Below are 113,919 nucleotides of genomic sequence, written 5' to 3'. Positions count from 1 at the left end.
GTATGACAAGCGTCAGGCTGGTGCGCAGGTTCAGGTCCATTTGGCGATCATCACCCGGGTGCCTTTACCGGGTGCGGTGTCCAGCTCAAAGTCGTCCACCAGGCGCTTGGCGCCGGTCAGTCCCAGGCCCAGCCCGCCGCCGGAGGTCCAGCCATCGGTCATCGCGAGTTTCAGATCAGGGATGCCCGGACCTTCGTCGCGAAAGGTCAGGCGCAGCCCGACCCGAATGCCGTCCTCGACAATCTCCCAGTCCATGTCACCGCCGCCGCCGTACACCATAGTATTGCGCGCCAGCTCACTCACGGCAGTGACCAGTTTGGTCAGGTCGATCAAGCGCAAGCCGCATTCCTGCGCCAATTTGCGCGCGGTCTGACGCGCCAGCACGACATCCTGTTCGATACGAATCGCCTGACTGCCGCTGCTGCGCACGTTCATTGCGAATACGCCCGCTCACGCAGCAGTTTCATGCCGCGTTCAACGTTCAGCGCGGTACTGACGCCGGGGAGGGTCATGCCCAGCTCAACCAAGGTAATGGCCACCGCAGGCTGCATGCCGACCAGCACGGTTTCGGCGTCCATGATGCGCGACAGTCCGGAAATCATGCCGATCATGCGGCCAATGAAGGAGTCCACCATGTCCAGCGCTGAGATGTCGATCAACACGCCACGCGCGGACGTACGGCTGATGCGTTCGGACAGGTCGTCCTGCAGCGTCAGGGCAAGCTGGTCGTGCATGTCGACCTGAATGGTGACCAACAGAAAGTCACCCATCTGCAAAATGGGTATGCGTTCCATCTTTTTACACCGCCTTGCTGACAGTGACGCCCAGACGACGCAAAGCCAAGGCCAGCGCATCGGCCAGGTTGGCTTTGGTGACCACGCCTTGCAGATCGAGCCCCAAGTGAACGATGGTCTGGGCAATCTGTGGACGCACGCCGCTGATGATGCAATCGGCACCCATCAGGCGAATGGCGGTGACGGTTTTCAACAAATGCTGCGCCACCAGCGTGTCGACCGTTGGCACGCCGGTGATGTCGATAATGGCGATTTCCGAACCGGTGTCGACGATGCGCTGCAGCAGCGATTCCATGACCACTTGGGTGCGTTGGGAGTCAAGGGTGCCGATCATCGGCAACGCCAGCACGCCGTCCCACAGCTTGACCACAGGGGTCGACAGCTCAAGCAGTTCTTCCTGCTGACGCTTGATCACTGCTTCACGGGACTTCTGGAAAGTACGGATGGTGTGCATGCCCAGCGCGTCGAGCAACTGGGAGATTTCCCACAGTTGCTCGGCCATCAGCGCAGGGTGATCGGCGTACTCGGCCTGCAACATCGAAAACAGCGGGCCTTTGAGGGAGAAGATAAAGTTAGCGGTCTGCTGCGAGTCCTGACCAATGATGGCCCGGTTATGGGACAGCTTTTCCAGAAACTGGCGGGTTTCGTCCCATTCCGCTGACGTGATGCTCAGGGACGAGCCACGCTCTGTCACGCTGGTGAGCAGGCGCAGAAACTCGGAGGTCTGCTGCTTGAGGTCTTCTGCTTTGACATTACGGGAAGTGCCGCTCTGCTCCAGATCCGCCAGCCATTGACTGGTCAGCTGTGCATCGGACGTTTTCAATGCGTTGACGGTGCGCTGTTGCAGTACTGCCATGTGACAAAACTCCTGTGACTCCTTGAATCGACGCGTCTTGCGACGGCATCGGCTATAGGATGCGAAAAGGTGGGTATTAATAGTGAGTAGGTGAGTCTAGGTCATGTTGCAAAACGCATTACAAAACCTGTTTGCCGCGCACAAATACCGGCCAGCGGCCGTGGTGTCAAGGCAACATCACACAGCTCCCACTCTTCCGGCTTCGTTCAATTCCATTCAAATGAGTTCGATACCCTGGCAGCGGCGCAAAGCATTCGTATCCAACTCCCGGCCGGGTTGATTGCCGCTGGTGGCATGCCGTGCGCGGCGCGCCGAATAGCTCAGTCAAAACGGCGACCCGCTGACCTGCGCATAAATCGAAAATGTGCCAAGCAGAAACCAGAAGCCGCTAAACAGCCAAGGCGTGCGCATCGAGAACATCAAGGATTTGCGATAGCCTTTCTCGCTCGACTCGTGCTCGCTGAATAGCGGCGAGTCGTCGTAGGCCAGCCCCATGGCGGGCGAGCTATGCAACAACTGGCTCTGCTTGAAGTGCCAGTGATCGATGATTTCATAAGCCGAACGTATGCCGGGCCAGGCGTGCATCGAGCTGATCAACCCCAACAGGGTCAGGAACGGAGGCACGACCAGGGTGAACAGTTTGCCCCACTCAGGGTTGATGTTGGCCATGGACGAGGCGAACGCAATCACCAGAAACGATTGCGCTGATAGATAAGCGTTGGTGCGGTTGGAGAGGATGGTGGTTTCGTACTGGATTTCCCGGCGATAGAAATCCAGGCGGTCCTTGGGTGACCCGAACAGCATGGCCTCGGCGGCCTGAGCCTGAGCTTCGCTTGCAGCGGAAACCGGCTTGCCAGGTGGGACGGGGGTGGTGATGATTTCTGACACAACAGACTCACGATTCAAAACGGGGTTTCAAAGACAGTGAGCCCGAATGGATAACGTCCACCCTGGCCCAGCCCTGGCTAGCCAATCAGCGAGACTGACGGCTATTTCAGCTCATCGGACAACTAATTTGAGTGATCGGCTTGGGGCGTGTCCTTGGCTACCGGAGCCGGTGGCTCATTCCAGTCTTCAGGGCGCACATCGGTCGGCGGCTCATTCCAGTCTTCCGGGCGTGCGTCGGCCTGTTGATCGTGTATCAACTTTTCTTCGAGTTTCTGGTTTTCGGCGATGTCTTCGTCGTCCATTGCATCCGGGTCAAGATCACTCTCGATCGGAGTGGTAGGCGGCACGCTGGTAGGAATCACGGTGGGGTTTGCAGGATCAACTGACATACACACCTCGGGTCAGATCTGGCCCGGACAATCCGGGCGCCTGATCAGTTGGAGGGCGATATGCCGCAGCCGTGCGGTTGAAAGGACAAACGGTCAAGGACAGCGTGGAAGTTGCGACCGGTGGGATGAGCAGATCGAGATCGCAGCCTTCGGCCGCTCCTACAGGTTGTTGGATGCCGAACACCAATCCCCTGTAGCAGCGCGCTTGCCCGCGATGGGGCGCGTATAGGCAATACATGTGGGTCGATCACGCGAATGCTTTCGCGGACAGGTCCGCTTCCACAGGTTTTGCGTCTGCCAGTGAGTTCAGCGGCGCAGCGACATCAGCAGAAATTGCGTCGAAGCCCGAGATTAGCAGCACGTAATTCGAATGTAGGAACGGACCTGTCCGCGAGGCCGGTACATCCGATATAGCTGCTGCGCCTGAAAAACTATCGCGGGAAAGCGCGCTGCTACAAAGGGTATTAAGCGCGCTCCAACCGTAACGGGCTTTCAGGGGTTATCTGAGCGCCCCCGACGCTCGGGCCATGCACTTCATGCGTCGCTCTTCCACACGTTGGGCGAACCAGGCGGTGGTGAGTTTGCGGGTGATTTTCGGGCTTTCCAAGACGATGCCCGGCAGGATGGCGCGGGGCAGTGGTTTGCCGGCGGCTTTATCCGCGAGCGCGAACACGTCCTTGTAGAGGTCAGTCTGTTCAAACTCCAGCGTATCGCCCTTATCCAACTGATTGCGAATGGTCGTGTTGCGCATATCCAGTTGGCGATGCAGCGAGCGAACCGCCTGCTCCGTCGCGCCAATGGACGGGCTGAACCCGTAACTGATCAAATCCCCGTCCAGCGCCAGACGCGTCCCGGACAGTCGGCTCACGGCGCTTTGAAAAGCCGCATTGCGACTGGCGTACCACCCCGCATTGAAGTCGGCGAAACGATAAATTGGCTGGGTGTAGCTAACTGGATAACCCAGCAGGTGAGCGATACCGAAGTACATCCCGCCCCGGCGCGTGAAAACTTCGTGGCGAATCGAGCCTTCGACCGTATAGGGATAATCGCGAGCCTGTCGTTCGGCGAACTCAATGCTGACCTGCATCGGTCCTGCGGTGTGTACGGGGTTGAAATTGCCGAACAGTGTCTTGCCCATCGGCACCATCCCGATGAAATCATCAAAAATGGCGCTCAAATCTTTTTCAGTGCGCGCAGCATTCAGGCGCTCGTTATAGGTCTTGCCGCTGGGCGAGCGAATGTCCAGCGCCGAGCGCACCAGCAAATTGGGGACGTGAACTTTGCCAGCGCGGCGGTCGATTTCATCTCGGGCAATTTTGCCCATGCCAGGCACTGGCGGATCGACCTGATAGTTGGACTCCTGCTCGGCAACGGCGAGTACCGAACACAGGTTCTCGACACTGGGTTCGATGTCCTGAGCGTTGAAGGCGGTGTAAATATCAGTCGCCCAGCCTTGCCGGTCCGGTACGCTGGCCGGCATCAAGCGCACGATTTCGGCCCGCACCACCTCAGGGGCTGGCGGGGGCGGACGTTTAGGCTGCGAGCTACAGGCGGCCAGCAGCGCCGTCAGGAACACCACGCAAGTAGCAGGAAGATGCCGCAGGATGTTGATCAGTCGCGCTGGGTGCATGTGTTCTCGATAGTGAGTCGGCCCGAATGAGCCATGTTGACCTGCGCGCAAGCCAGATGATTCAGCGACCGGAGTATTGGGCTCGCAGGTAATCATCCGCGCAGCGCCACCGCAGGCGTAGTCACGCCGAATTTATTCCGATAGTCGCTCGGGGTCAGTCCGGTGATTTTTTTGAACAGTGCGCGGAAGGTCGCAGGGTCCTGGTAGCCCACTGTCCAGGCGATGTGATCGACCGTGTCGTTGGTGAATTCGAGCAGCTGCCGGGCCTTGCCGACGCGCAAGTGTTGGCAATACTCGGTGGGCTTGAGCCCGGTGGCTGCCCGAAACCTGCGCAGAAACGTTCGCTCTTCAAGCCCCGCAGTTTTGGCCATTTCCGGTAACGACACATCCACCGCCCCGCTCGCCTGCAACCAATGCTGCACCTTCAATACCGCCCCGTCGCCGTGCCCCAATATCGGCGAGAAATTGCTGCCGCACTGGTGCGCGCTGTCGTTGTGATCGATGACCAGAAAACGCGCCGTGCCAGTGGCGATGCTCGGCCCAAGCAACCGGTCGACCAGACGCAATCCCAGCTCGGACCAGGCCATCAATCCTGCAGTGGTGATGATGTCGCCGTCATCGATGATCGGCTTTTGAGCGTGGACTTTGATCTGCGGGAACTGCTTGGCCAGCGCCTCGGCTTGCGTCCAGTGGGTAGTGGCAGCGCGACCATTCAAAAGACCGGTATGTGCCAGCACGAGCGAGCCCACGCAAACCGCCCCCAATGTCGCTCCGCGGGCGTGATGATCGAGAAGCCATCGCTCAATCCCACCTAATTGAACCTTGGTCGGCAGCCCGCCCAGCGACGGTGGAATCAGCACGGCCACCAATGAATCCGCTCGCCCCTCATGGCTGTTGAATACCTGTCGCGGCGCACCGCCTTTCTCTGCTTGCCAATGGCTGACGCGCAGAACAGGCAGTTGATCGGCCTGATGTTCGTCGGCAATCCGATTGGCCACAGCAAACAGATCTGTCAGCCCATGCACGGCCGCCGATTGAGCGCCGGGATAAAGCAACACGCCGATGTCAGCCACCGCCCGTTCTACGGCCATTGTCAGTTTCCCCTCGCCTAATGTCGGTGCAGCCAATCCCGGACTGCGCAGGTCTGGCCGATACTGGATTCCACAGCACGCGTACCCGACACACCTTTTACCACCCACTTCATTGAGGCAAATGACATGTCCAGACAAGCGCTCATCGTAGTCGATATCCAGAACGACTACTTCCCTACCGGCAGGTGGCCCCTGGTGGGCATCGATGCCGCCGCCGACAATGCCGCGCGGATCATCAACGCAGCACGTGAAGCTGGCGAACTGGTGGTGCATGTCCGCCATGAATTCACCACTGCCGACGCGCCGTTCTTCGCGCCGGGTTCCGAGGGCGCGAAGTTGCACCCCAAAGTCATCAATCAGCCCGAAGAGCCCGTAGTACTCAAACACTTCATCAATTCGTTTCGCGACACCGACCTCAAATCGATTCTTGATGAACACGAGATCGACGAACTGTTGATCATCGGCGCCATGAGCCACATGTGCATCGACGGCATCACCCGTGCCGCCGTGGATTTCGGCTACAAAGCCACCGTTGTACATGATGCCTGCGCGTCTCGGGACCTGGAGTTCAACGGCGTCAAAGTGCCAGCGGCGCACGTGCATGCAGCATTCATGGCCGCGCTGGGTTTCGGCTACGCAGGCGTGGTATCGACTGATGAGTATCTGGCGAGCGCTCGGTAAGTAATTTCACAACGAGAGGGTGACGCTTTCCAAGGGCCATAAATTGTCAAAAAACGTTTCGAAACGTAGACAAATGGCCCTTGAACAATGCAGCCGGGAGTGTAGGATACCGATAGTTGTACGACGACGTATAACGACAGCTTCGTATTGTGTTGCCCTTTCAACGTAAATAACGAGCCTCTAATAAGAATGAATCCACACACACGCACTTCGTCCCCGCAGCTCTATTCCCTGGCTTTGTCGCCAGAACCCCCTCCACTTCTCCGATATCTATCGCCACCCGTCAGGCATTAGTCGCCGGGCAAAACCGTGCGTGGATATCAGTCATCTCGGATTCAGGCGCCGTTGTCATACGACGTGCCCTCATGAACTCGCGATCATCCTGCGCTTGAAGCCGTGCCGTCTGTGCGCGTCGTTTCCCTACACAAAACCTGACCCTGAACACGGGTGATGGAGAGAAACATGGATTTAAGAATAACAATCATCCTGTGCCTGACCGTTGGCTACTTCGTGGTGATGTCGTATATCGGCTACAGCGTGCGCAAACACGCCAACAGCAGTGACGGCTTCACCGGAGGCGGCCGCAGCTTTCCACCGTTCCTGATCGGCGCCCTGCTGCTCTCGGAGTTCATTGGCAGTTCGGTGAGTATCGGCACCGCACAGAAAGGTTTCGAGGCCGGCATTTCTGCCGCCTGGAACCTCGTCGCCCTGGCCCTTGGTTTCTTGCTGCTGGCATTGGTGCTGGCCAAGAAGTACCGCGAGACCGGCCTTAACACCATTTCCGGCATCCTGGCGCAGAACTACGGCCAGGGAGTGCGCTATGCCGCATCGATCCTGACCATCTGCGCCTTGAGCATCGTCTCGGTGGCGCTGTATGCCAGCGGCGGCGCAGTGCTCGCAGCGGTACTGAACATCGACAAGACCCTGGCCATCCTGATGGTCGGCGTGATCACGGTGTTTTATGTCAGCCTCGGCGGCATGCGCTCGGTGGTCTACACCAACTTCGTCCACGCTATCGTCAAGTACATCGGCATCGCTCTGGCACTGGCGTTTGCGCTGAAAGCCAGCGGCGGTATCGGCAACCTGCAGGCCAATCTTCCCGAGAAGATGTTCGACCTGACCGGTGTGGGCTGGGGCCAGATTTTTGCCTGGATGATCGGCGGCGTGGGTTCCATTTTCGCCACCCAGTACGTGATTCAGGCGTTGGTCAGCACCAAGGATGAGAAGACCGCCAAACGCGCGTGCTTCTATGTCTCGTCGTTGATGATTCCGTTCGGCTTGATGGCCGCTTTGATCGGCATGTGCAGCGCCTTCCTGTACCCCGGCATCAAGTCCATCGACGCCTTCCCTGCGCTGATTGCCCACATGCCGACCTTCTCCGCCAGCCTGGTGGTGATCGGTCTGGCAGGCGCGTTGTTCGGCGGTATCTCGGCCAACACCCTGGCCTCCGCGACGCTGGCGATGAAAGACTTCTACGACCCGTTCTTCAACAAAGAAAAAAGCGACCGCAAGTCGGTGATCTTCATTCGTATCGCGATCATGGTGATTGGCTTTCTGCCGCTGATCCTGGCGCTGTACGCCGACAAGATTCTGTTGATTGCGTTTTTGGGCAAAGCCCTGCGCGCAACCCTCGCGGTCATCGTGCTGTTGTGCTTCTACGCACCAAGATTTGGCACCGGACGCGGCGCGCTGGCCGGCGTGATTCTCTCGGTGTTCTCGACCATCGGCTGGTTCCTGGCGGGCAATCCCTACGGCATCGACAGCTCGTACTTCGCGCTGTTCTCGCCAATGCTGACCATGGCCGTGTCCGAGCTGTTCAAGTCTCGCGGCGGCGACATTCCGCAAACCGCGCTGAACAAAAACGCCTGAGTCTGCTCACATGAAAGCGCGGCATCTGCCTGTGATGCCGCGCGATTAAAAGGAGAAAAACATGTCCGACAAAAAAGGCGATGTACTGGTCTGGGGTCCGATGCACGCATCGCTGACTGAAGGCTTGAATCGCGATTTCACCGTTCACAATCGCTGGGAGATCAAAGACCTCGACGCTTGGGTCGCCAGCCACGGCGATAAGGTGCGAGGCATCATCACCAGCGGCGTGTATGGCGCCGACAATGCGCTCCTCGATCGCTTGCCCAATCTGGAAGTGATCAGCAGTTTCGGCGTGGGCTATGACGCGGTAGACGCCGACTATCTGGCTAAACGCGGAATCAAACTCAGCAACACCCCGGACGTATTGAACAACGCCGTCGCCGAAACCGCCTTGGCATTGATGCTCTGCGTGTCGCGCAAGATTAGCGAGGCCGAGCGCTTCGTGCGCGCTGGCAAATGGGCCACTGGTAAGTTCCCGTTGGGCAACGACCTGTCGGGCAAAACCTGCGGCATCGTCGGTTTGGGCAAGATCGGCAAGACAATCGCCAAGCGCGCAGCAGCGTTCGACATGAACATCGCCTATTTCCGTCGCGGTCAGGCTTATTCGGATGTGTCCTACACCCATTACGCCGATTTGCAGGAGCTAGCCAAAGCGTCGGACTACCTGATCGTCATCGTTCCGGGCGGTCCTGAAACCCAGCACCTGATCAACCGCGACGTGCTTAAGGCGTTGGGGTCCAAGTCTTACCTGATCAACGTCGCACGCGGTTCAGTGGTAGACGAGCAGGCGCTAGTGGCTTCATTGCTGGAGAATGAAATTGCTGGCGCCGGGCTCGATGTGTTCGAAGACGAGCCCAATGTGCCCGCAGAATTGCTGACCCTGGACAGCGTCGTGCTGACTCCGCACATCGGCAGCGGCACATTCGAAACGCGTCAGGCCATGGCTGATCTGGTGTTTGCCAACATCAGCGCTTATTTCGATAAGGGCACGCTGGTCACGCCAGTCGCGCTGTAACACAGCTCGTTTTTCCCCGCTGCATTGGGCCTGGAAGCGCGCTTTCAGGCCCCTCCTCAACCCTCGCTTTGCACGCCGCCGATCACCTCTAGCACGCCCACTCCAACTTTTCTGGATAATGCCGGTCCATACGGCCCTGAGCTAAAAACGTGAACCGGGAGAATCCTGTTTGAATATTGCTGGCGTCATCTTCGATTGCGACGGAACACTGGTAGATAGCGAACGCCTGGCAGCTGGTTTGCTGCGGGAAATTCTTCATGAGCATGACGTGTCACTGAGCGTCGAAGAAGTGTTGGCGCGCTTTCGCGGAGTGCAGTTTGCGCTGTGCATGGAAGGTTTGTGCGCTGACTATCCGGGACTTCATGAGGAGGCTGTTGTTGAGTCGTTCAGAAGCCGCACCTTGCCGCTGCTGCGCGAAAAACTCGAAGAGATGCCCGGTGCCGTGGAGTTTGTTCGTGGGCTGGAACTGCCCAAGTGCGTGGCCTCCAACGGCCCTCGGAGCAAGATTGAGACGTGCCTGAGCACGGTCGGTTTGCTTGAAGACTTCGACGGCATGATCGTCAGCGCTTACGAGGTCCAATCCTGGAAACCCTCGCCGATCCTGATCGAAAGCGCGGCGCAGTTGTTAGGGTTGTCGGCCCGGCAGTGCCTGTTGGTGGAAGACAGTGTGCCGGGAGTGCTTGCAGGATTGGGCGCTGGCGCTCAAGTGGCGGGTTACGGCGAGACTGATTTTTCCGAATTTCACGATCACGCTAATTTCCATCGGGTGAAAGATTTCGGCGAGCTGAAGAGTCTGGTTCAGCGGATGAGTTGATGGCCTCATTTGATTGCCTCGTGGGAGCGGACCTGTCCGGGTACAAACCGGGACATCCTTTACGTTTCAAACCCCCGACTTCTGCCGAGGCTTACACACCCTTCATCCGTCCATCGCACGCTGGCAAATCCACTCAATCGACGCTTGTGAGCCCGGGCACAACCCGATACTGTACATAAAACCAGTATCCGGATGTGTCCCATGCAGTTGATCGACAAGCTGAGCATTCTCGCCGATGCCGCCAAGTACGACGCTTCCTGCGCCAGCAGCGCCGCGCCCAAGCGCAGTTCGGAAGGCAAATCCGGGCTGGGCTCAAGCAACGGCATGGGGATTTGCCACAGCTATACACCCGATGGCCGTTGCGTCTCGCTGCTGAAAATCCTCCTCACCAACTTCTGCCTGTACGACTGCCAGTACTGCGTGAATCGCCGCTCCAGTGACGTGCCCCGTGCGCGGTTCAGCCCTGAAGAGGTGGTCACCCTGACGCTGGACTTTTACAAACGCAATTGCGTCAGCGGGCTGTTTCTCAGCTCCGGAATCATTCGCTCGGCCGACTACACCATGGAGCAGCTGATTCGCGTCGCCAAGCTGCTGCGCGAAGAGCATGAGTTCCGGGGTTACATCCACCTCAAGACTATTCCCGAAGCCGACCCGCTGCTGATCGAAGAAGCCGGTCGCTACGCCGATCGCCTGAGCGTCAATATCGAATTACCGACCAGCCTGAGCCTGCAGACTCTGGCTCCTGAAAAAGAGATGGGCTCGATCAAGCAGGCCATGCAGACCATCTACACCGGCCAGCAAACCGTGCTCAACGAGCCCAACGCGCCGCGCTTCACGCCAGCCGGACAAAGCACCCAAATGATCGTCGGCGCCGACGATACCGACGACAGCACTATCCTGCACAGCGCCGAAGCCTTGTATGGCGACTTTCGCCTCAAGCGAGTTTATTACTCGGCGTTCAGCCCGATTCCCAACAGCCCGAAAAGCGTGCCACTGGCCGCGCCGCCTTTGATGCGCGAACATCGGTTGTATCAGGCGGATTTTTTGCTGCGCAGCTACGGCTACAAGGCCGATGAATTGCTCAAGGGCCCTGGCGATCTGGCGTTGGACATCGACCCCAAGCTGGCGTGGGCGCTGGATAACCGCGAGATGTTCCCGCTGGACCTGAACCGCGCGGAACCGGCGATGATCGCGCGCATCCCCGGCATCGGCATCCGTACCACCAAACGCCTGGTAGAGCTGCGTCGGCAGCGGCGCATTCGCTACGAAGATTTGACCCGCCTGCGCTGTGTGCTGGCCAAGGCGCGCCCCTTCATCATCACCAGCGATTACCACCCGCGTCAGGCTGACACCACCAGCCTGCTGCTTCGTGAGCAGATGCGCGATCGTCCGCAGCCGCAACAATTGGGACTTTGGGGGTGAGGCGCAATGATCAGTCTTGATTGCAATGGCCTGTTCGACACCTGGCGGTCGCAAGCGCGCTGGTTACTCAGTCATCAGATCGACCCGGATCAGGTGAGCTGGAGTGTGCCGGACGACGCCGACCTGTTTGCCAGCGACACGCACTATCCCCAGGAACCTGGGCCGTTTCAGGCGCGTATACCGCTGGCTTTGCTCGACCTGCTGAAGAACGCGGCACAGTATCGCGGCGATCAACGCTGGAGCTTGCTGTATGAGGTGTTGTGGCGAGTAAGTCACGGCGACCGGACTGCCATGCTGGCCGGCGATAAACTGGGCAGCGAGTTGCATCGGCGGCTCAAACAGGTCAGCCGCGAGGCTCATCACCTGCATGCGTTTTTACGTTTCATTGCGTTGCCCGACGATCCGGCTGCGGAGGCCGAAGATGAACTTGCAAAAGCGGCCCTGCTCGACACCCCAAACTTGCCGCAATACGTGGCCTGGCATGAACCGGCCCACGACATTCTGCTTACTGCCAGCGAGCATTTTATCGGGCGCATGGGGCGGCATCGCTGGATGATTGCAACGCCGGAAGATGGGGTTTTTTACGATGGCAAAAACCTGATCCACCGCCGGGAGTGCCCGGACACCTGGCGGCAACTGGCGAAAAATGCGGACGATCCTTATGGTCAGTTGTGGTTGACCTACTACAGCCACATCTTCAATCCGGCGCGTTTGAATCCCAAAGTCATGCAGGGCCACCTGCCCGCGCGCTTCTGGAAAAACCTGCCGGAAGGGCCGTTGATTCCGGCGTTGATCAGCGAGGCCCGCACCGGTAAACAGCGCGATGGTCAAGCCAGCCAAATCGCCTCGCGCCCCGGCAAGAAAATCAGAGGCGACAAGCAAGCGCCCAAAGCCGCCTCGTGACTGCTCTGTAGAAGCCAACTTGTGCGCGAGGAAGATGATGCGCGGTGTCAGGCAAGATGCCTCGCGAACAAGTTCGCTCCTGCAGGGTGTGCGTCGGACCGAAGAATCAGCCCTGACTCAAATCCATCGTGGGAGCGAACCTGTTCGCGAAGACGGTATTTCAGGCGGTAAATATTTTGCGGTTTAAGGGCCTCTTCGCGGACAGGTCCGCTCCCACGGTGTGTGTGCCAGACGAAAAAATCAGCTGCGACTCAGACCCTTTGTAGGAGCGCGCTTGCCCGCGAAAAAATCTATCTGCGGAAAATACATCGACTGAATCAACGCAATCGCGGGCAAGCGCTCTCCTACAGATGAAGTACGCTCACACAGGCTCGGCCAACATCGCTGCATAGCGCGGCAAATCGATGTTGCCGCCGCTGATGATCACGCCTACGCGCTGCCCTTTGAGTTGATCCTTCATTTCCCGCGCCGCCGCGAAACCGAGGCAGCCGGTCGGTTCGACGACCATCTTCATGCGTTCGGCGAAGAAGCCCATGGCGTCGATTAACTGGCTGTCGCTGGCGGTGAGGATTTCATTGACGTCGCGACGAATGATCGCGAACGTGATGTCACCCAGGCGCTGCGTCTGGGCGCCATCGGCGATGGTCTTCGGGGTGTCGATCGTCACCAGGCTGCCGGTGCGAAAGGATTGCTGTCCATCGTTGCCCGCCAACGGTTCTACGCCATAGAGCGTGCAATCGGGCGCCAACGCGCGGGTTGCCAGCGCCGAACCGCTTAACAATCCGCCGCCGCCCAGGCAGACGAATAACGAATCCAGCGGGCCAACCTCTTCGAACAACTCCTTCGCGGCAGTGCCCTGCCCGGCAATGATGTCGGCGTGATCAAACGGCGGGATCAGCGTGTAGCCATGGCGTTGCGCCAAATCCCGGCCAATGGCTTCACGGTCTTCCTTGTAGCGGTCGTAAAGCACAACCGTAGCGCCGTACTCGCGTGTAGCGGCGATTTTAGCGGCGGGCGCGTCGTGGGGCATGACGATGGTCGCAGGGATACCCAGCAATTGTGCCGACAGCGCAATGCCCTGGGCGTGGTTGCCTGAAGAAAACGCGACCACTCCGCGTTTACGCTGGTCGGCATCAAAACGGGACAACGCATTGAAGGCGCCGCGAAACTTGAACGCCCCCATGCGCTGGAAGTTCTCGCACTTGAAAAACACTTCAGCGCCGAACGCCTGATCTACGGTGCGCGACGTGAGCACCGGCGTCTTGTGCGCGTAGCCTTCGATGCGTCCGGCGGCAGCAACGACATCTTCGTACGTGGGAAGCAAAAGGGTTTCCATGGTCACCTTCATGAGCGCGGGATGGGCTATCAATGCGCTGGCGATCAAATCACAGCTGCGCAGCGCAGACAATTCGAAATGCTCCGCGCGCAACACAAGCGTCGCGCAGGCGCCGGTTTACGTGACTTTTGAGTCACGAATCGACCTCTGCGTGCCACGCAAGAAAAATATGTAGTGCTCGAAAATAATCACTACATAACGGTTGACGAAGCGCTTTTTCACTTGCATAGTTCAACCGTCTCCCCGATCGGGAGAGCTGGCAAAACAGGCTGAGCAGGTTCGGCAACCGTCGAACCGTTACCTGATGAGTGCTGCCCACAAGGCAGATTGATGAAGCTGAACCGGCATGATCGTCCAACCCAGGATCGAGAAGCGCTGGCGAAACGTCCTCATGACACTTGTGGTCGACCCCATAAAGGCGCCAGTGTCTTCACGACGTCCGCTACTTCTTCCCTCCTTCGTTTCGAACCTGCCGTAGTCACCCTTCCTCAGCACTACATATCTGGCTCAGACCCGGCTCTGTGTATCGACGGACCTTGTGTGTCGGCAACTGGCAGCACCGAATCGACAGACCGATTCGCTAAACGTATGAACTAACCAGTCGGATAAACACGCGGTCTAAGGGGTACTAAAAAATGAACCTGAACAATCAACCTACCATTGATCAACTGGCTCAATTGTTCGCAACACGCAAAGACTCCCTCGACAGCCATATCCTGTGGGTTTGTGAGAAAGGCGACGTTCACATGGACGGCCTGGGCGCCTGCTCCCAGGAGCAGGAGTTCGACGAGGAGCATCCGCACATGCGTGCGCGCTTGAAGATGTACCGCAAAGGCCAAGGCTATGTCGGCAAGAAAGCTGCCGCCGACAAGGACTTCCTGGGCCGGGTGCTTCAAACCCTGAGCAGTGAATGGGGCTCTGCGCAACGCGAGTCCGGCGTTCGGGTCATCGACAAGCTTTGTTAAGCAGCACGCCGCGCCGCCGATAATCCGGGCACATTCCGGGTTATCGGCGGCATTACGGTCTTCCCCCTCCCCGAATAATCTTAATGAATGGCAATTTCTGCACCGTCCGGCGATGCCGTTGAACTCGGCGTCATTGAATGCTTCGAAAGCTGTGCCTGCGAGAAAAACCTTCGCACGCCTTTCTGAACATTCAGCGTCCTGCGGGACGATCAAGGTGCAGTCATGGATTTGAACAAACTTGCGCAACACATCAAGGCCGGTGAAGTCGAGGACTTGAATCTGATGTCCATCGAGGGCGGTTCCTACGTTCTTCACGCACGAATGGCCGGTCAGTCTCACGCGATCAGTAGCCCCAATGGCGAGGTGCTGCATGTAGCGTCTGTCAACGAAGCACGCAAATGTCTGGCTGGCGTACCCGAAGTCCCACTGTTCATTGTGCACCCAGTGGTGTACGACGAGATGGTCGGTCAGTCCAACGATGAGCGCCTGAGTTCACGCGAACCGATCCCCTTCCGCTCCACGCTCTAATCGGCAAGCTTTCGGCCGGTCGCGTTCACCCTCTATCATCCCTGGCTTCGCGTCGCCTGCATTGAGCCAGGCGATATCGATGCATCGATCCCACTTAAAGCGGAGGCATGACCGGCATGCTGCAAGACACTCCATTTGCTGCGTTCCTGTTTGATATGGACGGCACGTTGATCAATTCCATCGCCGCCACCGAGCGCGTCTGGTCGCAGTGGGCTTTGCGTCACGGACTGGATGTTGAAGCTTTCCTGCCGACCATTCATGGCGTGCGTTGCATCGAAACCGTGCGCCGGCAAAATCTGCCGGGAGTGGACCCAGAGCAGGAAGCCGCTGCGCTGACGCAAGCCGAAATGGACGACACCGATGGGGTGACTGCGATCGACGGAGTTGCTGCGCTACTCGCTTCATTGCCACCAAATCGCTGGGCTGTCGTCACCTCGGCGCCCCGTGAATTGGCAGTGCGCCGAATCCATGCCGCAGGTTTGCCGCTGCCAGCTCTGATGATCACCTCCGAAGACGTTACCCACGGCAAACCTGCGCCAGATTGCTTCCTCTTGGCGGCGAAGAAACTGGGCGTGGATGCGCGAGATTGTCTGGTGTTCGAAGATGCGCCAGCGGGGATTCAAGCCGCTGAAGCTGCGGGCGCCAGCGTTGTAGTAATCAGCGCGACGCATACGCACGTGATGGATACGCCACACCGTGTTATTGCTCACTACAACGACATCCGTGTGAAGCTTGTTGGCGAACGTTTGCATCTTCTGTAGGAGCCAACTTGTTGGCGAAGAGATCTATCAGCAACAGCCTCGCGAACAAGTTCGCTCCTACAGGGAGTTTGCGTTATTCCTTGGAATCATACGGCGGGTATTGCTTGTCCTTGACCCGTTTATCCTGCTCGATATTCTCACCGCTTTCCGGCGCCTTTGCCGGGCCCACCGGATCTACTTGCGGATCAGCGACATCCGGCGACTCCGGATCGAAACCCAGATCCTGTTCTGCCTTGTCAGTGTGTTGCGAATCAGCCGTGCTCATTGTGTTTCTCCTTCGCTAGATAGCTCGTACACATCTGAAGCAATGCTTGCCCAATAGTGCATCCGGACTGATGAATGGACCGCAGCGCTAAACCTTTTGCCGTGTCTGTCGATAAGCCGTGTGTAGATTCCGGATTTGCCGGGCAAGACTTGATGAACGACGGATACGCTCATGGACACTATTTTTCTCTTGGTTGAACACGGTCGCGAGCAAGGTGAGGTTTACGTCCTCGGCTGGTTCGACAACGAAAGGACAGCAAAAGACACTGCTGAAGCGATGGAGTGGAAAACCTATCGCGAAGAGATGAAGCGCCAGCAACAATGGTCCAGCCAGGAACCGCTATCCCCGGCAGAGACCTCGCACCGGCGTTTCTGGGTGAAGAACATCGCCAAATTCGGCCACTCCTTCCCGCAGAAATCCGCCGCCGTACACTGAGTTTGAATCAGGCGTGCAGCGCTTGGGCCGCACTCAACAGCCCGCGAAATTTCAGGTAACGGGCGTTTAGAGCAACCTGGGTTTGCGCTTGGGGCAGATACCGCGCCTTGACCGGCATGCCGAGCTGCAGCAGCTCGGCGCCCTGCCCTGTCGCCAGAAATCCCAACTTGGCCGCGCCGATGCAGGCGCTGAGTTCGCTGCCGTGCAACGTGTAGATTTCCCGATTCAGAATGTTGGCCAGCAACTGCGCCCAGTATTCGCTCCGCGCGCCGCCCCCCACCAGAGCACAGGCATTGACCTTGGCACCCGCCGATTGCACCGCGTTTACCGCGTCCAGCAAACCGAAACCCACCCCCTCAAGCACTGCATAACCCAGCATTGCGGGCGTGCTGTCATGGCCCAGATTCATGAAACCGCCGCGCAGCAGCGGGTCGTTATGAGGTGTGCGTTCCCCTGCGAGATAGGGAAGAAAAAGCGGGTTGGACAGTGACACCGATTGCCCCAAAGGCAGTTCCAGGAAAATCTGCTCCAGCAAGGTTTGCTCATCGGGCTGCCCCAGCAAACGGGTAACCCAGCGCAGGCAACTTGCGCCCGCCAGCATTGCGCCCATGGTGTACCAACGCTGGGGTAACGCATGGCAGAAACTGTGTACGGCGCTGCCAGGATCGCCCGCCGCTTTGTCGGTGATAGCGACAATGGCAGCGCTGGTGCCCAAGGTGATGAAGGCATCCCCGGCATTGATAGCGCCGATACCGACAGCTGACACGGGATTGTCGCCGCCGCCACCTGCAACTGGCAGCCTGGGCGGCAACTGCAGCTCCTGTGCAGCGTGTTCGTGCAAGCGCCCGGACAGCTCCGAGGATTCAAGCAACGCAGGCATTTGATCCAGAGAAAGCCCCGTGGCACGGAGCATCGGCTCGTACCAGGCGCGGCGCTCGACGTCCAGCCACAAGGTGCCAGCCGCGTCCGACATATCGCTGATACGCGCGCCGGTCAGGCGCAGGCGCAGATAGTCCTTGGGGGACAACACGCAGGCGATCTGCGCGAAGATCTCAGGCTCATGCTGTTGCAACCACAACAGCTTCGGCGCGGTCAGGCCCGCCATTGCAAGGCTGCCGATGGCGTCGGCGTAGGACGGGTAATCACGATTGAGTTGCTGAGCTTCAAGCATCGCCCGCGAGTCATCCCACAGGATCGCCGGATACAGAATCCGGTCGTCGTCGCCCAGCAATACCGCGCCGTGCATCTGCCCCGACAAGCCGATGCACGCCACATCTGCCCACGCCTGGGGGTGAGTCGAGCGCAGTTGCTCCAATGCCAGAAGACACGCGCTCCACCAGTCTTCCGGGTCTTGTTGCGACCAGCCCGGATGCGGTCGCGATACGCTCAAACGCGCACCCGCCGAGCCCAGCACCCGGCCGGTTTCATCGAGCAAAATCGCCTTGAGTTCGGAAGTGCCCAGATCGATGCCAAGGGATACACAGCGCTGCATAAAAATCTCACTTGCCGTTGACGGGAGGGCTCAGGGGCATCCACATGAATGTCGAATGCGCAGGGTCGGCGCCAGGCGCACGGTCTGACGTGGCCCTTCGGGGTTATCGATGCAGTTGAGCAACAGCGTCACAGCCTGTACCCCCAATTCTTTGACCGGCTGGGCAATGACACTCAGGCGCGGCAGGAAAAAATCTGCCCAGTCAAAATCATCGAAACCCACCAGCGCCATCTGTTCCGGCACGCCTAGGTTGGCTTCGCGCAGGGCATGCATGGCACCGATGGTCATCAGGTTGTTGCCCGCCATGATCGCGGTGGGCGGTTGTTTCAATTGTAGTAATCGGTGGGTGGCGATCCGCGCAGACTCGCTGCGTGATTCGCCATCGACCAGCAGAGCGTCGTCCCATGGCAAACCCGCATCCGCCAGCGCCGCGCGATAGCCGTCTATGCGCTCTTCGGTGGTACTCAAGCCCGCCGCGCCAGCCACCATGCCGATACGCTGATGGCCATGGCCGATGAGGTGTGCGATCAGGGCGCGCGTCGATTCGCGGTTTTCCACGCCCACCTGGGAGAAACCCTGGGCAGCCAGACGATCCACCAAAACGGCTGGGATCGCGTTGTTCTGCAAATAGCTCAGCGCCAGTTGTTGGGTATCCATGGAAGGCGCAAGCAGAATGCCGTCCACACGCCGATGATGCAGCGCTTTGACGACCCGCAGCTCTTGCTCGGGGTCATCGTGGGTGTCGACGAACAGCATCATGATCCCGTGCCTGGCGCACTCGGTCTCGATGGCGTGTACGGTTTCGCTGAAGTAGTGGTTGGACAACGCCGAAATCGCCACACCGATGGTGTTTGTGCGCGAACGGGCAAGCGAGCGAGCCAGTGTATTGGGAATGTAGCCCAATGCCTGCACTGCTTGCTCGACCGCCGCGACCGTTTGCGCACTGACCTGGCGCGTGCCGTTCAACACGTGAGACACGGTTGAGGTCGAGACCTTGGCCAACCGCGCCACGTCTTCCATTTTTACCACTGACCAACTCCAGACTGAGGAGAGCGAACGACAGATGAACATCCTGTAGGAGCGAATTTATTCGCGAGACATTGGTACATCCGGCGCAAGCCATCGACTGGACTTCCCTCGCGAATGAATTCGCTCCTACAGAACAGCGCGATGTTCAGCGCTTGCTTTCCCAGCCCTTGTAATCACCGATGTTGTCGCGAGTGATCAGCTTGGGGGTCAACAGAGTCACGGCTTCGGCGGGCTTTTTGTCGTTGAGAATGTCATTGCCAACCACCACCGCTTGCTGCGCCATGGTCCATGGGTCCTGACTGGCAGATGCCTGAATTGACGACTCGGTTTTCAGAGCGTTCTCGATGTCCGGCGCACCGTCGACCGACGTGATGATGATGCCGCTGCGTTTCAACTGCCGGGCCGCCAGGTCGCTGCCGATAGCTTGCGGATCGTTGATCGCGAACAGGCCATCGATTTTCGGGAAGCGCGTCAGGTAGCCCTGCATGGCGTTCAACCCGCCTTCGCGCGAGCCTTTAGCGTCCTGATCGTCGGACAGCACCTTGATGTCGGGCGCCGCTGCCAATGCCGCTTTGCAACCGGTCACACGGTCGGTGACCGAGGTCACCTGCGGGCCGTTCTCGATGATCACATTGCCCTTGCCCGAGAGCTTGTCGATGATGAACTGACAAGCCAGCTTGCCAGCTTCGACGTTATCGGTCTGCACCGTGGCGTCGACACCCTTGGCGTTGACGTCCACTGCCACCACGACGATTCCAGCCTTGCGCGCCTTCTTGATAGCCGACTCGATGGCCGACGGATCAACCGCATTGAGCAGGATCATATCCACGCCCGCCGAGATGAAATTATCGATCTGGGTGAATTGCTTGCTCAGGTCGTAATCAGCCGACACCGAGGTGATCTTGGCGTTGGGATTAAGCTCCAGCACCTTGGCTTTGGCGCCTTCGGTGAGTGTCACAAAATATGGGTTGCCCAGCGAACCCATGGTCATGCCCACGGATTTCAGTTCGCGGGCCTCTACGCCTTGGGACAGCAGCGCAGCCAGGCACAAGGTGACGACAGCGGGAAATTTACGTTTGAAGTTCATGATTGCTCTCTTGTGATTATTGTTGAGGCCTTTCTTGAATAACGGTACCGCGTGACTCAGGTTCTCGCGCCAGACTGACGATAGCGATCCAGCGCCACCGCGCCGATGATCACAATGCCTTTGATGATGTATTGCCAGATGTCGGAGACCCCCATCAGCACCAGGCCGTTGGTGAGCACCGCGATAATCAATGCGCCGATCAGCGTGCCGCCGATAGTGCCGACGCCGCCGGTGAAACTGGTGCCGCCGAGGATCACTGCGGCGATGGCGTCCAGCTCGTAGGACTGGCCCAATTGCAGTCCATTGGCGGCGAACAATCGCGACGCACTCATCACCGCGCCGAGTCCGGCCAGCGCTCCCGACAAGGCGTAGACAAACAGCAGCACCTTCCACACCTTGATCCCGGAAAGCCGCGCCGCCTCAGGGTTGCCGCCCACCGAGTAGATCTGCACGCCCATCACCGTGCGCCGCAGGATGAACCAGGACATGGCGATGACCGCCACGGCGATGATCACCAGCCACGGCACGCCGAGTACCGAGTCGTTGCCGATGAAGGCGAAGGGCAAATCCGGGTTGAACACGGTTTTGTCATCGGCCAGCAGACGCGCCAAACCGCGCATGGCAGTCAACGCGCCGAGAGTGACGATAAACGGCGGCAGGCGCATAAAAGCGATCAACCCACCGTTGACCAGCCCAAGCAGCAAGCCGAAACCGATGCCGGCGAAGATTCCGAGCATGCCGTATTGCGGCGACATCGAGGCCTGTAGGGCCACGACCGCTGAGGCCGCGAGAATGGCGCCCACGGAAAGGTCGATGCCAGCGGTCAGAATCACGAACGTCATGCCCGCCGCCAGCACCACATTGACCGACGCCTGCTGGGTGATGATCGACAGGTTTTGCCAGCTCAGGAAGCTGTCGCTCATCAGCGCAAAGCCCACCAGCAGCAAAATCAATACCGGCAGCATGCCGACGGTGCGCATCAGTTCACGCGCCCGTTCGCGCTTGTTGATCGTCGCGACAGTGGCGGGTTTGTCTACGGTCAGACTCATGGCCTGGCGTCCTCTTTATTGTTATTGAAAAACGATGCATCTCTGTAGGAGCGAACTTGTTCGCGAGGCGCCCTCATGGGTTCTTTAGAAAGAGTGCCTCGCGAACAAGTTCGCTCCTACAGGGGGCCGTTGAACACGTCACTTAACTGCCACCCGTCGCCAGGTCAATGATCCGCTCCTGGGATATCTCGCTGCCAGACGCGCCGCCTACTTCTGCCACCAACTGCCCTTCGCGCATGATCAGCACGCGGTCGCAGGTGCCGATGATTTCCGGCAGTTCGCTGGAAATCACAACGATGCCAACACCGGCTTTGGCCAGTTCATTGATGATCCGATAAATTTCGGATTTGGAGCCGATGTCCACGCCGCGGGTGGGCTCATCCAGAATCAGCACGTGGGGCTTGACCTCTAGCAGCCGCGCCAGCAAAACCTTCTGCTGATTGCCGCCAGAAAGCGAACCGACGCTGACCTTGCCCGAGGCCACTCGAATGGACAGAGAACGGATCGCCTCAACCGCCCGCTTGGCACCACGCGGACGATCCAGCACACCGCCCGCATGAGCATCCGGCACGCAGGCGCACACGTTGATGTTGTCGCGCACGCTCATGTCGAGAAACAGGCCCTGGGCCTTGCGGTCTTCGGTGAGGTAAACCACCCCGGCCAGAATCGCGTCAGTGGGGTTGTTCAACTGAGTGATGTTTTTGCCTGCAACTTCCAGGGTACCGGTGGTGCGCGGGTCGGCCGCGAAGATCAATCGCGCAAGCTCGGTACGCCCGGCGCCGACCAGCCCGGCGATGCCCAGCACCTCCCCCGCGTGCAGATCAAAACTGCAATTTCGCACCCGCTTGCCGTCGGCCATATCCCGCACGCGCATGACCACCGCACCGGGGTCGTAGGCCGCGTGTTCTTTTTTGTAGAAGCCGGACAGATCCCGGCCTACCATCATCTTTACCAGCACTTCGGCCGACAGCCCGTCACGTTGCAACTGGCCGACGTACTCGCCGTCGCGCAATACTGAAACCCGGTCGGAGAGCTCGTAGATTTCTGCCATGCGATGGCTGATGTAGATGATCGCCAGACCCTGATCGCGCAGCTGTTTGATCAAGGCGAACAGCCGGTCGGTTTCGCGCGACGACAGCGGCGTGGTCGGCTCGTCCATCACCAGAATCTTCGCGTTGGCATGCAATGCCCGGGCGATCTCCACCAGCTGACGCTCGGCAATCGACAGCACGCTGACGGTGGTGGTGGCTTTGAATTCGGCGCCCAGGCGGGCCAGCACCTCGACGCACCCAGCTTCCATGGCCTTGCGGTCGATGGTCCAGCCGCGTCGCAGTTCGCGGCCCAGATAGATGTTTTCCGCCACGCTGAGGTTCGGGCACAGGCTCAGTTCTTGATAGATGACCGCGATGCCTTGGGCCTTGGCGGTCAGTGGATCGAATGCGCCCAAGACCTGACCATTGACCCGAATCTCACCGCCGGGATCGGCCTGATAGGCGCCCGAGAGAATTTTCATCAGCGTGGATTTGCCCGCCCCGTTTTCCCCCATCAGCGCATGGACTTCACCGGCATAGACTTTCAGGGCGACGTCTTTGAGCACGCGCAGGCCGTTGAAGGTCTTGGAAATGCCGCGCATTTCGAGAACAGGGGTCGCACTAGTGTCAGGAAGGGATGCGGGTAAAGCAGAGGGCGCGCTCATGAAAAAGCGCTCAAAGCAATAAAGTGGTCGACGTCGCTGGGCGAGCGAACGTGCGCGAACCGAGAAGGCTGGCTGTTCATTTCAATCCTCGAGGTTTCTTGTTCTTATTTTTTATCAGTTTCAACCGCATTAATCGTCAGCAACAGAGTAAGGCCGGACGACACTGAAGTAGCAACTGGAAACACTCTAGAACAGCTGAATCGTTTCACGCAAGCGCTTGCTCTTGATAAACGCGCAAATAAATCTTGATAAAGCCGAAATGCGCAACTGGCAATCGGGTCGCGCGAAGGCAGATGTGCAGAGCAATCAGCCAGCCTCAGGATCCTTGTCAGGCTCCGGGAACAATGCATCCATCCGGTGGCGTTTGTTGCCGGTGCGTACCGGAGCCATGGCGGCAGATTCAGCCAGCTTCGTCGCCATTTCCCAGTGCCGTTCCTGCTGCCCCTCGGGTTTGCCCTCGGTTTCCCATATCGCCTCTGCCAACTGGCGGATAGTGTCCTGATCGATGTCCATCCCCACTCCCCCTTCAGGCCAGTTCATACATGTAGCCGGTAGCAGCCGATCTCGCCAGCCGCTACCGCTTGCAACTCGTTGCCGGAATATGTCGGGCTGTTGCGCCCGCTGTGAAAAGTCCAGCACCGTTACCCCGTGCAGCCGCTGGCGCACGCTGCGCAAATATCGGATCGCCATGACTCAACAAGCGCCGGGCGGAATGCCGCCCTTGTTGAAGTCTTTCAAGCGCTCTTTCTCCTCTGGGGTGGAGTGAGCGGGCGTGTCATCGGCAGGTGGCTGTTTGGTTTTCTCGGGCTCAGTCATCGCGCTTGCTCCTCTGAAATACTCGGTTGAGCGTTGACGCTCAGCGGTGGCGTCGGTTGAGCAAAATGCTCACCAGCAAACCTGCGCCTGCGGCTGCGGCAACGGCCTGCCAAGGGTTGGCCTTGACGTAAGCTTTGGCGGACGAAAACGCGTTGCTGCTGCTATCGACGACGGTGTCATAGGAAGGAACTGTATCGGCGGCACGGTCCAGGAATGCGCCCAGGCGCTGGCGTGCCTGGCTGGTCCGGTCTTCGTTGAGTGCGTCACCAGCCCGCAGCAAGGCGTCGGTTTCGTCCAAAAACGTTCTGAGTTCCGAGCGCGTCTTGTCGTAAAGGTCGTCAGTCAGATTTTTCGTGATGTCTGTGGCCATGCTCGCGTACCTGGTTGAGTTGTCGAACAAGGTTGACCCGGCGCCGCGCGGCTTCGTTCAACCGGAGTGAATACCGATAATCAAAACAATGCCGCAAGCGGTCACTTGCCGGTGATCACGCCTGTCATTGCAGTGAATTGGGATTGGCGATTCTGCAATTTGTCGAGCACTTCAGCTGGCGTCGACTCGCGAAACACCACCATGTGCCCCACTTCCTCTCCACCCTCGGTTACGCGTTCGATGTCGTTGATCATCCAGGTTTTCAATTCGTCAGCCGTGATGCCCAACTGCTCGGCGACCTTCAAATGGAAACGTTCCTGATCGTACTGATTGAATGATTCGCTGTTCATGGGGATGTCCTCTTCGTCAGTGATGTAGTTAGGGCTGCGAAGAGGGACAACAGTTCAGCGAGATCCGTGACAGCTATGCCCAACCCGCTAAACGGATAAGGGTGCGCTATACGCGAAGAATGAAGAATGGGGACAGGTGCTCAATGCACCGAGGAGATCATCAACAGTCCGCCAGCAAGGCCAGCCTGTTGCGCAGCTTCGAGCTTGGCGTAGCTGCGATCGTACTCGCGCCATACCGGCGATATACGCTCGCCTGCTTTATGAGTCAGCACATCAATGGTCCAGGGTGCATTAACCCCGGTGCGGTACGCATTGACGGTGATCTGAAAGGCGCCTTCGACATAGTCGCGGGAGAGATAAGTGCTTTGCATGACGTGCTCCTTACAACGCGATCCCAGGAAGCCTGGGAGGTAGGGCAGTCAAAGCGGTCACCGTTAGCAGCGACATTTAACCGGGCCATGTTTCCATGGCCACACACATCCGACGGTGTCGTTACGTATTCGTTCAGATTGATTAATGCCGCATTGAAGGACTGTTAGTAATAAACGGAAACACTTTGATAATAAGAATAATTACTATTAACCACATTGTGAAAATTTTGTTAGGCTCCGACCCGGCGTTCATAGCCCTTAGCCTGCACTTGATTTTTTCAGGAATCTCACAATGCTGCGTCCCGTCATTCCCGCGTTGGCTACCACCCTGGCCTTTGGTTTTTCCGCGTCCGTTTTTGCGGCGCCCGTTCAGCTCAATCTCCCTGCACAACCGTTGGCCACGTCACTGACACAGCTGGGCAAACTCAGCGGTATGCAGGTGATCTTCGATGCGCAACGGGTGGCTGGAAAGCAGGCACCCATTATTCAGGGTGATCTGGAGCCAGAGCTTGCGTTGCAGCGTCTGCTGGCAGGCACTGGACTCACAGCGGTCGTGGACGGTAACTCGGCCCGCGTAACCGAGCCGACACAGGGCGCCATTGCACTGGACGGTGTGAACATCAACGCTGACTACGGCGTTGCAGGCATGGCGACCACGGAGAACACCCGCTCCTACACGACGGGCTCCATGAACACAGCGACCAAGCTGCCGCTGTCGATCCGCGAGACACCTCAGTCTGTCAGCGTGATCACTCGCCAGCGTATGGACGATCAGGGCATGAACGACCTCAATGACGTGGTCAAATACGCGCCAGGCGTGACGCTTCACAAAACGGCTTCAGACCGTCAGGAGTTTCTGGCGCGAGGCTTCAAGATCGACAACATCATGTACGACGGTCTGCCGACCAGCATCAGCACCTACACCCAGGATGTGATTTCAGGTGCGGACCTGGCGATGTTCGACCGAGTTGAAGTGGTGCGCGGCGCCACGGGTCTGATGACTGGCGCAGGCAGCCCGGCAGCAACGCTGAACCTGGTGCGCAAGCGCCCGACTGCTACGCCGCAGGTCAGCATTACTACGGGCGCCGGCAGTTGGGATCGCTATCGCACCGAAATCGACGCGTCCAACAAGCTCAACGAATCCGGCACCGTGCGTGGTCGCGTTGTGGCCGCCTATCAAGATGATCACAGCTTCGCCGACGTGCGGGAAAATCAGCGGCAGACGTTCTACGGGATTCTCGAAGCCGATCTCAGCGACGCGACAACGTGGACCATCGGCGCCTCCAGGCAACGGGACGACAACACCTCCGACTGGGGCGGTCTGCCGAGCGGTCCGAACGGTGAAGACTTGCACCTCAAGCGCTCGACCTTCCTCAGCAACGACTGGTCGTATTGGGACAAAGACAACATCAGCGTCTTTACCGACCTGACCCACCGCTTCGACAACGGCTGGTCGGCCAAGCTTGCCGCCGCGAAAATCTGGGCCAGCGCCGATACCTTTTCCAGCTATCCGGGTAATTACGACGGCGCCGGGTTCCAGCAGTACTCCGGCAAGTACAAAGACGACGATGACCAGACCAACCTGGATGCTTCGCTCTCCGGACCGTTTCAGTTGTTTGGCCGCGAGCACGAGCTGGTGGTGGGCGTGAGTCATCGTGAAGAGAAGTTCGATCAGTGGGGCGGCTGGACAGCAGGCACGCCGTTCAATATTTATGACTTCGACCACAATCTGCCCAAGCCTGAGGTTGACACCTCGCTGTATGAAAGCCGCAACACCTCCACCGAAAAAGGCGTTTATGCCGCCGCTCGCTTCAACCCCATCGAGCCGCTGCACATCATTCTCGGCAGCCGGGTCAGCTGGTACGACTACGACAACCGGGCAGGCACGGGCGATTACAAAGTCACCCGTGAAGTCACGCCGTATGCCGGGATCATCTATGACCTGAACGACACCTATTCGGCCTACGCCAGCTACACCGAAATCTTCAAACCCCAAAGCCAGATGGACGCCGATCGCAAGGTCCTGGACCCAATGACCGGCAAGAACTACGAAATCGGTTTGAAGGGCGAATATTTCGAAGGCGCGCTGAATGCGTCGGTGGCGCTGTTTGAAATGGAGCAGGAAAACCGCGCTTATCTGCTGGACAACCAGAACGCAACCAACTGCCCATCGTTCCCGGCCTCAAGTTGCTACGGCGCCGCCGGTAAAGTGCGCAGCCGCGGGATCGACACCGAACTGACTGGCTCGCTGACGCCTGACTGGCAGTTCTCGGCGTCCTACACGTACGTACTCAGCCAGTACATGGAAGACGCGACCAAGAGCAACGAAGGCAAATTGTTCGCGCCCAACCAGCCCAAGCATTTGTTCAAAGCCGCAACCAGCTACAACCTGACCGGTGATTTGCATAAATGGCGAGTGGGCGGGGACGTTTACGGCCAGAGCAAAACCTTCAACCGCGTCGGCAACGGCACCGCCGACCAGGACGCCTATGGCATTGTCGGCTTGATGGCCGGTTATCGCTTCGACGAAAACTGGGACGGTCGGGTCAATGTCAACAACCTGTTCGACACCCGCTACTGGCAAGGCATCCCGACCGCAGGCGGCACCGGCATGTACGGCGACCCACGCAACGTGATGTTCTCGCTGAAATGGACACTTTAACGGGCAACAGCTGAATCCCTGTAGGAGCGCGCTTGCCCGCGAAGGCAATCTTGATGCACCTGATGCGTTAATTGACCCACCGCAATCGCGGGCAAGCGCGCTCCTACAAATGGACTGCTACACCCGCAAACTGCTGCGCGAAACACAAACCCCGTAGGAGCGCGCTTGCCCGCGAAAGCAATCTTGCCGGGGTGCGTTACTTTGGCAGAACGATGTAATCGTTGCTGTGAATGACGCCGCCGTGTTCGCCCTCCACCAGATGAATGTAGCGACCGCTGACTTGGTCAATCGGCAGGCAATCATCAACGTCGAGCAGCGCGTCGGTATGGGATTGAGACCATTGCCTGAGCATGTGGCGCTTACCTTTTACCTTCGCTTCGGCCTTGGTTTTGGCCACGACCAGCACATAGTGATGGGCTTCACCGAACACTTGCGCCTCATAACCGCCCAGGTTGATGAAGTACAGGCGCGGCGACCCTGGCAACGGGGCCAGCGGGCTCAGTTCGACTTTCCAGCCATCGACGCCGTCCACCTGCATCCAGGAATCGATATGCACCCCCACCGGGCTGCCGAACCACCCTTCGCGCAACTGAGGATAAGCCGCCTCCAGCGTGTCGGCCACGGCAAACACCACGTCGTGGACTTCGATTTTCGCTCTGGGATGTTTACCCCCCAGCATTACCACAAACAGCATAAGCGCATCCTTTGACTGGCCGCCCAAAAGCGGCGGACGTTGCAACGGCCGATGGTAACCGAACCATTGCAACAGGTTGCAGCCATGGTCGCTATTGATTCTGCCCGCAGCCTGGGTCGCTTTCGATTCTGCGCGCAGAGCAGTTGCTTTTGCTTCTGCCCGGAGGGCGTAGGAGCCTGACTTGTCGGCGATGGGCTGCGCAGCAGTCCTCAATCAAGCGACGCGGTTTTGCCTGATGCACCGCACGCGTCGGTTTTACTGCCGGTACCCGTCAGATCGTCCGCAAACGGAACGCCGCCCGGCCAGACTCCTATGCCCTCCGGGCAAAAGCGCCGATCCGGCTGACCAACCGACGCCTGTTGGAGCGAGGCTTGCCCGCGAAGTACATAACGCAGTGCATCAGGTAAAACACGTTTCCAGCTTCGCGGGCAAGCCTCGCTCCAACGGGATTTGCGTGGCGTCAGATGAGACTAAGTGTCTGCTTTAGGGCCGCTTCGCGCCCCATCGTCGGCAAGCCGGACTCCTACGCCCTCCGGGCAGAGGCAGCGTTGCGGCGATCAGACGGGCCCCGTTGGAGAGAGGCTTGCCCGCGAAGTCCATAACGCAGTGCATCAGGTAAACCGCGTGGCGTTCGAGGGCTGGCGTGCTCATATACAGTCATCAAGCAGCTTGGCGAGCACGTGAAGACCCTTTCTATTACTTCGATAGCAAGCGTTGATTCGCCGCGCGTCCGTTCAGGGCCTACGCTTCAAGCATGAAAACCGTTCGTATTCGGCTTCAGCGTCAAGCAATGCCGGAATCAGGAGAAATCATCATGCCCAAGTTCATCACCGATCTGCACCTGGAAAACTTCTTCAGCAACACCCACGACACTGATGCTTCATCGCGCATTGTCCTGTCCTCACTGGCCTTCCCGCTTTCGATCGTTTCGGGGTTATTGCTGCTGGACGGCGCGCTGAGCGCCAGCTTGACCTCGGCGGCCATTGGCGTGCTGGGCATGGTGGCGGCACAAGCGATCAAAACCCGAACTCGATAAAAGCTCGGGTTTTTTGCGTTTCACATCCGCTTCAAATCGGCAAAACGCCTAACCAAACACCGTCACCGTCTGGCGACTGATCGCCACCAACTCCCCGTTTGGCGCCCACAATGCCGCCGACGTATGCCCGTAACCATCACGCGCATGTTCGATCACGGCTTGATATTGAGTCCAGTCATGGGTCGTCAACTCAGGCAAAGGCTGCACGAACTCGATAGTCCAGGTCAGCGAACTGCCTGGGGCCGGCTTGCTCAGATGCGGCAACAGAGCCGGCGGCCAAGTGTCGACCAGCGCCAGCAGATGCGCCTCGGTCAGCCTTTCTTTCTCGACACCCTTTAACCGCGCGTAACCGCCAATGGCTGGAGATTTAGTGTTGGAAAATGGCATCCCGCCCAGCGCCCAACGCATATCAATGAAGCGCAGGTATTCGGGCATCACCCCCGGGATAAACGGGAATTGCGTCACCTCGCTCACCGGTTTGAATTCGGGCGCCGGATGCGCGGTGACAGCAATCGATGATTCGCGGGCCGCGCCGAAGCTGCCCTGAATCAGGGTCATCACTTCGCCGTTCTGCGTCGCGCGGCCCAGCACCTGGCTGACCGCCTTGCCCTCACGCAGGACCTCCACGTCAAAGCTGATTGGCACATCCGGCTCAGGCGGCCCGACAAAGGTGATTGCCAACGAACGAATAGGTCGATCTGCCGGGACCTTCGCGCGCATCGCCTCAAACTGCAGCGCCGCCATCAATCCCCCGAAGCACGAACGGCCTTGGGACCACTCTCGCGGGATCGTCACCGATTGCGGATTGTCACGCACCGCGTCGAGCAATTCAGAAAAGGTCATGGGCACTCCGGTAGAAAAGACGGTCGACATGTATTGCATCGATCTTAACCAGCGAACCCCGCCGAAGCAGGGTTCATATGCGCCATTTCAGCGGCCTGAATCCGGTTCAGGGATGAGCTGGCTTGCCGAAGCAGGCCTCCCCCAGGCGCAGCAGCGATTTATCGGATTTGGCCTCGGCGCGCAAAATGCCCAGTTGCCAACCAGCGATGCACGGCGCCAGATCTGCCTGTTGCCCGGCCTGGGCCAACCATTGCAGATGATCGTGCCAGTCGCCGAGTGCGCCTTGCGCCGCTTTCAAGCGTTTCTGCATGCCCTCGGGCTGATGACTGAGTTCGGGATACGCCTCGGCGGCGTAGCGCACACGTTTGATGAGCAGGCGCAGACGATGACGGTCATGGGCCGGATCGGCCATGGCGTCCTTAAGTTTTTTCCACTGTTTATCCATCTGCTTTTCGATGCGCTTGCGTAATTGCTTGAGTAAACCGTGACGCTGCTGGGCGCGTAAAAACGCAGGCAGTTTATCCAGCACACCGAACAGGCGATTGAGTTCCGCTGACGACGCCACTTGTGGGCAAGCGCGGTCCAGATATTGCGTGCGTTTAAGCGCTGCGGCTTTCAGGCCCTGCTCCTGAAGAAATGCCGCCAGCACCTGCATGTCCCGCAGCGGCGTAGTCAGATCGCCGACGCCCTTGGCAGCCTCTTCGACCTGGTCCAGCCCCGGCAAGCCGCGCAACGGACGCAACACGCTTCGCAAGCGCCGCACCGTGGTGCGCAGGTCATGCAGCGCTTCGCTGTCGGTGGATTCCACCAGTCGGGCGTGACAGGACAACAACTTGATATTGAGACTGAAGATCTCGGCGATCAGGTGATCCACCATCGCAGACATGAACCGCTCCTTAAATGACCGTGTACGACTGATGATTTGACGCTATGGCTTGTCTTTGGCTGCCGATAACCGCCATGGCAAGCTACGGCGCAGCATTTTCAGACTGCGGCGTAACTGCCCGATGGAACCTGCGCCTGCGCCATAGCGCTGGGCTTCAAAATCCCGGCCAAAGTTCTCGATGGCAAGTGCATGCTGGGGAAAATGCAGTGCCGCCCGCCGGGAAAACGCCTGAGCGCCCTCCCCCGATTGTCTCTTGAGACCGTGCCGGGCAAGCAAGCGTTCGAATCGGTTGAACAAGCGAAGCTGCGAATCGCTTTCGCGCTGCCAAGGCTTGAACAGCCACAACGCCAGTATCGCCAGAATCACCAACACCCCGCCCACAAATACCGGCGCATCGAACCCCGAGAACCAGCGCCCCAGTACCTGCAACTGCTGCTGCCCCTGATACCCCAGCACCCAGCGCTGCCAGCCGTAATTCAAGCTGTCCCAGCTCAGGCGCATCGAATTGAGCCACGACACATTGCGATAACGCAGCGCAGACATGGGCGAATCGGAAAGAAACGCTTCATCCGACGCCAGCGCCTGCTCCAACCCCTGTTCGATACGCGCCGGTGCGACCGCGGCAGTAGGATCAACGCTGCGCCAGCCGATGCCCGGCTGCCAGTATTCAACCCAGGCGTGGGCGTCGAACTGGCGCACGCTGATGTAGTTGCCATCCGGGTTCAGCTCGCCGCCCTGATACCCCGCCACCACCCGCGCAGGAATCCCGGCGGCGCGCAGGACAAAGGTCATGGCCCCGGCGTAATGGGCGCAAAAACCCTGGCGACTGGCAAACAGGAAATCATCGATGCTATTGGGTCCGAGCACAGGCGGTTTGAGCGTGTAGTGATAAGGCTCGTCGGTGAAGTAGCTGAGCATTCCATTGACCAGCGCGTCAGCACGGGGGTAACGCCGCTGCAACTGCGCTGCCCATTCCCGCGCTTGAGGATTGCCCTTGGCAGGCAGTTGCAGGTTCTGCAATCGCGCCCCGTCACTGAGCACGGTTTCACGCACGGCATCTGGCCAGGATTTAGCTTCGTACAGCACCGACTGATCGATGGGCCGTCGACGCTGCCAGCGGAAATCGCTCATCTGCCGCGCACCGGCCAATTGCGGTTCTGCGACGTCCAGGGTCATCAGCCAAGGCTTGCCGCTGGGCTCCATGACAATGCTGTAGGCCAGCGCCTCACCCTGTTTGCGCCAGTCCGGCGCGTCTGGCACTTGCGCCCGAGAGGACTGCGACCAACGCCTGCCGTCGAACTGTTCCAGGGTCAGGCCACGCCAATATTGCTGGTCGCGGGGCGGCAGGGCACCTTCGAAACTGGCGCGAAACACCAGCGCCGCCGATTTGGTCAGCTCTGCGATGTCCCCCGGCGCCATGCTGTCTGATAGCCCGGTCAACGCCTTGGTGCTCGGCTGCGGCAGCGACCACAACGGCTCCAGGCGCGGGAAGAACAAAAACAGCAGCAGCATCAGCGGCACCGCTTGCAGCAACAGCTTCGCCGCCAGTTTGAAAGTGCCCGCCGGTTTGTTTCCCAGGCTCGATTGCTGGAGGCCGATCAATGCCGCCAGCAACGTACTGATCGGCAACAGAGTGAACAGGCCCCAGAGCAAATCGTCCTCGAACAGATAGCCCACCACCACGCAGAAGAAGCCGAGAAAGATCAGCACCAGAGCATCGCGGCGGGTCTGCATTTCCAGCATCTTCAGGATGAACGCCGCGATCAAAAGAGCAGCGCCTGCGTCTAGGCCGACCAGGCTGCCCCGCGCGAGAAATATCCCCCCTGCCGTGCCGACCAGTAGTCCCGACTTGATCCAGGTGCCGGGGCTGCGCACGCGCATGCGGAATATTTGTATGCGCCAGAAGGTGCAGGCCAGCCACAGGACAATCAGCGCCACTGGTACGTGCAACGCAAACGGCACGATGACCAACGCCTGTGCCACCAGTAACCAGTTCAGGCTGGTGCGCTGGATGGGCTGATTGAGCGTGGACTGAGCTTTCATCGGCGGCACCCGTTCATGCGCGCGCGCCGTATAACGCGAGGGCCCTGAGGCAGGTTTCGCGATGCACATCGCCGCTGCCCACCGTTGACAGAAAACCGGGCAAGCGCAGGGCAAACGGCTGCTGGCGTTGCGATAATTCCAAGACCCAATAACACAATCGGGAAAGGCGTTCCTCGATGTCGCCGCCCAGTGCCATGAAATCCAGGCATAAATCGTTGCCGCTCAGTTCAGTGAAATCCTTGACCAGCAAGCCCTGCCCACGGGAATAGGCCTTCCAGTGCAGGCGGCGTCGGGAATCACCCGATTGAAACGGCCGCAAACCCTGATAGTCATCGACGCCTTGCCCCCGCGTCGCCTGGCCCTGATCTTCGACATGGGGCTGCGAGCCTTGCAGCAACGGCATCGCACCGGGCACCGGGCGCGGATAAATGAGTACCGTCTGTTCCAGATCCAGCCAGCTCCAGGCACGAAAAATCCCCAGCGGGAATACGCTTTCGACCCGCAACCGCGGCGCGCGCAGCCAGCCACGAGTAACAGCGGGTAGAGTCACCTCGGTCTCGGTCAGACGGTCGGGATCGACGTCGGTCTGCTGCAACTGCTCGCTGTCCCAGCCTAAGGAAACCGCCTGATGACTTTGTCCACTGCTTTCCAGACGCAGGCGCAACTGCACCGGCTCGCCGACAAACACCGACCGCGCGGAACCGGCGCTAAGGATTAGCCCGCTGAGGTTGCGGTAAGTGTGGAGGATGGCCAGGATCGCCACCGACAACAGCAGGAACGTCAGTCCGTAGGCGAGACTGTTTTGATAGTTGATCGACACCAGCAGCATCAAAAACAGCACGAGCGCATAAGTGCCACCAACGCGGGTGGGCAGGATAAAAATTCGGCGGTGATCCAGTTCGATCCGTGCAGCGGGGGGAATGCGTCGAACCACCCAGCGCTGCCAGATCGGTTTCAACCGTTCGATCAAAGCACCGGCACCTCGCGCAGTAGCCATTGAACCAGCGCCCCGCCGCCATGCCCGGTCGGATCGGTGCGCTCGCGCAGGCGATGGCCGATCACCGAGGGCAAAATCGCCTGGACGTCTTCCGGAATTACGTAATCACGTCCCATGAGCATGGCCCAGGCCCGCGCTGCCGCAAGAATCGCCAGACTGGCACGCGGCGACAGGCCATAGGCAAACTGCGGCTGGCTGCGGGTGGCATCCACCAGTCGCAAGACGTAATCAACCAACGCGTCGCTGGCGCGTATCTGCCGCGCTTCGGCCTGAAGCGCTGCCAATTGGGCGTGATCGATGATCGGTTCGATGCGCGGCAGCAGTTCGCGGCGGGACTCGCCCAGCAGCAGCGCCTTCTCCGCCGAGCGGGCCGGGTAGCCCAAGGAAAGACGCATCAGGAAGCGGTCCAGCTGAGATTCGGGCAGCGCAAAGGTGCCGCCCTGACTGAAGGGATTTTGCGTGGCGATGACGAAAAACGGATCAGGCAGCAAGCGAGTTGCGCCTTCGATGGTGACCTGGCCCTCTTCCATCGCTTCGAGCAACGCGCTCTGGCTTTTGGGCGTGGCGCGATTGATTTCGTCGGCCAGCACCAGTTCGGCGAAGATCGGTCCCGGATGAAAAGTGAATTGCCCGGTATCGCGATCAAAAACCGAGGTACCGAGAATGTCCCCCGGCAGTAGGTCCGAGGTGAATTGAATGCGTTGAAAACTTAAGCCCAATACCCGCGCCAACGTATGGCTGAGGGTGGTTTTGCCCATGCCGGGCAGGTCTTCGATCAGCAAATGGCCGCCACCCAGCAGGCAAGTCATGGCCAGCCGAACTTGCGGCTCTTTGCCCAGGATCACTTCATTGATCGCGTTGAGGCACGCATCCAGTTTTCTGCCCATTGGAAACTCTCTCCAGGCGACTGCTCATGGCGGATAGGGCTGCGATAGAGGCCAGACGTGCAGCCACTTTAAAGTCAGCGTAGGCGTTTTCGCCAGAGGGGAATGGGGATTTAACGAGGAGATTGGAAGGTAGCGCGAAATTGATCGTGCCCAGGCACCGCGAGCAACCTGTGGGAGCGGACCTGTCCGCGAAGACTGAGGGTCAGACGAAGGAAATACGTCGGATGTACTGGCCCCTTCGCGGACAGGTCAGCTCCCACGGGTGTGGGAACGATCAACGCTGTTGCCTCAACGCCCCGCGCGGGACTCTTTGATGTAGAAACGAGCTTTTTCGGCTTTTTCCGAGCAGCCTTCAAAGGCTTCGAATTGCTGTTGGGTTTTGGCGCCGGTCAGCAACGACAGGGCTTTAGAGTAGCTGACGGTGCCAGCAAAGCCTTCGGCTTTGGCCAGATCCAGTTCATGCCAGGCGCTGTCCAGTTGCGTGGCGCAACTGTCGCGGTAAGCAGTTTTACCGGCGCAACCTGTGAGCATCAGGGCTAATAAGGGCAGGCAGATCCACGCTTTCATCGGGTGTTACCTCAACAAGGGAAATCGACAATGCGGCTTTGACGGTAACGTGCTGCGAAAGTGCCATGGCCGGGCCGCAGAGTAGCGGTTTTATCGCTTGACGGGGGTGACGATTTCGGAGGACACATGAACTGTTTCAAACTGTAAATCCATGACGACCGGGAAACGGCAGATGAAAAAACGAATTGCGCTGGTTTTGGGGTCAGGAGGCGCGCGGGGTTACGCACACATCGGCGTAATCGAAGAGCTGGAACGGCGGGGATACGACATCGCCTGTATTGCTGGCTGCTCCATGGGCGCAGTAGTTGGCGGGATTTACGCGGCGGGCAAACTGCCGCAATACCGGGCGTGGATCGAAAGCCTGGATTACCTGGATGTGCTGCGGCTGGTGGACGTGAGTTTTCGTCTCGGTGCGATCAGAGGTGAGAAGGTGTTCGGGCAGATTCGCGAAATCGTCGGCGATATCAATATTGAAGATTTGCGCATCCCCTACACGGCAGTCGCGACAGACTTGACCAACCAGCAGGAAATCTGGTTTCAGGAGGGCAATCTGCACTCGGCCATGCGCGCCTCGGCGGCGATTCCAAGCCTGTTCACCCCGGTGATCCAGGGCAATCGCATGCTGGTAGACGGCGGGCTGCTCAATCCGTTGCCAATCGTGCCGGTGGTGTCGGCCCATTGCGACCTGATTATTGCCGTCAACCTCAACTCCACCAACCAGTCCAATTATCAACTGCCGGTGATCGAGCGCCCCCCTGCCGTGAAAAAGCGCTTTGATAGCCTGATCAATTCGATTGGCTCGCATTTGCCCTTTCGCCGCAAGCTGGACGTAGCGGGTGGCGATGTGCGGCGTCTGGAGCAGGACAGTCTGAAAGCGTCCGCCGCGACTCTGGGCAATCCGTGGATGGAGACTGAATCGGCTGATCCGCAAGGGCAGCAACCGGCGGCTGCGCCTCAGGCACCGGGCGCGCCCAAGTCGGCGAGTGGTTCAATCATCGTCGACAATGTCGGGCCTGCGTCGCTGCTGGACTTGATCAACCAGAGCTTTGAGGTGATGCAGACCTCTTTGGCCCAATACAAGATCGCCGGTTATCCGCCAGACATCCTGATCAACGTACCCAAGCGCGTGTGCCGGTTCTTCGAATTCTACAAAGCCCCGGAACTGATCGCCTTGGGCCGGATGATCGCCAGCGATACCCTGGATCGGTATGAGCGCGAGCATGATCATTGAGTTGTGAGCAGATGCGGTGATTGATTCTGGCCGGAGGCCGTAGGAGTTGACTTGTCGACGATCTGCCGGGGACCGGCAGTAATCCTGTGAATGCGGTGTGTCAATGTGCCCCATAGCGTCAGGTTTTGGGGCCGCTGCGCAGCCCATCGCTGCCGTCGTAACCTCCGAGAGCTCCTACGCCTCCGGCAGAAGCACCGTCACCCGCCCTCAACCAACCGATACCCAACCCCTGCCTCGGTCACGATAAACCTCGGCGCCGCGGGGTCATCAGCCAATTTCTGCCGAAGATGCCCGACCACGATCCGCAGGTAATGGGTGTCTTCGGTGTGGGTCGGGCCCCAGATGTCCTTGAGCAGTTGCTGTTGGGTGATGACTCGTCCCGGATGCCGCGCCAGTTGCGCCAGCACCGCGTATTCCTTGCGCGTCAGGCCGACTTCAACCCCTTCCAGCGACACCCTCCGATACGCCAGATCCACCGTCAACGGCCCGATCACCAACGCCGATTCCGGCTGCCCGCTGTCCGGTGCCTGGCGCAACAGCGCGCGAATCCGCGCCAGAAACTCTTGAATCCCGAACGGCTTGGTCACGTAATCGTTGGCCCCGGCATCCAGCGCCCGGACTTTCTCGCCCTCGCTGGCACGCACCGACAACACCAGCACCGGCACTGTCGACCACTCGCGAAATTCGCTGAGCACGTCCTGCCCGTCCATATCCGGCAAACCTAGATCGAGCACCAGCAAATCCGGTTTGTTCAACGCCGCCTGGCTCAGACCTTCAGTCCCGGTCCCGGCCTCCAGCACTTTGTAGCCCTGGGAGACGAGACTGATGCGCAGAAATTTACGAATCTGCGGCTCGTCATCGATCACCAGAATGGTCGCCGTCTGGCTCATGGCTGTCCTGTCAGTACGGTTAAAAACACGAGCGTAACGCAACAATGACTCACAGCGCTTGTTCCCCTTCCTCGGGAGGTTGAGCCGGCAACGGCAGATGCAGACTGATGCAGGTGCCGCGCCCGTCGATCCCTTCTCCGACGCTGATACGCCCGCCATGGGCGCCGACCATGCCCTGACAGATCGCCAGCCCTAAACCGGTGCCCTGCCCGCCTCGATCGCCACGGGCAGCGGTATAGAACATATCGAAAATCTTCGCCCGCTCAGCCTCCGGAATACCCGGACCTTCGTCACTGACGGCAAACACCAGCTCATTGTCCTGCGCGTGAACTGCCAGTTGCAGACGCCCATGCAGCGGAGAAAAGCGCGCCGCGTTCTCCAGCACATTGACCAGCGCCTGTTCAATCAACGCCGCGTGCACATAAAGCAGCGGCAGATCGGCGGGCAACTCGGTGCTCACCGCCAGCGGCGCCAATACCGCGCGCAGCCGGTTCAACGCGCTGCCGACGATGTCGCCCGGGGACACCCAGTCCCGCGCCAGCTTCAACGCGCCGTGACCCAGCCGCGTCATGTCCAGCAAGTTTTGAATGTAGCGGTCCAGGCGCTCGGCCTCATCCCGGGTGCCTTCAAGCAATTCCCGACGATCTTCCAGCGGGATCGCCTCACCCAGCGCCAACAGGCTGTCGATGCTGCCGCGCATGGAGGTCAATGGCGTACGCAAATCATGGGACACCGACGCCAGCAAGGCGCTGCGCAGTTGTTCGGTTTCGCCGTGCAGACGCGCCGCTTCCAGATCGTCGGCCAGTCGCACCCGAGCAAGCGCCTGGCCCAACGGTTGGCTGAGGGCGGTGAGCAAACGCCGACGCTGCGGAGTAAACGTCTGGCCTTCACGTGCGCAAACGCCCAGCAATGCCAGCGGCGCATCGTCGACCCATAGCGGCAGCCACCACCAGCGTCCCGACGGCAAGGTGCCGGTGCCTTTGCCCGCAGGCTGGCCGTGTTGCCAGGCCCAGTCGGCGGCAGCGCGTTCGGGTTCGGAAAACTCCAGTGGACCGCCGATTTCCACGGCCCAGCCTTGTTGCCCGTCAGGATTGAGCACGCACAGTTGTAGCTCCTTCCATCCGCTCAGGTGCTGCTCGGCGGCGCTCAAGACAGCCTGACGATCAGTGGCTGCGGTGAGCTTGCGTGAGAGGTCGAGCAATTCGCTGGTTTCTTCTTGAGTGTCGCGCAGTGCCCGCAACTGGCGGCGCTGCTGGGCGGCGAGATTACCGGTCAGCGCGGCCATCAGCAGGAAAAACGACAACGTCAGCACGTCTTCTTCGCGCTGGATGCTCAGGGAAAAATTCGGTGGAATGAACAAAAAGTCGTACGCCAGAAACGATGCCACGGCGCACGCCAATGCCGGGCCGAGGCTGCTGCGCACCGCAACCAGCAACACCGCCGCAAGAAAAACCAGCGAGATGTTCGGCAGTGCCAGCACGCTGGAGACTGCCCATGCCAGCGCGCTGGCGGCCACGGTGGCGAGTAAAGCCAGACCGTAGTCGAACCAGACCAACGCCCGAGGGGACGCTGAACGCGGTTGATCGGCACGCGCTTCGCTGTCTAGCACGTTGATTTCCAGGCCATGAACATTGCGCAGCAGACGCGCAGCCAGTCCGCCGCCAAACACGCGACGACGCCAGCGAGGACGGGATTGACCGACCAACACCAGGCTCGCCCGGCGCTCGGCGGCGTGCTGAATCAGGGTTTTCGCCACTTCTGGCGCACGCAGCACCACCACTTCACCACCCAGACGTTCAGCCAATTGCTGGGCATTTTGCAGACGGGTACGCGCCAGCTCGTCGAAAAACCGCCCATTGTCCACATGCACCAGGCTCCACGGCAGATGCCGACGCTGGGCGACGCGGCTGGCGTGGCGCACCAGACGTTCGGCCTGGGCATCGCCGTCGATGCCAACCAGCAAGCGTCCGCGCACCGCAGGCGCGGCTTGCCCCAACTGGCGATAACCCTGGGCCAAATCGTTATCGACCTGGGCTGCGGCAGTCTGCATCGCCAGTTCGCGCAGGGCCGTGAGATTGGTTTGCGAGAAGAAGGCGTCGATAGCGGCGCGGGCCTGTTCCGGCACATAGACCTTGCCGTCGCGCAGGCGCTCCAGCAGTTCCCGAGGCGGAAGGTCGATCAGCACCAGTTCAAAGGCTTCCTGGAGCACCCAGTCCGGCAGGGTTTCGCGCACTTGCACGCCGGTGATGCCGCGCACCTGGTCGTTGAGGCTTTCCAGATGCTGGACGTTGACCGTGGTGTAAACGTCGATCCCGGCTGACAGCAATTCCTGAATATCTTGCCAGCGCTTGGCGTGGCGGCTGCCGGGGGCGTTGCTGTGGGCCAGTTCATCGACCAGCGCCAGTTTCGGCGCGGCCTTGAGCAGACCGTCCAGGTCCATTTCCTCAAGAATTACGCCGCGATATTCCGAGCGCAGCAGCGGCTGTTGGGGGATGCCGCCGAGCAAGGCTTCGGTTTCGCTGCGGCCATGGGTTTCCACCACGCCCGCAACCACTGAAACGCCCTGACGCATTTGGGTGTGAGCGGCCTGAAGCATGGCGTAAGTCTTGCCCACGCCGGGTGCCGCGCCAAGAAATACCTTCAACCGCCCACGGTCATCCCGAGGCAAGTCCGCCAGAATCGCGTCGGCGCGGGTGGATGAGTTCACGATAGTTGTTCCTTACTCATGGTTCCGGTCTACAGCAGGTCCTGTAGGAGCGAACTTGTTCGCGAAGCGTACTGCCTGACACAACGCCTATCCCGCCTCGCCAACAAGTTGGCTCCTACAGATTCAGCGCCAGCATGAAACGGGCGGCCCGTCCCAGATAGCCCTGCCGCCTCAATCCCGTGGGAGCGGACCTGTCCGCGAAGGCGATGTCCCAAGCGACGAAAATGGGTGAATGTACCGACGTCTTCGCAGACAGGTCCGCTCCCACGAGATCGTCGATCGATTCACAATTTGGCAGACGGTAACTGATCCAGCGCCTGATTCAAGCTCAATACGTTGACGACAGGTGGGCCGATCAACGGGCTGACGGTATTGGCCTCCACCAATCGCTGTACAGTCTCGGCCGAAACGTGTCGCGCCGCGGCCACCCGGCTCACCTGATAGCCCGCCGCTGCCGGCGAAACATGAGGATCAAGGCCGCTGCCGGAGGTGGTCAGCAGATTCAACGGCACTGGCCCTTGCCCTTCCACTACGATTTTCGCGGCATCATCCGCAACGCGCTGCGCCAGCGCCGGATTGCTCGGCGCAAGGTTGCTAGCGCCGCTGGCTACCGTGGCGTAAGCGCCCGCCGAAGGACGTGGGTGAAACCACTCCTCGCCCGTGAAATTCTGCGCGATCAACTCCGAGCCCCGCACTTTCTCGTGATCGTCATAGATCAGGCTGCCATTGGCTTGCTCGGGAAACACTACCTGCGCGACACCCGTCACTACCAGCGGATAGGCCACGCCAGTGATCAGGGTCATCAGAACGATCAGGCTCAGGGCCGGACGAATTACAGTGGACATCATCAAATCCTCAATCCAGAAAAAGGTGCTGCGAGCCAAAACCCAAGCATCGCAGCGTGAGCAAACGGGTTACACCAAGTGCAACGCCGTCAGGATCATGTCGATCGCCTTGATCCCCACAAATGGCACGGCAATCCCGCCCAGCCCGTAGATCAGCAGGTTACGACGCAGCAAGGCCGCCGCACTCGCGGCCTGAACCCGCACGCCACGCAGCGCCAGCGGGATCAGCACCACGATGATCAAGGCGTTGAAGACAATGGCCGAGAGAATCGCGCTCTGCGGGCTGGTCAGGTGCATGACGTTGAGCACCCCCAGTTGCGGATAGATCGAAGCAAACAGCGCCGGCAGGATCGCGAAATACTTGGCCACGTCGTTGGCAATCGAGAACGTTGTCAGCGCGCCGCGTGTCACCAGCAATTCCTTGCCGATCTGCACCACATCCAGCAGCTTGGTCGGGTCGCTGTCGAGATCGACCATGTTCGCCGCCTCGCGCGCCGCTTGCGTGCCATCGTTCATCGCCATACCGACATCCGCCTGAGCCAATGCCGGGGCGTCGTTGGCACCGTCGCCGCACATCGCCACCAGACGCCCGTCGTTCTGTTCCTGACGAATGCGCTCCAGCTTTTTCTCCGGCGTCGCTTCAGCCAGCACGTCGTCCACACCGGCTTCGGCAGCAATCGCAGCAGCAGTCAGCGGGTTGTCGCCGGTAACCATTACGGTACGAATCCCCAGCTTGCGCAGTTCCTCGAAACGCTCGCGAATACCCGGTTTGACCACGTCCTTGAGGTGGATCGCGCCCAACAACTTGCCGTCGCCGCACACCAGCAATGGCGTGCCACCGGTCTTGGCGATCTTGTCGATTTCCCGCGCCAATACAGGCGGCAGGTCACTGCGTTCGCGGTCCAGAAACTTCAGCAGCGAATCCACCGCGCCCTTGCGATACACCCGGCCGCCGAAATCGACGCCGGACAAACGGGTTTCGGCAGTGAACGGCACCGGCGTCAATTGGCTCGGTGGAGGTTCGATCATCGGATGCAGCGCGCGCAAGTACTCGACGATGGATTTGCCTTCAGCCGTGTCGTCCGCCAGGGAAGCCAGCAACGTGCCTTCACTCAGCTCTTTCGGGGTCACGCCAGGCGCCGCATAGACCGCCGCGCACCGACGATTACCGAAGGTGATGGTGCCGGTCTTGTCGAGCAGCAAGACGTGTACATCCCCCGCTGCTTCCACCGCGCGACCGGATTTGGCGATCACGTTCAGGCGAACCAAACGGTCCATCCCGGCGATACCGATAGCCGAGAGCAGGCCGCCGATGGTGGTCGGGATCAGTGTCACCAGCAGCGCCACCAGGAACACCAGCGGCAGGTTGCCACCGGCGAAATGGGCGAACGGCTGCAGGGTCACGACCACCAGCAGAAAGATCAGCGTCAGACCGATCAGCAGAATATCCAGCGCGACTTCGTTGGGGGTTTTCTGGCGTTTGGCGCCTTCCACCAGTGCGATCATGCGGTCCAGGGTCGATTCGCCAGGGTTAGCGCTGATCCGCACCATCAGCCAGTCGGAGACAAGCCGGGTATTGCCGGTCACCGCCGAGCGGTCGCCGCCGGATTCACGAATCACCGGGGCGGACTCCCCGGTAATCGCTGCTTCGTTGACGGCCGCGATGCCTTCGATCACCTCGCCGTCACCGGGAATCAACTCCCCGGCTTCGACCCGCACCACGTCGCCCTTGCGCAGGGTGCTGGCGTTGACGGTCAGGAACGCACCGTTATCGCCTTTCAAGCGCGCCTTCAAACCCTCGGTGCCGGCTTTGAGACTGTCGGCCCGGGCCTTGCCCCGACCTTCGGCCAGTGCTTCGGCGAAGTTGGCGAACAGCACGGTGAACCAAAGCCAGACGGCGATCTGCACCGCGACAAAAGTCGGCACCGCCGGATCGGGGATCAGGCAGAGAATCGTGGTCAGGATGGCGGTCAGTTCCACCACTAGCATCACCGGCGCCCGTTGCAACTGGCGCGGGTCGAGTTTGACGAAAGCCTGAATCAACGCGGGGCGCCAAAGGTCTGCCATCCCGGTCTTGGCCGGTGTGGCCACGGTGGACGGCTGTTCGGGTATTTTCTTTGTAGCAGGAAGCGGCATGTTCATGATTCGATCCTCAGAAGGCCAGGCTCAGATGTTCGGCAATCGGCCCCAGTGCGAGGGTCGGCAAGAACGTCAGCCCGCCTACCAGCAAAATGGTCACGGTCAACAAGGTCACGAACAGTGGGCCATGGGTCGGGAAGCTGTTCTGGTTCAGCGGCGCGGTTTTCTTCGCCGCCAGACTGCCTGCCAACGCCAGCACCGGCAGGATGTAACCGAAGCGGCCGAGGAACATCGACAGGCTCATCAAGAGGTTGTGGAACAGCGTATTGGCACTGAAACCGCCAAACGCCGAGCCGTTGTTGGCCGTGGCCGAGGTGTAGGTGTAAAGCAGCTGGCTGAAACCGTGGGGGCCGGGGTTACTTACCGAACCTGCCGGGCCGGGCAACGAGGCAGCAAGAGCGCCGAACACCAGCACGCCAACCGGCATCACGATCAGTGTCGCGACCAGCAGTTTCACTTCTCGGGCCTGGAGTTTTTTGCCGAGGTATTCCGGGGTGCGGCCGATCATCAGGCCGGCGAGGAACACCGCAATCAGCACGTTCAGCAGCATCCCGTACAAGCCTGCGCCGACGCCACCGAAGATCACTTCGCCAACCATCATGTTGGCCAGCGCGACCATGCCGCTCAGGGGATTGAGGCTGTCGTGCATGCCGTTGACCGAGCCGTTGGAAGCCGCGGTGGTGGCGCTCGCCCACAGTACGGTCGCGGTGGTGCCGAAGCGGGTTTCTTTGCCTTCCATCGGCGCGGTCTGTTCCACCGTGGCCATGTTCAGCGTCGGGTTGGGCTGATATTCGGCCCACATCGCCGTCGCGCCGCCGATCAGGAACAGCGCCAGCATGCAGGCGATGATCGCCCGGCTCTGGCGCAGGTCCTTGACGTAATGGCCGAAGGTGAACACCAGCGCCACCGGGATCAGGATGATCGACACCAGCTCGAACAGGTTGCTCCAGGCGGTAGGGTTCTCGAACGGGTGCGCCGAGTTGACGCCGAAGAAGCCGCCACCGTTGGTGCCCAGTTGCTTGATCGCGATCTGGCTCGCAGCTGGGCCCAGAGGAATGGTCTGGTCGGCGCCTTGCAGGGTCACAGCGTCCACGTAATGAGCGAAGGTTTGCGGCACACCTTGCCACACCAGGAACAACGCCAGCAGGATGCACAACGGCAGCAGCCCATAAAGGGTGGCGCGGGTCATGTCGGTCCAGAAGTTACCCAGGTGTTGCGTCGAGCGGCGGCTGATGCCACGGCAGAACGCGACCAGCACGGCGATGCCGGTGGCGGCGCTGACGAAGTTCTGTACAGTCAGCCCGGCCATCTGGCTCAGATAACTGAGGGACGCTTCGCCGCTGTAGCTCTGCCAGTTGGTATTGGTGACGAAGCTCATCGCGGTGTTGAACGCCAGCGACCATTCCATCCCTGGCAGCGCCTGGGGATTGAGTGGCAGCGAGCCCTGAAACAGCAGAATGGCGAACAGCGCGATAAAACCTGCCAGGTTGAACGCCAGCAAGGCTAGTGTGTAGGTTTTCCAGTTGTGCTCAATCTTTGGATCAACGCCAGACAGGCGATAGCAAATACGCTCCACCGGCCCCATGACTGGCGTCAGAAAAGTCCGCTCGCCTTCCATTACTTTGTAGTAGAACCGCCCGAGCATCGGCGCGGGCAGCAGCACCAGCGCGAAAAACGCGAGGATCAGCAGATAGTCGTAACCGTGCATGGCCGTCACTCCTCGACCCGGCCGGCGCGCAACAACGCCACCAGCAAGTACACGAACAACCCTGCTGCCAACAGCAGAGACACCCCATCCAGAACGCTCATGAAAACTCTCCGTCATACGGCGATTGCCGCTTGGGGTCATTGTCGTCAGGAGGGGTGTAAAGGAACGAGAGCGACGGGTGGGGCTGGGCATAAAGAATGTGTAAAGCCGAAGCCGGATAAAGGCCCGGACGGCGTAACGGCGGTTTTTACGCGGGCGAGTGAACGCGAAACCTGTGGGGCCTTATCCAACTTTTTCGCCGTATACATCACCCGTGGGAGCGGACCTGTCCGCGAAGGGTCCAGTACATTCGACACATTTGTTTGGCGCGACCCATCGCTTTCGCGGACAGGTCCGCTCCCACAAGACCTGCGTTAACGTCAAACTCCGCGCCGCTGCAGGCTTGCCGCTTGAAGCTTGAAGCTTGTACCTTCCCTGATACATTTCCGACAATCCCCCGACACGCGCTCCACGCACCCTTCCGCCCGACGCGCCAGCGCAGTAGCATGGCGGCGTCGTTCTTCACTCGCGGCCAGTCGATGGCGGCTCCACATGGCGGCAGCAGTACATGCAAACACTTTCCGACAGCAACACCGCCACCGGCACTGAAGACCGGCGCTGGACCACCCGCGCCTTGATCGTCGACGACGACGTGCCGATCCGTGAGCTGCTGTGCGATTACCTTGCGCGCTTCAATATTCACAGCACCGGTGTGACTGACGGCACGGCCATGCGCCAGGCGCTATCGGAAGAAACCTACGACGTTGTGGTACTGGACCTGATGCTGCCCGGCGAAGATGGCCTGTCGCTGTGTCGCTGGTTGCGCAGCTCGTCCGACATTCCGATCCTGATGCTGACCGCCCGTTGCGAACCCACCGACCGCATCATCGGCCTGGAACTGGGCGCCGACGATTACATGGCCAAGCCGTTCGAGCCGCGAGAGCTGGTGGCGCGCATCCAGACCATCCTGCGCCGGGTTCGCGATGACCGCAGCGAAGAACGCACCAACATCCGTTTCGACAACTGGCGCCTGAACAGCGTGTTGCGCCAACTGACCGCGCCAGATGGTCTGGTGGTGCCGCTGTCCAATGCTGAGTTTCGCCTGCTGCGGGTTTTCCTCGAACGTCCGCGCCGGGTGCTCAACCGCGAGCAATTGCTCGACGCAGCACGGGGCCGCTCCATCGAGGCGTTCGACCGCAGCATCGATTTGCTGGTCTCACGCCTGCGACAGAAGCTGGGAGATGACCCGAAGTCGCCGCAACTGATCAAGACCGTACGCGGTGAGGGTTACATGTTCGACGCCAGGGACATCGGTTGATACGTTCGGCTGACACGCTCTTCGCCCGCCTGTTCGGCGGCGCGCTGCTGGCGATCATTCTGGCGCACCTGCTGGCGTTTATCTGGTTCAGTCATTACGGCTCTCCCCCCCCGCACCCTCCTTGCGAGCAGTATCAACCTGGCGATTCGCAGTCGCCGCCGCCCATGCAAGGCAAACCGCGCGAACACCGTCCGCCACCCTTGGGCGGGCCCATCGTGCCGCTGATTTTCCAGTTCATCACCCTGATCGTCGCCGCCTGGTACGGCGCCAAAGCCTTGGCTCGCCCGGTGCAGCGCATCAGTGAAGCCGCTGAACGCCTGAGCGAGAATCTCGACAGCCCGCCGCTGCAAGTCAGCGGGCCGCGGGAAGCGCGGCAGGCCGCCATGACCTTCAACCTGATGCAGCAGCGCATCCGCGAGCAGGTGCAGCAGCGCGGTCGCATGCTGGCGGCGGTTTCTCACGATTTACGCACGCCATTGTCGCGCCTGAAACTGCGCGTCGAGCAGATCGACGAGCCCAAGCTGCACGGGCAGATGACGCAGGATCTTAACGACATGATTGGCATGCTGGATGCCACCCTCACCTATCTCAACGAACAGCGCACCAGCGAGGCGCTGCAGTATTTCGACGTGCAGGCGCTGATCGAATCCCTCACCGAAAACGCCCAGGACAACGGCGATGACGTGCAGAGCACCGGCCAATGCCGACCGCTCAAAGCTCAACCCATGGCGCTGCGCTCGTGCCTGAATAACCTGATCGACAATGCTTTGCGCTATGCCGGGCATGCCCGGATCGAGATCGAGGATTCGCTGATCAGCCTGCGCGTTCGGGTTATCGACAATGGGCCCGGCATCGCCGAAAACCTGCGTGAGGCGGTATTCGAGCCGTTCTATCGCCTTGAAGGCTCGCGCAACCGCAATTCCGGCGGCGTCGGCATGGGCATGACCATCGCCCGCGATGCTGCGCGGCGCATGGGTGGAGAGTTGCGCCTGGAAGAAACACCGGGTGGCGGGCTGACTGCGGTGCTTGATTTGCCTCGTGTGTAAATCTCCAGAGCTGATGCAAGACGACCTGTAGGAGCCAACTTGTTGGCGACAGGAGGCTGATGCGGTGGATCAGGTACGCCGCCTCGCGAACAAGTTCGCTCCTACAGTGCTCTGCGTAAGCCCTCCGTTACAATCTCCACACACCCACGACACTTCCCTGCGCAACGCTGCATAAGCCGGTGCACTGTCACAGGCTTTATCAATCTGATGGGGAGTCAGTCCGATGGTCAACAGCGTCAGCGGCAGCAGCAGTTATTCCAGTTACATCGCCTCAAATACCAGCACGACCTCAACCAGCAACAGCAAGAAATTTGCCGAAGCATTGCTCAGCAAACTCGACACCGACGGCGATGGCAGCATCGACAAGGACGAGTTGAGCAGCGCGCTGTCCTCTGACTCCAAGGACGGCGTCACTGTCAGTCTGAGCAAGGCGTTCGGTGATCTGGACAGCGACGCCAGCGACAGCCTTAGCGCTGATGAACTGGCCGCGCTGACGCCACCCCCTCCTCCACCGATGCAGATGGACGGCTCATCAGCGGCTGATGATGCGCAAAGTTTGCTGAGCGCGCTGGACACCGATGGCGACGGCTCGGTCAGCACCGATGAACTGAGCGCCGCCCTCAGCAGCGCTGGCAGCACCACTGACAGCTCACAAGTGTTTGACGCCCTGGACACCAACGAAGACGGTACCGTCAGCCTCGACGAACTCACCGCCAGCCTGCAGACCCAACAACCGCCACCGCCGCCCCCCTCCGCCGAACAGTCCAGTGAGGAGCTTTTCAGCGCTCTGGACACTGACGGCAGCGGCGCAATCAGCGCCAGTGAACTGACCTCGGCACTGTCCTCCGACAGCAACAGTCAGCAGCAAAGCAGCAGCCAATCGGCCGAAGCCTTGAGCCGGATCGTCGCGGCCATTAGCGACAGCTACAGCCTCACCAGCAGCGCGACCTCAGGCAAATACGTCAGCCTCGCTGTCTAAGCCGTTCGAGCAATAAAAAACCGCCGCTGACGCGAGTCCAGCGGCGGTTTTTTACGGGGAAACTTCAAGCCCGCGGCGTTTGCGCCCGGTTACTGCCCACCCAGTCCAGCAGCAGACTGTAGGCCACGGCGAGCAACGTCGGCCCGATAAATAGACCGATGAAGCCGAACGCCAGCAGGCCGCCGAATACGCCGAGCAGCACGATGACCAGCGGCAAGTTACCGCCCCGGCTGATGAGGTACGGTTTGAGCACGTTGTCCACACCGCTGACGATGAACGTGCCCCATAGCCCGAGGAAGATCGCCATTCCGTAATCGCCTTTCCAAGCCAGCCAGGCGGTGGCCGGAATCCAGATCAGCGGAGGCCCCATCGGCACCAGACTCAGTAGAAACGTGCCGATACCCAAAACCAGCGCGCCGGGCACACCGGCAATCAGGAACCCGATCAGTGCCAGCAGCGCTTGGGCAGCGGCGGTGCCGATGACCCCGTTGACTACTCGTTGCACAGTGCCCGCCACCAGATCGACGTAGTACTGCGCCCGGTCGCCGATCAGGCGCTCAAGCAGGCTGAGCACAAACGCCGCCAGTCGTGGCCCGTCACGATAGAAAAAGAACACGAACACGATACTCAGGGTCAGCTCGAGAATTCCGCCGCCGATCTGCGCGCTGCGCGCCAGCAGAAAGTTACCGACCTGGCCCAGATACGGCCGCACGCTGGTCAGCATCGCCGCACCTTGCTGGTCAATCGTGTTCCAGAAACTCACCAGCCGTTCTCCCACGATGGGCACACTGGCAAGCCAAGTGGGTGGATCTGGCAGACCATCGACCTGCACGTCTTTGATGAACACCGTGGCATCGCGCACGTGATCCGCCAGGTTGAACCCCAGCCACACCAGCGGCGCGAGCACCAATACCGCCCAACCCAGGGTCAACAGCGCCGCAGCCAGAGACTCACGACCTTTGAGCCAGCGCGTCAGCAGACGCATCAAGGGCCAACTGGCAAACGCCAGCACCGCGCCCCAGAACAGTGCCGACCAGAACGGCGCCATCACCCACAGGCAAGCACCGAGCAGCGCCAGGAGCAGAATCTGCACCAACAGGCGATCATTATTGAGCATGGTCCATCCCGCAGAAAAACATGAAGACACAAAGCATAACGGCGAACACCGGCTGTGCCAGCATTCGCCTGTTCGCGATTGAAGAAAGCGCCTGATACGGATCGCGGCTCAGCGAATCAGTTCGATCACCAGCCCCGTTGCATCAGCGTTGCCTGCTTCCAGCCGCGCGGCTCGCACACCTTTGCTCACCAGCGCCTGACGCCAGTCTTCGGCTTGCTTGCCAGAGACCGTCACTCGCAGGCTGCTGTCCAGGTTCAAACCACGGGACAACAAAGTGATCCAGGGTTCGGCGGGCGCCGCCGTGAGCATCGGCAAATCAAGCTCTCCGGTGCTGCGCAACTGACGCAACAGGGTTGCCGATGTTGGGAGCAATTCGCCCAGCGGTGCTAGCGCCTGGAACTGCTCCACGTGCAGATAGGCGCGACGGTTGCCACGAGTGATGCCGTACAACGCAACCAGCGTGTCGTTGTTCGGCGCTGCCAGACGCAAAAGCAGATATGCCTGCTGATCATCGGCGCCATACAGCTTGGCGTTGCCGAACACTTCGTTGGCCCACAGGCTGCTTTCGCCGCAATCGCGGGCCTGACACCAGAACAACAGCTGAGCACCCTGCTTTTGCAGCGCTTTGCGGGCCTCGGTGAAAGCTTCGTCGGAGGTGTGTTCGAGGGGGATTTGATAGGTAATGGCGGTGACGTTGCCACGGGCGCTCACTTGACCATCGAAGCGCAACTGTCCGCTGATCTTGCGGATCGAGCCCATGGGATAGACCCGCTCCAGCTCGGCGCTGGGCCGATAGTCGACGATCTCGGCATCGGGCAACCTGGGCACGCTGGCCAGGTCCTGACTGCCAGCAACATCATCGGCATGGCTGAACGTGCTGAACGTACACAAACAGAACAACAACCCGAAGGCACGGGAAAAACCTGAGGGCGTGCTCATCGGCTCGATGTCGTAAAAGGGAAATTGCAAAACGCGCGGATAAAGGCGCTGTGTGAAATACCGGCAGGGTTGCCAGGGGCGGCGCGGTGTTGGTCCGTCATGGGTGTCTCCTGTCTCAACCCGCTCAGCCTCGACAGTTGCCGGTCGCAAGTCAAGGAACAGCGAAGAACCGATTGAAACAGTCTGCAACAGAGCGCGCGCCAGCCTCGTCGTTGAGGTGCAGATGATGCCCGCCGGCCAAGTGTTTGACCTCGAACGGCAGGCCGGACAGCAGATCCTGATTCTTCGCCAGAATGCCGTCTTCGGCCACGATTAGCTGCGTCGGACAGGTGATGGCTTCGACAAACCCCATAGCTTGGGCGCGGGTCAGGCGAATCGGCGAGGCCAGCGTGAGTCTACTGTCACTGCGCCAGGTGTAGCCGCCCGGCACCGGCATCAATCCGCGTTGCGCCAGCAGTTCCGCTGCTTCACGGCTGACCGCTACCGCGCCCTTCATGCGCGCTTCCACGGCTCGGTCGATCTCGGCGTAAACCGGCTTGCGCTTGGCGGATTGATTGAGTTGCGCCTGCAAAGCGGCGCCCATGCGCTCGGCAGCGCTGTTGGATTCACCCAGCGGGGGGATCAAACCATCAATCAACGCCAGTCGATTGATTCGGTGCGGCAAGGCGCCCGCGATAATGACCGAAACGATTGCGCCCAACGAATGACCCAACAGGGAGAACTTCTCCCAACCCAATTGCTCGGCCACTTGCAGCACGTCGTGGGCGTAATCCGGCAGACCATAACCGGCGCCGGTTGGCCGATGATCTGAATGCCCGTGCCCTGCCAGATCCAACGCGACGATGCGCAGCCCTTCAAGCTTGGGCGCCAACCTAGCGAAGCTGTTGGCGTTGTCGAGCCAGCCGTGCAGGGCAATAACCGGCAGACCGTCCTGCGGGCCGAACAGATGGGCAGCCAACTCGATGTGCGGCAGGCTCAGCCGGACTTCTTCAACGCTGCAACTCATGCGCTGGCACGCTCGCCACTGGTCAGGTTATTGGAAGAGTCACGGCGCAAGGTCCAGCGGGCAAATAATGTTTTGAGCATGAGCGCGGTGTCCTCGGGGTGCTCCAGCGGAAACATATGCCCGCCGGGCATGGAAAGGTACTCCCCTTCGCGCATGCTTTTCACGGAATACGCATGATGACGCCGTACCACCTGGCTATGCTCGCCACGCACCATCGCCAACGGGACGCGCAGCTGCCGCGCGAGACCGGGACTGGTATGGGGCACGCTGCGATAGATGCTGATTTCGGTGGCGGGGTCAAAACGCAGTCGCAATTTATCGCCATCTGCCTGCAGACCGTGCAGCAGATAGGCCTCGAAGCATTCCGGGTCGAAACGCCGGAAGAGGGTTTTGCCGGAAAAATAATGTCGCGCCGCATCAATGTCGGAAAACTCTTCACGACGCCCCAGAGTCCGACCGGCCGGGGTGATGCGATCAATGAAACCGAAGCGCTTGGCGGCGCGGATCATCCACTGATCAAACAGGGTCAGCACCGGAGAATCCAGCATCACTACCCCCCGGTACAGCTCCGGGCAACGCAGCGCGGCATGGTAATGGAGTACGCCACCCAAGGAATGGCCAACGCCCCAGACAGGCTCGGGTTGTTCACGCAGATGGTGGATCAGCTCGTCCACCAGCTCTGCCCAATTATCGTTCACCGGAAAACGCGGGTCGTGGGCGTGCTGGTCCAGGTGTGTCACCCGAAAATCAGTGCCCAAGGCGGCAAACAATTTGCCGTAAGTGGCGGAAGGAAAGCCATTGGCGTGAGCGAAGAAGACAGGTTGAGTCATGCCAGCGCATCCCGGGTGAGTGCAGATCAGGCTGCAATTGTGGGCACGCGCTGAGAACACGGCAATGACCGGAAGCGCCATCGACAGTGGCACTCCGGTCATGAAGTCAGTTCATTGCGATTTACAAAGCTTGAGTAAACCGGTCGAGACACGCCTTGATGTAGGCGACCTGAAAACCAAAACCCTCCTTGATCTGCGTTTTGACTTCCTCGGACGGCTTGGTTTTTTTTGCAGCAAGAATACCTTTTTGCATGCACTGAACGGCTTCGTCGGCAAGTTTCTGAAACGCAGGCAGATCAGGCGAGCCCGGCAGCGCTGCGCTCATTGCCTCATAAACGGCATCTGCCTCGTCTCGCAAAGCCTGAAATTCGGTGTTGGTCAGTACTTTGTCTGCGTAGACATTTGCCACCCATCCCTCAAGCCCCATCGGTTGATTAGCCATTTCAATCCTCCTTGAACTATGTACGTCTCACCATGAGACGTGTTCACAGTAGGCGCGAAGGAAAAAGGCGGCAAAGACCGTATTGAGCGCAGGAATGGCCTGCAAATAGCGAATCGAAATTAGCGGCCCGGCGGTTGCTCACCGTGGGGCACTACCGCGATGGTCAGCCGGGATATGCAGCTGGCCTTGCCTTCGTCGCTGGTGAGGCGAATATCCCAGACGTGGGTCGTGCGACCGATGTGTACGGGCCTGGCGACAGCGGTGACGCGACCGCTGCGTAAACCTCGCAGGTGATTGGCGTTGATCTCCAGGCCGACACAGAAGTATTTGCTGGTATCGATGACCAGATAGCTGGCGGTGGAACCTACCGTTTCCGCCAATACCACCGAGGCCCCGCCATGCAACAGGCCGTAAGGCTGGTGGGTACGGTGATCGACCACCATGCTGGCTGTGAGGGAATCGTCGTCGACACTTTCGAACCGGATGTCGAGCAGTTCGCCGATGGTGTTTTTTTGCATCGCATTGAGCGCATCAATGCTCGGAGGGGTACGCCAAATCGTCATGTTCATTCCTTTGTTGTTGTGATTTCACTCATGCAGCGATGACCTCTGTAGGAGCCAACTTGTTGGCGAGGCGGTTTATGGGTTGCGGCAGTAACATTGCCTCGCGAACAAGTTCGCTCCTACAGGGGATGCCGTACGCCTGCCAGCTCCATCGCCCCCGCCAGCGGAAATTCCCCTTCCAGCTGTGCAAGGCTGGCAGTCTGCATCGCCTCAGGCTGTTGGCGGTTGCCATGCACCGCCAGTCCAATCAGCGCGCCCACCAGCGGCTGATGGCTGACGAGCAGCACTTCATCGCCGGCATACAGGTCCAGGTTATCCAGTACTTTGCGCGGGTCGCTGTCTGGCGTCAGCCACGGGACGGTGACGATTGACTCACTGAACCCCAAGGCCTGACGTACCAGTTCGGCAGTTTGTTGGGCACGCACGTACGGACTGGCAATGATCCAGCGCAACGGACGGCCCAAAAGATGAGCAGCACTGCTCAACACTTCTTCACGACCCTTGTCAGTCAACTCGCGTTCGGCGTCGGTGCGCGCCCGGTTTTGAGCCTCGCCATGACGCAGAATCCAGAGCGTCACAGTTTTGGTTCCTCATCACGCACTGGATGAGCGGCGGCAGGCACGGTATGGGGCGCCTCGCCTTCAGGCGCACGCGGCGCTGGCCAATCGGCGAATGGCCAAGGCTTTTGATCGGTGTGGAACGTTCCAAAACGACCGATCTGGGCCAGAAACTGGCTAAGGCTATCGCCGAATTGCATCATGCTCAGGCTCGGTGCGCCGTAGAACAGCCGATAAGCCAACTGCACCAGTACCACCACAGCCAGCACCAGTTCGGCGACTTGCCATACCACCACGAACACCACCATCCACAAAATACGCAACAGCATTGATTCGTTTTGCTTGAATCTGGACTCGTTCAAGAGCTTCTCCACCTGAGTTGATTCAGTTGAAACCACTGGTCGAAATGAAATCGACATCGGTTTTGGGTTCGGCACGCATCAGCAGTTCAATCACTTGTTCAAGGGTACGACCTTCAAACAGAATCGCATGCAGACCCGCGACCAGCGGCATGTAGACCTGAAGCTCCTGGGCCTTGGTCTTGAGCACTTTGAGCGTATTGACGCCTTCGGCGACTTCGCCCAGTCGGGTGACGGCTTCATCGAGGCTCAAGCCTTGGCCCAGCGCAAAACCGACTTGATAGTTGCGGCTTTTGGGCGATGAGCAGGTAACGATCAGGTCGCCGACCCCGGCAAGCCCCAGAAATGTCATCGGGTTGGCGCCCTGGCTCACCGCGAATCGGGTCATTTCAGCCAGCGCACGGGTGATCAGCATACTTTTGGTGTTCTCCCCCATGCCTAATGCCACAGCCATGCCGGAGATGATGGCGTAAACGTTTTTCAGCGCACCGCCCAACTCGACCCCGAACCGGTCCGTGCTGGCGTAAACCCGGAACGTGCGACCGTGCAGAGCGGCCTGAACCTGCTGGCAAAGGTCTTCGTCTTCACTGGCGACGACCGTAGCGGTCAACGCGTGCTCGGCAATTTCCCTCGCCAGATTGGGGCCTGACAGCACACCGATGCGTGCTTGCGGCGCGATGTCTTCGAGTATTTCACTCATCAGCTTGAAGGTGTCAGCTTCGATCCCTTTGGTCAGGCTGACCAGCATTTTGCCGGCGAGCAGTTGCACATGAGGAGTCAAAACCGAGCGCAAGGCGCTGGAGGGTAACGCCACGAAGATCAGTGCGCAGGCCTCAAGCGCTGCGTTTATATCGGTGACCGGCTCAACGCCGTCGAGCACCTTGATCCCCTTTAGGTAGCGCGGGTTTTCGCGATTGACGCGAATCGCCTCGGCCTGCTCGGGGTCGCGCATCCACTGCACCACCCGATGGCCGTTCTCCGCCAGCAGATTGGCTACGGCCGTACCGAAGCTGCCGCCGCCAAGCACTGCGATAGGTTGCTGTGGGGTCATAAAACAATCCAGTGAGAGCCATCACATCTGGCGATGGCAGCATTATACGGAGCGTTGCGGATGCGACCAGCGGCAAAAGCACCGCAGCAGGCATCTCATCCAAGGCCTACGGACAGGGAGGAAAACAACTACAGCTCGGTTAAGATGCCCGGCCTCCAGGAAAATTCATGTGATTGGCCTATAAGCTATGGTTACGACGCCTCCCAACGAGACCTGACTCGATGATCCGAACGTGTATTCCCGGCTGCCCATATCTGGCGCGGCTTCACAAGGTCGACGCCCCGTGAAAGGGCGGACGTGCGCAGGTAATCTGCGATGACGCTGCGGCGCAGGTGGAGCATCAGCACCCGCACGCAAGTCCTCAGCCTTGGGCCTGCACTGCTGCTGACCCTGCTGTTGATCAGCTTTTTTACCGTTGTGCGGATTCAGGATCTGCGCCAGGAACTCAACCACACCGGCCAACTCATCGCCAACCAACTGGGCCCCGCATGTGAATATGGCGTGATCGTTGGCAACAAGGGCGTGCTGGAAAGCCTGATGAAGGCCACGATGGCGACGCCTCACGTGCGCTTTCTTGAAGTACAGGACAACAGCGGCCGCGTGTTGGTGCGCGTCGAACAGGCCAGCGGCAAACAATCGCCAGCGCGGCAGATTGAAGTGTTCCAGTCACCTATACGTTTGCAAATGACCAGGCTTGGCGGTGTCATTGCGCCGGGCTCGGCGGACGGCAGCGCCTTGACGGAGGATTACCTGGGGCGCGTATTGGTAGGGATGTCCAGCGAAGCGTTCAATCAGCGCGAACAGGAAATCCTGCTGAAAGCCGGAATCCTTGCGCTTTTCGCGCTGCTGTTCACTTACATACTGGCGCGGCGTCTGGCCTTGAGCCTTTCGCAACCGATCAGCGCCATGAGTAAAGCGGTCAAGGCGATCCAGAACGGCGAGTACACAACGCCGCTGCCAGTGGCCGATGACGCCGAGTTGGGAGACCTTGCGCGCCACATCAATAACCTGGCGTTTGATCTGGAGAAAGCCAGCCGTGAGCAAAAACAGGCCATGGATGAGTTGATCAGAACCCGTGAGGAAGCGGAACGGGCGAACAGCGCCAAGTCCGAATTCCTCGCCATGATGAGCCATGAGTTGCGCACGCCCATGAACGGCGTGCTGGGTATGTTGCAGTTGATGGAAACCACGAAGATGACTGACGAGCAGGCGGAGTACTCGGCACTTGCTACCGAGTCCACCGAACACTTGCTGCGGGTCATCAACGACATCCTCGATTTTTCTCGCTTCGAACGCGACGCGCTCGAACTGGAGAACATTCCCTTCAACCTTGCAGAACTGCTTACGACTTCGGTACAGGCGTTTGCTCACAATGCTCAGCAACGCGGTCTGGCCCTGGACCTTGAGCTGCATGAAGGTATTGATCGACTGCAAGTCAGGGGCGATCCGACGCGTATTCGCCAGGTGTTGGTCAATTTGATCGGCAACGCGCTCAAGTTCACCGAGTTTGGCAGCGTGCGCGTCGAAACAATGTGGACCCTGGCCGATGCCGAACACGTCAATTTCAAATGCGCGGTCCGGGACAGTGGCATCGGGATTTCCCCCCAATTTCTTGAACTGATGTTTGACCCGTTTCAGCAGGCCGATAACTCGATCTCCCGGCGCTACGGCGGCACCGGGTTGGGCCTGCCTATCGCGCGCAATCTGGCCGAACGAATGGGCGGCACGCTGACTGCCGAAAGCCATGAAGGGCTCGGCTCATTGTTTACGCTGCAGATCCCGCTGCGACTGGTGCATAGGTCACTGGCTGACGCCGCAGAGCTGGCGGCCCATGACCCACAACACAGTCCCGATGCCAGAGTGCTGCTGGTTGAAGACAATCCGGTCAACCGAACAGTCGTTGAAGCCATGTTACGCAGCCTGGGGTTGCTGGTCAGCGTTGCAGGCGATGGCGCACAGGCGGTGAGCATGGTGAGTAAAGAAAAATTTGCGCTGGTATTAATGGATTGCCGACTGCCGGTCATGGACGGCTACGAGGCAACGCGGCGAATCAGGGAAATGCCGGGCCTCGAATCGCTGCCGATAATTGCCCTGACTGCCAACGCCCGCCACGGTGACCGAGACATTTGTCTGCAAGCCGGAATGAACGATTACCTCGCCAAGCCGTTCAAACGTACTGATTTGCAGCAGGTTTTGCAGCGCTGGCTGACCGCTAAGGCATCTGCGACTGGCGATAAATGCTAAATTGCGGCAGTCTTATGTGCCGATTCGTCACGTGGAAAGCTGCGGACGAAAAATTTCAGTGCACAGGTGTACATTCATTTCGCCCGTGCTGTGACTTTCACTACAACGACATAGTCTATGAGTAGGCTGCCAGCAGAGGAATGACCCGCTGGTCAGATTGGGTAGCACTTCTAAACCCTGCACCCCTGCCGCACAGGATTATCGAGGAGCTTGCATGACCAAACAAAACGCCTTTACCCGGGAAGACCTGCTGCGCTGCAGTCGCGGCGAGCTGTTTGGCCCAGGTAACGCGCAACTGCCCGCCCCCAACATGCTGATGGTTGATCGCATCACTCACATCAGTGAAGAAGGCGGCAAGTTCGCCAAAGGTGAATTGGTCGCCGAACTGGATATCACTCCGGACCTGTGGTTCTTCGCCTGTCACTTCGAAGGTGATCCGGTGATGCCAGGTTGCCTGGGCCTTGATGCCATGTGGCAACTGGTCGGTTTCTTTCTGGGCTGGCAAGGCCTGCCGGGCCGCGGTCGCGCACTGGGCTCCGGCGAAGTGAAGTTCTTTGGCCAGGTCCTTCCGACCGCCAAGAAAGTCACCTACAACATTCAGATCAAACGCGTCCTCAAAGGCAAGCTTAACCTGGCCATCGCCGACGGTTCGGTCAGCGTTGACGGTCGCGAGATCTACACTGCCGAAGGCCTTCGCGTCGGCGTGTTCACTTCCACTGAAAATTTCTAAGGGTATTCGCATGCGCCGCGTCGTTATCACTGGTCTGGGCATTGTTTCCTGCTTGGGCAATGACAAAGACACCGTCTCCGCCAACCTGCGTGCAAGCCGCCCTGGCATCCGATTCAACCCGGAATATGCCGAAATGGGTCTGCGCAGCCAGGTATCCGGCTCCATCGACCTCAACCTCGAAGAACTGATCGATCGCAAGATCTATCGTTTTGTCGGCCATGCTGCGGCCTATGCCTACCTGGCAATGAAGGACGCCGTTGCCGACTCCGGCCTGACCGAAGAGCAGGTTTCCAACCCGCGCACCGGTCTGGTGGCAGGTTCGGGTGGCGCTTCGACGCTCAACCAGATGGAAGCGCTGGATATCCTGCGCGAAAAAGGCGTCAAGCGTGTAGGTCCGTACCGCGTGACCCGCACCATGAGCAGCACGGTTTCGGCATGTCTTGCGACGCCCTTCAAGATCAAAGGCCTGAACTACTCCATCGCTTCTGCCTGCGCCACCAGTGCTCACTGCATCGGTACCGCCATGGAACAGATCCAGATGGGCAAGCAGGACATCGTGTTCGCCGGCGGCGGTGAAGAAGAGCATTGGAGCCAGTCGTTCCTGTTCGACGCAATGGGCGCGCTGTCCAGCAAGCGTAACGACACTCCGGAACAAGCGTCCCGCGCCTATGACGCAGACCGTGATGGCTTCGTCATTGCTGGCGGCGGCGGCATGGTGGTGGTCGAGGAACTGGAACACGCTCTGGCCCGTGGCGCGAAAATCTACGCGGAACTGGTCGGTTACGGCGCGACGTCCGATGGCTACGACATGGTTGCCCCAAGCGGCGAAGGCGCAATCCGCTGCATGCAGCAGGCGCTGTCCACCGTTGAAGGCCCAATCGACTACCTCAACACCCACGGTACCTCCACTCCTGTCGGCGACGTCAAGGAAATGGAAGGCGTACGTGAAGTGTTCGCTGGCAACGCTCCGGCCATCAGCTCCACCAAGAGCCTGTCCGGTCACTCCCTGGGCGCCGCTGGCGTTCACGAAGCGATCTACTGCCTGCTGATGATGGAAGGCAACTTCATGGCTGGTTCGGCCAACATCGACGAGCTGGACCCGGCCGTCGCTGACATGCCGATCCTGACCAAGACCCGCGAAGATGTGCAGGTCAATCAAGTGATGAGCAACAGCTTCGGCTTCGGCGGCACCAACGCCACCCTGGTGATGAAGCGCTGGACTGGCAAGTAAGTCGCTCACACGTAACACCTGAAAAGGCGCCTTTCGAGGCGCCTTTTTTGTTGGAAATCCATGGATACCGTGGGAGGGAGCCTGCTCACCATGAGGGTGGTAAATCCAATCAACCCCCATAGGACAAATAACGCATCGCGAGCAAGCTCCCTCCCACAGAGGAACGCTCACGGTTTAAGCTCTGCCCATGCCACCTACCCCGTCGAGAGCCACGACATGCTGACCATCAAACCCCGAGCCGAAGACGTCGAAGGCCAGCCGATTCTGCGTCCCCTTCCCTCTGCGCAATGCCGCAGCGTTGGCCCGTTCGTGTTCTTCGATCACATGCTGGAAACGGACTACGCCCCCGGTCACGGCATGGACATTCGCCAGCATCCGCACATTGGTCTGTCGACGCTGACCTACTTGTTCGAAGGGCAGATCCAGCACAAGGACAGTCTGGGTAGCGATCAGCACGTGCAGTCCGGCGAAGTCAGCTGGATGACGGCCGGACGTGCGATCGCACACGTAGAGCGCACGCCTGAAGACTTGTTGCAAAGCGGCTCAAGGCTGCATGGCCTGCAAGTATGGCTGGCATCGCCCAAAGCTCACGAGCAAGGCGAAAGTCACTACAGCCATCACCGGGCTGACGAACTGCCCGTTAGCGACAGCATGGGCATCAGAATACGCATGATCGCTGGCAGCGGCTTCTGCCTGACATCGCCCGTGCCAGTACTCTCACCCACGTTGTATGCCGAACTGCACCTGCAGAACGCGACAACGCTGATGATCCCCAATGAACACGAACAACGCGCGCTGTATGTGATCGAGGGCGACGTGCTGTTGGATGGCGAACCGGTTGAAGCCCGCAGCCTGGTGGTGCTCACACCTGGCGATGAGCCGACATTGTGTGCAGAAAGCGAGTGCCACGCCGTTTTGATCGGCGGTACGGCACTGGACGGGCCGAGGAGGATGAACTGGAATTTCGTCGCCAGCGATGCCGCGTTAATTGACCAGGCTCGGGCGAAGTGGGCAGCCGGTGATTGGCCAACGGTGCCGGGGGAAGTGGAGCGGATTGAGTTGCCGGCCAGTCCGAAAGCCAGACCACAGCCGTTGTAAACTAACAATTCCCCCGTAAGGGCGAACTTGTTCGCGAGGCGGCGGTGCATTCAATGCATCCTGGCCGATTGCAATAACCGCTCGCGAACAAGTTCGCTCCTACAGAAGATTGTGCGTTACTTGGCGAATACTTCATCCAGCAAGTTGTACATGGACTGGAACGCGCGGTCCGAGACTTTCTTGTTGTACATCTGCTTGCCCGGATTGTTGGCTTCAGGGTCCGTGAACGAGTGGTACGCACCGCCGTAACTCAGCAGCTGCCAATCCACGCCAGCAGCGTTCATTTCGTCTTCAAAGGCCGGCAACTGCTCTTTGGGCACCAGGGGATCGGAAGCACCGTGCATCACCAGCACCGAGCCTTTGATGTTCTTGGCATCAGCCGGGTTCGGCGTATCGAGGGTGCCGTGGAATGAGACAGCGGCTTTCAACGGAGCCCCGGTGCGCGCCAATTCCAGAGAGCAGCAACCACCGAAGCAGAAGCCGAAGGTCGCCAGTTTGCCAGCATCTACCGCTGCATCCTTTTGAGCCGTCAGTTGATCGAGCGCTGCCTGCATGCGCTTGTTCAGCAATGCGCGATCATTTTTCAGCGGCATCATGGCGGCAAGCGCTTCGTCGCCATTTTGCGGACGCACGCTCTGACCATAGAGGTCGGCCAGCATGACCACGTAACCCTGAGCTGCCACGTTTTTGGCAATTTGCTCTGCGCCTTCACCGACACCCATCCAATTAGGGGCCATCACCAGGCCAGGACCTGCGCTTGCGCCCTCAGTGAATGCCAGACGGCTCTCGTAGCTCTCGCCGTCAACCTGATACACCACGGAACGGACAGTAACGTTGCTCATTGCTGACTCCTGCATTAAGGAAAGTAGTGAAAACGGATACCGCAAAATGACAAAACCCGCCGAAGCGGGTTTTGCATTCACCTGATGTTAAACCGACAGCTCGACCAATAACTTGTTCAAACGGCGTACGTAAGCAGCCGGATCTTTCAAGCTATCGCCTGCAGCCAGCGCAGCCTGATCAAACAAGATGTGCGACAGATCGCCAAAGCGCTCTTCGTTTTGCTCGTTGTCCAGCTTGCCGATCAGCGGGTGGCTTGGGTTGAATTCGAAGATGGGCTTGGAATCCGGCACCTTCTGACCACTGGCTTCAAGGATCTGACGCATTTGCAGTCCCAGATCCTGCTCACCGATAGCCAGGATCGCAGGCGAATCAGTCAGTCGGTGGGAAACCCGCACTTCGCTGACAGCCTCGCCCAACGCGGACTTCAGACGCTCGATCAGACCTTCCTTGTCCTTGGCGACTTCTTCCTGAGCCTTCTTGTCCTCTTCGGAATCAAGCTTGCCCAAGTCCAGATCACCGCGGGCCACGTCGACAAAACCCTTGCCATCGAAGTCGCTGACGTAGCTCATCAGCCACTCATCGATGCGATCGGTCAGCAACAGCACTTCGATGCCTTTCTTGCGGAAGACTTCCAGGTGAGGACTGTTTTTGACCTGCGCGTAGCTTTCGCCAGTGAGGTAATAAATCTTGTCCTGACCTTCCTTGGCGCGAGCAAGGTACTCGGCCAGGGAAACGCTTTGCTCGCCGTCTTCGCTGGAGGTGGAAGCGAAGCGCAACAGTCCGGCGATTTTTTCCTTGTTGGCGAAGTCTTCTGCCGGGCCTTCTTTCATGACCTGACCGAAGTTTTTCCAAAAGCCTTTGTATTGCTCTGGTTCGTTCTTCGCCAGTTTTTCCAGCATGTCCAAGACGCGCTTGGTCAAAGCCGACTTCATCGAATCGATGATCGGATCTTTCTGCAGGATTTCTCGGGAAACGTTGAGTGACAGGTCATTGGAATCGACCACACCCTTGATGAAGCGCAGGTACAGCGGCAAGAACGATTCAGCCTGATCCATGACGAACACGCGCTGAACATAGAGCTTCAGGCCACGTGGCGCTTCGCGCTGGTACAGGTCGAACGGGGCGCGGGCCGGTACGTACAACAGCGAGTTATATTCCAGCTTGCCTTCGACCTTGTTATGGCTCCAGCTCAGCGGGTTCTCGAAATCGTGAGCGACGTGCTTGTAGAACTCCTGGTATTCCTCGTCCTTCACTTCAGTACGCGGACGGGTCCAGAGTGCGCTGGCGCGGTTGACGGTTTCCCACTCGGCGGCAGGCTTCTCCTCGCCTTCAGCAGCGGCCTGTTCTTTAGGCAGCTCGATCGGCAAAGCGATGTGATCGGAGTACTTCTTGATGATGTTGCGCAGACGGTAACCGTCAGCAAACTCGTTTTCGCCCGGCTTGAGGTGCAGCACGATACGCGTACCACGCTCGGCCTTCTCGACGGTGGCGATTTCGAATTCGCCTTCGCCCTTGGACGACCAATGCACGCCTTCGCTGGCAGCGAGGCCGGCACGGCGACTGTAAACATCCACTTTGTCAGCGACGATAAAGGCCGAGTAGAAGCCGACGCCAAACTGACCGATCAGGTGCGAGTCTTTTTTCTGGTCGCCAGACAAGTGCTTCATGAAGTCGGCAGTACCGGATTTGGCAATCGTGCCCAAATGGGTGACTGCGTCTTCACGGCTCATGCCGATCCCGTTGTCTTCGAGGGTGACGGTGTTGGCGTCTTTATCGAAGCTCACGCGGATTTTCAGTTCTGCGCCGCCTTCGAGCAGGTCCGGTTGCGACAAGGCTTCAAAGCGCAATTTGTCGACAGCGTCAGAGGCGTTCGAGATCAATTCGCGGAGAAAAATCTCCTTGTTCGAGTACAGCGAATGGATCATGAGGTGCAGCAGCTGCTTTACCTCGGTCTGGAAGCCCAGGGTTTCCTTTTGAGTTTCCACACTCATGGTCATCAAACTCCGATCAGATGGCATTAGTCACCAAGTCAGGTCAGACCTGAGCTTGGCAGCGGGTTGTCATCAAGGTGGGGGCTGGCAGACGGATTTCAAGAGGCGTGAAAACAGGATCGTTGAATCTGCGCCGTGCCAGGCTGCAATTAGCGATAACCGCGCACACTCAATAGAGCAAAAACGTTTAACCCGTCGGGCAAACTAAGCCATGCGTAAGGGCACTGAAACACTTATTCATTTCTATACGCGAAATGTGGAACTTAACTTATAGGCCCATGCTCGAAGGCTCGTAGATATTCAATAAGGAGAAACACCCCATGCGTAAATCTTTAGCCATCGCCCTGATGCTTTCTGCCACCCTCGGTCTCGCTGCCTGCGACAAGAAATCCGAGGACAAACAACAAGATGCCAATAAGGCCGCTCAAGAATCCCAGGAGTCGATGCAAAAGGCTCAAGACAAAGTAAACGACGCTGCCAAAGAAAGTCAGGAAGCTGCTCAGAAAAACGCCGAAGCTGCGCAAGAGCGCGCTAAAGAGGCAAATCAGCAGGCTCCTGCCCCAACTAAGCAGTAAAGCCCCAAGTTTCAAAAACAATAAAGCCCGCACTCAGCGGGCTTTATTGTTTTGGGCAGAAGATCAAACCGTCAGGATTATGCTGACCGCCCTTCCCTTCAAGCCAGCGCCTCGGCTCGCTTGCCCAGCACCCGATCTACCACAAACGCACACAATAACGTGATCAGCGCGGGCACCAGCCAGGCCAGCCCTTGCTCGCTGAGCGGCAGGTGGGCCAATGTCGATGGCAAGTAGTCTGCGAAGCCTGCGCCTTTAAACGCATCGACCATCCCGAACAGCAGCGATACCAGCATCACCGGCGCGACGATGCGACCTTGTTCGTACCAGAAATCCTTACAGAAGCTCAATGCGACCAGCGCAATGCATGGCGGATAGATGGCCGTCAGCACCGGGATGGAAAACTGGATAAGGTTGGTTAGCCCCAGGTTGGATACCAGCAAAGAGAACGCTGCCAGAAGGATGACCAAGGTCTTGTAGGACAGCGGCAATACCCGGCTGAAATACTCAGCGCAAGCGCAGGTCAGCCCTACTGCCGTTACCAGACAAGCGAGCGAAATAAGTACCGCGAGGAAGCCACTGCCCAGCGATCCGAAGGTATGTTGCACGTAAGTATGGAGCACTGCAGCGCCATTGCTTGCGCCAGCGGCGACCGCGTGGCTGCCTGAACCCAGACGGAACAGGCTGATATAGACCAGCGCCAGACCGACACCGGCAATCAGGCCGGCAATGATGGCGTAACGGGTGATCAATCGGGGCGATTCAACGCCTCTTGAGCGAATGGCGTTGACGATCACGATACCGAAGACCAGTGCCCCCAGCGTGTCCATGGTGAGGTAGCCGTTGATAAAGCCTTGGGAAAACGGAGCGGCGACGTAAGCAGGCTCTGCAGTACCGATATCGCCTGCTGGCAACGCGAACGCTGCGATACCCAATACGGCCAGCGCGATGATTTTCAGCGGTGCGAGAAAGCGCCCGACAGTGTCCAGCAACCGGCCGGGATAGAGCGACACCCAAAACACCAACAGGAAATAAACCAGGCTGTAGAGGAACAATGCGAGAGGGCTTTCGCCGGTCAACGGCGCCAGACCTACTTCAAATGAGACGGTCGCGGTGCGAGGTGTCGCAAACAGCGGCCCCACCGCAAGATAGGCAACGGCTGCGAGAACGCCCCCTGCGACTTTACCAATCGGACTGCTCAACGCGTCCATGGCGCCGCCGACCTTGGCCAGTGCGATGACGGTGACGACGGGAAGGCCTACTGCCGTGACCAGAAAGCCCAGTGCCGCCATCCACACATGAGGACCGGCCTGCAAGCCAACGATCGGGGGAAAGATGATGTTGCCGGCGCCCACGAACAACGCGAACGTCATGAAACCCAGTGCCAGGATGTCCTGACCTTTCAACACTTTCATCGAAGAAACCACACTGCTGAATCGGAATTAAGAAGAGGATTTCCCGAGGGATGGGGGAAATGCCGCCAACCCTTTTAGGGATGGCCCGTCGCGCAACGCAGGTCCTTGTGGGGCCTGCAGCGCAAAATGGCGGCTAGCCTACCTTATTTCTCGCACCGATACAGGGCGCACCGACCGATGCCTGCACGTTCGTGTCGCATATCGGACATGTCCTACAGATAAATGCATCCCAGGCTTTTTGGAGCAGGCGCGAAAACTAGCGGCGCCGCGGATCTAATGTGGGAGCGAACCTGTTCGCGAATACGGTATGTCTGGCGATAGAGGTGTAGCGGATTTACTGACCGATTCGCGGACAGGTCCGCTCCCACAAGTTTTCCATTAGCGGTTGACCAAGGCCGCGCGCCGAACAGGGACGCCAGAAACACAAAAGCCACCCGAAGGTGGCTTTTGTCGATCAAGCAGTGATCAGACGGCGATTAAGCCTTCTTCACTTCCCAACCAGTCAGCTCAGCCAGGGCTTTGCCGATGTCTGCCAGCGAACGCACGGTTTTAACGCCCGCGTCCTGCAGTGCAGCGAACTTCTCGTCTGCAGTGCCTTTTCCGCCAGAGATGATTGCACCAGCATGGCCCATGCGCTTGCCCGGAGGAGCAGTCACACCAGCGATGTAGGAAACAACCGGCTTGGTCACGTGTGCCTTGATGTAGGCAGCCGCTTCTTCTTCAGCCGAACCGCCGATCTCACCGATCATGACGATCGCTTCGGTCTTCGGGTCTTCCTGGAACAGCTTCAGGATGTCGATGAAGTTCGAACCCGGAATCGGGTCACCACCGATACCAACACAAGTCGACTGACCGAAACCGGCGTCAGTGGTCTGCTTCACAGCTTCGTAAGTCAGGGTGCCGGAACGCGACACGATACCGACTTTACCTGGCAAGTGAATGTGACCTGGCATGATGCCGATCTTGCACTCGCCCGGAGTGATAACACCTGGGCAGTTAGGGCCGATCAGGACTACACCCAGCTCGTCGCACTTGACCTTGGCATCCAGCATATCCAGGGTAGGAATGCCTTCGGTGATGCAGATGATCAGCTTGATGCCGCCGAACGCTGCTTCCAGGATCGAATCTTTGCAGAAAGGAGCCGGAACGTAGATGACCGATGCGGTGGCGCCGGTTTTTTCTACTGCTTCGCGAACAGTGTTGAACACGGGCAGGTTCAGGTGCGTGGTGCCGCCTTTGCCTGGAGTCACGCCGCCAACCATTTTAGTGCCGTAGGCAATGGCTTGTTCGGAGTGGAAAGTACCCTGCGAGCCAGTGAAGCCCTGGCAGATAACTTTGGTGTCTTTGTTGATCAGGACGCTCATTATTTGCCCTCCGCAGCTTTGACGACTTGTTGAGCAGCGTCGGTCAGGCTGGTAGCTGCGATGATGTTCAGGCCGCTTTCTGCCAGTACTTTGGCGCCCAGGTCAGCGTTGTTGCCTTCAAGACGCACAACGACCGGGATTTTCACGCCTACTTCCTTCACTGCGCCGATGATGCCTTCAGCAATCATGTCGCAACGAACGATACCGCCGAAGATGTTGACCAGAACGGCGGCAACATTGGTGTCGGACAGGATGATCTTGAACGCTTCGGTAACGCGTTCTTTGGTAGCACCGCCGCCAACGTCAAGGAAGTTGGCTGGTTTGCCGCCATGCAGATTGACGATGTCCATGGTACCCATGGCCAGGCCAGCACCGTTGACCATGCAGCCGATGTTGCCTTCCAGTGCCACGTAGTTCAGTTCGAACTTGGCAGCGTGGGCTTCACGTGGGTCATCTTGCGATGGGTCGTGGAAAGCCTTCAGCTTTGGCTGACGGTACATAGCGTTGGCGTCGATGTTGATCTTGGCGTCGAGGCAATGCAGATCGCCGTCAGCCTTGATCACCAGCGGGTTCACTTCCAGCAGGGCCAGATCGTGGTCCTGGAACAGCTTGGCAAGACCGGTGAAGATCTTGGCGAACTGAGTGACCTGCTTGCCTTCCAGACCCAGCTGGAATGCCAGATCGCGACCCTGGAATGGCTGAGCGCCAACCAGTGGATCGATGGTGGCCTTGAGGATCTTCTCAGGAGTGTCGTGAGCGATTTTCTCGATGTCCACGCCACCTTCGGTGGACGCCATGAACACGATGCGACGGCTCGAGCGATCGACTACAGCGCCCAGGTACAGCTCTTTGGCGATGTCAGTGCAGGATTCAACCAGGATCTTGGTAACTGGCTGACCGGCCGCATCAGTCTGGTAAGTCACCAGACGCTTGCCCAGCCATTGCTGAGCGAATGCCGCTGCGTCTTCTTTGCTGCGAACCAACTTGACGCCGCCCGCTTTGCCGCGACCACCAGCGTGAACCTGGGCTTTGACGACCCACTCGGTTCCGCCAATCTTGTCGCAAGCTTCTGCTGCTGCTTGCGGGGTGTCTACTGCGTAGCCTTTGGATACTGGCAGGCCGTACTCAGCGAACAGCTGCTTACCCTGATACTCGTGAAGATTCATGCTTATTACCGTCTTCGTTAGGTACTGCGCATTCGGTGCTGCGCGTCGAAACGTGCCGCACCACCTGTGACCGCTACTCCCGGTCGCCCGAGGCACATACGCATACGTGCCCAAGGCGTTCCGAAGGGTCGAGTCCGACGTACTTTCCGCGGTGAACCTTGCTCGCAAGGCTCACGACGGGCTGTGCGTCGTGGTTTCTTTTTGTCTTAGCGTTTTTTCTTGTTCTGGATGTGGATGGCGCCGCCATTCACTGCCAGAGCTGCTTCGTGCAGCGCTTCAGACAACGTCGGGTGGGAGAAGACCATCATGCCGATGTCTTCGGCACTGGTGCCGAACTCCATACCGATCGCGCCTTGCTGTACCAATTCTGCTGCGCCCGGACCGATGACGTGAACACCCAGTACGCGGTCGGTCTTGGCATCAGCGATGACTTTGACGAAACCGCCGGTATCGTTCGCCGCCATTGCGCGACCACTGGCCGCGAACGGGAAGGAGCCGACATTAACTTCTACGCCTTCAGCCTTCAAGGTCTGCTCGGTTTTGCCTACCCAGGCGATTTCCGGGTGGGTGTAGATAACCGACGGGATCAGGTCGTAGTTCATCTGAGTCTTGTGACCCTTGATGCGCTCGACGACCATGATGCCTTCTTCAGAGGCCTTGTGGGCCAGCATCAGACCACGAACCACGTCACCGATCGCGTAAACGCCAGGAACGCTGGTTTCGCACTGATCGTTGACGAAAACGAAGCCGCGTTCGTCGATGTCCACACCGCTGTCCGAAGCCAGTAGATCAGTGGTCACAGGACGACGGCCGACAGCGACGATCACGCGATCAAACGTGATGTTCTGCTCGCCTTCCTTGTCGGTGTAGGTCACAACGACTTCATCGCCGTTGACTTTAGAACCGGTAACGCGGGCGCCCAGCTTGATGTCCAGGCCTTGCTTGGTGAAGGTCTTCTGCGCTTCTTTTGCAACGGCTTCGTCAGCGGCTGGCAGGAACTTCTCCAGCGCTTCCAGAACGGTGACCTTGGAACCCAGGCGAGCCCAGACTGAACCCAGTTCCAGACCGATAACGCCAGCACCGATTACGCACAGACGTTCAGGCACGGACGGGAATTCCAATGCGCCAGTCGAATCGACGATGGTGACCTGGTTGACGGGTGCAGGCGGGATATCGATCGGACGCGAGCCCGAAGCCAGGATCACGTGATCGGCTTCGATGATTTCAACGGTGCCATCAACGCCGGTCAGCTCGACTTTCTTGCCGGCCAGCAGCTTGCCGTGGCCTTGCAGGGACGTTACGCCGTTGGCTTTGAACAGGCTGGCAACGCCACCGGTCAGGCCTTTGACGATCTGCGCCTTGCGGCCAATCATGGCCGTCACGTCCATCTTCACTTCAGAAGTGGTAATACCGTGAACAGCAAAGCCGTTTTTGGCTTCGTAGAATTTCCAGGAGCTGTCCAGCAGCGCTTTGGATGGAATGCAACCCACGTTCAGGCAAGTGCCGCCAAGGGCCAGTTTGCCCTCCTTGTCCTGATATTTCTCGATGCAGGCAGTCTTGAGACCAAGTTGCGCAGCCTTGATGGCGGCAACATAACCGCCAGGGCCTGCGCCAATCACTACCACGTCGAATTTCTGGGACATAACAAAGAGTTCCTCTTTAGCTGCGAGCTTCAAGCCACAAGCTGCAAGCTGATCCGTGATGCTTTACAGACGAGTTGCAGCCTGCTCATTAGGATGTTGCGACGCCCCAAGCACCGGCGCCAGGCTGCTTTTACGTGCAGCTTGGCGCTTGCGGCTTACAGCTGTCTTTGAATCAGATATCCAGCAACAGACGAGCCGGATCTTCCAGCAGGTTCTTGATGGTGACCAGGAACGTCACGGCCTCTTTACCATCGATCAAACGGTGATCGTAGGACAGAGCCAGGTACATCATCGGACGAATCACAACCTGACCGTTGATCGCCATCGGGCGCTGCAGGATGTTGTGCATGCCGAGAATGGCGGCCTGTGGCGGGTTGACGATCGGGGTCGACATCATCGAACCGAAAGTGCCGCCGTTGGTGATGGTGAACGTGCCGCCAGTCATCTCGTCGATGGACAGCTTGCCGTCACGGGCTTTTTTGCCGTAGGCAGCGATGCCGCCTTCGATTTCAGCCAGGCTCATGTGTTCTGCGTTACGCAGGACCGGAACCACCAGACCACGGTCGCTGGACACAGCAACACCGACGTCAGCGTAGCCGTGGTAAACGATGTCCGAACCGTCGATCGACGCGTTGACTGCCGGGAAGCGTTTCAGCGCTTCGGTAGCGGCCTTGACGAAGAACGACATGAAGCCCAGGCGCACGCCGTTGTGGGACTTCTCGAACAGGTCCTTGTACTTCGAACGCAGGGCCATGACTTCAGTCATGTCGACTTCGTTGAAAGTGGTCAGCATGGCCATGTTCGACTGTGCTTCGACCAGACGCTTGGCAACGGTGGCACGTACGCGAGTCATCGGTACGCGCTTCTCGGTGCGGTCGCCCGCGGCTACGACAGGAGCAGCGGCAGCAGCAGGTTTGGCAGCCGGTGCAGCAGCAGGGGCGGATTTCTTCGCTTCTACAGCGGCAACGATGTCTTCTTTGGTGATGCGGCCGTCTTTGCCTGTGCCTTTGACGCTGGACAGGTTGATGCCGTTTTCTTCAGCCAGTTTGCGGGCAGCAGGACCGCCAATGGCGTCATCGTCAGCAGCCGGAGCAGCTGGCGCCGAAGCGGCCTGAGCAGGTGCAGATGCAGGTGCGGCAGCGGGCGCAGCAGCGGCAGCCGGAGCAGCCGACGCAGTGCCACCCGCGTCCAGAGTTGCGATCAGCTCATTGGAGAGGACGGTTTCGCCCTCGCCTTTTACGATCGATGCCAGGACGCCGTCGGCTTCGGCCAGGACTTCGAGAACGACTTTGTCAGTCTCGATGTCGACCAGCAGCTCGTCACGTTTTACCGCTTCACCCGGTTGCTTGTGCCATTTGGAAATGGTGCCGTCGGCAACAGATTCCGGGAAAGAGGGGGCTTTGATCTCAATAGCCATTATTCAAAATTCCTTAATTCGGTTTCAAATGCGCGAAGGCGTTAAACAGTGAACGCGTCTTTCAGCAGTTTTTCCTGCTGTTCGGCGTGCATCGATGCGTAGCCACAAGCTGGAGCAGCAGAAGCGTCACGACCGGCATACTCGAGCACGAGATTGCGGTTGTGGTTGCCGATGCTACGGCGCAAGTGATGCTGACTGCTGTACCAAGCGCCCTGGTTCATCGGTTCTTCCTGACACCAGACGACATTCGTCAGATTGGTGTACGACGCGATTGCGTCCATCAGGTCGTCTTCCGGGAACGGATAGAGCTGTTCGATACGCACGATGGCGATATCTTCACGGCCTTCGGCACGACGTTTTTCCAGCAGATCGTAGTAGACCTTGCCACTGCACATCACCAGACGGGTCACCTTGGCGGCATCGAGCGTATCGATTTCCGGGATAACTGTCTGGAAGGAGCCATGAGCCAGGTCTTCCAGCGTCGAGATGGCCAGCTTGTGGCGCAGCAACGACTTGGGCGTCAGCACGATCAACGGCTTACGTAGCGGACGGATCACCTGACGACGCAGCAGATGGTAGATCTGAGCCGGAGTGGTCGGAACGCAAACCTGGATGTTGTGCTCGGCGCAGCCTTGCAAGTAACGCTCAAGACGTGCGGACGAGTGCTCTGGCCCCTGCCCTTCATAACCGTGAGGCAGCAACATCGTCAGACCGCAAAGACGGCCCCACTTGTGCTCACCGCTGGTGATGAACTGGTCGATGACAACCTGAGCGCCGTTGGCGAAATCGCCGAACTGAGCTTCCCAGATAACCAGTGCGCTAGGCTGGGTGGTCGAATAACCGTACTCGAAGGCCAGAACGGCTTCTTCCGACAGGAAGGAGTCGTACAGGTCAAAGCGTGGCTGACCGGCATACAGATTTTGCAGCGGAACGTACGTGCTCGCGTCTTTCTGGTTATGCAGAACGGCATGACGGTGAGAGAACGTGCCACGACCGACGTCCTGACCGGTAAGACGCACCTGGTGACCTTCGAACGCCAGGGTCGCGTACGCCATGGTTTCGGCGTAACCCCAGTTGATCGGCAGGCCGCCCTGTTGCATTTTCTGACGGTCTTCGTAGATCTTCTGAACCTGACGCTGAACCACGAAACCTTCTGGCAATTCCATCAGCTTGGCCGACAGTTCCTGCAGGGTCTTGAGGTCGAAGCTGGTGTCGTGACGCGCAGTCCAGGCGTGGCCCAGATAAGGACGCCAGTCAACGAACAGTTCTTTGTTCGGCTCTTTGACCAGACTTTTGACAACGTGCATGCCGTTGTCGAGGGCGTTGCGGTACTCGTCGACCTTGGCTTGTGCAGCGGCGGCATCGAGGATGCCGGCATTGGCCAGATAGTCTGCGTACAGCTCGCGGGTGGTGCGTTGCTTGGCGATCTGCTGGTACATCAGCGGCTGGGTGCCGCTTGGCTCGTCCGCTTCGTTGTGACCGCGACGGCGGTAGCAAACCAGGTCGATAACCACATCACGCTTGAATTGCATGCGGTAGTCGATGGCCAGCTGCGTCACGAACACAACGGCTTCAGGGTCATCGCCATTCACATGGAGAATCGGCGCCTGAATCATCTTGGCAACGTCGGTCGCGTACTCGGTTGAGCGCGAGTCTTCCTGGTTGCTGATGGTGAAGCCGACCTGGTTGTTGATCACGATGTGAATCGTGCCGCCGGTCTTGAAGCCGCGGGTCTGCGACATCTGGAAGGTTTCGAGCACAACGCCCTGACCCGCAAACGCAGCGTCGCCGTGGAGCGAAATCGGCAAGACTTTTTCGCCGGTCGCATCGTTACGACGATCCTGACGCGCACGCACCGACCCTTCGACCACCGGAGAAACGATCTCCAGGTGAGACGGGTTGAATGCCATCGCCAGGTGAACTTCGCCGCCGGTGGTCATGACGTTGGAAGAGAAACCCTGGTGGTACTTAACGTCACCGGAGCCCAGCTCGACTTTCTTCTTGCCTTCGAACTCGTCGAACAGATCACGCGGGTTCTTGCCGAAGGTATTGACCAGCACGTTCAGACGGCCACGGTGGGCCATGCCGATGACGATTTCCTTGGTGCCGTAGGAGCCGGAACGCTGGATAAGTTCGTCGAGCATAGGAATCAGGCTTTCGCCGCCTTCCAGACCGAAACGCTTGGTGCCCGGGTATTTGGTACCCAGGTATTTTTCCAGCCCTTCAGCCGCGGTGACGCGCTCGAGCAGATGGCTCTGAATGTCGGCGGAGAATGCTGGACGGCCGCGCACGCTTTCGAGGCGCTGCATGAACCAGTTGCGCTGGGTGGAATCGACGATATGCGTGAACTCGGCACCGATGGTGCGGCAATATGTCTTCTGCAAGGCGTCAACGATTTCGCGTAGGCTCGCTTCCTCCTTGCCGATGTACAGGTCGCCGGCACGGAAAGTGGTGTCGAGGTCAGCGTCGGTCAAACCGTAATGGTTGATCGACAGGTCAGCTGGCGCAGTGCGCTTCCACAAACCCAGAGGATCGAGTTGCGCACCCTGATGGCCGCGCATACGGAATGCCTGGATAAGCCGCAGTACTTCAACTTGCTTCTTCTCGTGCTCGCTGCTCACGCTGCCGGCAGAGACCGGTTGAGCGCGGCGCTGGTTTTTACCCAGCAACACGAAATGATCGCGAATTGTCGAATGCGATACATCGGTGGCAGTGCTGCCGTCAGCTGGCAGCTTCTGAAAGTAGGTGCGCCACTCTTCTGGCACAGCGTTAGGGTCGTGCAGGTAGAGCTCATAGAGCTCTTCCACATAGGCAGCGTTACCACCGGATAGGTGGGCACTGTTCCACATGCGCTGCATCACGCTTTCTTGCATGCTTGGTCACCCTCGGTAAGGGGACACCATCGGCGCAGATGCCACAGCGAGCTTGAATAGTCCATATGCAGCGACTGTAACAAGCCACCAGGAATCAGGCTGATAGTCCGGGTACCAGCCCGGATGCCCCTGCTGGTCTCATTTCTTCAAAATAAGAGCCGCAGCCAAATCAGCCGCTGCTCAGGTTAAAACTGCGGCGCCGGTTGAAGCCTGCGCCGCAGCGTTTACGGTACTGCCTTTACACATGCGTCGATGTTACAGGTGCAACACAATCAGATACCGCTTTTGAGAAGCATGCTGCGTACGTGGCCGATCGCCTTGGTCGGGTTAAGACCTTTAGGGCAAACGTTCACGCAGTTCATGATTCCGCGGCAACGGAACACGCTGAATGGGTCATCCAGCGATGCCAAACGTTCCTGGGTCTTGGTGTCACGACTGTCTGCCAGGAAGCGATAAGCTTGCAGCAGCGCAGCGGGGCCGAGGAACTTGTCAGGGTTCCACCAGAAGGACGGGCAAGAAGTCGAGCAGCAAGCGCACAGAATGCACTCGTACAGACCGTCGAGTTTTTCACGCTCTTCCGGCGTCTGCAGACGTTCGATGGCCGGAGCTGGCGTATCGTTCAGAAGGAATGGCTTAACCTTCTCGTACTGCTTGTAGAAGATGCTCATATCGACGACCAGGTCACGAATGACCGGCAAACCAGGCAGCGGACGAACAACCAGTTTGTTGCCCTTGACGACAGCCGACAGCGGCGTGATGCATGCCAGGCCGTTTTTGCCGTTGATATTCATGCCATCGGAGCCGCAAACACCCTCGCGGCAAGAGCGACGATAGGAGAAACCTTCGTCCTGCTCTTTGATCAGCGCGAGCACGTCCAGCACCATCAAGTCTTTACCATTGGTATTGACCTGGAATTCCTGCATGAACGGCGCTGCGTCTTGATCCGGGTTGTAGCGATAAACACTGACTTGCAACATATCGGCCACCCTTAGTAAGTCCGAATCATGGGTTCGAAAGTCGGAACAGTCTTCGGTGAGAAGTTCACGGCACGCTTGGCTACGCGTTTTTCACCCGGGAAATAAAGGGTGTGGCACAACCAGTTGATGTCGTCGCGATCTTCGAAGTCTTCGCGGGCATGAGCGCCACGGGACTCTTTGCGATGCTCTGCGGCGATTGCCGTGGCTTCAGCCACTTCCAGCAGGTTTTGCAGCTCCAGCGCTTCGATCCGGGCAGTGTTGAACGCCTGGCTCTTGTCGTTGATCTTGACGTTGGCGATGCGCGAGCGCAGATCAGCCAGCTGAGCAATACCCTTCTGCATATATTCGCCGGTGCGGAATACGCCGAAGTAGTTCTGCATGCAGCTCTGCAGTTCTTTGCGCAGGGTTGCTACGTCTTCGCCATCGGTGCGTTCGTTCAAGCTGCTGAGGCGAGCCAGAGCGACGTCGATGTCGGTTTCGGAAGCACGACGGTAGTCGATGCCTTCGTTGAGTGCTTGTTCCAGATGCAGACCGGCAGCACGACCGAATACCACCAGGTCGAGCAACGAGTTGCCGCCCAGACGGTTGGCACCGTGAACCGATACGCAGGCCACTTCACCGACCGCAAAGAGGCCAGGAATAATGGTGTCAACGCCAGCGGCGTCCTGGGTGATTGCCTGACCATGAATATTGGTGGCAATGCCGCCCATCATGTAGTGGCAGGTTGGAACGACAGGGATCGGCGCAACGGCCGGATCGACGTGAGCAAATGTCTTCGACAGCTCCATGATGCCCGGCAGGCGGCTGTGCAACACTTCTTCGCCCAAGTGATCGAGCTTGAGCATCACGTGATCGCCGTCAGGACCACAACCGTTGCCGGCAATGATCTCTTTAACCATCGAACGCGCAACTACGTCACGACCAGCAAGGTCTTTGGCGTTCGGAGCATAACGCTCCATGAAACGCTCGCCGTGCTTGTTGATCAGGTAGCCACCTTCACCACGGCAACCTTCTGTGACCAGTACACCTGCGCCCGCGATGCCGGTTGGGTGGAACTGCCACATCTCGATGTCCTGAACCGGAACACCTGCACGCAAAGCCATGCCAACGCCGTCGCCGGTGTTGATCAGAGCATTGGTGGTGGAAGAGTAAATACGGCCTGCGCCGCCGGTGGCCAACACAGTCGCATCAGCGCGGATGTAGGAGGTTTCACCGGTTTCGATGCAGATAGCGATGATGCCGACAAACGCGCCATCCTGGTTCTTCACCAGATCGACTGCGTAGTATTCATTCAGGAATACAGTGCCAGCTTTAAGGTTCGCTTGATAAAGCGTGTGCAGCAATGCGTGACCGGTACGGTCGGCAGCGGCGCACGTACGGGCAGCCTGACCGCCTTTGCCGAAGTCCTTGGACTGGCCACCGAAAGGACGCTGATAGATACGACCCTGCTCGGTACGGGAGAAAGGCAGACCCATGTGTTCCAGTTCGAACACGGCTTCCGGCCCTACGGAACACATGTACTCGATAGCGTCCTGGTCACCGATGTAGTCGGAGCCTTTGACGGTATCGTACATGTGCCAGCGCCAGTCATCGTTTGGGTCGGCGGAAGCAATGGCGCAGGTAATGCCGCCTTGCGCCGAAACGGTGTGGGAACGGGTCGGGAACACCTTGGTGACGACAGCGGTCTTGTGGCCGCCCTGAGCCAGTTGCAGTGCGGCACGCATGCCTGCACCGCCGCCGCCAATGATGATGGCGTCGAATGAAAGCGTATTAATGTTAGCCATGGATCAGATACCCCAAAGAATCTGCACACCCCAGACGAAGTAAGCGAACATCGCAATGCCGCAAACTGCCTGGAAAAGGAAACGCACAGCCGTTGCAGACGAGCCCAGCGCCATCGGCGTCAGGTAGTCGGTGGCGATGGTCCACATGCCGACCCAGGCATGAGCGCCCAGAGCAACGAACGCCAACAGGCTGAAGATACGCATCCCGGTGTGCGAGAACAGACCGTGCCACGTGGCAAAATCGATGCCCGGGTGCGCGATCAGGTATCCGATCAGGAAAATGAAATAAGCCGCGAGCACGACCGCGGACACACGCTGCGCCATCCAGTCATAAAGCCCCGAACGTGACAGGTTCGTAACACTGGTTACCATATCCAAACTCCCGCCAGAACAATCAACACCAGGGAAACGGCGATGATGATTTTCGAGCCCAGTTTTCCGCCTTCCAGCGTCTCACCGACACCCGCATCCATGATCAAGTGACGAATACCCGCCACAAGGTGATACAGCAAGGAGGACAGGAGACCCCACACAACGATCTTGGCCAGTGGGCTGGTCAAGCATGCCTTCACCTCGGCAAAACCTTCCTCTGAACCCAACGACTTGCTCAATGCGTAAAGCATGATGGCAATGCCGAGGAAGAGGATGATGCCGGAAACGCGATGAAGAAATGACGTTACGCCGGTGATGGGGAGTTTGATGGTCCTTAGGTCTAGGTTTACAGGTCGTTGGCTTTTCACGGCTTTTTTTCACACTGAAGAGCCCCTAACAATCAGGGCAAATTATTGGGAAGTGCACTGGTCAGGTACCCACTACCCAGGAAGTGACGGCCCCCAGAAAAACAGGCCTCAAAGCCCCTGGCGGTCGGACGCCGAGTATAGACAGTTAGGTTACTAATGACAACGCGCAGACCCTACCCCAATGGCGGATTGCTTTAGCCGGATAAAAGGCGTAAATGGCAGGGAAATTCGCGGAAAACCATTGCTTAAACCCTTCTGCGGCGGGACTTTAGGCAAATTGACTTTAGAATTTATCTCACTATAGTGGTGCGGGCCCTGCGTGGGGGGTCTGTCTGATGATTTGAAGCATAAATAGGAGGCCACATGGCTGACAAAAAAGCGCAGTTGATCATCGAGGGCGCAGCCCCCGTCGAGCTGCCCATTCTGACCGGCACAGTTGGTCCCGATGTAATCGATGTACGCGGCCTGACCGCCACCGGACGCTTCACATTCGACCCGGGCTTCATGTCCACCGCCTCATGCGAATCCAAGATCACCTACATCGACGGTGACAACGGCATCCTGTTGCATCGTGGTTACCCGATCGAACAGCTGGCCGAGCAATCGGACTACCTGGAAACCTGCTACCTGCTGCTCAACGGCGAGCTGCCGACTGCCGAGCAAAAGGCCCAATTCGTCGTCACCGTGAAGAACCACACCATGGTGCACGAGCAGTTGAAGACCTTCTTCAACGGCTTCCGCCGCGACGCCCACCCGATGGCCGTCATGTGCGGCGTGGTCGGCGCCCTCTCGGCGTTCTACCACGACTCCCTGGACATCAATAATCCGCAGCACCGGGAAATTTCGGCGATCCGCCTGGTCGCCAAGATGCCGACCCTCGCAGCGATGGTTTACAAGTACTCCATGGGTCAACCCATGATGTACCCGCGCAACGACTTGAGCTACGCGGAAAACTTCCTGCACATGATGTTCAACACGCCGTGCGAGATCAAACCGATCAGCCCGACGCTGGCCAAGGCCATGGACCGGATCTTCATCCTCCACGCCGACCACGAACAAAATGCCTCGACCTCCACCGTTCGCATGGCGGGCTCTTCGGGCGCCAACCCGTTCGCCTGTATCGCAGCCGGTATCGCAGCACTGTGGGGCCCTGCTCACGGCGGCGCCAACGAAGCCGTTCTGACCATGCTCGATGAAATTGGCGATGTCTCCAACATCGACACCTACATCGCCAAGGCCAAGGACAAGAACGATCCGTTCAAGCTCATGGGCTTCGGTCACCGCGTTTACAAAAATCGCGACCCGCGCGCCACCGTTATGAAGCAGACTTGCGATGAGGTTCTGCGCGAGCTGGGCATCACCAATGATCCGCAACTGGAACTGGCAATGCGTCTTGAAGAGATCGCACTGACTGATCCGTACTTCATTGAGCGCTCGCTGTACCCGAACGTCGACTTCTACTCGGGGATCATCCTCAAGGCGATCGGCATTCCAACCAGCATGTTCACTGTGATTTTCGCCCTGGCGCGTACCGTCGGCTGGATTTCCCACTGGAAAGAAATGCTTTCCAGCCCGTACAAGATTGGCCGTCCGCGCCAGCTTTACACCGGCGAAGTCTCTCGCGACATCGTGCCATTGGCCGAACGCAAGTAAGCAACCGCCAAACGTAAAAAAGGCTGCCAGTGGCAGCCTTTTTTGTGATTTGCGAAAACTGTACTGCTAGTGGCGCGACGGTTACTTCTCCGCCCGGTCCTTCAATGCCTTCAGGGTGTTGAATGGCGCATCCACGACAAACTTGTTCGCAAGCCACGAAGGCACACTGCCGCCGGGCTCTGTATGGACCTGATAGGTCACTTCCGTCACGCCCGCCCCTTTGGGTACGAACTTCCAGAATCCCTCCACCTGCGCCACGCGCACGAAGCCCTGCTCTTCGGGGATTAACTTGGGTTGACCCTCCAGATTGCGCGTCAGACTGCCATCGGCACCTGCAACCGTTGTCACCTGCAACACGGAGTCACGGGGCGTAACCGGCCAAGGGGTATTGAATTGGGTATAAGTCCAGACCTTGTCGCCCTCATGCTTGAGAACCTTTTGCGATTTGCACTCATGAATCCAGGCACAGGCTGCGACGACGTCCTCTTGCAACGCGCGCAATCTGGCGATATCCGCCTTGATCGTCGTCACCCCACGATAAGCTTTGTACTTGGAACCGGCCACCTCACTTAACGAGATCTTGATGCCATCTTCGTCTTTGGCAACCTGCCAGTCTTCTGCGTGGGCAGCGGACGCCACCAACATTGCAAAACCCAATCCAAACGCAATCCGATGCAGCGAACCCATGTCTTATTCCTTATTGTCGTAAGTTCAGATGAATCATCCAGCCGCGCCCCTAAGCAGCAGTCGTGGCCTGCTCCCACCATCCGATCAAGCGAATCGCCTCGCCCTGACTGGTCCCGCACACTTCGGGATCAGCTTTGAACTGACTGCAGACGTCCGGACGACCGGCTTGCCCAAATAGCGCACAGAGCATCTCTATCGAAAGGTGCAGGCAGCGCTCTCCCGCAGATTTGCCGTTGGGCATACCTGGAATTGGCGAAGAAATAGACGGCGCGATGCAGCAAGCGCCACAACCGGGACGGCAATCCATGGGACTTCTCTTGAGAGGTGGTGGGTGACAGCGGGATATTAACCGCTAAAACGTGCGTTTGAAACCGAACCGATCCGCGTATCGGTGCTTGATCACTGCTTGAAGGTAAAGTCTACGGCAGCGCCTTCGATGTCTCGACGCGACTCGTTACGCAGTTGCAGCTGCATTTCATTGCTTAGCAGTCGACCATTAAGCTGGAAGTCCGGATCGCTCTGTGAATCAGGAAACATCTTAGGCAACAACGGCTTGGCGCGAGGCGCCGCAGTGATCACTTTGCTAGGAGGCGTGAGTTGCTTGACCATATCCGGCGGCAGGCTCAAATCCAAATCTGCTTTGGGCAAGCGAGTGTCTTTCACAACCTGAGCCGGCGCTTTGCTCTTGCTCGCAACCGGCGCGCGACGGGCTACTTCTGCGTTGTCTTCCTTGATTTTGGCTGACTTTGCATTGCCTGACGAACCCTTCGGCGGCGTACTTACTGCGGTGGGTTTGGCGGCCACTGGCGCTGATTTACTTGCAGCCACCACAGACACCGCTGAAACGTTGGGCGCGAGTTCATGCACAACAGCTTCAGGCTTAACCGCCTCGACCACAACAGGTGCTTTGTCCTCAGGAGTGCTCACCGGCGCCACGGCTTGCGTGCTGGGAAGCTCCGGAGATGAGGCTTCAGACGCAACCTTAGGCGCAGGTGGCGGCTGCTTATCAGCATCGCATCCGCTCAGCAGCACCAACATTAACAGTCCAACACAACGCAATGAGTTCATAGATCAAAACGGCTAAAAAGTCAGAGGCCATATGCTGGCCCTATGCAAGCCCTGTGGCAAGTCCACGAGCGCTACCCGATCTGTCTCAAGGTGTAGAAACCTGAGCCGGCCAAGGGTTCACCAAGCTTGCACGGCTTCCTGACAAAGCTGTTTGGCCAGCATACCCAGCGTCATCAGCGCCCGCTCAGCCTCACGATTCCAAGGCATCCCGCAATTAAGACGGATGCAGTGGTTGAACTGTTCTGTGTTACTAAATATTAAACCGGGGGCAATGCTGATGCCCTGCTCCAGCGCACGCACATGCAACTCTTGGGTATTGACCCTCCCCGGCAGACTTATCCAGAGAATAAACCCACCTAAGGGGCGGCTGATCTGAGTGCCCTCGGGAAACATCTGCTGTACAGCCAGCTGGAAAGCACTGAGGTTTTTGCGGTGCTCTTGACGGATAAAGCGCAAGTGACGGTCGTAGCCGCCGTTCTCAAGGTAAGACGCCACTCCCATCTGCGTGACGCTGCAAGCCGAGTGTGTACTGAAGGTCTGGAGGCGCTGGATCTCTGCCTGATATTTCCCGGCAATCATCCAGCCAATGCGCACGCCCGGTGAAAGAGTCTTGGAAAAGCTTGAGCAGTAAATAACCCGGCCGAGTCGATCAAACGCCTTCAGCGCCTTGGTCTTGCCTTGCTCATACATGAGCTCGCCGTAAATATCGTCTTCGACAATTTGAATATCGAAGTCCGAGGCCAGCCGCAGCAGATGCTTTTGACGCTCTTCGGGCATCGTGCTGCCCAGCGGATTGCTCAGGCGCGACGTTAACACCAGCGCCTTGATCGACCACTGGTTGGCCGCAAGTTGCAGTGCCTCCAGACTGATGCCAGTGGTAGGGTCGCTCGGTATTTCAATGACTTTCAAACCAAGCAAATCAGCCAATTGCAGCAGGCCGTAATAGGTTGGCGACTCGGCAGCAATCAAATCCCCCGGACTGGTCAGTACCCTCAGCGACATCTGCAAAGCATCGACGCAACCGTGAGTGATGACAACCTCGGACGGATCGATCACCACCCCGGCGTCACGCATGCGAATTGCCACTTGGCGCCGCAGGGGTTCAAAACCTGGGCTGAACATGTAGCTGAAGGCACGCGGGCTTTGGAAACGCGTCACTTTTGCCAGTTGTTGATGAAGCGCCCGTACCGGCAGGTAGTCCACGTGAGGCACCGCTGCGCCGAATGCAAAGACGCCTTCACGGCGGGATTCGACCAAGACCTGCTGAATGATGCTGGCGCGAGTCACCAGACCTGGCCGCTCAACCCGCGCAATATCGGGGGTCGGCGCAGTGAGCGCGGGGGTTTGGTGAACGTAATAACCGGATTGAGGACGTGCCCGAATGAGCCCCTGATCTTCGAGGTTCGCATACGCCTGCAATACGGTGGCGTGACTCACGTTGAGCTGCGAACTCATCTTGCGTACCGAAGGCACCCGCTCGCCTGGCTGATAAACACCTCGCCGAATATCCTCGGCCAGCTGCTGAGCGATGCGTTGATACAACAAAAGATTGGTCATGGCTGCGTCCTTCAATCCGGCTTCTGGCAATTGCACCGGCAAACAATACGAATAATTGCCAGAACAGTCGCAAAGTGTACGGGGACAGTTGTGCTTTTCACCAGCGTTAAGTGAGAGTGAGAAAATATTTCCTGCGCCATATGCGCCAACGTCACCGACGTTTCGGCATAAAAAAACCCGGCATCGGAGATCCGTGCCGGGCAGTTACAAAAATAATTTACCGAGGGGCGCTTAATTTTCCTTTTTCGTCGGAGAACACTAACTCCACACGACGATTTTGCGCTCTGCCACGCTCCGAGGCGTTGGCGGCGACAGCAAACTGATCACCGTATCCTTCAACCTGAATACGATCTTCTTCAATTCCCAAGTCGGACAATACGTCGGCCACCGACTGCGCCCGATCCTTGGCTAACTGACGATTCTCCTGACTATCGCCCGTACTGTCGGTATAACCCTCAATGCGCACTACCCGCTTGGGATTGAGCTGCAGAAACTGCACAACCTTGAGAACCGTTCGATTGGCTGAGCTTTTAAGCTCGGCACGCCCGGTATCGAACAACATATCACCCAGCGTCATCACCAGTCCGCGCTCGGTCTGATTGGTCGACAGGCTCATGATCTGATCTTCCGCCCACTTACCCTGCTCTTGTGCACCCGCCAGTTTTTGCTCACGCAAGGCCAACTGCAGACGTTGACGGTCCAGTTCCAGCCGCGCCAGACGCTCCTGATTGAGCAACAACTTGCTGTGCTCCCGGGCGATCGCGCTATAGCGACTGCTCAAGTAGGCGTAGTGCGTGACGTCTTCACCGCTGCCGATGTAGCCGGACAGGCGTTCAGCCCGACCCAACAATTCGCCAGCGCGGATGACGTCCTTCGGCGCACTGCGCAGTACGTTTGTGTCTTCTTTGACCTTTTGGAAATCAGCGCTGGCAGACTGCAATGCGCTGTCACTGTTCTGGTGAGTGGCGCAACCAGAGAGCCCGGCCGCACTTAGCAGCAAACAAACGTTAAAAATACGGGGGATCGTATTCACTGCGGCATCCCCAACTGCTTGCGCAGACGATTGAGTCGAGTGTTCATCTGGGTCAACTGTTCGTCGCTTTTGAGCGTCAACACCCGCGCCTCGGCAAGCCGCGCGTCGAGTTCGGCCTGTTCGGCCTGCATACGGGCGTCTTTATAGGACTTGTCCTGCATGTCGGCACGAGCCTTGACCAGCTTGGCCTGCGCCAAAGCCATATCCGGCTCGTCATCGGTAGCGCCGACGGCAGTTGCCTGCATCAACGCTTGCTCGGTGAGTTTCATTTGTTCTGTGGGTGCAGGATCGTTCGCGCAGCCAAAGAGGCTGGCAAGTGCCATGGCTGCGAATATAGGGCGGATTCTCAAAACAACATTCCTACTGGTTTGGGGTGCTTGCAGGCTGTAGAAGCTGGCTTTTCCACAGTTCGACATTGCGCTTGATAGCTTCAGCAGCGTGATCCGAGGCGGCCAATTCTGTCATTTTTTTTGCAAGCTGTCCGCGCAGCCAAGGGTCATTGCACGCAGAGTTAAAGGATAAGGCCAGATAAAGTCCGGGGTTGTCCAGCGCCAAAGGCTGAGCCACCAACTCACCTGCCGGGCTCAAAGTTTGTGCCATCGCCATGCCGGCATAGCGGCCCGCCAGGACATATTCGACTTTTCCTGCCAGCAACTGCTGGAACGTCTGAGTCAGGTTTGGCTGTCTGTCGAGGGTTAAATTCGCTTTGATCGACGCTTCAAATGACGGCGTGAGTCGAGTTTTCTCGGACAGAGCGCCCCGGTGACCCTGCAGGTCAGCCAGCAGATTGAACGGCGCAGTTTGGTCTTTATGGGTCCAGACCATGATTTCGTTTTGCACGATGGGCGGATGAATGAAATCCAGAGATTGAAGTTCGGCGCTGCTTAACGGCGCGTCGGCAAGGATATCCATGCGTCCACTGCGCACTTCATCGAGCGCCTGACTGCGCTTGCCCCCATACACCACCTCGACTTTCACACCCATCTGCTGCGCAGCTTCCTTGAGCAGGTCGGCGTTGGCGCCCATCAGGTGTTTCTGATCATGCGGATCACGCCACAAATAGGGCGGCGCGTTGGGACTGCCGGTAATGATTAGCCTGTCGCATTTGCCAGCAGCCATGGACAGCGCAGGTAACGCGGCCAGCCCCACAATCAGCAATGTCAGCGTCAGCCGTGGCGACATAGGTACTCTTCTCTTTATAAAACCCGATCAATAAAAAAACCCGCTCATCACCGGCTGCCCAAAGCGCATGCCATCTATCACGAAGATGACGTAACGCTTGCGAACAGCCCGAAATGAACGGGTCTCTTTATAAGTCAGGCGACTGGATTAAACCAGCTTCTCCAACTCAGGGATTGCTTCGAACAGGTCAGCCACCAGGCCGTAATCAGCGACCTGGAAGATTGGCGCCTCTTCATCCTTGTTGATCGCGACGATCACTTTGGAATCCTTCATGCCGGCCAGATGCTGGATCGCGCCGGAAATACCGACCGCGATGTACAGCTGTGGCGCGACGATCTTGCCGGTCTGACCGACCTGCATGTCGTTGGGCACAAAGCCCGCATCCACTGCAGCGCGGGAAGCGCCCACAGCAGCACCGAGCTTGTCGGCCAAGGCGTACAGGTGTTTGAAGTTGTCGCCGTTCTGCATGCCGCGACCGCCGGAAACGACGATTTTGGCAGCGGTCAGCTCAGGACGATCCGACTTGGCCAGCTCTTCGCTGACGAAAGAGGACTTGCCAGCGTCGTGAGCGGCGGACACAGCTTCCACACTGGCCGAGCCACCTTCAGCAGCAACAGCGTCAAAGCCGGTAGCACGCACGGTGATGACTTTGATTGCAGCCGACGATTGCACGGTAGCAATGGCATTACCCGCGTAGATCGGACGCTTGAAGGTGTCAGCGCTTTCGACGGCGATGATTTCCGAGATCTGATCGACATCCAGCTGTGCAGCGACGCGCGGCAGAATGTTTTTGCCGTTGGACGTGGCAGCAGCCAGTACGTGGCTGTAACCGGAGGCCAGTTCGACCACCAGCGGCGCAACATTTTCCGGCAGTTGATGGGCGTAGGCCGCGTTGTCGGCAACCAGGACTTTTGCCACACCAGCGATTTTCGCGGCGGCTTCACTCACGGCGCCCACGTTTTGGCCAGCGACCAGAACGTGAATGTCGCCACCGATTTTGGCGGCGGCAGCAACGGTGTTCAAAGTAGCGGGAGCGACCACGCCATTTTCGTGCTCAGCGATAACCAGAATAGGCATCAGATCACCTTCGCTTCGTTTTTCAGTTTCTCGACCAGTTCCGCAACCGACTTGACCTTGATGCCAGCGCTGCGAGCAGCCGGGGCTTCAACTTTCAGGGTCTTGTTGGTGGAGGCAGTGGAAACACCCAAAGCATCAGGCGTCAGCACTTCGAGCGGCTTCTTCTTGGCTTTCATGATGTTGGGCAGCGATGCGTAGCGTGGCTCGTTCAGACGCAGGTCTGTGGTCACGATAGCAGGCAATTTCAGAGAAACGGTCTGCGCACCAGCATCGACTTCGCGGGTCACGCTGATGCTGTCGCCGGACACTTCAACCTTGGACGCGAAGGTGCCTTGTGCGTAACCACTCAGGGCGGCGAGCATCTGGCCGGTCTGGTTGTTATCGCTGTCGATCGCCTGCTTGCCGAGGATGACCAGCTGCGGCTGCTCTTTATCAACCACAGCCTTGAGCAGCTTGGCGATAGCCAGCGAGGTCAGCTCTTCGGTGGACTCAACGAGGATGGCGCGATCGGCACCCAGTGCCAACGCGGTACGCAGTTGCTCCTGAGCGGTGGTCGGGCCGATGGAAACAACGACGATCTCGGTGGCGACGCCTTTCTCTTTGAGGCGAACGGCTTCTTCTACAGCGATTTCGCAGAAGGGGTTCATCGACATTTTGACGTTAGCGAGATCGACGCCGGAGTTGTCCGCTTTGACGCGAACCTTGACGTTGTAGTCGACCACTCGTTTGACAGCTACAAGAACCTTCATGGATTCCTCGTTACTCTCCGGTGAAAAGAAAGTCGCCAGGTCTTGCCCGGCGATAAGTACGCGTCAGTGTAAAGAACACCTCTGAAAACCTTGTATTCGTGCTTGCTGAAAGGTGAGTTCAGCAAAAACAGTTGCCTGCTACCTGCATTCCAAGCCAGACGCCGACGGGGTGTGTAAACTGCACCCCGCCCGTAATCCCGTGAGATTGCGGCAGATCTGTTGCACGACGCTCGCAACGTCTTTAGAGGTGTTCTTGTACCAACGGTCAGCCTACGGCGAGCGCAAAACCGCCCGTATCTTGACCGGAACACCTAGTCGGGTCAATACGACAAAAACGCCAGTCGCAAGCCGCGCCGCCATGTTTTATCCGCCCTGCGGCCATTTCAAACAAACGTTTGTATTGGACCTGCGGGGTGGTGTAGATATAATGCGCCCCTTTAAGATGACACCCGGGTAAACATCGTTCCGCGTGTCGATTTTTTGCTTCATATAAAAAAATACTGTTGAGCCCTGAGTAGGAGATAGCCTGTGGAACGCGAATACATGGAATTCGACGTCGTCATCGTCGGAGCCGGCCCCGCCGGGCTTTCCGCCGCTTGCCGTCTGAAGCAGAAGGCTGCTGATGCCGGTCAGGAAATCAGCGTCTGTGTGGTGGAAAAAGGCTCCGAAGTCGGCGCACATATCCTCTCCGGTGCCATCTTCGAACCTCGCGCACTCAACGAACTGTTCCCTGACTGGAAAGAACTCGGCGCCCCGCTCAACACGCCGGTCAAGCGCGACGACATTTACGTCCTGAAAAACCCCGAAGCCTCCAATAAAGTGCCGGGCTTTTTTGTGCCCAAGACCATGCACAACGACGGCAACTACATCATCTCGCTGGGCAATCTGTGCCGCTGGCTGGCTCAGCAGGCCGAGAACCTGGGCGTGGAAATCTATCCTGGCTTCGCAGCTCAGGAAGCATTGATCGACGAGAACGGCGTGGTGCGCGGCATCCTCACCGGCGATCTGGGCGTCGACCGCGAAGGCAATCCGAAGGAAGGCCTGTACACCCCGGGTATGGAACTGCGCGGCAAGTACACCCTGTTCGCAGAGGGCTGCCGTGGTCATATCGGCAAGCAGTTGATCAAACGCTTCAATCTCGACAGCGAAGCCGATGCCCAGCATTACGGCATCGGCCTGAAGGAAATCTGGGAAGTTGATCCCGCCAGACACGAGCCTGGCCTGGTGGTTCACACCGCTGGCTGGCCGCTGGATATCGTCGGCACCGAGAACACGGGCGGCTCCTTCCTTTATCACCTGGAAAACAACCAGGTGGTGGTCGGGCTGATCGTCGATCTGTCTTACAGCAACCCGTTCCTGTCTCCGTTCGATGAATTCCAGCGCATGAAGCACCATCCGGTGCTCAAGCAGTACCTGGAAGGCGGCAAGCGCATCAGCTACGGTGCTCGCGCCATCTGCAAAGGCGGCCTGAATTCATTGCCGAAAATGGTTTTCCCGGGCGGCGCGCTGATCGGTTGCGACCTTGGCACCCTGAACTTCGCCAAGATCAAGGGCAGCCACACGGCGATGAAGTCCGGCATGCTCGCTGCCGAAGCAGTGGCGGATGCGCTGTTCGCTGGCAATGAAGGCGGTGATGCGCTGAATACGTACGTCGAGGCGTTCAAAGGCAGCTGGCTGCATGAAGAACTGTTCGCCAGCCGCAACTTCGGTCCGGCGATCCACAAGTTCGGCGCGATCGTGGGCGGTGCGTTCAACTTCATCGACCAGAACCTTTTCGGCGGCAAGATCCCGTTCACGCTGCACGACACCACGCCGGACTACGCCTGCATGAAGCTGGCGGCTGATTCGAAGAAGATCGAATACCCGCGCCCTGACGGCAAGCTGAGCTTCGACAAGTTGAGCTCGGTGTTCATCTCCGGCACCAACCACGAAGAAGAACAGCCCTGTCACTTGAAGCTCAAGGACCCGAGCATCCCGATCAGCGTCAACCTGCCCAAGTGGGATGAGCCTGCGCAGCGTTATTGCCCGGCAGGCGTGTATGAGGTGGTCACTCAGGAAAACGGCGAGAAGCGTTTCCAGATCAACGCGCAGAACTGCGTCCACTGCAAGACCTGTGACATCAAGGACCCTTCGCAGAACATTACCTGGGTGGCGCCGGAAGGGTCAGGCGGGCCGACTTACCCAAATATGTAAAGATTGTAGGAGCGCGCTTGCCCGCGATTGAGGTCTGTCAACAACACATGGGTTGATTGACGCACCGCCATCGCGGGCAAGCGCGCTCCTACAGGTGTAATAGATCACGCCGGAACGCGCATCTGCACCCCCTCCTCCCCCGGGCTGCGCTCAAAGTAGCGCTTGTATTCGCGACTGAACTGCGACGTGCTTTGATAGCCCACGCTGTGCGCCACTTGGGCGACGCCCAGCCCCTCTCCGACCAGCATTTGCTGAGCCTTTATCAAACGCAGGCGCTTGAGATACTGCACCGGTGACAACAAGGTGCTGCGTTTGAAATGCTCGTGAAAAGTCGAAGCGCTCATGTTGGCGCAGCTCGCCAGTTGATCGACGCTCAGTGCCTGGTCGTAATGATCGCGCAGGTGCTGCAACGAAGCGGCAATCCGTGCGAAATGCCCCTGCTGTTCAACCAACGCCCGCAACACCCCAGCCTGGGGTCCGCGCAAGGCGACGTACAAAATCTCCCGAACCCGCGCCGCACCCATCACCTGACAATCCAGCGGATCGTGCAGGCAACGCAGAAGGCCCTCGACGCTTTCTCGCATGCGAATGTCCAGCTGCGCCGAGGTCATCGATTCCGGCGTTTGGGCTTTTACCGCCGAGTCCGGCGGCAAGCCCATGGACTGCACCAATTCGCCCAGCACCAGACGGTCGATTGACACAGACACGCCATACAACGGCGCATCGACGGTGGCAAACGTCTCGCACATGAACGGCACCGATAACGCCTGCACCAGATAATGTCCGGCGCCATACTCCAGAGTCCGGGGACCCAGACGCGCCAGTTTGCTGCCTTGGGCGAGGATGATCAGGCTCGGTTCATAAATCTGTGGACTGCTGGCGACATAGTGGTCCCAAGACAGCACCTGTACCCCAGGCAGGTGCGTCTGGACGAAACCAGGCCGCACGGCCAAAGGTTTGATCAATGAAACAAGGGCCGCATTGGGTGCGGAAACTGGAGATGACGACATAGGCAACCGGACAGAGGATTAGACACTGGCATCATCGCAGATAAGCGCGCTCTGGCGATGGTCATCTGACAAACACCGGAGGATTGGGCATGACAGCCGTAGGAATGGTCATGGCCGCGAGCCAGCTGTATCCGGACAATGGCCAGCCTCATTTCTCATCTCCTCGCGAGGCTCCTCATGTACACAGCTATCGGTTACGCCGCTAAATCGGCCACCACCCCCCTCGCTCCCATGACCTTCGAACGCCGCAGCCCGCGCGTCGACGACGTGGCGATCGAAATCATGTACTGCGGCGTCTGCCATTCCGACATTCACCAGGCGCGCAACGAATGGGGCATCGCGGTTTACCCGCTGATGCCAGGCCACGAGATCGTCGGCAAAGTCACGGCGGTCGGTGCCAACGTCACCAAGCATAAGATCGGCGATCTGGTCGGCGTCGGCTGCATGGTCGATTCATGCCGTCATTGTGAGGCCTGCGCGCAGGATCTGGAGCAGTACTGCCTGGAAGGCGCGACGATGACGTACGCCACTCCGGATCGCATCGACGGCAGCAACACCATGGGCGGCTACTCAAACAGCATCGTGGTCAGCGAGCACTTCGTGGTGCGTATTCCCGAGAAACTCGATCTGGCCGCTGCCGCGCCCATTCTCTGCGCGGGCATCACTACGTATTCGCCACTCAAGCACTACGGCGTGGAGCCTGGCGACAAGGTCGGTATTCTGGGCATGGGCGGCCTGGGCCACATGGGCATCAAGTTCGCCAAAGCCATGGGCGCTGAAGTGACGCTGTTCACTCGCTCGGCCAGCAAGGCCGAAGAAGCCCGTCGTCAGGGCGCTGATCATGTGATCGTCTCCACCGACGCCGAACAGATGGCAGCCGCTGCTGGCCACTTCGATTTCTTGCTGGACACCATTCCGGTGCAGCACGATTTGAATCCGTACCTGGAAACCCTGCGCTTTGACGGCGTACATATCCTGGTAGGTCTGATCGAGCCGGTTGACCCTGCGTTGCACGCGGCCAACCTGGTGATGAAGCGACGCGTGCTGGCAGGCTCCTTGATCGGCGGGATCGCCGAAACCCAGGAAGTCCTGGATTTCTGCGCCGAACACGACATCACCTGCGACATCGAAATGCTCGACATCAAGAACATCAACGAGGCCTACACGCGCATGATTGCCGGCGATGTGAAGTACCGTTTCGTGATTGATATGGCGACGTTGAAGGCGTAACTACAGCGACACACCTCAACCGTGGGAGCGGACCTGTCCGCGAAGGCGATGGTACAAACGACAGAAATGGATCGAATGTACTGGCCTCTTCGCGGACAGGTCCGCTCCCACATTGACCTCAATCAGACATAAAACCGAAAAATTACGCACCCAACTCCGCCGACAACCGCGCCGCTGTTTCTTTGATCAGCGGCACCAGCTCGGCCATCTTTTCCAGCGGCATATAGGGCACGGTACTGGCGATGCTGATACCGGCGACGATGTGCTTGCTTGCATCACGAATCGGCGCCGCCACGCAGCGGATCGACGGCTCGTTGTCTTCCAGATCGAACGCATAGCCGCCCTGCACATACTCATGCATGCGCTGGCGAATCTGCTCCCAGGATTGCTCCTCATGCGCCGGCCACAGCGGATTGCGGGCGACGTCCGGCAGACTGACTTCATACAGCCGCAGCCATTCGCTTTCGGCACTGTCCAGCAGCAACGCCTTACCAATCCCGGTGCGCGCCAATGGCATTCGATGGCCTACCCGCGAGCGCATTTCGGGGCCGTTGCGTCCGGGATTCTTGTGCAGATACAGCACCTCGTCGCCATCGCGAACCGCCAGGTGCACGGTGTCGCCGGTCAACGCCGACAACTCATCGAGAAACGGCCGCGCCAGCATCGCCAGCGGCACTTCCTCGCGGGCCTGAAAACCCAGTTCGATCAGCTTGGGGCCTAGCAGATAACCCACTTGCGGCAGCACGCGCAGGTAACGCTCTTCTACCAGACAACTGGCCAATCGGTGGGTGGTGCTGCGAGTGGTGCCGATCAGCCGGGCGATTTCCTTGAGGTCGCGAGCGCCACTGGCAACGGCCTGCACCACGCCCAGTCCGCGCAATAAAGTCTGCGTTCCGGTGGGCGCGACGTCTTTACCGGCGACGCTTGGGGTATCGGAAGTGTCTTGCATATCGCGCCTTATCAGATCGGAGAGCTGGCGGCATTATCGTCGCCAGCTTCGGAGCATGCCAGCCGTTACAGTTCGATGCGCTCCACTTTGCCCACCAGCAGGATGTAGGACAGCGCCCCCAGCAGCGCCAGCACGGCGATGTAGGTGATCGCAGGCGCGAACGAATCGCCTGTGGCCAAAAAGCCAATCACGATGGGGGTAGCGATGGCCGCCAGGTTGCCGATCAGGTTGAACGTGCCGCCAGTCAAACCCAGCAAACGCGCAGGAGCCAGCGTCGACACCAGCGACCAGGTGATGGACGCCAGGCCATTGCCGAAAAACGCCAACGCCAGGAACGCGATCACCAGCGGTGTCGATTCGACGAAATTGGCGCCGATGATCGAGGTGGAAATCAACAGGCCAGCAATGATCGGCAGCTTGCGCGCAAAACCCACGGTGTGGCCGCGACGGATCAGCCAGTCGGAGAAGAACCCCGAGCACAGCACGCCAACGAACGCCGCAAGAAACGGCAGCGAGGCCAGCAAGCCGGATTTGATGAAATCCATCCCCCGGTATTTCACCAGGTACGTCGGGAACCATGTCAGGAAGAACCACAGCGTAGAGTTCAGGCAGAACTGCCCCAGATAAATGCCCCACAGCTTGCGCTTGGTCAGGACGATGCCCAGATCCATCCAGCTGAAACCTGGCTTGGCCTTGTCGGTGTCGGCCTGGATATCCACCAGCCCGCCGCCTTCAGTGATGAGGTCGATTTCCGCTTGGTTGGCCCCTTTGAAATCCCGGGGTTCGCGGTACACGGCGTACCAGATCGCGGCCCAGATCACGCCGACTGCGCCGGTGGCAACGAACACCATGTGCCAGCCGTACGTGGCTTGCAGCCAGGCCAAAACCGGCGTCAGAAAAGCCAGGCCCACGAACTGGCCCGAGGTATAAAAACCCACCGCTGTCGCCCGCTCGCGCTCCGGAAACCAAGTGGTGACGACGCGGCTGTTGATCGGATAGGCCGGGGCTTCAAGCGCACCCACCAGCATCCGCAGAATGAACAGTCCGATGAAGCTGCCCACAAAGCCCAGCATGATGGTCGCCAATGACCACAGCGCCAGTGCGACGGTGTAGAGGATGCGCGGCGGCACGCGGTCTACCAGCCAGCCGCCGGGCAGTTGCATGGCAACGTAGGTCCATCCGAAGGCGGAGAAGATCAGGCCGACATGCACCGGATCGATCCCCAGCTCGCTGGTCAGGGCGGGCGCGGCGATGGACAGGTTGCTGCGGTCCAGGTAGTTGATCACCACGGTGATGAACAGCAGCACCATGATGAAGAAGCGTTTTCGGGTCGGCGTGGCGGTCGTGGCCCGCGCCTGTGCAAGGGTCTGTGTGCGCATGGGTCATGCCTCTTTTTATGGTTATCTGAGGTCTGTCGGTATGTGCTTGGTTAGTTTGGGGGGAGGTGCTGGCTTCATCGCGAGCAAGTTCCCTCCCACACCAGATCGGCGACTGACACACCTGTGGGAGGGAGCTTGCTCGCGATAGCCCAGTTCGGTCAGCGCAGAGCGACAGACCTAACCAACAACTGAATCACCACTCGGCAAAACTACCGTCGGCATGGCGCCAGATCGGGTTGCGCCAGCGGTGGCCGATGGCGGCGCGCTCCTTGACGTACTCCTCGTTGATCTCGATGCCCAGGCCCGGACCATTAGGAATCTTCACCATGCCCTTGTCGTAGTCGAAGACTTCCGGGTTCTTGATGTAATCAAGCAGGTCGTTGCTTTCGTTGTAGTGGATGCCCAGGCTCTGCTCCTGAATGAACGCGTTGTAGCAAACCGCATCCAGTTGCAGACACGCCGCCAGCGCAATAGGGCCCAACGGACAATGCAGCGCCAGCGCCACGTCGTAGGCTTCGGCCATGTTGGCGATCTTGCGGGTTTCGGTGATGCCGCCAGCGTGGGAGGCATCGGGCTGAATGATGTCGACGTAACCCTCGCTCAACACCCGCTTGAAGTCCCAGCGCGAGAACAGACGCTCACCCAGAGCAATCGGCGTGCTGGTCAGCGGCGCCAGTTCTTTCAGCGCTTCGTAGTTCTCGCTGAGCACGGGCTCCTCGATGAACATCAGCTTGTACGGGTCCAGTTCTTTCATCAGCACCTTGGCCATGGGCTTATGCACCCGGCCATGGAAATCGACGCCAATGCCGACGTTCGGGCCGACGGCATCACGCACTGCCGCTACGTTCGCGAGCGCCAGATCGACCTTGTCGAACGTGTCGAGAAACTGCAGCTCTTCGGTGCCGTTCATCTTCACGGCGGTAAACCCACGCTCGACGGCTTCTTTCGCGGCGCGTGCGGTATCGGCAGGACGGTCGCCGCCAATCCACGAATAGACACGAATCTTGTCACGCACCTGACCGCCCAGCAGATCGCTGACCGACACGCCTAGCGCCTTGCCCTTGATGTCCCACAACGCCTGGTCGATACCGGCCAGCGCGCTCATGTGAATCGCGCCGCCACGGTAAAAGCCGCCGCGATACAGCACGGTCCAGATGTCTTCGATATTGCGTGGGTCTTTGCCGATCAGATAGTCAGACAACTCTTCAACGGCAGCGGCGACGGTATGCGCGCGCCCTTCGACAACGGGCTCGCCCCAGCCAGTGACGCCCTGATCGGTTTCGACTTTCAGGAAGCACCAGCGCGGTGGAACGATGAAGGTCGTGAGTTTGGTGATTTTCATCTCTTATCTCTCTTATTCAATGACGCTAATTCTGGTGATTAAGCTGTTCGGTCAAGCCGCAGTTGCGTGCTGACCGAACCGGCCCTTCGCGAGCAAGCTCGCTCCCAAATCTGTCCGGGCTATCCAGCGCTCCTGTGGGAGGGAGATTGCTCGCGAAGAGACCGGCACGAGTGTCGCTCGATTACGAATTGTCTTTGCCGCTGCGCGACTGCTCCCAGCCGGCGACGTACGCCTTGGCGCGTTCGGCCACGTCGTCGGCGCTCATGCCTGGCTTGAACAGCCCGGAGCCGAGGCCGAAGCCCGAGACGCCTGCGTCCAGAAACGGTTTCATGTTGTCTGGGGTGATGCCGCCCACCGGAATCAGCGCCGTGCCCGCGGGCAATACCGCCAGCCAGGCCTTGACCACTGCCGGACCCATCTGCTCGGCCGGAAACAGCTTCAGCACGTCGGCGCCATTGGCCAGCGCGGCAAACGCTTCAGTGGGCGTCGCGACCCCTGGCGACAAATACAAGCCTTCGGCCTTGGCCGCGCGCAGCACTTCAGGATCGCTGTGGGGCATGACGATGACTTGGCCGCCCGCCTCTTTCACCAACCGCACCTGCTCGGCCGTCAACACTGTGCCGGCACCGATCAGGCAATCGGCGGGAAGGCTCTGACGCAACAGGCGGATGCTGTCGTACGGCTGAGGGGAATTGAGCGGGACTTCGATGACCCGAAAACCGGCCTGATACAGGACGTCGCCAATGGCCGGCGCTTCTTCCGGGCGCAGGCCACGGAGGATCGCCACCAGACCGTTTTGCACGAGGGCTTGCTTGAGCATGTCAGTTCTCTACGTGATGAGGCTGTTGAAGGGGGGCCAGCAAGCCGGCTTGAACCGCGACTTGCCACAGACCGTGTTCGGTGGCTTGTTGAGCCTGGGTCACTTGCGCAAAGCCACAGGCTTGCAGCGCGCGGTGATACCGCGTCAGCAACTGGTCGCTGCCGATCAGGATGACTGCAGGTAAGGGCTCGCCCGAGGCTTGCAACATCGAGCGAAGGGCCACCAGTTCGTGGCCGATCAATACGCCGGACAGATAATCAGGCTGCGCGCTGCCGGACAGTTCGCCGGTCAGGCCCAGGGTGCGGCAGCTGAAGATGGTCGAGAGCGGCCCGGCAGCGCCGTTGGGCGACAACGCCACCGCCACGCCCCGGTCGAACGCTGCCTGGTCGAAGACCTCGCTGCGCTGCATGGTGCGTCCAAGGATGGTATGGGCCGATAGCGCGGCGTAGACCTCGCCGGTCATGAAAGTGTCGAAATGGACGATGCAGCCATCGACCGCCCTCACCCATTTGGAGTGACTGCCCGGCAGGCCGATCAGCAGAGGGGTGTTGGCGGCTTGACTGCCCAGCGAACTGAGGATGCCAAGTACCTGGGTTTCTTCGCCGCGCATCACATTGGGCAAGGCCGAGCGCTGAAGCACGCCGGGGATGATGTGTACGTCTACGCCACGCATGCTGCGCACTGTGACCAGTGCCGAGCTGAGCGCCGCGACACTGGCGGGCGTTTCGCGGTACACCGCCTCGCGCCAACCCTGAGCGCTGCCGACCATGCCGCAGGCGATGACTGGAAGGTCTGGCTGTGCGTCGAGCCAGTCGCCGCACGCCTGATCGAACGCCAGCTCAAAGCCGTCGCTGCACATCTGACCTGCGATTTCGCGGGGCGCGGTGGGCAACTGCATGATGCCCGCGCTCAATGCGCGTTGTTCCAATACCCGGCCGTGTTCGCCGAGTCGATAAGCACGAAGGGAGGTCGTCCCCCAATCGAGCGCGATCAATTGCGCCTGCATCGCTTCACCTGATTTGTTTTTTTGAGTGAGTGCGTGGCGACTATAAACCCGATTACCGGTAAATCTCAATATATAACTTTGCGTCTCATATTATGGGATATCGCCAATACTGCAGATCGTCAGATGAATACACCGCTTCAGATGAGCCTGCGGCATACTGCGCCTGCCACACATCTCCATCCGCCTTCAGCGCGGAAGGTGGTAACTACCCCGCTGCATTCCTCACCCCTCCGTATTCCTGCTGCTTGTGATGAGTCACCACTCGTCCCGAGTCGTCGTGCTGTGCAATCGGCTGGACTCCATCTGCAAAAGGACCCGTAAGATGAAGCGATTTCCCGTATTCGACAGTTTGCGCGCGCTGTGCGCATTGGCGCTGATTGCTCACCACACCCACATCGAACGCAGCTTCTCTGAGCTTGCGCTGTTCAAAAATGCCAGCTATCTGGTCGAACTGTTCTTTGCCATTACCGGCTTTCTGCTCTATCGCCAGTACATGAACCACCTGAACACCCCTCGCCAATTGCGCGATTTCGCCATCACTCAGACGTGCAAGGTTTACCCGCTGCACGTGTTGATGCTGCTGGTGTTCATTGGTTTCGAATGCGCCAAGCTTATCCTTGAACGCAAGGGCCTGCTGCTCAACGGCCCGGCGTTCAGTGGCGACCGCGCGCCTCAGGAAATCCTGCCCAACCTGCTGTTGATTCAATCCTGGTGGTCGGGCTTCAACGCGCTGTCGTTCAACTATCCAGCGTGGATTGTCAGCGTGCAGTACTACCTTGCGCTGCTGTTTGCGTTGATCGTATTTGCAGTGCCCAGCCTGGCTCGCGTCACGGTGGCTGTGCTGGCGCTGGTGGCCTGCGCGGGGTTGTTCAATCAAAGCCCGCTGCTCACGCCGAACGTGCTGTGGGGCGCAGCGGCTTTCTTCGGCGGCGCGATGACCTATCGCTTGTATGCACGGCTGCATGACTTAATGCCCGGGCGCACTCTGGCGAGCCTGCTGGAAGTGGCTGTTCTCGGCGCGCTTTACTTCGTTATCACCGAAGGCGAAAAACCACAGGCGCTCAACGTGGCGATCCTGTCCTGCGTGGCCATCCTGATTTTTGCTTACGAAGCCGGAATCGTCTCCGAACTGCTGCGGCTCAAGGTATTCGCCGGCGTCGGTAAATTGTGGTTCTCGATCTACATGACCCACGCTGCCGTGATCTTCGTGACGGGCACCGCGCTGCAGATCATCGCCAAAGGCACTGGCGTCACGTTGTTCGCCGACCTGCCCGGTGAAACGGCTGGCACGGTGATGCGCTACGTGAGCACGGGAACGGCAGTCAATGACAACCTGATGCTGGTCTTCGTGATGGTGGCGGTGGTCGTGGTGTCGATGTTTACCCATCGCTATGTGGAGCTGTGGGGCATTGATTTTGGCAAGCGCTGGAAGGCCGGTAGATTGGCCGACCGGCGCCAGGCTCCGGATATCAGCCGTTCTGTCTGACTACTTTTCAAACGCACAAAAAAACCGCCCCTTGAGGCGGTTTTTTTGTTTCTGGCGCAGGGCGTTGAATCAACGCTCCAGCAAGATCCGCAGCATGCGACGCAGTGGTTCGGCGGCGCCCCACAGCAACTGATCGCCCACGGTGAACGCGCCGAGATATTGCGAGCCCATGTTCAGCTTGCGCAGACGACCGACCGGGATGTTCAGGGTGCCGGTGACCGAAGTCGGGCTCAATTCCTGAATGCTGGCTTCACGGTTGTTCGGCACCAGCTTCACCCACGGGTTGTGCTGGCTGATGATGCCTTCGATGTCGGCAATCGGTACGTCTTTGTTGAGCTTGATGGTCAGCGCCTGACTGTGGCAGCGCATGGCGCCGATGCGCACGCAGATGCCGTCGACCGGGATCGCGCTCTTGAAGCGACCGAGGATCTTGTTGGTCTCAGCCTGGCCTTTCCACTCTTCGCGGCTCTGGCCGTTAGGCAGTTCCTTGTCAATCCACGGGATCAGGCTGCCGGCCAGCGGTACGCCGAAGTTCTCGGTCGGGAAACCTTCGCTGCGCATGGCTTCGGCCACTTTGCGGTCGATGTCCAGAATCGCGCTCGCCGGGTTGGCAAGCTCGTCGGCCACCGATGCGTTGATCGCGCCCATCTGCTTGATCAGCTCACGCATGTTCTGCGCGCCGGCCCCGGAGGCCGCCTGATAAGTCATGACGTTCATCCACTCGATCAGACCGGCTTCGAACAGGCCGCCCAGCCCCATCAGCATCAGGCTGACGGTGCAGTTGCCACCGATGTAGTTCTTGGTGCCCGCGTCCAGTTGCTGGTCGATGACCTTGCGGTTCACCGGGTCCAGCACGATCACAGCGTCGTCCTGCATGCGCAGTGACGAGGCCGCGTCGATCCAGTAACCCTTCCAGCCCGCTTCACGCAGCTTGGGGAATACCTCGCTGGTGTAGTCGCCGCCCTGACAGGTCAGCACTACGTCGAGAGTCTTGAGATCGTCGATGCTGTATGCATCTTTGAGCGGCGCAATGTCCTTGCCCACCGATGGACCTTGCCCACCGACGTTAGAGGTGGTGAAAAAAACCGGCTCGATCAGATCGAAATCCTGCTCTTCCAGCATCCGCTGCATGAGCACGGAACCAACCATACCGCGCCAACCGACCAGACCTACACGTTTCATCGCAACTACACCTTAACTAAAAGTGGGGCCCCTTACGGAGCGAATCGAAATGCGCTTGTGTTCCGCCGCCTCGACTCGAACTCGTGGTAGTGGGCCCGGGATATTACAGATTGCGCAGCGCGGCGACTACGGCATCACCCATTTCCTGCGTACCGACCTTGGCATTGCCTTGCGACCAGATGTCACCGGTGCGTAAACCCTGATCCAGCACCAGGCTGACGGCCTTTTCGATGGCATCGGCTGCGGTGTGCTGATTGAAGCTGTAACGCAACATCATCGACACCGACAAAATGGTCGCCAACGGGTTGGCCACGCCTTTGCCTGCGATGTCCGGCGCCGAACCGTGGCAAGGCTCGTACATGCCCTTGTTGTTCGAGTCCAGCGACGCCGACGGCAGCATGCCGATGGAACCGGTTAGCATCGACGCTTCGTCGGACAGGATGTCGCCGAACATGTTGTCGGTGACCATCACATCGAACTGCTTGGGCGCACGCACCAGTTGCATAGCGGCATTGTCGACGTACATGTGGCTCAGTTCGACATCCGGATAATCCTTGGCCAGTTCGACGACCACTTCACGCCACAGTTGGCTTGAGGCCAGCACGTTGGCTTTGTCCACCGAACAGAGTTTTTTGCCACGCACACGGGCCATGTCGAAGCCAACGCGGGCGATACGGCGGATTTCGCTTTCGCTGTAAGGAAGCGTGTCGTATGCCTGACGCTCACCATTCTCCAGCTCGCGGGTGCCCCGTGGCGAGCCGAAATAGATGCCGCCGGTCAGTTCACGCACGATCAGGATGTCCAGACCGGCCACGATTTCCGGTTTCAGGCTCGAAGCGTCAGCCAGTTGCGGATAGAGAATCGCCGGGCGCAGATTGGCGAACAGGCCCAGTTGCGAGCGGATCTTCAGCAGGCCGCGCTCCGGACGGATGTCACGCTCGATGGCGTCCCACTTCGGTCCGCCGACAGCGCCCAGCAGGACGGCGTCAGATTGGCGGGCACGATCCAGCGTCTCATCGGCCAACGGCACGCCATGCTTGTCGATGGCCGCGCCGCCGATCACGTCGTGGGTCAGCTCGAAATCCAGTGCGTACTTGTCATTGGCCAGCTCCAGCACCTTGACCGCTTCGGCCATGATTTCCGGACCAATGCCGTCGCCTGGGAGAATCAGAATCTGCTTGCTCATAATGTCCTCGTTTCAATAAGTGCATCGGCGCTACAAGAGCGCCGATAAATGCTTGATCTGTAGGAGCGAATTTATTCGCGAGACGAAGGATCTGACATGCCACCCCTCCCGCCTCGCCAACAAGTTGGCTCCTACAGAACGCTGTTCAGTGCATCCCCGTTATCTGAACAACCACGGCTGCGAGGCGCGATGCTTGGCTTCAAACGTCGCAATCGAATCGCCATCGATCAGCGTCAGGCCGATGTCGTCCAAGCCGTTCAACAGGCAATGCTTGCGAAACGCGTCGATCTCGAAGCTTAAAACCTTGCCATCGGGACGGGTCACGGTTTGCGACGCCAGGTCCACGTTCAGCTGATAGCCCGGCGTGGCTTCGACCTGTTTGAACAGCGCGTCCACATCAGCTTCGTCGAGAATGATCGGCAGCAGGCCGTTCTTGAAGCTGTTGTTAAAAAAGATATCGGCATAGCTCGGGGCGATGATTGCCCGGAAACCATACTCTTCCAGCGCCCAGGGCGCGTGCTCACGGCTTGAGCCGCAACCGAAGTTTTCACGAGCCAGCAGCACGCTGGCGCCTTGATAGCGGGCGTTGTTGAGCACGAAATCAGGGTTCAGCGGGCGCTTGGAGTTGTCCTGATACGGCTGCCCCACATCCAGATAACGCCATTCATCGAACAGGTTGGGACCAAAGCCGGTGCGCTTGATCGACTTCAAAAACTGCTTGGGAATGATTTGATCGGTGTCGACGTTGGCGCGGTCCAGAGGAGCCACCATGCCGGTGTGTTGAGTAAAGGCTTTCATGCTGGGCTCCTTATGCCTGGGTCATGCTGCGAACGTCGACGAAACGACCATTGACCGCAGCCGCTGCGGCCATCGCCGGGCTCACCAGATGCGTACGGCCACCGGCGCCCTGACGGCCTTCGAAGTTACGGTTGGACGTGGACGCGCAATGCTCGCCACTTTCCAGGCGGTCCGGGTTCATCGCCAGGCACATCGAACAGCCCGGTTCGCGCCATTCAAAACCGGCTTCGATGAAGATCTTGTCCAGGCCCTCATCTTCTGCTTGCTGCTTCACCAAACCCGAGCCCGGCACCACGATGGCCTGCTTGATAGTCGAAGCCACTTTGCGGCCCTTGGCGATGTCTGCCGCAGCGCGCAAATCTTCGATTCGCGAGTTGGTGCAGGAGCCAATGAACACACGGTCCAGCTGAATATCGGTGATCGCCTGATTTGCCTTGAGGCCCATGTACTTCAGCGCGCGCTCGATGGAGCCGCGCTTGACCAAGTCGGCTTCCTGCGCAGGATCGGGCACATTCTGATCGACAGCCAGGACCATTTCCGGGGACGTGCCCCAGCTCACTTGCGGTTTGATCTGGGTAGCGTCGAGCTCAACCACGGTATCGAACACCGCGTCATCGTCGGACACCAGATCTTTCCAGTTCTCTACCGCCATGTCCCACTGCTCGCCTTTTGGCGCGAACGGACGGCCTTTGACGTAGGCAATGGTTTTCTCGTCGGTAGCAACCAGACCTACCCGGGCGCCGCCTTCGATGGACATGTTGCAGATGGTCATGCGCCCTTCGACCGACAGATCACGAATCGCGCTACCCGCGAATTCGATAGCGTGGCCGTTGCCACCCGCCGTACCTATCTTGCCGATGATCGCCAGCACGATGTCTTTCGCGGTCACGCCAAACGGCAATTTGCCTTCGACGCGCACCAGCATGTTTTTCATTTTCTTGGCGACCAGGCACTGCGTGGCGAGCACATGCTCGACCTCAGAGGTGCCGATGCCGTGAGCCAGCGCACCGAACGCGCCGTGAGTCGAGGTGTGAGAGTCGCCGCAGACGACGGTCATGCCCGGCAACGTAGCGCCCTGCTCCGGGCCAATAACGTGAACGATGCCCTGACGCACGTCGTTCATCTTGAATTCGGTAATGCCGTACTCGTCGCAGTTATCGTCAAGAGTTTTGACCTGCAAGCGCGAAACCAGATCGACAATCGCTTCTACGCCGCCCTTGCGCTCAGGCGTGGTGGGTACGTTGTGGTCTGCGGTCGCGATGTTGGCATCGATGCGCCAAGGCTTGCGCCCTGCCAGACGCAAGCCTTCAAAGGCTTGCGGGGAGGTCACTTCATGGATGATGTGACGATCGATATAAAGCAGCGCCGAACCGTCGTCGCGCTGCTTGACCAAATGCGAATCCCAGAGCTTGTCGTAGAGCGTTTTGCCGGCCATCAGACGTTTTCCTCATCAGCTTGTTTCTATGCCGCGGTCGTTGCTGAACGCATCGCTAAACAATAACCCTTGGCTTGTGAGGGAGATCCTAAGGAATATGCTTAAATAACTCAAATTCATATTTTTTATGCTTTGCATAACCAACTGGAATCCGAAAATGGACCTGGCCAACCTCAACGCTTTTATTGCCATCGCCGAAACCGGAAGTTTCTCGGCTGCTGCCGAGCGCTTGTTTCTAACCCAGCCTGCGGTGAGCAAACGCATTGCCGGGCTTGAGCAGCAATTGAAGGTCAGATTGTTCGATCGCCTGGGCCGGGAAGTCGGTTTGACCGAGGCTGGCCGGGCCTTGCTGCCCAGGGCCTACCAGATCCTCAACGTGCTGGATGATACCCGCCGCGCCCTGACCAACCTGACCGGCGAAGTCAGCGGGCGCCTGACTCTGGCGACCAGTCATCACATTGGCCTGCACCGTCTGCCGCCTTTGTTACGAGCGTTCACCCGACTTTATCCCGAGGTCGCGCTGGATATTCAGTTCCTGGATTCGGAAGTGGCCTACGAAGAAATACTCCACGGCCGCGCCGAACTGGCTGTTATTACTCTCGCGCCGCAGCCCCATGGGCTGGTCAAGGCAGTGCCGGTCTGGGATGACCCATTGGATTTCGTCGCCGCGCCCGAGCACCCGCTCGTCAACAGCGGCGAAGTGACCCTGGCCGATGTCGCGGCCTATCCGGCAGTTTTTCCAGGCTCCAACACCTTCACCCATCACATCGTCAGCAGGTTGTGCGAAGCGCAAGGGATCAAGCCCAACATCGCGATGAGCACCAACTATATGGAGACGATCAAGATGATGGTCTCCATCGGGCTGGCCTGGAGCGTATTGCCGCGAACCATGCTCGATGAGCAAGTGGCGCGGATTCCGCTGCCGGGCATTCAGCTAAATCGCCAGCTAGGCTACATTGTCCACACCGAACGCACGCTGTCGAACGCCGCTCGGGCCTTTATGGCATTGCTTGATGGGCAGGTCGACAGCCGACCGTTGTGAACGGATGGAATTACCGGTTTTACTCACAGGGCTCGTGAACGCATGCCAATCACTGCAGACAATCCGCTTACCGCCCTAAATGAGCAAATGCGCGCCGAGCTTGCACTCAAGGAAAGCCAAGAGCGGTTGGACCTGGCACTGGACTCGGCGCAGATGGGCACCTGGGACTGGCACATTCCCAGCGGCATGCTGTACGGGTCGGCGCGCGCGACGCAGTTACAGGGCATTGAGCCCGGCGCGGCCTTTCACGGACCGTTCGAGGTTTTCTTCAGCAACGTGCTCGAAGAGGAACGCGAGCCCATGCGCCAGAGCTTTCGTACCTTGTGCGAGGGCAGCGACAACCGTTATCACTTCACCTACCGCATTCAATTGGCGGACAACACTTCGCGCTACCTCGAATGTCGCGCCCGCCTATACCGCGACTCCCACAATCAACCTATACGGATGGCTGGCACCCTGCTGGACATTTCCGAGCAGGTGGAGAGGGAGAAGCGCCTGAGCAGTTCCGAGCAAAAGTTTGTCGGGCTGTTCCACGCAAGCCCTGATCCGGTGTGCGTAACCCATCTGGAAACCAGTGAGTTCATCGAAGTTAACCCAGCCTTTACCCAGATATTCGGCTGGCACGCAGATGAAATCATCGGCCTGAACGTCGACGACATCGGCTTTTGGGTGCATCCCCGGGAACGTCCGCGGCGCAACCGGCAAATCATCGAGCATCAGGGCGTCGATAACTACGAGGTACTGCTGCGCAACAAGGCTGGCCACGCGCTCACCTGCCTGACCGCAAGCCGACCGATTCTGATGGAGGGCAGGACCTGCGTAGTCACCACGCTGCGCGATATCACCCAGGAGCGGCGCGCCGAGGCTGCGCTCAAGGCCAGTGAAGAGAAGTTCGCCAAAGCGTTTCATCACAGCCCCGACGCAATCATCATCACGGAGCAAGCGAGCGGCCGCTATATCGAGGTCAACGACGGCTTTTGCCGCCTGACCGGCTACACCAGCGAGGAAGTGCTTGGCAGTACCACTCAAGAATTCGGCATCATGGCGGACGCCACGCAACGCGACCGCTTGATTGAAGAGCTGGCGGAAAAGGGCCGTGTGCGCCATCGCGAGTTGCTGGGGCGCAACAAAAACGGCGAAATCCTCACTGTTGAAGTGTCCATCGACCCGATCATTATCAATGACGTTGCCTGCCTGCTGCTCACCGCCCGGGATATTGGCGAACTGAAAAACGCCCAGGCACAGATTCAACACTTGGCGTATCACGACCCGCTGACCAACCTGCCTAATCGCGCATTGCTGATGGACCGCCTGAGTCAGCAGATTGCCTTGCTTAAACGCCACAACCTTCGCGGGGCGCTGTTGTTTCTCGATCTCGACCACTTCAAGCACATCAACGACTCGCTGGGCCACCCGGTGGGTGACAGCGTCTTGAAAATCGTCACTGCGCGGCTGGAAGCCAGTGTTCGCATGGAAGACACCGTCGCGCGGCTGGGCGGTGACGAGTTCGTGGTGCTGATCAGCGGGCTTGAAGGATCACGCAGCGAAGTGGCCGACCATGTTCAGGTACTCGCCAATACCCTGCGCGAATTGCTGGCCGAACCGATGTTCCTTGATGGGCAACGGTTGCAGGTAACCCCGAGTATCGGCGTGGCACTGATTCCAGACGACGGCTCCACGCCAGCCGATCTGCTCAAACGCGCCGATATTGCGTTGTATCGCGCCAAGGATTCGGGGCGAAACGCCACTCAGCTGTACCACGCGACCATGCAAAAGGCCGCGAGTGACCGCCTGCAGATGGAAAACGATCTGCGTCTGGCGCTGGCCCGTGGTGAATTCCGCCTGCATTACCAGCCGCAAGTGGACGCACGGGGTAACTGCATCATCGGGGCCGAGGCGCTGTTACGCTGGCAGCATCCGTCCGCAGGGACAATTCCCCCGGCGCAGTTCATCCCGGTACTGGAAGAAAGCGGGCTGATCGTCGAAGTGGGCAATTGGATTCTGGATGACGCCTGCCGCGCTGCCGGGGATTTACTGCGCAGGGGCCTGATTGCCAGCAATGACTTCAGCCTGTGCGTCAATATCAGCCCTCGGCAATTTCGGCAGACGGATTTTTTTAATCGGGTCGAAGACTGCTTGCGCGCCCATGACGTGCCGTCAGCCTTGCTGAAACTGGAGATCACCGAAGGCATCGTCATCCAGAATCTTGATGACACCATCGCCAAGATGCGGCGCCTGAAACAACTGGGCGTCAGCTTCGCGATGGATGATTTCGGCACCGGTTACTCGTCGCTGACCTACCTCAAGCGCCTGCCGGTAGATGCGCTGAAGATCGATCAGTCATTCATTCGCGACGCGACAACCGATCCCAACGACGCCGAAATCATCCGCGCCATTGTGGCCATGGCGCGCAGCCTGAACCTGAAGATCATTGCCGAAGGGGTCGAGAAGCCAGAGCAATTGGCGTTTCTGGCTGAACTCGACTGCCATCTGTATCAGGGCTATCTGTTCAGCCAGCCACTGACTCTGGAGGGGTTCGAGGCGTTGCTGCAACGCCAGGATTAAGGGCCAAAGGTGCTACGCGACTTCCTGTCGCTGGGCGCCCAGCATCTGACTGATACGCTCGCAGTCAGTCTCGCGGCGCAATGCGTCGAACAGCACCACTGCCTGCGGATAGCTTTTGGTCAACAGCACGACCCATTGCTTGAGACGGCCCGGCGCTTGAATCCGCGTCATCTTGTCCATGGCCTGCTGCCAGAACTCGCGCAGGAGCGGCTGCAACTCCGCCCAAGTCATCGCCACTACCTCCCTGCCCGCCTCGGCAGCGGCGATTTGTCGGGCCAGATCCGGACGGGCCACAAGACCGCGCCCGATCATGATGTCCCTCGCGCCACAGATTTCCTTGCAGCGGCGCCAGTCGTCGACCGTCCAGATTTCGCCGTTTGCGATGATCGGGATCTTCACCACGTCCTGAATCTTGCCGATCCATTCCCAGTGCGCCGGTGGCTTGTAGCCGTCGACCTTGGTCCGGGCATGCACAACGATGTGCTCGGCGCCGCCAGCTTCAAGAGCCCTGGCGCAATCCAGCGCCGGATCGGTGTTTTCAAAGCCCAGGCGCATTTTGGCCGTGACCGGAATGTGTGCCGGAACCGCGCGACGAACCTGACTGATGATGTCGTGAAGCAGATCGGGCTCTTTGAGCAGCACTGCCCCGCCTCGGGAGCGATTAACGGTTTTGGCCGGACACCCGAAATTCAGGTCAATCACCGGCGCGCCCAGTTCGGCGGCAAACGCTGCGTTTTCTGCCAGGCACACGGGGTCGGAGCCCAACAGTTGCACACGCAACGGCACACCGGCGCGAGTCTTGGCGTCGGTCAGCAGCTCAGAAGCGAATTTGTGAAAATAGTGAGCCGGCAGCAAACGCTCGGTCACCCGGATGAATTCGGTCACGCACCAGTCAATGCCGCCGACCTGAGTCAGGACGTCGCGCAGGATATCGTCGACCAGGCCTTCCATGGGCGCCAAGGCAATTTGCATGGGTCACACTCGAAAAAAAGTCCGGCAGTTTAAGGCGCTACGGCGTTGAGGGGAACGCCGTTCATGCGCCGGGCGTCAGGATTTGATAGTCATCAGCGCCGGGGCGTAGCCTTCGATGAACTCGGCAGGCATGCGCTTGGGTTTGCCACTGGACAGCTCGATGCAGACAAACGTGGTCTGGGCGCGCAATAGCGTGACGCCATCGCTGGGGCGCTTGAGTTGAAAACGGCGGGTCATTTTTAGTCGCTGGTCCCAGTCGACGATCCAGGTCGCCAGTTGCAACTCATCTTCCTGGTAGGCGCTGGCGAGGTAGTCGATCTCATGCCTGACCACCGCCATGGCCCGATCAAGCCGGCGGTATTCGGTCAGGTCCAGCCCCAACTGCTGCGAATGGCGCCAGGCGCAGCGCTCAAGCCAGGTCACGTACACAGCGTTATTGGCATGGCCCAGGCCGTCAATGTCGTCTGCGGTGACGCTCAAGTCGATGACGAATGGCGTTGCCAGATCCCAGACCATGCTCGCACCTGCTCTCTCGAAGTTTCGTGGCAGGCAGTGTAACGAAAAGCGCTGGCCGGTAAACCCGGATATCAGACCAGTCAAAGCACCGCGGATTTAGCAGCACGCAGCACTCGATCCGACAGGTCTCCTGGCCCGAGCGCGCGTGCAAGGGCCAGACCGCCGACCATCAACGCTATGTCTGCCAGCACCTTGTCGGCCTCTTCGGGACTGGCGGCCAATTGCGCGACCATCAATTCCACATGCTCGCCCAATGCCTCTCGAAAGCTGTCCGGTAGCCGGGACATTTCTCCAACAGTCGACGGCAAGGGGCACGCGTGATCACTGGCGTCCCTGTGTTTGCGCGACAAGTAAAAAGCCGCAAGCAGCGCACGACGCTCATCGCCTGGTAATTGATCATCAATGCTCGCCACCATTGCTCTGCGCTGGGCAAGCAAGGCGCTGAACGCTTCAAGCATCAAGGCGTCTTTGCTTTCAAAATGGGCGTAGAAGCCACCGACAGTCAAACCTGCTGCGCCCATGATGTCGCTGACACTGGGCTCGATAGGCCCCCGAGTGATCAAGGCGGTACCGGCGGCGGCGAGAATACGTTCACGGGTCTGGGATTTTCTGTCGTTCATGAGCGCCTCCAGAATGATGGAGATAATATTATCTGCATCATGTGGGATGACAAGTGCTGCGACAGGTTCAAGAACGGATTGAAGGTGGATAGGCGGGAAATGACAGAGCGCAGAAAAACAAAAGGGCCATTCAATAATCGAATGACCCTTGGTCTCGCAGAGCGAGAAATCGTGGCGTCCCCTAGGGGACTCGAACCCCTGTTACCGCCGTGAAAGGGCGGTGTCCTAGGCCACTAGACGAAGGGGACGCAAAACCTTCGAGCAGATTCGTCGATTACAACATGACGAACCCTGGCAAAAATTGGTGGAGCTTAGCGGGATCGAACCGCTGACCTCCTGCATGCCATGCAGGCGCTCTCCCAGCTGAGCTAAAGCCCCACATTTGGCTGTCAGAACGCACTTCGTTACCGTCGCGCTTCTGTGTTGCCGTGTGGACGGGGCGCATATTAAGTGCGACCCAGGGAGCTGTCAAATTCTTTTTAAACAACCTGCAAAAGAATTTTCCGGGATAACAATCACTTACCACCCTCCCCCGCAACGGCGACGGCCAGTCTTGCGCTGCGCTCTCGGTTACCGAAGAGCGCAAGCGCCGGCATCCACTCAGGCAATGGCGCCCAGCAGCTTTTCCCACTCTTTGTTTTCTTTTTTCGACACGCCGCCAAGATGATCCAGCGCCTGACGCAAACGGAATCGCGTCAGGTCCGGCCCGAGGATTTCCATCGCATCGGTCACCGACACCGAGTTGGCTTGTCCGGTGATCGCGGCAAACATCAGCGGCATGGCGTCGCGCAGTTTGAGTTCAAGGTGTTCCACAACGGCCTGAATGCAGCCGGTGATCCGGTCTTTTTCCCACTGACGCAAAGATTCAAGCTTCCACAGGATTAGCTGAATCACTTGGCGCACCTGATCCGGCGAGAGCTTTTTATGCTCGAACAACTTCAGGTCCGGCGTGACGCCACCGGCAAAGAAAAACCCGCCCAGCGGCACGACCTGGCTGAAGGTTTCGACGCGGCCTTGCACATGCGGGGCGATCTTCATCATGTAATCGCTGTTGAACGCCCACTTCTGCAAGCGGCTGGCGAACTCATCGACCGGCAATTCCCGCAACCACTGACCATTGAGCCAAGACAGCTTCTCGATGTCGAAAATCGGCCCGCCCAACGAGACACGGCTCAGATCGAAGTGCTCGACCATTTCTTCCAGCGAAAACTTCTCGCGCTCGTCCGGCATCGACCAGCCCATACGTCCCAAGTAGTTGAGCATCGCTTCAGGCATGAAGCCCATGCGCTCGTAGAACGTGACCGAAGTCGGGTTCTTGCGCTTGGAAAGCTTGCTCTTGTCCGGGTTACGCAGCAGCGGCATGTAGCACAGCGTCGGTTTTTCCCAGCCGAAGTACTCGTAGAGCAGGATCAGTTTCGGTGCCGATGGCAGCCACTCTTCGCCGCGCAGCACGTGGGTGATGCCCATCAGGTGGTCATCGACGACGTTGGCCAGGAAGTACGTCGGCAAGCCGTCGGTCTTCATCAGGACCTGCATATCCATGCGGTCCCACGGGATTTCCACTTCACCTCGCAGCATGTCCGGCACCACGCAGACGCCTTCACTCGGCACCTTCATGCGGATCACATGAGGTTCGCCAGAGGCCAGACGGCTCGCGACTTCTTCCTTGGAAAGCAACAGCGCTCGACCATCGTAACGCGGGGTTTCGCCACGGGCCGTCTGCTCGGCGCGCATCTGGTCGAGCTCTTCACTGGTGCAGAAGCACGGGAATGCATGACCGGCGTCAACCAGTTGTTGGGTGTATTGCTTGTAGATATCGCCCCGTTCGCTCTGCCGATACGGGCCATGGGGGCCGCCAACGTCCGGACCTTCGCTCCACTCGATGCCCAGCCAGCGCAGCGCGTCGAAGATCTGTTGTTCAGACTCGCGGGTCGAGCGCAACTGATCGGTGTCTTCGATGCGCAGGATGAATTCACCGCCGTGTTGCTTGGCAAAGCAATAGTTAAAGAGTGCGATGTAAGCCGTGCCAACGTGGGGGTCGCCGGTGGGCGATGGCGCGATGCGGGTGCGAACGGTGGTCATGGAGAATTCCGAATAGGTCGAACAAGCCGCGAATCTTAACAGGCGCAGAGGTTGCGGCTCCAGCGCCGGGCATCACGCACACCGGTAAATCCGGCGCAGGTCGCCAGTCGGCGCGCGTTGGTGCTGAATACCGGCGTATCAGCCCTAGTCATTACCCCGGCGCTGGCTAGGTGCCAGACATGAAACACGCTAAATTCGCTTACATTCCAATAATCCAGAAAGACCATGCCTGCCCAACTCAAACGCCGTCTGTTGATTTTCGTTGTGGTGGTCGTTCTGATCGCCCTCGCTTTCTTCGCCCAGTGGTACTTCAAGGGTCGCTTCTACGAGAGCACTGACAACGCCTACGTGCAGGGCGAAATTACCCGAATCTCCAGCCAGCTCGGCGCGCGGGTCAACGAAGTATTGGTGCAGGACAACCAGCACGTAGAAAAAGGCCAGCTGTTGGTCCGGCTGGAACCTGACGACTTCCGCCTGGCGGTTGACCGCGCCGAGGCCACCCTGGCAACCCGCGAAGCCGAGCGCTTGCAGGCACAGAGCAAGCTGACTCAGCAATCGAGCCTTATCGCCTCAAGTGACGCCCAGGTGCAGGCCAACCAGGCGACGCTGGGGCGTACTCAGCTGGACTTGTCGCGCCTGCAGGCTTTGCGTAAACCGGGGTTCGTCTCCGAGGCGCAGGTGACGACCATGACGGCTGACAACCATATTGCCCGTTCTCAAGTCACCAAAGCCCAAGCCGATGCGCAGGGACAACGTCAGCAGGTCAATGCCTTGTCGGCAGAGCTCAAACGGCTGGACGCGCAGATCGCCACGGCGCGCGCTGATCTGGCTCAGGCGCAGATCAATGTGCAGCGCACTGAGATCCACTCGCCTCTCAGCGGACTGATCGGGCAACGGGCCGCACGCAACGGTCAGTACGTGCAGGCCGGGGCTTATATGTTGTCGATCGTGCCCGATGAAGCCATCTGGGTGCAGGCTAACTTCAAGGAAACCCAGATCGGCCACATGCAGATCGGCCAGCTAGCGGAACTGAAGTTCGACAGCTTCCCGGATACACCGATCCAGGGCCGCATCGACAGCCTGTTCGCCGCGTCTGGAGCGCAGTTCAGCCTGTTGCCACCCGATAATGCCACTGGCAACTTCACCAAAGTCGTACAACGGATTCCGGTGAAACTGACGTTTGCTTCGGACAACCCCCTCAAGGGCAAGATACGTCCGGGCATGTCTGTCACGGTTTCGGTCAACATCAAATCCGACCGCAGCGACAACCGTGGCCAGTGACGAGCTGATCCGTCCGGTTGGCGAACCCACACGCCGCGACTGGATCGCGGTGATGAGCGTGATGCTGGGCGCGTTCATGGCGGTGCTCGACATCCAGATCACCAACTCTTCGCTCAAGGACATTCAGGGCGCCCTCTCCGCCACGCTCGAAGAGGGCTCGTGGATTTCCACCTCTTATCTGGTGGCGGAAATCATCATGATTCCCCTCACCGCCTGGCTGGTGCAATTGCTCTCGGCGCGTCGGCTCGCAGTCTGGGTGTCTTTGGGATTTCTTGCTTCATCGCTGCTGTGCTCCATGGCCTGGAGCCTGGAAAGCATGATCGTCTTTCGCGCAATGCAGGGCTTTACCGGCGGCGCATTGATCCCGCTGGCGTTCACCCTGACGCTAATCAAACTGCCCGAACATCATCGCGCCAAAGGTATGGCGCTGTTCGCGATGACCGCCACATTTGCGCCCTCCATCGGCCCGACACTGGGTGGATGGCTGACGGAAAACTTCGGCTGGGAATACATTTTCTACATCAACATCCCACCAGGATTGGTGATGATTGCGGGCTTGCTGTACGGACTGGAGAAGAAGGCGCCGCACTGGGAACTGCTTAAAAGTACCGACTACGCCGGGATCGTCACCCTTGGCACCGGCCTTGGCTGTCTTCAGGTGTTTCTTGAAGAAGGCCACCGCAAAGACTGGCTGGAATCGAACCTGATCGTCAGCCTGGGCAGCATCGCGCTGGTCAGCCTGATGCTGTTCGTGATCATTCAGGTGTCCAAACCACAACCGTTGATCAACCTCGGCATCCTGCGTAACCGCAACTTCGGCTTGTCGAGTATTTCCAGCGTCGGCATGGGGGTCGGACTCTATGGTTCGATCTACCTGCTGCCGTTGTATCTCGCGCAAATTCAGGGTTACAACGCCCAGCAGATCGGCGAAGTGATCATGTGGATGGGTGTGCCGCAGCTGTTTCTGATTCCGCTGGTACCGCAACTGATGAAGGTGATTTCGCCCAAGTTGCTGTGCACGCTGGGCTTTGGGCTGTTCGGCTTCTCCAGCTTTGCTTCGGGAGTGCTGAATCCCGATTTCGCCGGGCCGCAGTTCAACCAAATCCAGATCATCCGCGCGCTGGGGCAGCCCCTGATCATGGTGACCATTTCATTGATTGCCACTGCCTTCATTCAGCCCCAGGACGCAGGTTCGGCATCGAGCCTGTTCAACATCCTGCGCAATCTGGGCGGCGCCATCGGCATTGCGTTGCTGGCAACGCTGCTGGATGCGCGGACCAAAACCTATTTCGATTATTTGCGTGAATCCATCGTGCCCGGCAACCCGCAGGTCGCCGAACGCATGGCAATGCTCACCGACCGACTGGGCAACGAAACCGCGGCCCTGGGCAAACTCAGTGAGATCGCTCATCAGCAGGCCGCGATCATGGCCTACAACGACGCGTTTCACTTCGTGGGGATCGCGTTGGGGGTAAGCATGCTGGCGGTACTTTTGACCCGAACCTTGCCGTCGGGGGTCAAGTCTGGCGCCGCGCATTAATCGAGGCTGTGGAAGTCTTGGCGCGGCAATTCCTTTGCTTGGGTAGGACTCGAAGCCGCCCCTCTGTAGTCCCATTCTGAAATCCTCGTAGCGCTCCATTTTTGTGTTTCAGTGCTCAGACAAGGGCAATTTAGCTCTCTACATTTCGCCGCTTTCCTCAAGCGCGAACCCAACGGAATGTCAGACGCCCTCTCCTACCGACTCAATGAGTGCCGGTTCAACCTCCCCCATGCGGACGTATTAGACGCGTCCATCAACATTCTCAAGTTCGCCGATTCGGGGACCTCGCTCATCGTCACTCGCAGCCGGTTGAACAAGGGCGAAACCCTGCGCGACAACGTCGACGAACAGCTCAAGCGCCTTGCACGACAGGTTCAGGACTTGCGATGCCAGCCGGTGCAGGACGCTTGCGTTGGCTCGGAGCACGGCACGCAAGCGCTGGAATTGCAAAGCCAGTTCATCAGAGGCGCAGACAAGGTTTTCCAGTACCAACTGATCATCTTGCTCTCCAACACGCGGCAGATGTTGGCGTTGAGTTACGTCAAGGCTGAGCCGTTGGGTGATGCCGACGCGGTGCATTGGGCCGAAATCAAAGCATCCCTGCAGTTCGAGCCGGTGCAGTGAAACGGTCCATGCCTGGCGCGAGCGCCACGGATGTCTGACGCTCACTGGGCCGCTCGCCAGGGCGATGCCCTTTCCCACACCTCATTAATGGGCGACCTCCTCGGCGGCGTGCTCGAAGTCGCAGCGTTCGTGGCCATTGGTGCGCTGGCGACGGCGGCCGTGGTGGCCGCCACAGGTTTGACCGTCGCAACCGGCGGATTGGGTGCTTGCGTGCTTGGCGCCGTGGTGGGCGTGGCGGTGGGCGTCGCCATGGGGGCAACCGGTCTGGATGCCGGGCTGAGCAG

108 protein-coding genes, 2 tRNA genes and 1 pseudogene (1 of these 111 only partly in view) are annotated in these 113,919 nt (G+C 58.9%); 32 read left to right on the top strand and 79 right to left on the bottom strand.

Going from position 1 to position 113,919, the window contains the following annotated elements; translation table 11 throughout:
• From ACWKV9_RS23820 to ACWKV9_RS23785, 8 genes are all read right to left on the bottom strand, one after another.
• On the bottom strand, positions 1-40 hold the 5' portion of the coding sequence (locus tag ACWKV9_RS23820; RefSeq protein WP_483838561.1) for an ATP-binding protein. It extends 983 nt beyond the left edge of the window; the window shows 40 of its 1,023 coding nt (coding positions 1-40); its start codon is at positions 38-40; its stop codon lies off the left edge, out of view.
• A complete protein-coding gene (locus ACWKV9_RS23815; RefSeq protein WP_483838560.1) occupies positions 31-435 on the bottom strand; it encodes an anti-sigma regulatory factor in 405 nt (134 codons plus the stop codon). The genes ACWKV9_RS23820 and ACWKV9_RS23815 overlap by 10 nt, the downstream gene beginning before the upstream one ends.
• Entirely contained in the window at positions 432-794 is a 363-nt protein-coding gene (locus tag ACWKV9_RS23810; protein ID WP_037010489.1) for an STAS domain-containing protein, read from the bottom strand. Before ACWKV9_RS23810 ends, ACWKV9_RS23815 begins: the two co-directional genes overlap by 4 nt.
• 4 nt (positions 795-798) lie before the next feature.
• Positions 799-1,650, bottom strand: coding sequence for an STAS domain-containing protein (locus ACWKV9_RS23805; protein WP_483838559.1), 852 nt, complete (start codon positions 1,648-1,650; stop codon positions 799-801).
• Positions 1,651-1,974: 324 nt separating this feature from the next.
• A complete protein-coding gene (locus ACWKV9_RS23800; protein WP_483838558.1) occupies positions 1,975-2,538 on the bottom strand; it encodes a hypothetical protein in 564 nt (187 codons plus the stop codon).
• 122 nt (positions 2,539-2,660) lie between these two features.
• A complete protein-coding gene (locus ACWKV9_RS23795; protein WP_483838557.1) occupies positions 2,661-2,927 on the bottom strand; it encodes a hypothetical protein in 267 nt (88 codons plus the stop codon).
• A gap of 499 nt (positions 2,928-3,426) precedes the next feature.
• Positions 3,427-4,557, bottom strand: coding sequence for a DUF1615 domain-containing protein (locus ACWKV9_RS23790; RefSeq protein WP_483838556.1), 1,131 nt, complete (start codon positions 4,555-4,557; stop codon positions 3,427-3,429).
• A 92-nt stretch (positions 4,558-4,649) separates the two neighbouring features.
• The gene (locus ACWKV9_RS23785) at positions 4,650-5,648 is read right to left on the bottom strand and encodes a GlxA family transcriptional regulator (RefSeq protein ID WP_483838555.1); all 999 of its coding nucleotides are present in this window, start codon (positions 5,646-5,648) and stop codon (positions 4,650-4,652) included.
• A 126-nt stretch (positions 5,649-5,774) separates the two neighbouring features.
• On the opposite strand from ACWKV9_RS23785, the gene ACWKV9_RS23780 reads away from it, so the two are divergent.
• The 6 genes from ACWKV9_RS23780 to ACWKV9_RS23755 all read left to right on the top strand — a co-directional run bounded on the left by ACWKV9_RS23780 (position 5,775) and on the right by ACWKV9_RS23755 (position 12,352).
• On the top strand, positions 5,775-6,329 hold the full coding sequence (locus ACWKV9_RS23780; protein ID WP_483838554.1) for a cysteine hydrolase family protein: 555 nt from the start codon (positions 5,775-5,777) through the stop codon (positions 6,327-6,329).
• Positions 6,330-6,791: 462 nt separating this feature from the next.
• Positions 6,792-8,198, top strand: coding sequence for a sodium:solute symporter family protein (locus tag ACWKV9_RS23775; RefSeq protein ID WP_483838553.1), 1,407 nt, complete (start codon positions 6,792-6,794; stop codon positions 8,196-8,198).
• A gap of 61 nt (positions 8,199-8,259) precedes the next feature.
• Positions 8,260-9,213 (top strand): 2-hydroxyacid dehydrogenase, encoded by a 954-nt coding sequence (locus tag ACWKV9_RS23770; protein ID WP_483838552.1) that lies wholly within the window; start codon positions 8,260-8,262, stop codon positions 9,211-9,213.
• Between the two features lie 169 nt (positions 9,214-9,382).
• Positions 9,383-10,027 (top strand): HAD family hydrolase, encoded by a 645-nt coding sequence (locus tag ACWKV9_RS23765; RefSeq protein WP_483838551.1) that lies wholly within the window; start codon positions 9,383-9,385, stop codon positions 10,025-10,027.
• Between the two features lie 201 nt (positions 10,028-10,228).
• Complete coding sequence (locus ACWKV9_RS23760) at positions 10,229-11,449, top strand: putative DNA modification/repair radical SAM protein (RefSeq protein ID WP_349800541.1); 1,221 nt, start codon at positions 10,229-10,231, stop codon at positions 11,447-11,449.
• Positions 11,450-11,455: 6 nt separating this feature from the next.
• On the top strand, positions 11,456-12,352 hold the full coding sequence (locus tag ACWKV9_RS23755; RefSeq protein WP_483838550.1) for a TIGR03915 family putative DNA repair protein: 897 nt from the start codon (positions 11,456-11,458) through the stop codon (positions 12,350-12,352).
• Positions 12,353-12,713: 361 nt separating this feature from the next.
• On the opposite strand, the gene ACWKV9_RS23750 is transcribed toward ACWKV9_RS23755, so the two are convergent.
• Positions 12,714-13,688 carry a threo-3-hydroxy-L-aspartate ammonia-lyase gene (locus ACWKV9_RS23750; RefSeq protein ID WP_483838549.1) on the bottom strand — a complete coding sequence of 325 codons (975 nt, stop codon included), beginning with the start codon at positions 13,686-13,688 and terminating at the stop codon, positions 12,714-12,716.
• Here ACWKV9_RS23750 and ACWKV9_RS23745 point away from each other — a divergent pair.
• From ACWKV9_RS23745 to ACWKV9_RS23730, 4 genes are all read left to right on the top strand, one after another.
• Entirely contained in the window at positions 13,687-13,863 is a 177-nt protein-coding gene (locus ACWKV9_RS23745; protein WP_483838548.1) for a hypothetical protein, read from the top strand. The two genes, ACWKV9_RS23750 and ACWKV9_RS23745, sit on opposite strands and share 2 nt — an antisense overlap.
• Positions 13,864-14,323: 460 nt before the next feature.
• On the top strand, positions 14,324-14,653 hold the full coding sequence (locus tag ACWKV9_RS23740; RefSeq protein ID WP_483838547.1) for a hypothetical protein: 330 nt from the start codon (positions 14,324-14,326) through the stop codon (positions 14,651-14,653).
• A 222-nt stretch (positions 14,654-14,875) separates the two neighbouring features.
• Positions 14,876-15,181, top strand: coding sequence for a DUF6482 family protein (locus tag ACWKV9_RS23735; protein ID WP_483838546.1), 306 nt, complete (start codon positions 14,876-14,878; stop codon positions 15,179-15,181).
• A 116-nt stretch (positions 15,182-15,297) separates the two neighbouring features.
• Positions 15,298-15,942, top strand: a complete 645-nt coding sequence (locus ACWKV9_RS23730) for an HAD family hydrolase (RefSeq protein WP_483838545.1) — start codon at positions 15,298-15,300, stop codon at positions 15,940-15,942.
• 73 nt (positions 15,943-16,015) lie between these two features.
• Here ACWKV9_RS23730 and ACWKV9_RS23725 read toward each other — a convergent pair whose 3' ends face one another.
• Complete coding sequence (locus ACWKV9_RS23725; protein ID WP_483838544.1) at positions 16,016-16,207, bottom strand: DUF6021 family protein; 192 nt, start codon at positions 16,205-16,207, stop codon at positions 16,016-16,018.
• 171 nt (positions 16,208-16,378) lie between these two features.
• Here ACWKV9_RS23725 and ACWKV9_RS23720 point away from each other — a divergent pair, with 171 nt between their 5' ends.
• A complete protein-coding gene (locus ACWKV9_RS23720; protein ID WP_483838543.1) occupies positions 16,379-16,642 on the top strand; it encodes a hypothetical protein in 264 nt (87 codons plus the stop codon).
• A 7-nt stretch (positions 16,643-16,649) separates the two neighbouring features.
• On the opposite strand, the gene xylB is transcribed toward ACWKV9_RS23720, so the two are convergent.
• From xylB to ACWKV9_RS23670, 10 genes are all read right to left on the bottom strand, one after another.
• Positions 16,650-18,134 carry a xylulokinase gene (gene xylB, locus ACWKV9_RS23715; protein ID WP_483838542.1) on the bottom strand — a complete coding sequence of 495 codons (1,485 nt, stop codon included), beginning with the start codon at positions 18,132-18,134 and terminating at the stop codon, positions 16,650-16,652.
• Between the two features lie 30 nt (positions 18,135-18,164).
• On the bottom strand, positions 18,165-19,163 hold the full coding sequence (locus ACWKV9_RS23710; RefSeq protein WP_483838541.1) for a LacI family DNA-binding transcriptional regulator: 999 nt from the start codon (positions 19,161-19,163) through the stop codon (positions 18,165-18,167).
• 145 nt (positions 19,164-19,308) lie between these two features.
• The gene (locus ACWKV9_RS23705; RefSeq protein WP_483838540.1) at positions 19,309-20,250 is read right to left on the bottom strand and encodes an ABC transporter substrate-binding protein; all 942 of its coding nucleotides are present in this window, start codon (positions 20,248-20,250) and stop codon (positions 19,309-19,311) included.
• Positions 20,251-20,306: 56 nt separating this feature from the next.
• Positions 20,307-21,299, bottom strand: coding sequence for an ABC transporter permease subunit (locus tag ACWKV9_RS23700; protein ID WP_483838539.1), 993 nt, complete (start codon positions 21,297-21,299; stop codon positions 20,307-20,309).
• Between the two features lie 142 nt (positions 21,300-21,441).
• Complete coding sequence (locus ACWKV9_RS23695) at positions 21,442-22,932, bottom strand: sugar ABC transporter ATP-binding protein (protein ID WP_483838538.1); 1,491 nt, start codon at positions 22,930-22,932, stop codon at positions 21,442-21,444.
• 369 nt (positions 22,933-23,301) lie between these two features.
• Positions 23,302-23,508: a DUF2934 domain-containing protein gene (locus tag ACWKV9_RS23690; protein WP_483838537.1), complete on the bottom strand. Its 207-nt coding sequence runs from the start codon at positions 23,506-23,508 to the stop codon at positions 23,302-23,304.
• Between the two features lie 180 nt (positions 23,509-23,688).
• Entirely contained in the window at positions 23,689-23,811 is a 123-nt protein-coding gene (locus ACWKV9_RS23685; protein WP_483838536.1) for a hypothetical protein, read from the bottom strand.
• A 40-nt stretch (positions 23,812-23,851) separates the two neighbouring features.
• Positions 23,852-24,181, bottom strand: a complete 330-nt coding sequence (locus ACWKV9_RS23680) for a glycine zipper domain-containing protein (protein WP_483838535.1) — start codon at positions 24,179-24,181, stop codon at positions 23,852-23,854.
• 101 nt (positions 24,182-24,282) lie between these two features.
• On the bottom strand, positions 24,283-24,531 hold the full coding sequence (locus ACWKV9_RS23675) for a hypothetical protein (protein WP_483838534.1): 249 nt from the start codon (positions 24,529-24,531) through the stop codon (positions 24,283-24,285).
• A gap of 140 nt (positions 24,532-24,671) precedes the next feature.
• Entirely contained in the window at positions 24,672-24,902 is a 231-nt protein-coding gene (locus ACWKV9_RS23670; RefSeq protein ID WP_483838533.1) for a hypothetical protein, read from the bottom strand.
• Between the two features lie 292 nt (positions 24,903-25,194).
• On the opposite strand from ACWKV9_RS23670, the gene ACWKV9_RS23665 reads away from it, so the two are divergent.
• On the top strand, positions 25,195-27,564 hold the full coding sequence (locus ACWKV9_RS23665) for a TonB-dependent siderophore receptor (protein ID WP_483838532.1): 2,370 nt from the start codon (positions 25,195-25,197) through the stop codon (positions 27,562-27,564).
• Between the two features lie 196 nt (positions 27,565-27,760).
• Here ACWKV9_RS23665 and ACWKV9_RS23660 read toward each other — a convergent pair whose 3' ends face one another.
• Positions 27,761-28,258 carry a DUF1543 domain-containing protein gene (locus ACWKV9_RS23660; RefSeq protein ID WP_483838531.1) on the bottom strand — a complete coding sequence of 166 codons (498 nt, stop codon included), beginning with the start codon at positions 28,256-28,258 and terminating at the stop codon, positions 27,761-27,763.
• Between the two features lie 814 nt (positions 28,259-29,072).
• On the opposite strand from ACWKV9_RS23660, the gene ACWKV9_RS23655 reads away from it, so the two are divergent.
• Positions 29,073-29,294 carry a hypothetical protein gene (locus ACWKV9_RS23655; RefSeq protein WP_483838530.1) on the top strand — a complete coding sequence of 74 codons (222 nt, stop codon included), beginning with the start codon at positions 29,073-29,075 and terminating at the stop codon, positions 29,292-29,294.
• Positions 29,295-29,342: 48 nt separating this feature from the next.
• On the opposite strand, the gene ACWKV9_RS23650 is transcribed toward ACWKV9_RS23655, so the two are convergent.
• The 6 genes from ACWKV9_RS23650 to ACWKV9_RS23625 form a co-directional block, all read right to left on the bottom strand.
• Positions 29,343-30,137, bottom strand: a complete 795-nt coding sequence (locus ACWKV9_RS23650) for an acyl-CoA thioesterase (RefSeq protein WP_483838529.1) — start codon at positions 30,135-30,137, stop codon at positions 29,343-29,345.
• A 106-nt stretch (positions 30,138-30,243) separates the two neighbouring features.
• Positions 30,244-31,023, bottom strand: coding sequence for a CHAD domain-containing protein (locus tag ACWKV9_RS23645; RefSeq protein ID WP_483838528.1), 780 nt, complete (start codon positions 31,021-31,023; stop codon positions 30,244-30,246).
• 42 nt (positions 31,024-31,065) lie between these two features.
• Positions 31,066-33,066, bottom strand: coding sequence for a transglutaminase TgpA family protein (locus ACWKV9_RS23640; protein ID WP_483838527.1), 2,001 nt, complete (start codon positions 33,064-33,066; stop codon positions 31,066-31,068).
• Between the two features lie 13 nt (positions 33,067-33,079).
• The gene (locus ACWKV9_RS23635; protein WP_483838526.1) at positions 33,080-34,063 is read right to left on the bottom strand and encodes a DUF58 domain-containing protein; all 984 of its coding nucleotides are present in this window, start codon (positions 34,061-34,063) and stop codon (positions 33,080-33,082) included.
• On the bottom strand, positions 34,033-34,950 hold the full coding sequence (locus tag ACWKV9_RS23630) for an AAA family ATPase (RefSeq protein ID WP_483838525.1): 918 nt from the start codon (positions 34,948-34,950) through the stop codon (positions 34,033-34,035). The genes ACWKV9_RS23635 and ACWKV9_RS23630 overlap by 31 nt, the downstream gene beginning before the upstream one ends.
• Positions 34,951-35,238: 288 nt before the next feature.
• Positions 35,239-35,517 carry a hypothetical protein gene (locus ACWKV9_RS23625; RefSeq protein WP_483838524.1) on the bottom strand — a complete coding sequence of 93 codons (279 nt, stop codon included), beginning with the start codon at positions 35,515-35,517 and terminating at the stop codon, positions 35,239-35,241.
• A gap of 172 nt (positions 35,518-35,689) precedes the next feature.
• Here ACWKV9_RS23625 and ACWKV9_RS23620 point away from each other — a divergent pair, with 172 nt between their 5' ends.
• The gene (locus ACWKV9_RS23620) at positions 35,690-36,748 is read left to right on the top strand and encodes a patatin-like phospholipase family protein (protein WP_483838523.1); all 1,059 of its coding nucleotides are present in this window, start codon (positions 35,690-35,692) and stop codon (positions 36,746-36,748) included.
• Positions 36,749-36,945: 197 nt separating this feature from the next.
• On the opposite strand, the gene ACWKV9_RS23615 is transcribed toward ACWKV9_RS23620, so the two are convergent.
• The 6 genes from ACWKV9_RS23615 to kdpF form a co-directional block, all read right to left on the bottom strand.
• A complete protein-coding gene (locus tag ACWKV9_RS23615) occupies positions 36,946-37,638 on the bottom strand; it encodes a response regulator (RefSeq protein ID WP_483838522.1) in 693 nt (230 codons plus the stop codon).
• A 49-nt stretch (positions 37,639-37,687) separates the two neighbouring features.
• Entirely contained in the window at positions 37,688-40,345 is a 2,658-nt protein-coding gene (locus ACWKV9_RS23610; protein ID WP_483838521.1) for a DUF4118 domain-containing protein, read from the bottom strand.
• A gap of 284 nt (positions 40,346-40,629) precedes the next feature.
• Positions 40,630-41,190, bottom strand: coding sequence for a potassium-transporting ATPase subunit KdpC (gene kdpC, locus ACWKV9_RS23605; RefSeq protein WP_483838520.1), 561 nt, complete (start codon positions 41,188-41,190; stop codon positions 40,630-40,632).
• Between the two features lie 69 nt (positions 41,191-41,259).
• On the bottom strand, positions 41,260-43,332 hold the full coding sequence (kdpB, locus tag ACWKV9_RS23600; RefSeq protein WP_483838519.1) for a potassium-transporting ATPase subunit KdpB: 2,073 nt from the start codon (positions 43,330-43,332) through the stop codon (positions 41,260-41,262).
• Positions 43,333-43,342: 10 nt separating this feature from the next.
• Entirely contained in the window at positions 43,343-45,037 is a 1,695-nt protein-coding gene (gene kdpA, locus ACWKV9_RS23595) for a potassium-transporting ATPase subunit KdpA (RefSeq protein WP_483838518.1), read from the bottom strand.
• 5 nt (positions 45,038-45,042) lie between these two features.
• The gene (kdpF, locus tag ACWKV9_RS23590) at positions 45,043-45,138 is read right to left on the bottom strand and encodes a K(+)-transporting ATPase subunit F (protein WP_037009437.1); all 96 of its coding nucleotides are present in this window, start codon (positions 45,136-45,138) and stop codon (positions 45,043-45,045) included.
• Between the two features lie 506 nt (positions 45,139-45,644).
• Here kdpF and ACWKV9_RS23585 point away from each other — a divergent pair.
• From ACWKV9_RS23585 to xopAW, 3 genes are all read left to right on the top strand, one after another.
• Positions 45,645-46,394: a response regulator gene (locus ACWKV9_RS23585; protein WP_483838517.1), complete on the top strand. Its 750-nt coding sequence runs from the start codon at positions 45,645-45,647 to the stop codon at positions 46,392-46,394.
• Positions 46,391-47,440, top strand: coding sequence for an ATP-binding protein (locus tag ACWKV9_RS23580; protein ID WP_483838516.1), 1,050 nt, complete (start codon positions 46,391-46,393; stop codon positions 47,438-47,440). The genes ACWKV9_RS23585 and ACWKV9_RS23580 overlap by 4 nt, the downstream gene beginning before the upstream one ends.
• A 223-nt stretch (positions 47,441-47,663) precedes the next feature.
• Positions 47,664-48,419: a XopAW family type III secretion system calcium-binding effector gene (gene xopAW, locus ACWKV9_RS23575; RefSeq protein WP_483838515.1), complete on the top strand. Its 756-nt coding sequence runs from the start codon at positions 47,664-47,666 to the stop codon at positions 48,417-48,419.
• Positions 48,420-48,483: 64 nt separating this feature from the next.
• On the opposite strand, the gene ACWKV9_RS23570 is transcribed toward xopAW, so the two are convergent.
• From ACWKV9_RS23570 to ACWKV9_RS23530, 9 genes are all read right to left on the bottom strand, one after another.
• The gene (locus ACWKV9_RS23570) at positions 48,484-49,536 is read right to left on the bottom strand and encodes an AI-2E family transporter (RefSeq protein ID WP_483838514.1); all 1,053 of its coding nucleotides are present in this window, start codon (positions 49,534-49,536) and stop codon (positions 48,484-48,486) included.
• A 108-nt stretch (positions 49,537-49,644) separates the two neighbouring features.
• Positions 49,645-50,475 carry a DUF4892 domain-containing protein gene (locus ACWKV9_RS23565; RefSeq protein WP_483838513.1) on the bottom strand — a complete coding sequence of 277 codons (831 nt, stop codon included), beginning with the start codon at positions 50,473-50,475 and terminating at the stop codon, positions 49,645-49,647.
• A 151-nt stretch (positions 50,476-50,626) separates the two neighbouring features.
• Positions 50,627-51,481, bottom strand: coding sequence for an alpha/beta hydrolase (locus tag ACWKV9_RS23560; RefSeq protein ID WP_483838512.1), 855 nt, complete (start codon positions 51,479-51,481; stop codon positions 50,627-50,629).
• Positions 51,478-52,311, bottom strand: a complete 834-nt coding sequence (locus tag ACWKV9_RS23555; RefSeq protein ID WP_483838511.1) for an alpha/beta fold hydrolase — start codon at positions 52,309-52,311, stop codon at positions 51,478-51,480. The genes ACWKV9_RS23560 and ACWKV9_RS23555 overlap by 4 nt, the downstream gene beginning before the upstream one ends.
• A 121-nt stretch (positions 52,312-52,432) precedes the next feature.
• The gene (locus tag ACWKV9_RS23550) at positions 52,433-52,753 is read right to left on the bottom strand and encodes a hypothetical protein (RefSeq protein ID WP_483838510.1); all 321 of its coding nucleotides are present in this window, start codon (positions 52,751-52,753) and stop codon (positions 52,433-52,435) included.
• A gap of 119 nt (positions 52,754-52,872) precedes the next feature.
• Complete coding sequence (locus tag ACWKV9_RS23545) at positions 52,873-53,316, bottom strand: hotdog fold thioesterase (RefSeq protein ID WP_483838509.1); 444 nt, start codon at positions 53,314-53,316, stop codon at positions 52,873-52,875.
• A 119-nt stretch (positions 53,317-53,435) separates the two neighbouring features.
• Positions 53,436-53,894 carry a phosphohistidine phosphatase SixA gene (sixA, locus tag ACWKV9_RS23540; protein ID WP_483838508.1) on the bottom strand — a complete coding sequence of 153 codons (459 nt, stop codon included), beginning with the start codon at positions 53,892-53,894 and terminating at the stop codon, positions 53,436-53,438.
• Positions 53,891-54,235, bottom strand: coding sequence for a DUF4389 domain-containing protein (locus tag ACWKV9_RS23535; RefSeq protein WP_483838507.1), 345 nt, complete (start codon positions 54,233-54,235; stop codon positions 53,891-53,893). The genes sixA and ACWKV9_RS23535 overlap by 4 nt, the downstream gene beginning before the upstream one ends.
• 22 nt (positions 54,236-54,257) lie before the next feature.
• Positions 54,258-55,283 (bottom strand): NAD(P)H-dependent glycerol-3-phosphate dehydrogenase, encoded by a 1,026-nt coding sequence (locus ACWKV9_RS23530; protein ID WP_483838506.1) that lies wholly within the window; start codon positions 55,281-55,283, stop codon positions 54,258-54,260.
• 315 nt (positions 55,284-55,598) lie between these two features.
• On the opposite strand from ACWKV9_RS23530, the gene ACWKV9_RS23525 reads away from it, so the two are divergent.
• The 4 genes from ACWKV9_RS23525 (at position 55,599) to ACWKV9_RS23510 (ending at position 60,586) form a co-directional block, all read left to right on the top strand.
• Positions 55,599-57,527 carry a response regulator gene (locus ACWKV9_RS23525; protein WP_483838505.1) on the top strand — a complete coding sequence of 643 codons (1,929 nt, stop codon included), beginning with the start codon at positions 55,599-55,601 and terminating at the stop codon, positions 57,525-57,527.
• Between the two features lie 214 nt (positions 57,528-57,741).
• Positions 57,742-58,257, top strand: a complete 516-nt coding sequence (fabA, locus tag ACWKV9_RS23520) for a 3-hydroxyacyl-[acyl-carrier-protein] dehydratase FabA (protein ID WP_483838504.1) — start codon at positions 57,742-57,744, stop codon at positions 58,255-58,257.
• 10 nt (positions 58,258-58,267) lie between these two features.
• A complete protein-coding gene (fabB, locus tag ACWKV9_RS23515; RefSeq protein WP_483838503.1) occupies positions 58,268-59,488 on the top strand; it encodes a beta-ketoacyl-ACP synthase I in 1,221 nt (406 codons plus the stop codon).
• Positions 59,489-59,704: 216 nt separating this feature from the next.
• Positions 59,705-60,586, top strand: a complete 882-nt coding sequence (locus ACWKV9_RS23510) for a pirin family protein (RefSeq protein ID WP_483838502.1) — start codon at positions 59,705-59,707, stop codon at positions 60,584-60,586.
• 116 nt (positions 60,587-60,702) lie between these two features.
• Here ACWKV9_RS23510 and ACWKV9_RS23505 read toward each other — a convergent pair whose 3' ends face one another.
• Positions 60,703-61,428, bottom strand: coding sequence for a dienelactone hydrolase family protein (locus ACWKV9_RS23505; RefSeq protein WP_483838501.1), 726 nt, complete (start codon positions 61,426-61,428; stop codon positions 60,703-60,705).
• A gap of 87 nt (positions 61,429-61,515) precedes the next feature.
• Entirely contained in the window at positions 61,516-63,420 is a 1,905-nt protein-coding gene (gene htpG / locus ACWKV9_RS23500; protein ID WP_483838500.1) for a molecular chaperone HtpG, read from the bottom strand.
• A gap of 320 nt (positions 63,421-63,740) precedes the next feature.
• On the opposite strand from htpG, the gene ACWKV9_RS23495 reads away from it, so the two are divergent.
• Complete coding sequence (locus ACWKV9_RS23495; protein WP_483838499.1) at positions 63,741-63,995, top strand: hypothetical protein; 255 nt, start codon at positions 63,741-63,743, stop codon at positions 63,993-63,995.
• Positions 63,996-64,093: 98 nt separating this feature from the next.
• Here ACWKV9_RS23495 and brnQ read toward each other — a convergent pair whose 3' ends face one another.
• The 10 genes from brnQ to sdhC all read right to left on the bottom strand — a co-directional run bounded on the left by brnQ (position 64,094) and on the right by sdhC (position 77,371).
• Positions 64,094-65,407: a branched-chain amino acid transport system II carrier protein gene (gene brnQ, locus ACWKV9_RS23490; RefSeq protein WP_483838498.1), complete on the bottom strand. Its 1,314-nt coding sequence runs from the start codon at positions 65,405-65,407 to the stop codon at positions 64,094-64,096.
• Between the two features lie 476 nt (positions 65,408-65,883).
• Positions 65,884-66,771, bottom strand: a complete 888-nt coding sequence (gene sucD / locus ACWKV9_RS23485; protein WP_483838497.1) for a succinate--CoA ligase subunit alpha — start codon at positions 66,769-66,771, stop codon at positions 65,884-65,886.
• Entirely contained in the window at positions 66,771-67,937 is a 1,167-nt protein-coding gene (gene sucC, locus ACWKV9_RS23480) for an ADP-forming succinate--CoA ligase subunit beta (RefSeq protein ID WP_483838496.1), read from the bottom strand. The genes sucD and sucC overlap by 1 nt, the downstream gene beginning before the upstream one ends.
• Before the next feature lie 206 nt (positions 67,938-68,143).
• Entirely contained in the window at positions 68,144-69,580 is a 1,437-nt protein-coding gene (gene lpdA / locus ACWKV9_RS23475) for a dihydrolipoyl dehydrogenase (protein ID WP_483838495.1), read from the bottom strand.
• A gap of 172 nt (positions 69,581-69,752) precedes the next feature.
• The gene (odhB, locus tag ACWKV9_RS23470; protein ID WP_483838494.1) at positions 69,753-70,997 is read right to left on the bottom strand and encodes a 2-oxoglutarate dehydrogenase complex dihydrolipoyllysine-residue succinyltransferase; all 1,245 of its coding nucleotides are present in this window, start codon (positions 70,995-70,997) and stop codon (positions 69,753-69,755) included.
• A gap of 41 nt (positions 70,998-71,038) precedes the next feature.
• Positions 71,039-73,870, bottom strand: a complete 2,832-nt coding sequence (locus ACWKV9_RS23465; RefSeq protein WP_483838493.1) for a 2-oxoglutarate dehydrogenase E1 component — start codon at positions 73,868-73,870, stop codon at positions 71,039-71,041.
• A 272-nt stretch (positions 73,871-74,142) separates the two neighbouring features.
• Entirely contained in the window at positions 74,143-74,847 is a 705-nt protein-coding gene (locus ACWKV9_RS23460) for a succinate dehydrogenase iron-sulfur subunit (RefSeq protein ID WP_483838492.1), read from the bottom strand.
• An 11-nt stretch (positions 74,848-74,858) separates the two neighbouring features.
• Positions 74,859-76,631, bottom strand: a complete 1,773-nt coding sequence (gene sdhA / locus ACWKV9_RS23455; protein WP_483838491.1) for a succinate dehydrogenase flavoprotein subunit — start codon at positions 76,629-76,631, stop codon at positions 74,859-74,861.
• A gap of 3 nt (positions 76,632-76,634) precedes the next feature.
• Positions 76,635-77,003, bottom strand: coding sequence for a succinate dehydrogenase, hydrophobic membrane anchor protein (gene sdhD / locus ACWKV9_RS23450; RefSeq protein WP_483838490.1), 369 nt, complete (start codon positions 77,001-77,003; stop codon positions 76,635-76,637).
• Positions 76,997-77,371: a succinate dehydrogenase, cytochrome b556 subunit gene (sdhC, locus tag ACWKV9_RS23445; RefSeq protein ID WP_483838489.1), complete on the bottom strand. Its 375-nt coding sequence runs from the start codon at positions 77,369-77,371 to the stop codon at positions 76,997-76,999. The genes sdhD and sdhC overlap by 7 nt, the downstream gene beginning before the upstream one ends.
• 363 nt (positions 77,372-77,734) lie before the next feature.
• Between sdhC and gltA the strand changes: the two genes are divergently transcribed.
• On the top strand, positions 77,735-79,024 hold the full coding sequence (gltA, locus tag ACWKV9_RS23440) for a citrate synthase (protein ID WP_483838488.1): 1,290 nt from the start codon (positions 77,735-77,737) through the stop codon (positions 79,022-79,024).
• 81 nt (positions 79,025-79,105) lie between these two features.
• On the opposite strand, the gene ACWKV9_RS23435 is transcribed toward gltA, so the two are convergent.
• From ACWKV9_RS23435 to ACWKV9_RS23395, 9 genes are all read right to left on the bottom strand, one after another.
• A complete protein-coding gene (locus tag ACWKV9_RS23435) occupies positions 79,106-79,711 on the bottom strand; it encodes an START domain-containing protein (RefSeq protein ID WP_483838487.1) in 606 nt (201 codons plus the stop codon).
• A gap of 49 nt (positions 79,712-79,760) precedes the next feature.
• Positions 79,761-80,018: a YkgJ family cysteine cluster protein gene (locus tag ACWKV9_RS23430; protein WP_483838486.1), complete on the bottom strand. Its 258-nt coding sequence runs from the start codon at positions 80,016-80,018 to the stop codon at positions 79,761-79,763.
• 92 nt (positions 80,019-80,110) lie between these two features.
• Positions 80,111-80,749: a translation initiation factor 2 gene (locus tag ACWKV9_RS23425; RefSeq protein WP_483838485.1), complete on the bottom strand. Its 639-nt coding sequence runs from the start codon at positions 80,747-80,749 to the stop codon at positions 80,111-80,113.
• A 147-nt stretch (positions 80,750-80,896) separates the two neighbouring features.
• Positions 80,897-82,336 (bottom strand): aminotransferase-like domain-containing protein, encoded by a 1,440-nt coding sequence (locus ACWKV9_RS23420; protein WP_483838484.1) that lies wholly within the window; start codon positions 82,334-82,336, stop codon positions 80,897-80,899.
• Positions 82,337-82,553: 217 nt separating this feature from the next.
• Entirely contained in the window at positions 82,554-83,369 is an 816-nt protein-coding gene (locus ACWKV9_RS23415) for an OmpA family protein (RefSeq protein WP_483838483.1), read from the bottom strand.
• Positions 83,366-83,719, bottom strand: coding sequence for a DUF4398 domain-containing protein (locus tag ACWKV9_RS23410; RefSeq protein WP_483838482.1), 354 nt, complete (start codon positions 83,717-83,719; stop codon positions 83,366-83,368). Before ACWKV9_RS23410 ends, ACWKV9_RS23415 begins: the two co-directional genes overlap by 4 nt.
• A gap of 10 nt (positions 83,720-83,729) precedes the next feature.
• The gene (locus ACWKV9_RS23405) at positions 83,730-84,551 is read right to left on the bottom strand and encodes a substrate-binding periplasmic protein (protein ID WP_483838481.1); all 822 of its coding nucleotides are present in this window, start codon (positions 84,549-84,551) and stop codon (positions 83,730-83,732) included.
• 147 nt (positions 84,552-84,698) lie between these two features.
• Complete coding sequence (locus ACWKV9_RS23400) at positions 84,699-85,628, bottom strand: electron transfer flavoprotein subunit alpha/FixB family protein (RefSeq protein ID WP_483838480.1); 930 nt, start codon at positions 85,626-85,628, stop codon at positions 84,699-84,701.
• Positions 85,628-86,377, bottom strand: a complete 750-nt coding sequence (locus ACWKV9_RS23395) for an electron transfer flavoprotein subunit beta/FixA family protein (RefSeq protein ID WP_483838479.1) — start codon at positions 86,375-86,377, stop codon at positions 85,628-85,630. The genes ACWKV9_RS23400 and ACWKV9_RS23395 overlap by 1 nt, the downstream gene beginning before the upstream one ends.
• Positions 86,378-86,905: 528 nt before the next feature.
• On the opposite strand from ACWKV9_RS23395, the gene ACWKV9_RS23390 reads away from it, so the two are divergent.
• The gene (locus tag ACWKV9_RS23390; protein ID WP_483838478.1) at positions 86,906-88,570 is read left to right on the top strand and encodes an electron transfer flavoprotein-ubiquinone oxidoreductase; all 1,665 of its coding nucleotides are present in this window, start codon (positions 86,906-86,908) and stop codon (positions 88,568-88,570) included.
• 104 nt (positions 88,571-88,674) lie between these two features.
• Here the strand turns inward: ACWKV9_RS23390 and ACWKV9_RS23385 are convergent, their stop codons facing one another.
• Positions 88,675-89,580, bottom strand: a complete 906-nt coding sequence (locus ACWKV9_RS23385) for an AraC family transcriptional regulator (RefSeq protein WP_483838477.1) — start codon at positions 89,578-89,580, stop codon at positions 88,675-88,677.
• A gap of 177 nt (positions 89,581-89,757) precedes the next feature.
• On the opposite strand from ACWKV9_RS23385, the gene ACWKV9_RS23380 reads away from it, so the two are divergent.
• Positions 89,758-90,810 carry an NAD(P)-dependent alcohol dehydrogenase gene (locus tag ACWKV9_RS23380; protein ID WP_483838476.1) on the top strand — a complete coding sequence of 351 codons (1,053 nt, stop codon included), beginning with the start codon at positions 89,758-89,760 and terminating at the stop codon, positions 90,808-90,810.
• 142 nt (positions 90,811-90,952) lie between these two features.
• On the opposite strand, the gene ACWKV9_RS23375 is transcribed toward ACWKV9_RS23380, so the two are convergent.
• The 5 genes from ACWKV9_RS23375 to ACWKV9_RS23355 all read right to left on the bottom strand — a co-directional run bounded on the left by ACWKV9_RS23375 (position 90,953) and on the right by ACWKV9_RS23355 (position 96,306).
• Positions 90,953-91,759, bottom strand: coding sequence for an IclR family transcriptional regulator (locus ACWKV9_RS23375; protein ID WP_483838475.1), 807 nt, complete (start codon positions 91,757-91,759; stop codon positions 90,953-90,955).
• Positions 91,760-91,824: 65 nt separating this feature from the next.
• A complete protein-coding gene (locus ACWKV9_RS23370; protein ID WP_483838474.1) occupies positions 91,825-93,138 on the bottom strand; it encodes an MFS transporter in 1,314 nt (437 codons plus the stop codon).
• 193 nt (positions 93,139-93,331) lie between these two features.
• Positions 93,332-94,480: a galactonate dehydratase gene (gene dgoD, locus ACWKV9_RS23365; RefSeq protein WP_349802386.1), complete on the bottom strand. Its 1,149-nt coding sequence runs from the start codon at positions 94,478-94,480 to the stop codon at positions 93,332-93,334.
• A 181-nt stretch (positions 94,481-94,661) separates the two neighbouring features.
• Positions 94,662-95,300: a 2-dehydro-3-deoxy-6-phosphogalactonate aldolase gene (locus ACWKV9_RS23360; RefSeq protein WP_483838473.1), complete on the bottom strand. Its 639-nt coding sequence runs from the start codon at positions 95,298-95,300 to the stop codon at positions 94,662-94,664.
• Between the two features lies 1 nt (position 95,301).
• On the bottom strand, positions 95,302-96,306 hold the full coding sequence (locus ACWKV9_RS23355) for a 2-dehydro-3-deoxygalactonokinase (protein WP_483838472.1): 1,005 nt from the start codon (positions 96,304-96,306) through the stop codon (positions 95,302-95,304).
• A gap of 322 nt (positions 96,307-96,628) precedes the next feature.
• Between ACWKV9_RS23355 and ACWKV9_RS23350 the strand changes: the two genes are divergently transcribed.
• The gene (locus ACWKV9_RS23350) at positions 96,629-97,792 is read left to right on the top strand and encodes an acyltransferase family protein (protein WP_483838471.1); all 1,164 of its coding nucleotides are present in this window, start codon (positions 96,629-96,631) and stop codon (positions 97,790-97,792) included.
• Between the two features lie 69 nt (positions 97,793-97,861).
• Here ACWKV9_RS23350 and asd read toward each other — a convergent pair whose 3' ends face one another.
• From asd to leuC, 4 genes are all read right to left on the bottom strand, one after another.
• Complete coding sequence (gene asd, locus ACWKV9_RS23345) at positions 97,862-98,974, bottom strand: aspartate-semialdehyde dehydrogenase (RefSeq protein WP_483838470.1); 1,113 nt, start codon at positions 98,972-98,974, stop codon at positions 97,862-97,864.
• A gap of 103 nt (positions 98,975-99,077) precedes the next feature.
• A complete protein-coding gene (gene leuB, locus ACWKV9_RS23340) occupies positions 99,078-100,160 on the bottom strand; it encodes a 3-isopropylmalate dehydrogenase (protein WP_483838469.1) in 1,083 nt (360 codons plus the stop codon).
• A 159-nt stretch (positions 100,161-100,319) separates the two neighbouring features.
• On the bottom strand, positions 100,320-100,958 hold the full coding sequence (gene leuD, locus ACWKV9_RS23335; protein WP_483838468.1) for a 3-isopropylmalate dehydratase small subunit: 639 nt from the start codon (positions 100,956-100,958) through the stop codon (positions 100,320-100,322).
• Positions 100,959-100,968: 10 nt separating this feature from the next.
• A complete protein-coding gene (gene leuC / locus ACWKV9_RS23330; protein ID WP_483838467.1) occupies positions 100,969-102,393 on the bottom strand; it encodes a 3-isopropylmalate dehydratase large subunit in 1,425 nt (474 codons plus the stop codon).
• A 157-nt stretch (positions 102,394-102,550) separates the two neighbouring features.
• On the opposite strand from leuC, the gene ACWKV9_RS23325 reads away from it, so the two are divergent.
• On the top strand, positions 102,551-103,435 hold the full coding sequence (locus ACWKV9_RS23325) for a LysR family transcriptional regulator (protein WP_483838466.1): 885 nt from the start codon (positions 102,551-102,553) through the stop codon (positions 103,433-103,435).
• Between the two features lie 81 nt (positions 103,436-103,516).
• Positions 103,517-106,000: pseudogene (locus ACWKV9_RS23320) on the top strand (sensor domain-containing protein); the annotation flags it as partial.
• 12 nt (positions 106,001-106,012) lie between these two features.
• On the opposite strand, the gene ACWKV9_RS23315 reads toward ACWKV9_RS23320, so the two are convergent.
• From ACWKV9_RS23315 to gltX, 6 genes are all read right to left on the bottom strand, one after another.
• Positions 106,013-106,972, bottom strand: a complete 960-nt coding sequence (locus tag ACWKV9_RS23315) for a tRNA dihydrouridine synthase (protein ID WP_483838465.1) — start codon at positions 106,970-106,972, stop codon at positions 106,013-106,015.
• Between the two features lie 75 nt (positions 106,973-107,047).
• Positions 107,048-107,488 carry an acyl-CoA thioesterase gene (locus tag ACWKV9_RS23310; RefSeq protein WP_483838464.1) on the bottom strand — a complete coding sequence of 147 codons (441 nt, stop codon included), beginning with the start codon at positions 107,486-107,488 and terminating at the stop codon, positions 107,048-107,050.
• An 80-nt stretch (positions 107,489-107,568) separates the two neighbouring features.
• Complete coding sequence (locus tag ACWKV9_RS23305; protein ID WP_483838463.1) at positions 107,569-108,108, bottom strand: TetR/AcrR family transcriptional regulator; 540 nt, start codon at positions 108,106-108,108, stop codon at positions 107,569-107,571.
• Positions 108,109-108,280: 172 nt separating this feature from the next.
• Positions 108,281-108,356: transfer RNA gene (locus ACWKV9_RS23300), tRNA-Glu, on the bottom strand.
• 54 nt (positions 108,357-108,410) lie between these two features.
• A tRNA-Ala gene (locus ACWKV9_RS23295) sits at positions 108,411-108,486 on the bottom strand.
• Between the two features lie 222 nt (positions 108,487-108,708).
• Entirely contained in the window at positions 108,709-110,190 is a 1,482-nt protein-coding gene (gene gltX, locus ACWKV9_RS23290; protein WP_483838462.1) for a glutamate--tRNA ligase, read from the bottom strand.
• 225 nt (positions 110,191-110,415) lie between these two features.
• On the opposite strand from gltX, the gene ACWKV9_RS23285 reads away from it, so the two are divergent.
• From ACWKV9_RS23285 to ACWKV9_RS23270, 4 genes are all read left to right on the top strand, one after another.
• The gene (locus ACWKV9_RS23285) at positions 110,416-111,471 is read left to right on the top strand and encodes an HlyD family secretion protein (RefSeq protein ID WP_483838461.1); all 1,056 of its coding nucleotides are present in this window, start codon (positions 110,416-110,418) and stop codon (positions 111,469-111,471) included.
• The gene (locus tag ACWKV9_RS23280; protein ID WP_483838460.1) at positions 111,461-113,011 is read left to right on the top strand and encodes an MDR family MFS transporter; all 1,551 of its coding nucleotides are present in this window, start codon (positions 111,461-111,463) and stop codon (positions 113,009-113,011) included. The genes ACWKV9_RS23285 and ACWKV9_RS23280 overlap by 11 nt, the downstream gene beginning before the upstream one ends.
• Positions 113,012-113,188: 177 nt before the next feature.
• The gene (locus ACWKV9_RS23275) at positions 113,189-113,635 is read left to right on the top strand and encodes a DcrB-related protein (protein WP_483838459.1); all 447 of its coding nucleotides are present in this window, start codon (positions 113,189-113,191) and stop codon (positions 113,633-113,635) included.
• A 30-nt stretch (positions 113,636-113,665) separates the two neighbouring features.
• The coding region (locus tag ACWKV9_RS23270; protein ID WP_483838458.1) for a hypothetical protein at positions 113,666-113,919 on the top strand (254 nt) is incomplete at its 3' end.

Source organism: Pseudomonas corni (assembly GCF_057128765.1).
Note: the sequence above shows the minus strand (reverse complement) of the source record. Positions and strands in the feature narration are given on the sequence as shown.

Bases quoted from the DNA above. Each gene is read 5' to 3' on its own strand.
- ACWKV9_RS23565 (WP_483838513.1), bottom strand. From the start codon at position 50,475: ATGAGCACGCCCTCAGGTTTTTCCCGTGCCTTCGGGTTGTTGTTCTGT.
- ACWKV9_RS23285 (WP_483838461.1), top strand. From the start codon at position 110,416: ATGCCTGCCCAACTCAAACGCCGTCTGTTGATTTTCGTTGTGGTGGTC.
- ACWKV9_RS23700 (WP_483838539.1), bottom strand. From the start codon at position 21,299: ATGAGTCTGACCGTAGACAAACCCGCCACTGTCGCGACGATCAACAAG.
- ACWKV9_RS23685 (WP_483838536.1), bottom strand. From the start codon at position 23,811: ATGACTGAGCCCGAGAAAACCAAACAGCCACCTGCCGATGACACGCCC.
- ACWKV9_RS23695 (WP_483838538.1), bottom strand. From the start codon at position 22,932: ATGCGCGGCATTTCCAAGACCTTCAACGGCCTGCGCGTGCTCAAAGAC.
- ACWKV9_RS23305 (WP_483838463.1), bottom strand. From the start codon at position 108,108: ATGAACGACAGAAAATCCCAGACCCGTGAACGTATTCTCGCCGCCGCC.
- leuC (WP_483838467.1), bottom strand. From the start codon at position 102,393: ATGGCCGGCAAAACGCTCTACGACAAGCTCTGGGATTCGCATTTGGTC.
- ACWKV9_RS23530 (WP_483838506.1), bottom strand. From the start codon at position 55,283: ATGACCCCACAGCAACCTATCGCAGTGCTTGGCGGCGGCAGCTTCGGT.
- ACWKV9_RS23620 (WP_483838523.1), top strand. From the start codon at position 35,690: ATGAAAAAACGAATTGCGCTGGTTTTGGGGTCAGGAGGCGCGCGGGGT.
- ACWKV9_RS23630 (WP_483838525.1), bottom strand. From the start codon at position 34,950: ATGGGCAGAAAACTGGATGCGTGCCTCAACGCGATCAATGAAGTGATC.
- ACWKV9_RS23645 (WP_483838528.1), bottom strand. From the start codon at position 31,023: ATGTCTGCGATGGTGGATCACCTGATCGCCGAGATCTTCAGTCTCAAT.
- ACWKV9_RS23635 (WP_483838526.1), bottom strand. From the start codon at position 34,063: ATGGCTACTGCGCGAGGTGCCGGTGCTTTGATCGAACGGTTGAAACCG.
- ACWKV9_RS23725 (WP_483838544.1), bottom strand. From the start codon at position 16,207: ATGAGCACGGCTGATTCGCAACACACTGACAAGGCAGAACAGGATCTG.
- ACWKV9_RS23815 (WP_483838560.1), bottom strand. From the start codon at position 435: ATGAACGTGCGCAGCAGCGGCAGTCAGGCGATTCGTATCGAACAGGAT.
- ACWKV9_RS23430 (WP_483838486.1), bottom strand. From the start codon at position 80,018: ATGGATTGCCGTCCCGGTTGTGGCGCTTGCTGCATCGCGCCGTCTATT.
- kdpC (WP_483838520.1), bottom strand. From the start codon at position 41,190: ATGTCCACTGTAATTCGTCCGGCCCTGAGCCTGATCGTTCTGATGACC.
- ACWKV9_RS23625 (WP_483838524.1), bottom strand. From the start codon at position 35,517: ATGAAAGCGTGGATCTGCCTGCCCTTATTAGCCCTGATGCTCACAGGT.
- ACWKV9_RS23750 (WP_483838549.1), bottom strand. From the start codon at position 13,688: ATGGAAACCCTTTTGCTTCCCACGTACGAAGATGTCGTTGCTGCCGCC.
- ACWKV9_RS23805 (WP_483838559.1), bottom strand. From the start codon at position 1,650: ATGGCAGTACTGCAACAGCGCACCGTCAACGCATTGAAAACGTCCGAT.
- ACWKV9_RS23275 (WP_483838459.1), top strand. From the start codon at position 113,189: ATGTCAGACGCCCTCTCCTACCGACTCAATGAGTGCCGGTTCAACCTC.
- ACWKV9_RS23640 (WP_483838527.1), bottom strand. From the start codon at position 33,066: ATGAAAGCTCAGTCCACGCTCAATCAGCCCATCCAGCGCACCAGCCTG.
- ACWKV9_RS23385 (WP_483838477.1), bottom strand. From the start codon at position 89,580: ATGTCGTCATCTCCAGTTTCCGCACCCAATGCGGCCCTTGTTTCATTG.
- ACWKV9_RS23380 (WP_483838476.1), top strand. From the start codon at position 89,758: ATGTACACAGCTATCGGTTACGCCGCTAAATCGGCCACCACCCCCCTC.
- ACWKV9_RS23545 (WP_483838509.1), bottom strand. From the start codon at position 53,316: ATGACGATTTGGCGTACCCCTCCGAGCATTGATGCGCTCAATGCGATG.
- ACWKV9_RS23460 (WP_483838492.1), bottom strand. From the start codon at position 74,847: ATGTTGCAAGTCAGTGTTTATCGCTACAACCCGGATCAAGACGCAGCG.
- ACWKV9_RS23505 (WP_483838501.1), bottom strand. From the start codon at position 61,428: ATGAGCAACGTTACTGTCCGTTCCGTGGTGTATCAGGTTGACGGCGAG.
- leuB (WP_483838469.1), bottom strand. From the start codon at position 100,160: ATGAGCAAGCAGATTCTGATTCTCCCAGGCGACGGCATTGGTCCGGAA.
- ACWKV9_RS23755 (WP_483838550.1), top strand. From the start codon at position 11,456: ATGATCAGTCTTGATTGCAATGGCCTGTTCGACACCTGGCGGTCGCAA.
- sdhD (WP_483838490.1), bottom strand. From the start codon at position 77,003: ATGGTAACCAGTGTTACGAACCTGTCACGTTCGGGGCTTTATGACTGG.
- ACWKV9_RS23495 (WP_483838499.1), top strand. From the start codon at position 63,741: ATGCGTAAATCTTTAGCCATCGCCCTGATGCTTTCTGCCACCCTCGGT.
- ACWKV9_RS23655 (WP_483838530.1), top strand. From the start codon at position 29,073: ATGCCCAAGTTCATCACCGATCTGCACCTGGAAAACTTCTTCAGCAAC.
- ACWKV9_RS23395 (WP_483838479.1), bottom strand. From the start codon at position 86,377: ATGAAGGTTCTTGTAGCTGTCAAACGAGTGGTCGACTACAACGTCAAG.
- ACWKV9_RS23570 (WP_483838514.1), bottom strand. From the start codon at position 49,536: ATGCTCAATAATGATCGCCTGTTGGTGCAGATTCTGCTCCTGGCGCTG.
- ACWKV9_RS23720 (WP_483838543.1), top strand. From the start codon at position 16,379: ATGGACACTATTTTTCTCTTGGTTGAACACGGTCGCGAGCAAGGTGAG.
- kdpF (WP_037009437.1), bottom strand. From the start codon at position 45,138: ATGAGCGTTCTGGATGGGGTGTCTCTGCTGTTGGCAGCAGGGTTGTTC.
- leuD (WP_483838468.1), bottom strand. From the start codon at position 100,958: ATGAAAGCCTTTACTCAACACACCGGCATGGTGGCTCCTCTGGACCGC.
- brnQ (WP_483838498.1), bottom strand. From the start codon at position 65,407: ATGAAAGTGTTGAAAGGTCAGGACATCCTGGCACTGGGTTTCATGACG.
- ACWKV9_RS23375 (WP_483838475.1), bottom strand. From the start codon at position 91,759: ATGCAAGACACTTCCGATACCCCAAGCGTCGCCGGTAAAGACGTCGCG.
- ACWKV9_RS23775 (WP_483838553.1), top strand. From the start codon at position 6,792: ATGGATTTAAGAATAACAATCATCCTGTGCCTGACCGTTGGCTACTTC.
- htpG (WP_483838500.1), bottom strand. From the start codon at position 63,420: ATGAGTGTGGAAACTCAAAAGGAAACCCTGGGCTTCCAGACCGAGGTA.
- ACWKV9_RS23325 (WP_483838466.1), top strand. From the start codon at position 102,551: ATGGACCTGGCCAACCTCAACGCTTTTATTGCCATCGCCGAAACCGGA.
- asd (WP_483838470.1), bottom strand. From the start codon at position 98,974: ATGAAACGTGTAGGTCTGGTCGGTTGGCGCGGTATGGTTGGTTCCGTG.
- ACWKV9_RS23650 (WP_483838529.1), bottom strand. From the start codon at position 30,137: ATGACCTTTTCTGAATTGCTCGACGCGGTGCGTGACAATCCGCAATCG.
- ACWKV9_RS23795 (WP_483838557.1), bottom strand. From the start codon at position 2,927: ATGTCAGTTGATCCTGCAAACCCCACCGTGATTCCTACCAGCGTGCCG.
- dgoD (WP_349802386.1), bottom strand. From the start codon at position 94,480: ATGAAAATCACCAAACTCACGACCTTCATCGTTCCACCGCGCTGGTGC.
- gltX (WP_483838462.1), bottom strand. From the start codon at position 110,190: ATGACCACCGTTCGCACCCGCATCGCGCCATCGCCCACCGGCGACCCC.
- ACWKV9_RS23555 (WP_483838511.1), bottom strand. From the start codon at position 52,311: ATGACTCAACCTGTCTTCTTCGCTCACGCCAATGGCTTTCCTTCCGCC.
- ACWKV9_RS23675 (WP_483838534.1), bottom strand. From the start codon at position 24,531: ATGAACAGCGAATCATTCAATCAGTACGATCAGGAACGTTTCCATTTG.
- gltA (WP_483838488.1), top strand. From the start codon at position 77,735: ATGGCTGACAAAAAAGCGCAGTTGATCATCGAGGGCGCAGCCCCCGTC.
- lpdA (WP_483838495.1), bottom strand. From the start codon at position 69,580: ATGTCCCAGAAATTCGACGTGGTAGTGATTGGCGCAGGCCCTGGCGGT.
- ACWKV9_RS23785 (WP_483838555.1), bottom strand. From the start codon at position 5,648: ATGGCCGTAGAACGGGCGGTGGCTGACATCGGCGTGTTGCTTTATCCC.
- ACWKV9_RS23585 (WP_483838517.1), top strand. From the start codon at position 45,645: ATGCAAACACTTTCCGACAGCAACACCGCCACCGGCACTGAAGACCGG.
- ACWKV9_RS23705 (WP_483838540.1), bottom strand. From the start codon at position 20,250: ATGAACTTCAAACGTAAATTTCCCGCTGTCGTCACCTTGTGCCTGGCT.
- kdpB (WP_483838519.1), bottom strand. From the start codon at position 43,332: ATGAACATGCCGCTTCCTGCTACAAAGAAAATACCCGAACAGCCGTCC.
- ACWKV9_RS23670 (WP_483838533.1), bottom strand. From the start codon at position 24,902: ATGCAAAGCACTTATCTCTCCCGCGACTATGTCGAAGGCGCCTTTCAG.
- ACWKV9_RS23465 (WP_483838493.1), bottom strand. From the start codon at position 73,870: ATGCAAGAAAGCGTGATGCAGCGCATGTGGAACAGTGCCCACCTATCC.
- ACWKV9_RS23735 (WP_483838546.1), top strand. From the start codon at position 14,876: ATGGATTTGAACAAACTTGCGCAACACATCAAGGCCGGTGAAGTCGAG.
- ACWKV9_RS23780 (WP_483838554.1), top strand. From the start codon at position 5,775: ATGTCCAGACAAGCGCTCATCGTAGTCGATATCCAGAACGACTACTTC.
- ACWKV9_RS23315 (WP_483838465.1), bottom strand. From the start codon at position 106,972: ATGCAAATTGCCTTGGCGCCCATGGAAGGCCTGGTCGACGATATCCTG.
- ACWKV9_RS23525 (WP_483838505.1), top strand. From the start codon at position 55,599: ATGACGCTGCGGCGCAGGTGGAGCATCAGCACCCGCACGCAAGTCCTC.
- odhB (WP_483838494.1), bottom strand. From the start codon at position 70,997: ATGGCTATTGAGATCAAAGCCCCCTCTTTCCCGGAATCTGTTGCCGAC.
- ACWKV9_RS23435 (WP_483838487.1), bottom strand. From the start codon at position 79,711: ATGGGTTCGCTGCATCGGATTGCGTTTGGATTGGGTTTTGCAATGTTG.
- sdhA (WP_483838491.1), bottom strand. From the start codon at position 76,631: ATGGCTAACATTAATACGCTTTCATTCGACGCCATCATCATTGGCGGC.
- ACWKV9_RS23560 (WP_483838512.1), bottom strand. From the start codon at position 51,481: ATGAGTTGCAGCGTTGAAGAAGTCCGGCTGAGCCTGCCGCACATCGAG.
- ACWKV9_RS23790 (WP_483838556.1), bottom strand. From the start codon at position 4,557: ATGCACCCAGCGCGACTGATCAACATCCTGCGGCATCTTCCTGCTACT.
- ACWKV9_RS23770 (WP_483838552.1), top strand. From the start codon at position 8,260: ATGTCCGACAAAAAAGGCGATGTACTGGTCTGGGGTCCGATGCACGCA.
- ACWKV9_RS23310 (WP_483838464.1), bottom strand. From the start codon at position 107,488: ATGGTCTGGGATCTGGCAACGCCATTCGTCATCGACTTGAGCGTCACC.
- sucC (WP_483838496.1), bottom strand. From the start codon at position 67,937: ATGAATCTTCACGAGTATCAGGGTAAGCAGCTGTTCGCTGAGTACGGC.
- ACWKV9_RS23760 (WP_349800541.1), top strand. From the start codon at position 10,229: ATGCAGTTGATCGACAAGCTGAGCATTCTCGCCGATGCCGCCAAGTAC.
- ACWKV9_RS23350 (WP_483838471.1), top strand. From the start codon at position 96,629: ATGAAGCGATTTCCCGTATTCGACAGTTTGCGCGCGCTGTGCGCATTG.
- sucD (WP_483838497.1), bottom strand. From the start codon at position 66,771: ATGAGCGTCCTGATCAACAAAGACACCAAAGTTATCTGCCAGGGCTTC.
- ACWKV9_RS23405 (WP_483838481.1), bottom strand. From the start codon at position 84,551: ATGTCGCCACGGCTGACGCTGACATTGCTGATTGTGGGGCTGGCCGCG.
- ACWKV9_RS23370 (WP_483838474.1), bottom strand. From the start codon at position 93,138: ATGCGCACACAGACCCTTGCACAGGCGCGGGCCACGACCGCCACGCCG.
- ACWKV9_RS23550 (WP_483838510.1), bottom strand. From the start codon at position 52,753: ATGGCTAATCAACCGATGGGGCTTGAGGGATGGGTGGCAAATGTCTAC.
- ACWKV9_RS23400 (WP_483838480.1), bottom strand. From the start codon at position 85,628: ATGCCTATTCTGGTTATCGCTGAGCACGAAAATGGCGTGGTCGCTCCC.
- ACWKV9_RS23510 (WP_483838502.1), top strand. From the start codon at position 59,705: ATGCTGACCATCAAACCCCGAGCCGAAGACGTCGAAGGCCAGCCGATT.
- xylB (WP_483838542.1), bottom strand. From the start codon at position 18,134: ATGCAGCGCTGTGTATCCCTTGGCATCGATCTGGGCACTTCCGAACTC.
- fabA (WP_483838504.1), top strand. From the start codon at position 57,742: ATGACCAAACAAAACGCCTTTACCCGGGAAGACCTGCTGCGCTGCAGT.
- kdpA (WP_483838518.1), bottom strand. From the start codon at position 45,037: ATGCACGGTTACGACTATCTGCTGATCCTCGCGTTTTTCGCGCTGGTG.
- ACWKV9_RS23730 (WP_483838545.1), top strand. From the start codon at position 15,298: ATGCTGCAAGACACTCCATTTGCTGCGTTCCTGTTTGATATGGACGGC.
- fabB (WP_483838503.1), top strand. From the start codon at position 58,268: ATGCGCCGCGTCGTTATCACTGGTCTGGGCATTGTTTCCTGCTTGGGC.
- ACWKV9_RS23810 (WP_037010489.1), bottom strand. From the start codon at position 794: ATGGAACGCATACCCATTTTGCAGATGGGTGACTTTCTGTTGGTCACC.
- ACWKV9_RS23615 (WP_483838522.1), bottom strand. From the start codon at position 37,638: ATGAGCCAGACGGCGACCATTCTGGTGATCGATGACGAGCCGCAGATT.
- ACWKV9_RS23660 (WP_483838531.1), bottom strand. From the start codon at position 28,258: ATGCTGTTTGTGGTAATGCTGGGGGGTAAACATCCCAGAGCGAAAATC.
- ACWKV9_RS23420 (WP_483838484.1), bottom strand. From the start codon at position 82,336: ATGACCAATCTTTTGTTGTATCAACGCATCGCTCAGCAGCTGGCCGAG.
- ACWKV9_RS23680 (WP_483838535.1), bottom strand. From the start codon at position 24,181: ATGGCCACAGACATCACGAAAAATCTGACTGACGACCTTTACGACAAG.
- ACWKV9_RS23425 (WP_483838485.1), bottom strand. From the start codon at position 80,749: ATGTTGGTGCTGCTGAGCGGATGCGATGCTGATAAGCAGCCGCCACCT.
- ACWKV9_RS23745 (WP_483838548.1), top strand. From the start codon at position 13,687: ATGGTCACCTTCATGAGCGCGGGATGGGCTATCAATGCGCTGGCGATC.
- ACWKV9_RS23740 (WP_483838547.1), top strand. From the start codon at position 14,324: ATGAACCTGAACAATCAACCTACCATTGATCAACTGGCTCAATTGTTC.
- ACWKV9_RS23360 (WP_483838473.1), bottom strand. From the start codon at position 95,300: ATGCTCAAGCAAGCCCTCGTGCAAAACGGTCTGGTGGCGATCCTCCGT.
- ACWKV9_RS23355 (WP_483838472.1), bottom strand. From the start codon at position 96,306: ATGCAGGCGCAATTGATCGCGCTCGATTGGGGGACGACCTCCCTTCGT.
- ACWKV9_RS23665 (WP_483838532.1), top strand. From the start codon at position 25,195: ATGCTGCGTCCCGTCATTCCCGCGTTGGCTACCACCCTGGCCTTTGGT.
- xopAW (WP_483838515.1), top strand. From the start codon at position 47,664: ATGGTCAACAGCGTCAGCGGCAGCAGCAGTTATTCCAGTTACATCGCC.
- ACWKV9_RS23690 (WP_483838537.1), bottom strand. From the start codon at position 23,508: ATGGACATCGATCAGGACACTATCCGCCAGTTGGCAGAGGCGATATGG.